Annotated in this window: 102 protein-coding genes and 1 tRNA gene; 65 read left to right on the forward strand and 38 right to left on the reverse strand. The window is 66.6% G+C overall.

Annotation, left to right across the window (positions count from 1 at the left end):
• Positions 1–159: 159 nt before the first annotated feature.
• Positions 160–813 (reverse strand): uracil-DNA glycosylase family protein, encoded by a 654-nt coding sequence (locus ACNQPB_RS17020; RefSeq protein ID WP_498753699.1) that lies wholly within the window; start codon positions 811–813, stop codon positions 160–162.
• A 729-nt stretch (positions 814–1,542) separates the two neighbouring features.
• On the opposite strand from ACNQPB_RS17020, the gene ACNQPB_RS17025 reads away from it, so the two are divergent.
• Positions 1,543–2,016: a GNAT family N-acetyltransferase gene (locus ACNQPB_RS17025; RefSeq protein WP_498753608.1), complete on the forward strand. Its 474-nt coding sequence runs from the start codon at positions 1,543–1,545 to the stop codon at positions 2,014–2,016.
• Positions 2,017–2,094: 78 nt separating this feature from the next.
• Here the strand turns inward: ACNQPB_RS17025 and ACNQPB_RS17030 are convergent, their stop codons facing one another.
• Positions 2,095–3,498 (reverse strand): DUF3100 domain-containing protein, encoded by a 1,404-nt coding sequence (locus ACNQPB_RS17030; protein ID WP_498753609.1) that lies wholly within the window; start codon positions 3,496–3,498, stop codon positions 2,095–2,097.
• A 222-nt stretch (positions 3,499–3,720) separates the two neighbouring features.
• Here ACNQPB_RS17030 and ACNQPB_RS17035 point away from each other — a divergent pair, with 222 nt between their 5' ends.
• On the forward strand, positions 3,721–5,184 hold the full coding sequence (locus tag ACNQPB_RS17035) for a chlorohydrolase family protein (protein ID WP_498753610.1): 1,464 nt from the start codon (positions 3,721–3,723) through the stop codon (positions 5,182–5,184).
• A gap of 488 nt (positions 5,185–5,672) precedes the next feature.
• Here the strand turns inward: ACNQPB_RS17035 and ACNQPB_RS17040 are convergent, their stop codons facing one another.
• From ACNQPB_RS17040 to mshA, 3 genes are all read right to left on the reverse strand, one after another.
• The gene (locus ACNQPB_RS17040; protein ID WP_498753611.1) at positions 5,673–6,725 is read right to left on the reverse strand and encodes a DUF222 domain-containing protein; all 1,053 of its coding nucleotides are present in this window, start codon (positions 6,723–6,725) and stop codon (positions 5,673–5,675) included.
• Positions 6,726–6,813: 88 nt separating this feature from the next.
• Positions 6,814–8,484 (reverse strand): formate--tetrahydrofolate ligase, encoded by a 1,671-nt coding sequence (locus tag ACNQPB_RS17045; RefSeq protein ID WP_498753612.1) that lies wholly within the window; start codon positions 8,482–8,484, stop codon positions 6,814–6,816.
• Positions 8,485–8,605: 121 nt separating this feature from the next.
• Entirely contained in the window at positions 8,606–9,850 is a 1,245-nt protein-coding gene (gene mshA / locus ACNQPB_RS17050; protein ID WP_498753613.1) for a D-inositol-3-phosphate glycosyltransferase, read from the reverse strand.
• A gap of 102 nt (positions 9,851–9,952) precedes the next feature.
• Here mshA and ACNQPB_RS17055 point away from each other — a divergent pair, with 102 nt between their 5' ends.
• Genes ACNQPB_RS17055 through tsaD form a run of 6 tightly spaced genes read left to right on the forward strand, consistent with a single transcriptional unit; the run spans position 9,953 to position 15,198 of the window.
• On the forward strand, positions 9,953–11,074 hold the full coding sequence (locus tag ACNQPB_RS17055; RefSeq protein ID WP_498753614.1) for a PfkB family carbohydrate kinase: 1,122 nt from the start codon (positions 9,953–9,955) through the stop codon (positions 11,072–11,074).
• Positions 11,075–11,083: 9 nt separating this feature from the next.
• On the forward strand, positions 11,084–12,286 hold the full coding sequence (gene alr, locus ACNQPB_RS17060) for an alanine racemase (RefSeq protein WP_498753615.1): 1,203 nt from the start codon (positions 11,084–11,086) through the stop codon (positions 12,284–12,286).
• Positions 12,287–12,288: 2 nt separating this feature from the next.
• Positions 12,289–12,921: a tRNA (adenosine(37)-N6)-threonylcarbamoyltransferase complex ATPase subunit type 1 TsaE gene (tsaE, locus tag ACNQPB_RS17065; RefSeq protein WP_498753700.1), complete on the forward strand. Its 633-nt coding sequence runs from the start codon at positions 12,289–12,291 to the stop codon at positions 12,919–12,921.
• The gene (tsaB, locus tag ACNQPB_RS17070) at positions 12,921–13,592 is read left to right on the forward strand and encodes a tRNA (adenosine(37)-N6)-threonylcarbamoyltransferase complex dimerization subunit type 1 TsaB (RefSeq protein WP_498753616.1); all 672 of its coding nucleotides are present in this window, start codon (positions 12,921–12,923) and stop codon (positions 13,590–13,592) included. Before tsaE ends, tsaB begins: the two co-directional genes overlap by 1 nt.
• A gap of 29 nt (positions 13,593–13,621) precedes the next feature.
• Positions 13,622–14,119 carry a ribosomal protein S18-alanine N-acetyltransferase gene (rimI, locus tag ACNQPB_RS17075; RefSeq protein ID WP_498753701.1) on the forward strand — a complete coding sequence of 166 codons (498 nt, stop codon included), beginning with the start codon at positions 13,622–13,624 and terminating at the stop codon, positions 14,117–14,119.
• A complete protein-coding gene (gene tsaD / locus ACNQPB_RS17080; protein WP_498753617.1) occupies positions 14,116–15,198 on the forward strand; it encodes a tRNA (adenosine(37)-N6)-threonylcarbamoyltransferase complex transferase subunit TsaD in 1,083 nt (360 codons plus the stop codon). The genes rimI and tsaD overlap by 4 nt, the downstream gene beginning before the upstream one ends.
• A 15-nt stretch (positions 15,199–15,213) precedes the next feature.
• Here the strand turns inward: tsaD and ACNQPB_RS17085 are convergent, their stop codons facing one another.
• The 5 genes from ACNQPB_RS17085 to ACNQPB_RS17105 all read right to left on the reverse strand — a co-directional run bounded on the left by ACNQPB_RS17085 (position 15,214) and on the right by ACNQPB_RS17105 (position 18,858).
• The gene (locus tag ACNQPB_RS17085; RefSeq protein ID WP_498753618.1) at positions 15,214–15,978 is read right to left on the reverse strand and encodes an ABC transporter permease; all 765 of its coding nucleotides are present in this window, start codon (positions 15,976–15,978) and stop codon (positions 15,214–15,216) included.
• Positions 15,975–16,775, reverse strand: a complete 801-nt coding sequence (locus ACNQPB_RS17090; RefSeq protein ID WP_498753619.1) for an ABC transporter ATP-binding protein — start codon at positions 16,773–16,775, stop codon at positions 15,975–15,977. The genes ACNQPB_RS17085 and ACNQPB_RS17090 overlap by 4 nt, the downstream gene beginning before the upstream one ends.
• The gene (locus tag ACNQPB_RS17095; protein WP_498753620.1) at positions 16,768–17,142 is read right to left on the reverse strand and encodes a DUF1048 domain-containing protein; all 375 of its coding nucleotides are present in this window, start codon (positions 17,140–17,142) and stop codon (positions 16,768–16,770) included. The genes ACNQPB_RS17090 and ACNQPB_RS17095 overlap by 8 nt, the downstream gene beginning before the upstream one ends.
• 2 nt (positions 17,143–17,144) lie before the next feature.
• On the reverse strand, positions 17,145–17,489 hold the full coding sequence (locus ACNQPB_RS17100; RefSeq protein ID WP_498753621.1) for a PadR family transcriptional regulator: 345 nt from the start codon (positions 17,487–17,489) through the stop codon (positions 17,145–17,147).
• 226 nt (positions 17,490–17,715) lie between these two features.
• Positions 17,716–18,858 carry a glutamate--cysteine ligase gene (locus ACNQPB_RS17105; RefSeq protein ID WP_498753622.1) on the reverse strand — a complete coding sequence of 381 codons (1,143 nt, stop codon included), beginning with the start codon at positions 18,856–18,858 and terminating at the stop codon, positions 17,716–17,718.
• A gap of 219 nt (positions 18,859–19,077) precedes the next feature.
• Between ACNQPB_RS17105 and ACNQPB_RS17110 the strand changes: the two genes are divergently transcribed.
• From ACNQPB_RS17110 to ACNQPB_RS17120, 3 genes are all read left to right on the forward strand, one after another.
• On the forward strand, positions 19,078–20,259 hold the full coding sequence (locus ACNQPB_RS17110; protein ID WP_498753623.1) for a GTP-binding protein: 1,182 nt from the start codon (positions 19,078–19,080) through the stop codon (positions 20,257–20,259).
• 22 nt (positions 20,260–20,281) lie between these two features.
• Positions 20,282–20,404: a type B 50S ribosomal protein L36 gene (gene ykgO / locus ACNQPB_RS17115; protein WP_074588393.1), complete on the forward strand. Its 123-nt coding sequence runs from the start codon at positions 20,282–20,284 to the stop codon at positions 20,402–20,404.
• A 105-nt stretch (positions 20,405–20,509) separates the two neighbouring features.
• Positions 20,510–21,328, forward strand: coding sequence for a shikimate 5-dehydrogenase (locus tag ACNQPB_RS17120; RefSeq protein WP_498753624.1), 819 nt, complete (start codon positions 20,510–20,512; stop codon positions 21,326–21,328).
• Positions 21,329–21,340: 12 nt separating this feature from the next.
• On the opposite strand, the gene ACNQPB_RS17125 is transcribed toward ACNQPB_RS17120, so the two are convergent.
• The gene (locus ACNQPB_RS17125) at positions 21,341–22,609 is read right to left on the reverse strand and encodes a THUMP-like domain-containing protein (protein ID WP_498753625.1); all 1,269 of its coding nucleotides are present in this window, start codon (positions 22,607–22,609) and stop codon (positions 21,341–21,343) included.
• 92 nt (positions 22,610–22,701) lie between these two features.
• Here ACNQPB_RS17125 and ACNQPB_RS17130 point away from each other — a divergent pair, with 92 nt between their 5' ends.
• The 3 genes from ACNQPB_RS17130 (at position 22,702) to groL (ending at position 25,308) form a co-directional block, all read left to right on the forward strand.
• The gene (locus ACNQPB_RS17130; RefSeq protein WP_498753626.1) at positions 22,702–23,106 is read left to right on the forward strand and encodes a hypothetical protein; all 405 of its coding nucleotides are present in this window, start codon (positions 22,702–22,704) and stop codon (positions 23,104–23,106) included.
• Positions 23,107–23,316: 210 nt separating this feature from the next.
• Complete coding sequence (gene groES, locus ACNQPB_RS17135) at positions 23,317–23,613, forward strand: co-chaperone GroES (protein WP_070347908.1); 297 nt, start codon at positions 23,317–23,319, stop codon at positions 23,611–23,613.
• 81 nt (positions 23,614–23,694) lie between these two features.
• Positions 23,695–25,308: a chaperonin GroEL gene (groL, locus tag ACNQPB_RS17140; protein WP_498753627.1), complete on the forward strand. Its 1,614-nt coding sequence runs from the start codon at positions 23,695–23,697 to the stop codon at positions 25,306–25,308.
• Positions 25,309–25,377: 69 nt separating this feature from the next.
• Here groL and ACNQPB_RS17145 read toward each other — a convergent pair whose 3' ends face one another.
• The 3 genes from ACNQPB_RS17145 to ACNQPB_RS17155 form a co-directional block, all read right to left on the reverse strand.
• A complete protein-coding gene (locus tag ACNQPB_RS17145) occupies positions 25,378–26,343 on the reverse strand; it encodes a hypothetical protein (protein ID WP_498753628.1) in 966 nt (321 codons plus the stop codon).
• The gene (locus ACNQPB_RS17150; RefSeq protein WP_498753629.1) at positions 26,340–26,720 is read right to left on the reverse strand and encodes a PadR family transcriptional regulator; all 381 of its coding nucleotides are present in this window, start codon (positions 26,718–26,720) and stop codon (positions 26,340–26,342) included. Before ACNQPB_RS17150 ends, ACNQPB_RS17145 begins: the two co-directional genes overlap by 4 nt.
• Positions 26,721–26,826: 106 nt before the next feature.
• Positions 26,827–27,801, reverse strand: coding sequence for a DUF389 domain-containing protein (locus ACNQPB_RS17155; protein WP_498753630.1), 975 nt, complete (start codon positions 27,799–27,801; stop codon positions 26,827–26,829).
• A gap of 152 nt (positions 27,802–27,953) precedes the next feature.
• Here ACNQPB_RS17155 and ACNQPB_RS17160 point away from each other — a divergent pair, with 152 nt between their 5' ends.
• The 3 genes from ACNQPB_RS17160 to ACNQPB_RS17170 all read left to right on the forward strand — a co-directional run bounded on the left by ACNQPB_RS17160 (position 27,954) and on the right by ACNQPB_RS17170 (position 33,726).
• Positions 27,954–30,038, forward strand: a complete 2,085-nt coding sequence (locus ACNQPB_RS17160) for an acyltransferase family protein (RefSeq protein ID WP_498753702.1) — start codon at positions 27,954–27,956, stop codon at positions 30,036–30,038.
• A gap of 192 nt (positions 30,039–30,230) precedes the next feature.
• Entirely contained in the window at positions 30,231–31,742 is a 1,512-nt protein-coding gene (gene guaB, locus ACNQPB_RS17165; RefSeq protein WP_498753631.1) for an IMP dehydrogenase, read from the forward strand.
• Positions 31,743–31,830: 88 nt separating this feature from the next.
• Positions 31,831–33,726: an ABC transporter ATP-binding protein gene (locus tag ACNQPB_RS17170; RefSeq protein WP_498753632.1), complete on the forward strand. Its 1,896-nt coding sequence runs from the start codon at positions 31,831–31,833 to the stop codon at positions 33,724–33,726.
• 150 nt (positions 33,727–33,876) lie between these two features.
• Here ACNQPB_RS17170 and ACNQPB_RS17175 read toward each other — a convergent pair whose 3' ends face one another.
• Positions 33,877–35,787 carry a S8 family serine peptidase gene (locus tag ACNQPB_RS17175; protein ID WP_498753633.1) on the reverse strand — a complete coding sequence of 637 codons (1,911 nt, stop codon included), beginning with the start codon at positions 35,785–35,787 and terminating at the stop codon, positions 33,877–33,879.
• 187 nt (positions 35,788–35,974) lie between these two features.
• Here ACNQPB_RS17175 and ACNQPB_RS17180 point away from each other — a divergent pair, with 187 nt between their 5' ends.
• The 8 genes from ACNQPB_RS17180 to ACNQPB_RS17215 all read left to right on the forward strand — a co-directional run bounded on the left by ACNQPB_RS17180 (position 35,975) and on the right by ACNQPB_RS17215 (position 46,870).
• Positions 35,975–37,108 carry a GuaB3 family IMP dehydrogenase-related protein gene (locus ACNQPB_RS17180; protein ID WP_498753634.1) on the forward strand — a complete coding sequence of 378 codons (1,134 nt, stop codon included), beginning with the start codon at positions 35,975–35,977 and terminating at the stop codon, positions 37,106–37,108.
• Between the two features lie 89 nt (positions 37,109–37,197).
• Positions 37,198–38,958 carry a glycerol-3-phosphate dehydrogenase/oxidase gene (locus tag ACNQPB_RS17185; protein ID WP_498753635.1) on the forward strand — a complete coding sequence of 587 codons (1,761 nt, stop codon included), beginning with the start codon at positions 37,198–37,200 and terminating at the stop codon, positions 38,956–38,958.
• A gap of 54 nt (positions 38,959–39,012) precedes the next feature.
• Positions 39,013–39,501, forward strand: coding sequence for a PTS sugar transporter subunit IIA (locus tag ACNQPB_RS17190; protein ID WP_498753636.1), 489 nt, complete (start codon positions 39,013–39,015; stop codon positions 39,499–39,501).
• A 59-nt stretch (positions 39,502–39,560) separates the two neighbouring features.
• Positions 39,561–40,397, forward strand: coding sequence for an SURF1 family protein (locus tag ACNQPB_RS17195; RefSeq protein WP_498753637.1), 837 nt, complete (start codon positions 39,561–39,563; stop codon positions 40,395–40,397).
• Complete coding sequence (locus ACNQPB_RS17200) at positions 40,394–40,909, forward strand: DUF3817 domain-containing protein (RefSeq protein ID WP_498753638.1); 516 nt, start codon at positions 40,394–40,396, stop codon at positions 40,907–40,909. Before ACNQPB_RS17195 ends, ACNQPB_RS17200 begins: the two co-directional genes overlap by 4 nt.
• A 99-nt stretch (positions 40,910–41,008) precedes the next feature.
• Positions 41,009–42,595, forward strand: coding sequence for a glutamine-hydrolyzing GMP synthase (gene guaA / locus ACNQPB_RS17205; protein WP_498753639.1), 1,587 nt, complete (start codon positions 41,009–41,011; stop codon positions 42,593–42,595).
• Between the two features lie 129 nt (positions 42,596–42,724).
• Positions 42,725–46,660, forward strand: coding sequence for an AAA family ATPase (locus ACNQPB_RS17210; RefSeq protein WP_498753640.1), 3,936 nt, complete (start codon positions 42,725–42,727; stop codon positions 46,658–46,660).
• Between the two features lie 6 nt (positions 46,661–46,666).
• Positions 46,667–46,870, forward strand: coding sequence for a hypothetical protein (locus ACNQPB_RS17215; RefSeq protein WP_498753706.1), 204 nt, complete (start codon positions 46,667–46,669; stop codon positions 46,868–46,870).
• Between the two features lie 31 nt (positions 46,871–46,901).
• On the opposite strand, the gene cpaB is transcribed toward ACNQPB_RS17215, so the two are convergent.
• From cpaB to ACNQPB_RS17230, 3 genes are all read right to left on the reverse strand, one after another.
• On the reverse strand, positions 46,902–47,672 hold the full coding sequence (cpaB, locus tag ACNQPB_RS17220; RefSeq protein WP_498753641.1) for a Flp pilus assembly protein CpaB: 771 nt from the start codon (positions 47,670–47,672) through the stop codon (positions 46,902–46,904).
• A 127-nt stretch (positions 47,673–47,799) separates the two neighbouring features.
• The gene (locus ACNQPB_RS17225) at positions 47,800–48,072 is read right to left on the reverse strand and encodes an FmdB family zinc ribbon protein (protein ID WP_498753642.1); all 273 of its coding nucleotides are present in this window, start codon (positions 48,070–48,072) and stop codon (positions 47,800–47,802) included.
• A 171-nt stretch (positions 48,073–48,243) separates the two neighbouring features.
• Complete coding sequence (locus ACNQPB_RS17230) at positions 48,244–48,846, reverse strand: 5-formyltetrahydrofolate cyclo-ligase (RefSeq protein WP_498753643.1); 603 nt, start codon at positions 48,844–48,846, stop codon at positions 48,244–48,246.
• A gap of 120 nt (positions 48,847–48,966) precedes the next feature.
• Here ACNQPB_RS17230 and galU point away from each other — a divergent pair, with 120 nt between their 5' ends.
• The 9 genes from galU to ACNQPB_RS17275 all read left to right on the forward strand — a co-directional run bounded on the left by galU (position 48,967) and on the right by ACNQPB_RS17275 (position 54,406).
• On the forward strand, positions 48,967–49,872 hold the full coding sequence (gene galU / locus ACNQPB_RS17235) for a UTP--glucose-1-phosphate uridylyltransferase GalU (protein WP_498753644.1): 906 nt from the start codon (positions 48,967–48,969) through the stop codon (positions 49,870–49,872).
• Between the two features lie 5 nt (positions 49,873–49,877).
• Positions 49,878–50,498: a GNAT family N-acetyltransferase gene (locus ACNQPB_RS17240; RefSeq protein WP_498753645.1), complete on the forward strand. Its 621-nt coding sequence runs from the start codon at positions 49,878–49,880 to the stop codon at positions 50,496–50,498.
• Between the two features lie 93 nt (positions 50,499–50,591).
• On the forward strand, positions 50,592–51,521 hold the full coding sequence (locus tag ACNQPB_RS17245) for a hypothetical protein (RefSeq protein WP_498753646.1): 930 nt from the start codon (positions 50,592–50,594) through the stop codon (positions 51,519–51,521).
• An 18-nt stretch (positions 51,522–51,539) separates the two neighbouring features.
• On the forward strand, positions 51,540–52,331 hold the full coding sequence (locus tag ACNQPB_RS17250) for an SDR family oxidoreductase (protein WP_498753647.1): 792 nt from the start codon (positions 51,540–51,542) through the stop codon (positions 52,329–52,331).
• Positions 52,332–52,377: 46 nt separating this feature from the next.
• A tRNA-Ala gene (locus ACNQPB_RS17255) sits at positions 52,378–52,450 on the forward strand.
• Between the two features lie 90 nt (positions 52,451–52,540).
• Positions 52,541–53,032 carry a universal stress protein gene (locus ACNQPB_RS17260; RefSeq protein WP_498753648.1) on the forward strand — a complete coding sequence of 164 codons (492 nt, stop codon included), beginning with the start codon at positions 52,541–52,543 and terminating at the stop codon, positions 53,030–53,032.
• Positions 53,029–53,466, forward strand: a complete 438-nt coding sequence (gene crcB / locus ACNQPB_RS17265; protein WP_498753649.1) for a fluoride efflux transporter CrcB — start codon at positions 53,029–53,031, stop codon at positions 53,464–53,466. Before ACNQPB_RS17260 ends, crcB (ACNQPB_RS17265) begins: the two co-directional genes overlap by 4 nt.
• Positions 53,463–53,831 (forward strand): fluoride efflux transporter CrcB, encoded by a 369-nt coding sequence (gene crcB / locus ACNQPB_RS17270; RefSeq protein WP_498753650.1) that lies wholly within the window; start codon positions 53,463–53,465, stop codon positions 53,829–53,831. The genes crcB (ACNQPB_RS17265) and crcB (ACNQPB_RS17270) overlap by 4 nt, the downstream gene beginning before the upstream one ends.
• A gap of 47 nt (positions 53,832–53,878) precedes the next feature.
• Positions 53,879–54,406 carry a ferritin gene (locus ACNQPB_RS17275; protein ID WP_498753651.1) on the forward strand — a complete coding sequence of 176 codons (528 nt, stop codon included), beginning with the start codon at positions 53,879–53,881 and terminating at the stop codon, positions 54,404–54,406.
• 22 nt (positions 54,407–54,428) lie between these two features.
• Here ACNQPB_RS17275 and zapE read toward each other — a convergent pair whose 3' ends face one another.
• From zapE to ACNQPB_RS17295, 4 genes are read right to left on the reverse strand one after another with little or no spacing between them, the layout of a single operon-like run.
• Entirely contained in the window at positions 54,429–55,589 is a 1,161-nt protein-coding gene (zapE, locus tag ACNQPB_RS17280; protein WP_498753652.1) for a cell division protein ZapE, read from the reverse strand.
• Positions 55,586–56,581, reverse strand: a complete 996-nt coding sequence (gene corA / locus ACNQPB_RS17285; protein ID WP_498753653.1) for a magnesium/cobalt transporter CorA — start codon at positions 56,579–56,581, stop codon at positions 55,586–55,588. The genes zapE and corA overlap by 4 nt, the downstream gene beginning before the upstream one ends.
• Positions 56,582–56,597: 16 nt before the next feature.
• Entirely contained in the window at positions 56,598–57,023 is a 426-nt protein-coding gene (locus tag ACNQPB_RS17290) for a DUF1761 domain-containing protein (protein WP_498753654.1), read from the reverse strand.
• Positions 57,024–57,033: 10 nt separating this feature from the next.
• Positions 57,034–57,558: an Lrp/AsnC family transcriptional regulator gene (locus tag ACNQPB_RS17295; RefSeq protein ID WP_498753655.1), complete on the reverse strand. Its 525-nt coding sequence runs from the start codon at positions 57,556–57,558 to the stop codon at positions 57,034–57,036.
• A 173-nt stretch (positions 57,559–57,731) separates the two neighbouring features.
• Between ACNQPB_RS17295 and ACNQPB_RS17300 the strand changes: the two genes are divergently transcribed.
• A complete protein-coding gene (locus tag ACNQPB_RS17300; RefSeq protein ID WP_498753656.1) occupies positions 57,732–58,976 on the forward strand; it encodes an MFS transporter in 1,245 nt (414 codons plus the stop codon).
• Positions 58,977–59,005: 29 nt separating this feature from the next.
• Here ACNQPB_RS17300 and ACNQPB_RS17305 read toward each other — a convergent pair whose 3' ends face one another.
• Positions 59,006–59,923 (reverse strand): patatin-like phospholipase family protein, encoded by a 918-nt coding sequence (locus ACNQPB_RS17305; protein WP_498753657.1) that lies wholly within the window; start codon positions 59,921–59,923, stop codon positions 59,006–59,008.
• A gap of 270 nt (positions 59,924–60,193) precedes the next feature.
• Between ACNQPB_RS17305 and ACNQPB_RS17310 the strand changes: the two genes are divergently transcribed.
• Positions 60,194–60,862, forward strand: a complete 669-nt coding sequence (locus ACNQPB_RS17310) for an ArsR family transcriptional regulator (RefSeq protein ID WP_498753658.1) — start codon at positions 60,194–60,196, stop codon at positions 60,860–60,862.
• Positions 60,859–61,086: a 2-nitropropane dioxygenase gene (locus tag ACNQPB_RS17315; RefSeq protein ID WP_498753659.1), complete on the forward strand. Its 228-nt coding sequence runs from the start codon at positions 60,859–60,861 to the stop codon at positions 61,084–61,086. The genes ACNQPB_RS17310 and ACNQPB_RS17315 overlap by 4 nt, the downstream gene beginning before the upstream one ends.
• A 34-nt stretch (positions 61,087–61,120) precedes the next feature.
• On the opposite strand, the gene ACNQPB_RS17320 is transcribed toward ACNQPB_RS17315, so the two are convergent.
• Positions 61,121–61,624: an Lrp/AsnC family transcriptional regulator gene (locus ACNQPB_RS17320; protein WP_498753660.1), complete on the reverse strand. Its 504-nt coding sequence runs from the start codon at positions 61,622–61,624 to the stop codon at positions 61,121–61,123.
• A gap of 131 nt (positions 61,625–61,755) precedes the next feature.
• Between ACNQPB_RS17320 and ACNQPB_RS17325 the strand changes: the two genes are divergently transcribed.
• Complete coding sequence (locus ACNQPB_RS17325) at positions 61,756–62,919, forward strand: trans-sulfuration enzyme family protein (RefSeq protein ID WP_498753661.1); 1,164 nt, start codon at positions 61,756–61,758, stop codon at positions 62,917–62,919.
• Positions 62,920–62,951: 32 nt separating this feature from the next.
• On the opposite strand, the gene ACNQPB_RS17330 is transcribed toward ACNQPB_RS17325, so the two are convergent.
• Complete coding sequence (locus tag ACNQPB_RS17330; RefSeq protein ID WP_498753703.1) at positions 62,952–64,190, reverse strand: MFS transporter; 1,239 nt, start codon at positions 64,188–64,190, stop codon at positions 62,952–62,954.
• Positions 64,191–64,286: 96 nt separating this feature from the next.
• On the opposite strand from ACNQPB_RS17330, the gene ACNQPB_RS17335 reads away from it, so the two are divergent.
• Together ACNQPB_RS17335 and ACNQPB_RS17340 are read left to right on the forward strand one after the other, a co-directional pair.
• Positions 64,287–65,264, forward strand: a complete 978-nt coding sequence (locus ACNQPB_RS17335) for a LysR substrate-binding domain-containing protein (protein WP_498753662.1) — start codon at positions 64,287–64,289, stop codon at positions 65,262–65,264.
• Between the two features lie 40 nt (positions 65,265–65,304).
• Positions 65,305–66,216 (forward strand): N-acetylglucosamine kinase, encoded by a 912-nt coding sequence (locus ACNQPB_RS17340; RefSeq protein WP_498753704.1) that lies wholly within the window; start codon positions 65,305–65,307, stop codon positions 66,214–66,216.
• Between the two features lie 37 nt (positions 66,217–66,253).
• On the opposite strand, the gene ACNQPB_RS17345 is transcribed toward ACNQPB_RS17340, so the two are convergent.
• A complete protein-coding gene (locus tag ACNQPB_RS17345; RefSeq protein WP_498753663.1) occupies positions 66,254–67,285 on the reverse strand; it encodes a pirin family protein in 1,032 nt (343 codons plus the stop codon).
• A 50-nt stretch (positions 67,286–67,335) separates the two neighbouring features.
• On the opposite strand from ACNQPB_RS17345, the gene ACNQPB_RS17350 reads away from it, so the two are divergent.
• From ACNQPB_RS17350 to ACNQPB_RS17390, 9 genes are all read left to right on the forward strand, one after another.
• On the forward strand, positions 67,336–69,132 hold the full coding sequence (locus ACNQPB_RS17350) for a glycoside hydrolase family 35 protein (protein ID WP_498753664.1): 1,797 nt from the start codon (positions 67,336–67,338) through the stop codon (positions 69,130–69,132).
• Between the two features lie 21 nt (positions 69,133–69,153).
• Entirely contained in the window at positions 69,154–69,606 is a 453-nt protein-coding gene (locus tag ACNQPB_RS17355; protein ID WP_498753665.1) for an NUDIX hydrolase, read from the forward strand.
• A gap of 254 nt (positions 69,607–69,860) precedes the next feature.
• Positions 69,861–71,051: a ribosome small subunit-dependent GTPase A gene (gene rsgA, locus ACNQPB_RS17360; protein WP_498753666.1), complete on the forward strand. Its 1,191-nt coding sequence runs from the start codon at positions 69,861–69,863 to the stop codon at positions 71,049–71,051.
• 131 nt (positions 71,052–71,182) lie between these two features.
• Positions 71,183–72,268, forward strand: a complete 1,086-nt coding sequence (locus tag ACNQPB_RS17365) for an ABC transporter ATP-binding protein (protein WP_498753667.1) — start codon at positions 71,183–71,185, stop codon at positions 72,266–72,268.
• Complete coding sequence (locus ACNQPB_RS17370; RefSeq protein WP_498753668.1) at positions 72,268–72,963, forward strand: ABC transporter permease; 696 nt, start codon at positions 72,268–72,270, stop codon at positions 72,961–72,963. Before ACNQPB_RS17365 ends, ACNQPB_RS17370 begins: the two co-directional genes overlap by 1 nt.
• Complete coding sequence (locus ACNQPB_RS17375) at positions 72,963–73,706, forward strand: ABC transporter permease (protein WP_498753669.1); 744 nt, start codon at positions 72,963–72,965, stop codon at positions 73,704–73,706. Before ACNQPB_RS17370 ends, ACNQPB_RS17375 begins: the two co-directional genes overlap by 1 nt.
• The gene (locus ACNQPB_RS17380) at positions 73,703–74,668 is read left to right on the forward strand and encodes an ABC transporter substrate-binding protein (RefSeq protein WP_498753670.1); all 966 of its coding nucleotides are present in this window, start codon (positions 73,703–73,705) and stop codon (positions 74,666–74,668) included. The genes ACNQPB_RS17375 and ACNQPB_RS17380 overlap by 4 nt, the downstream gene beginning before the upstream one ends.
• Positions 74,669–74,842: 174 nt before the next feature.
• Positions 74,843–76,063 carry a pyridoxal phosphate-dependent aminotransferase gene (locus ACNQPB_RS17385; RefSeq protein ID WP_498753671.1) on the forward strand — a complete coding sequence of 407 codons (1,221 nt, stop codon included), beginning with the start codon at positions 74,843–74,845 and terminating at the stop codon, positions 76,061–76,063.
• Between the two features lie 106 nt (positions 76,064–76,169).
• Entirely contained in the window at positions 76,170–76,982 is an 813-nt protein-coding gene (locus ACNQPB_RS17390) for a polyphosphate kinase 2 family protein (RefSeq protein WP_498753672.1), read from the forward strand.
• An 18-nt stretch (positions 76,983–77,000) separates the two neighbouring features.
• Here the strand turns inward: ACNQPB_RS17390 and ACNQPB_RS17395 are convergent, their stop codons facing one another.
• Together ACNQPB_RS17395 and xseA are read right to left on the reverse strand one after the other, a co-directional pair.
• Positions 77,001–77,276: an exodeoxyribonuclease VII small subunit gene (locus ACNQPB_RS17395; protein ID WP_498753673.1), complete on the reverse strand. Its 276-nt coding sequence runs from the start codon at positions 77,274–77,276 to the stop codon at positions 77,001–77,003.
• Positions 77,273–78,634, reverse strand: coding sequence for an exodeoxyribonuclease VII large subunit (gene xseA, locus ACNQPB_RS17400; RefSeq protein ID WP_498753705.1), 1,362 nt, complete (start codon positions 78,632–78,634; stop codon positions 77,273–77,275). Before xseA ends, ACNQPB_RS17395 begins: the two co-directional genes overlap by 4 nt.
• A 282-nt stretch (positions 78,635–78,916) precedes the next feature.
• Between xseA and ACNQPB_RS17405 the strand changes: the two genes are divergently transcribed.
• Together ACNQPB_RS17405 and ACNQPB_RS17410 are read left to right on the forward strand one after the other, a co-directional pair.
• Positions 78,917–79,771 carry a hypothetical protein gene (locus tag ACNQPB_RS17405; RefSeq protein ID WP_498753674.1) on the forward strand — a complete coding sequence of 285 codons (855 nt, stop codon included), beginning with the start codon at positions 78,917–78,919 and terminating at the stop codon, positions 79,769–79,771.
• A gap of 100 nt (positions 79,772–79,871) precedes the next feature.
• On the forward strand, positions 79,872–80,957 hold the full coding sequence (locus ACNQPB_RS17410; RefSeq protein ID WP_498753675.1) for a 4-hydroxy-3-methylbut-2-enyl diphosphate reductase: 1,086 nt from the start codon (positions 79,872–79,874) through the stop codon (positions 80,955–80,957).
• Positions 80,958–80,972: 15 nt separating this feature from the next.
• Here ACNQPB_RS17410 and ACNQPB_RS17415 read toward each other — a convergent pair whose 3' ends face one another.
• Complete coding sequence (locus ACNQPB_RS17415; RefSeq protein ID WP_498753676.1) at positions 80,973–82,223, reverse strand: DNA recombination protein RmuC; 1,251 nt, start codon at positions 82,221–82,223, stop codon at positions 80,973–80,975.
• 103 nt (positions 82,224–82,326) lie between these two features.
• On the opposite strand from ACNQPB_RS17415, the gene ychF reads away from it, so the two are divergent.
• Entirely contained in the window at positions 82,327–83,412 is a 1,086-nt protein-coding gene (gene ychF / locus ACNQPB_RS17420; RefSeq protein ID WP_498753677.1) for a redox-regulated ATPase YchF, read from the forward strand.
• A 34-nt stretch (positions 83,413–83,446) separates the two neighbouring features.
• On the opposite strand, the gene ACNQPB_RS17425 is transcribed toward ychF, so the two are convergent.
• The gene (locus ACNQPB_RS17425; protein WP_498753678.1) at positions 83,447–84,226 is read right to left on the reverse strand and encodes an alpha/beta fold hydrolase; all 780 of its coding nucleotides are present in this window, start codon (positions 84,224–84,226) and stop codon (positions 83,447–83,449) included.
• A gap of 88 nt (positions 84,227–84,314) precedes the next feature.
• Between ACNQPB_RS17425 and ACNQPB_RS17430 the strand changes: the two genes are divergently transcribed.
• The 4 genes from ACNQPB_RS17430 to ACNQPB_RS17445 all read left to right on the forward strand — a co-directional run bounded on the left by ACNQPB_RS17430 (position 84,315) and on the right by ACNQPB_RS17445 (position 91,267).
• Positions 84,315–86,081, forward strand: coding sequence for a GNAT family N-acetyltransferase (locus tag ACNQPB_RS17430; protein ID WP_498753679.1), 1,767 nt, complete (start codon positions 84,315–84,317; stop codon positions 86,079–86,081).
• Positions 86,082–86,644: 563 nt separating this feature from the next.
• Positions 86,645–88,423 carry an ABC transporter family substrate-binding protein gene (locus tag ACNQPB_RS17435; RefSeq protein WP_498753680.1) on the forward strand — a complete coding sequence of 593 codons (1,779 nt, stop codon included), beginning with the start codon at positions 86,645–86,647 and terminating at the stop codon, positions 88,421–88,423.
• 178 nt (positions 88,424–88,601) lie between these two features.
• Complete coding sequence (locus tag ACNQPB_RS17440) at positions 88,602–90,143, forward strand: ABC transporter permease (RefSeq protein WP_498753681.1); 1,542 nt, start codon at positions 88,602–88,604, stop codon at positions 90,141–90,143.
• Positions 90,140–91,267, forward strand: a complete 1,128-nt coding sequence (locus ACNQPB_RS17445) for an ABC transporter permease (protein ID WP_498753682.1) — start codon at positions 90,140–90,142, stop codon at positions 91,265–91,267. The genes ACNQPB_RS17440 and ACNQPB_RS17445 overlap by 4 nt, the downstream gene beginning before the upstream one ends.
• A gap of 31 nt (positions 91,268–91,298) precedes the next feature.
• On the opposite strand, the gene ACNQPB_RS17450 is transcribed toward ACNQPB_RS17445, so the two are convergent.
• Entirely contained in the window at positions 91,299–91,928 is a 630-nt protein-coding gene (locus ACNQPB_RS17450) for a PH domain-containing protein (RefSeq protein WP_498753683.1), read from the reverse strand.
• A gap of 82 nt (positions 91,929–92,010) precedes the next feature.
• Between ACNQPB_RS17450 and ACNQPB_RS17455 the strand changes: the two genes are divergently transcribed.
• The gene (locus ACNQPB_RS17455) at positions 92,011–93,846 is read left to right on the forward strand and encodes an ABC transporter ATP-binding protein (protein ID WP_498753684.1); all 1,836 of its coding nucleotides are present in this window, start codon (positions 92,011–92,013) and stop codon (positions 93,844–93,846) included.
• A 109-nt stretch (positions 93,847–93,955) separates the two neighbouring features.
• Here ACNQPB_RS17455 and ACNQPB_RS17460 read toward each other — a convergent pair whose 3' ends face one another.
• A complete protein-coding gene (locus ACNQPB_RS17460; protein ID WP_498753685.1) occupies positions 93,956–94,798 on the reverse strand; it encodes an SGNH/GDSL hydrolase family protein in 843 nt (280 codons plus the stop codon).
• Positions 94,799–95,079: 281 nt separating this feature from the next.
• Between ACNQPB_RS17460 and typA the strand changes: the two genes are divergently transcribed.
• Complete coding sequence (gene typA / locus ACNQPB_RS17465; RefSeq protein WP_498753686.1) at positions 95,080–96,996, forward strand: translational GTPase TypA; 1,917 nt, start codon at positions 95,080–95,082, stop codon at positions 96,994–96,996.
• Positions 96,997–97,023: 27 nt separating this feature from the next.
• Positions 97,024–97,398 carry a hypothetical protein gene (locus tag ACNQPB_RS17470; RefSeq protein WP_498753687.1) on the forward strand — a complete coding sequence of 125 codons (375 nt, stop codon included), beginning with the start codon at positions 97,024–97,026 and terminating at the stop codon, positions 97,396–97,398.
• A 48-nt stretch (positions 97,399–97,446) separates the two neighbouring features.
• Here ACNQPB_RS17470 and ACNQPB_RS17475 read toward each other — a convergent pair whose 3' ends face one another.
• Positions 97,447–97,686, reverse strand: a complete 240-nt coding sequence (locus tag ACNQPB_RS17475; RefSeq protein WP_498753688.1) for a putative acetyltransferase — start codon at positions 97,684–97,686, stop codon at positions 97,447–97,449.
• 138 nt (positions 97,687–97,824) lie between these two features.
• Between ACNQPB_RS17475 and fdxA the strand changes: the two genes are divergently transcribed.
• The 3 genes from fdxA to ACNQPB_RS17490 all read left to right on the forward strand — a co-directional run bounded on the left by fdxA (position 97,825) and on the right by ACNQPB_RS17490 (position 100,841).
• The gene (fdxA, locus tag ACNQPB_RS17480) at positions 97,825–98,151 is read left to right on the forward strand and encodes a ferredoxin (protein WP_018776555.1); all 327 of its coding nucleotides are present in this window, start codon (positions 97,825–97,827) and stop codon (positions 98,149–98,151) included.
• A 14-nt stretch (positions 98,152–98,165) separates the two neighbouring features.
• Entirely contained in the window at positions 98,166–99,314 is a 1,149-nt protein-coding gene (dapC, locus tag ACNQPB_RS17485; RefSeq protein WP_498753689.1) for a succinyldiaminopimelate transaminase, read from the forward strand.
• Between the two features lie 243 nt (positions 99,315–99,557).
• A complete protein-coding gene (locus ACNQPB_RS17490) occupies positions 99,558–100,841 on the forward strand; it encodes a citrate synthase (protein ID WP_498753690.1) in 1,284 nt (427 codons plus the stop codon).
• A gap of 94 nt (positions 100,842–100,935) precedes the next feature.
• Here ACNQPB_RS17490 and galE read toward each other — a convergent pair whose 3' ends face one another.
• Positions 100,936–101,952: a UDP-glucose 4-epimerase GalE gene (gene galE / locus ACNQPB_RS17495; protein WP_498753691.1), complete on the reverse strand. Its 1,017-nt coding sequence runs from the start codon at positions 101,950–101,952 to the stop codon at positions 100,936–100,938.
• A gap of 115 nt (positions 101,953–102,067) precedes the next feature.
• Between galE and ACNQPB_RS17500 the strand changes: the two genes are divergently transcribed.
• Positions 102,068–102,694, forward strand: coding sequence for a TetR/AcrR family transcriptional regulator (locus tag ACNQPB_RS17500; protein WP_498753692.1), 627 nt, complete (start codon positions 102,068–102,070; stop codon positions 102,692–102,694).
• 63 nt (positions 102,695–102,757) lie between these two features.
• Positions 102,758–103,369 carry a hypothetical protein gene (locus tag ACNQPB_RS17505; RefSeq protein ID WP_498753693.1) on the forward strand — a complete coding sequence of 204 codons (612 nt, stop codon included), beginning with the start codon at positions 102,758–102,760 and terminating at the stop codon, positions 103,367–103,369.
• A gap of 27 nt (positions 103,370–103,396) precedes the next feature.
• Here the strand turns inward: ACNQPB_RS17505 and ACNQPB_RS17510 are convergent, their stop codons facing one another.
• Positions 103,397–104,251 carry a transglycosylase SLT domain-containing protein gene (locus ACNQPB_RS17510; protein WP_498753694.1) on the reverse strand — a complete coding sequence of 285 codons (855 nt, stop codon included), beginning with the start codon at positions 104,249–104,251 and terminating at the stop codon, positions 103,397–103,399.
• A 9-nt stretch (positions 104,252–104,260) separates the two neighbouring features.
• Positions 104,261–105,286, reverse strand: coding sequence for a 2,3,4,5-tetrahydropyridine-2,6-dicarboxylate N-succinyltransferase (gene dapD / locus ACNQPB_RS17515; protein WP_498753695.1), 1,026 nt, complete (start codon positions 105,284–105,286; stop codon positions 104,261–104,263).
• A gap of 86 nt (positions 105,287–105,372) precedes the next feature.
• Here dapD and dapE point away from each other — a divergent pair, with 86 nt between their 5' ends.
• Complete coding sequence (gene dapE / locus ACNQPB_RS17520; protein ID WP_498753696.1) at positions 105,373–106,494, forward strand: succinyl-diaminopimelate desuccinylase; 1,122 nt, start codon at positions 105,373–105,375, stop codon at positions 106,492–106,494.
• 94 nt (positions 106,495–106,588) lie between these two features.
• Here the strand turns inward: dapE and ACNQPB_RS17525 are convergent, their stop codons facing one another.
• Together ACNQPB_RS17525 and ACNQPB_RS17530 are read right to left on the reverse strand one after the other, a co-directional pair.
• Complete coding sequence (locus ACNQPB_RS17525) at positions 106,589–107,458, reverse strand: amino acid ABC transporter permease (protein WP_498753697.1); 870 nt, start codon at positions 107,456–107,458, stop codon at positions 106,589–106,591.
• The gene (locus tag ACNQPB_RS17530) at positions 107,455–108,102 is read right to left on the reverse strand and encodes an amino acid ABC transporter permease (RefSeq protein ID WP_498753698.1); all 648 of its coding nucleotides are present in this window, start codon (positions 108,100–108,102) and stop codon (positions 107,455–107,457) included. Before ACNQPB_RS17530 ends, ACNQPB_RS17525 begins: the two co-directional genes overlap by 4 nt.
• Positions 108,103–108,248: the final 146 nt, after the last annotated feature.

Here is a 108,248-nt window from a genome sequence, read left to right on the forward strand (position 1 = left end):
CCGCCGCGGCGCGGGGGTGGGGGGGGGGGGGGGGGGGGGGGGGGGGGTGGGGGGTTCTATTGGGGCCCCGGCCCCCCCCCCCCCACCCCTCACGGGTGCCCGGGCCCCCCCCCCCCCCCCCCCACCGTTCACCAGCCAGTCGGGTTTAGGACGCCGGAATCAGCGCCGTCCGCTCTGCAGGCCCGCGCGGGCCATGGCGTCCGCGTAGGAGCGGCCCATTTCGATCAGCCATTCGGTCTGGCGTTCCTTGGAGCCGGCGAAGGCGCGGCCGTGCAGCGAACGCGCCTTGTAGACCTTCAGGCCGCGGCGCCAGATCAGCGGGTTGTCCGTCTTGAGGAGCATCTGCGCCAGGCGGTTGGCTTCCGTGCCGTGGGCGACGATTGCCGAAGCGCGCGGAACGAGCTTCAGGAAGGTGATCAGCGGCTTGAGGCCGGCGCTGACCTGCTCGGGGGTGAGCTTGCCGTTGGCTTCGCCCGGGGTGAACCAGGGGTGGGTGTTCCATGGCATCATCCATTCCGGACGCAGGCCCAGCTGGAACTGCAGGCCCAGCAAGCGGGTGGCGGCGGCGTCGTCGCCGGCCCAGACCACGCCACGCGAGGAGGCCTCGCTGGTGTTGGAGAACAGGGTGACGATCCGGCAGTCCTCCACCGAGTGCATCGGGTCCACATAGGGCACCTCGAAGCCGGGGCGGAGTTTGCGCAGGAACTCCACGTGCTCGTTGACCGGGGCGATGTGCGGGGCGAAGAACGGGCTATCCGGAACCGCCGGGGCTTCTTCGGCTTCTTCCGCGGCTTCGGGTTCGACGACGGTCAGGGACGCGGTCGTTTCGGCGGCTGCTTCCACCGGGACGGACTGTTCGACGGACTGGGACTGTTCGACGGACGGCTCTTCAACGACGGGAGCCGGGACGGCCGGAGCTTCAACGGCCTGCTGTTCAACAACCGGCTCTGCAGCGACAGTTGCCTGGGCAGTTTCCACGGCGGGGCCGGCGACGGGGACGACGATAGGGACCACCCGGCGGGTGATGACCGGGCCGGCCTTTGGCATCGATTTGGAGGCGGCCTTCTTCGGCGCGCTTGCCTTCGCAACCGGCGCCGCGGTTGCCGTCTTTGCGGCGGCCTTGGGTGCTGTCTTCTTGGCAGGAGCCTTCGCCTTGGCCGGGCCGTCGAAGTCGTCGTCATCATCATCGTCGTCGAACAAGCCGTCGAAGAGCTTGTCGAGGTCGTCTTGGCCGGAGCCGTAGTCGTCGTCGATTTCGGGACCCTGCCCGAATCCCTCTTCGTACCGCGAAGCGATGTCGCTGCGGTAGTCCTCGTCGTAGTCCTCGAAATAGTCCGGTTCAGCCAAGGCGGTCATGCGGGCGGGGGTCTCCTCGGGTCGGGCAGGGGCCGGTCTCGGGCGTGTGGGGGCACGTCCGTTCCGGGCTAGTTGATGGGGAGGCTCTCCGGGGTGCCGGTCGAGCCTTTAGATCTTAGCAAGCCGAAGGTGGTCTGGCGTTCTTTCTGCATTCATTTGACCGGGCGCGCGGCGTAGCCTCGGGTCATGGACGGACACGATGCGTCGAAGATCACCCTTCGCAGGCTCTCGGAAAGTGACAGGGAGCGTCTGGTGGCAGCTTCGCCGCTGTTCGACGGGCCGGTCACACCCGAACTGGCCACGCATTTTCTGCGGCGCCCCGGCCACCACCTGCTGCTGGCGGAAAATGCGGCGGGGGCCGCCGTCGGCTTCGTCAGCGGCGTGGAAATGACCCATCCGGACAAGGGCACTGAGATGTTCCTTTACGAACTCGGCGTGGCGGAACCCTGGCGACGCCAGGGAGTGGCTTCCCGTCTGGTCCACGCCCTGGCCGACATCGCCCGGGAGCAGGGCTGCTATGGCATGTGGACAGGAACCGAGGCCGACAATGATGCCGCCTTGGCAACCTACCGGGCCACCGGAGCGGCGATTGAGCCCGGCACAACGATCGTGGTGTACAGCTTCCCGTCCGGCGAGGAGGATCGCGGCTTAGGGCCTTAGAGGAAGCCGGCCTTGAACGAACAGGGCGGGTGGAGCGGGCCAAAGCCCGGTCCACCCGCCCTGTTACGGCGCAGGCCGTCAGACGTGGATCACGAATTGCGCCAATGCCGCTGCGGCTACGAAGCTCGACGTGAAGGTCAGGCACGCAACGATCACGGTCTTCCAGTTCAGCGACCTCAGTGCCTTGACGTCGCGGCCCAGGTTCATGCCCAGCAGGGCGATCGAGCCCAGGCCCACATAGAGGGCATCCAGGTTGTGCGTCAGGGCGACGATGGTGGAGCTGAACGGCATGAACGGCGCCGTTACCAAGGTACCGAGGCCAAGAACCCAGACGCTGGACGGGATGGCCGGAACATACTTGGAAAGCACGAAGGCCAGTGCGGTCAGGCCACCCAGGACCACCACGCCGGTGATGTCGTTGGCGCCGGTGGTTCCGGTTCCCAGTGCGTTGAGGAGAACACCGGTGGCGATGCTGGCAATGAACGCGATGGCCCAGGTCTTCTTGCTCGTGCGGACCTCCGGATCCTGGATGATCGCGGTGACGTCCAGTTCCTTCTCCGTCTTGACCTTGCCCTTTGCAATGACCATGCCGGTGCCATCCAGGCGGCGGCCTTCGTCATCGCGGCGGAAGATCCGGGACCAGAACTTGTAGAGCCGCAGGGACAGCGGCAGGGAAACGAAGGCTCCGGCGTAGAACCCGATGAGGTTGGTTACCAGGTTGGACAACGCCGCCAGGGCCACGATTTCCGGGCCCTGTTCCGGGTAGATGATGGACAGCGCAGCGACCCCGCCGAGCATCATCGAGCCGGAACCGAGTCCCAGGCCGAGCGCCAGTGCAAGCGGGTCGAAGATGCCGATGCCACCGAGCAGGCCCGCCAGCAGCGAGATGAACACGGCACCGAAAACGCTGCCCAGCAGCCATACGGAGAACACGCCCCGGTACACGGGGGACTTCACGCCGAAGCGCTGCAGGGCGTAGGCCAGGTACGACTCACGGTCGATCGCCCAGGTGGCGCCGATGGCCATGCGGCCCATGCCGAGTGCCACGCCCACCGGCAGGGCGAGGATGACCGTTCCGAAGATGTGGCCGACCTCCTGGAGCAGGATCGCCGGGCCAAGGGTAGTCAGCTTGCCGAGGGACGGACCCACGTGGGTTCCGAGCGCTGCCAGGAACATCACGATGCTGACGTTGAGCAGCACCGACGTCACCGCACGGCTCTGGCCGGCCATGGGCCGCACCTTCTGAACGCCGATGACCGCGCCCATCAGAACGGCCCAAAGGACCGGCATGAGGACGATCGCGGCATTGCCCAGCGGAATCTTGTGCGTGCCGGCAAGGATGGCGACGGCGCAGACGGCGGTGGACAGCAGGATCATCGATCCCCATTGCTTCGCCGTAGGAGTGAAGAAGCGGTTCGCGCCGTCGTCGACCTTGACTACGGACGCATCCACCTCCGGGGTCGGTGTGGATTTGGGTTTCATTGTTGGGGCACCCTTCGTGTGCTGCAGCGACGCGAGGTTGGGGATCACGTCATTTGGTATACCAAAAAATGGTAAGCTGAATCACGACGCAATGCAAGATAGGTCACAGGATTCCAAGAAATCCGCAATTGACGGCGATATGCGCGTCCGGGCTTACAGAGATAGCTCCGGAGGCATCCCAACTGGAATACCAAACTGTGGCCTCTTACCTTGGAGGGGTTCATGATTACTCGACTTTCCGCCAGCTACGTCCTGGGCCATGACGGGACGCGGCATGTGATGTTCCCGGACGGGCAGGTGGTGATGAAGGACAGCGAGGTCATCTATGTCGGTACCGGCTACGACGGCCCCGTCGACGAACAGCGGGACTTCGGCCAGAGCCTGATCGCCCCGGGCCTGATCGACTTGGATGCCCTGACCGACATCGACCACATGATCTTCGATTCCTGGCCCACCGAGGAGACCGGCCCGGGCATGCAATGGTCCGAGGACTACTTCCACAACCGCCGCCGTGATGTCTTCACGCCGGAGCAACGGCAGAACGTGCGGAAGTTCGCCCTGGCCCAGCTGGCCCTGCACGGGGTGACGAGCTACATGCCGATCGCTTCGGAGATCCACAGCTCCTGGGCCGAGACCTTCGAAGAGCTCCAGGGCATGGCGCAGACCAGCATCGAGATGGGCCTTCGCGGCTTCCTTGGGCCGGCCTACCGTTCGGGCATCAACGTCACCGACAACAACGGGGAGCGGGTGATCCTGTTCGATGAGGAGGAAGGGCGCAAGGGCCTCGCCGATGCCGAGCGCTTCCTGGATTACGCCGCACAGCTGGCGCACCCGCTGGTCACCGGCGTCCTGCTGCCGTGCCGTATCGAGACGCTCTCGGACGATCTGATGCGCAAGACCGCGGAGCTGGCCATTGGCCGCAACGCCCTGGTGCGCCTGCACTGCCTCCAGCAGCCCACCGAGGATGCCTTCCAGCTCAAGCTCACCGGACGCACGGTCCTGGAGCAGTTGGTGGACACCGGCATGCTGGAAACCCGGCTCCTCATTCCGCACGGCGTGGTCATCGACGGCACGGATCCCGCGTCAAGCGCGGAGGGCGGCCCGCTGGAGCTGCTGGCCCGCAACGACGTCAGCATCATCCATTGCCCGCTGACCACCTTCCACTACTCGGGGATGCTCAAGTCCTTCGACGCCTTCGCAGCTGCCGGCGTCAACATGTGCCTGGGCACCGATTCGTTCCCGCCGGACCTGATCAAAGGCATCGACGTCGGAACGCACCTGGCACGCATCGCCGAGGGCCGGCGCGACGCCGGCAAGGTGTCGGACTTCTTCGACGCCGCCACGCTCGGCGGCGCCATGGCCCTTGGACGGGAGGACCTCGGACGCCTGTGCCCCGGCGCGCAGGCGGACATCATGGTGGCATCCCTGGGCGACTTCCGGGACGGCGCCGTGGAGGACCCGCTGCGCACCCTCATCCTCAACGGTTCGGCACGCAATGTCACCGACACCTACGTGGCAGGCCGTCCCGTGGTGGTCGACGGGGGACTCCCGGGCGTTGACCTGGAGGAACTGCGGGCCGCGGGCCAGCGGCTCTTCGAGCAGATGGTGGAGGCCTACGGCGAACGCGACTACCGCCGTCGGGATGCCTCCGAGCTGTTCCCGCCGGTCTACACGGCGGGTGTGTAGGAGGCGGGTTTAGGGGCCTTGGCGCGTCCGGAAGGCCGGCGCGGACGATGAGTTATTGGCCGCGTCCGCCGAAGGCACTGCCTCCGGGACTGGCTCAGAATGGTGGCGGGTTGGAGCGCAGGTGAGGGTTTGCACCCGGCGCCGGCCCTGAGCTGGTGATAACTGATGTGTGAGCCGCCGGTATGGGTGGGTGGTCGGTGTGTTTTCGGCCGGTGGGGCTGGTCCACTCCAAGTCCCCGGCTCCGGTCTGCCGGGTTGTCCAGCGCGAGTGATGCTTGAGCGTGTGGTGGCGCTGGCACAGCCCCGCGAGGTTGCCGGCTTCGGTGGCTCCGCCGAGCGCAGCGTCGTGTGTGTGGTCCAGGTCCAGTTCCCGGGCCTTGACGCCGCAGCCGGGGAAACGGCATCTGGAGTCCCGGGCTGTGAGGAGCCGTTTGAGACCTTCGCCGGGTCTGTATCTGTCCACTGACAGGACCGCGCCGGTGATCGGGTCAGTCAGTACCCTGTTCCAGCCCGTGGCTTGCCCGGCGAGGATCCTCGCCGTGGCGGGGGTCGATGGGGTGGCGTCCGTCGAGTTCGGCAGGTATCTTGCGTTCAACCCGAACTCCGGTAACTGTGTCCGCGCCGGAAACCGTCCCTGGACTTGTTCCGGGGTTTTCGCCGTGGATCAGGGTCAGCACAGGCACGGTGACATCCACGCGGGCGGTGATGCCTGCCAGGAGTCCGTCCGGGGTGTCGTGCCCGGTGGGGGCGCCGCGGAGCAACAGGTCTGCCAGGAGGTCAGCACATAGCTGGTCAGTGTTCCGGCTCTCTTCAAGGCTCTGGCCCGGCGCGGCGGAGCCGACTGAGGATGCGCCCTCGGCATGCGCCTGCGCCATCTGCGTGAGGCGGTCGTGGATGCCGTAGGCCACCGCTGCGGGAAGGACGGCGGCGAGTTCGGCCATGCCGTCGGGCAAAGGCGTGACCCGGACGTGGCGTTCCCCGCAGGCGCGCTCGTACCGGTCAGCGAGCGGCACCGGTTGGGCTTTCTCGGCTTCCCGGACGGCCAGGCGCCGGACACGGGCCGGAGCCTGCTCTTCGGCGTACGAGACCATCACGGTCTCGTACCGGGCCAAGGCGGCGGGATCGTCCAAGGGCGTGCCGGCGTCCTGGATGATCCGGGCGTGGGCCAGGCTGATCCGGCCCTGCGCCAAGGCTCCGAACGTTGCCGGGAATCGGTCCAGCAGCTCAACGGCCTGGCTCATCTGGCGCTGTATGGTGCGGTCGTTGGCGCGGGTCGCCGTCGCGATCTCGGCCGCCACCGCACGCTGCGCCAGCTCCACCGAATCCCACCGCACAGGGTCGGAACCCGGCCGCGCACCGCCGTCGTTCATCGCATCCCCGACCCGGGAAGCGAGGGCGAGGGTGTACTCCCGCAGGCCCTGCAAGCTGGCGATCGTCGATTCCAAAGACACCAACGTGGAGACCACCCCGTCCAGCACCTGCACAGGATCGGACGCCGCAACGGACGGCGTCCTCTCGTCCAGGCCGGTGGTGATCTCCATGAATCCATCACATCACCGGGCACTGACATTTTGGCGGCTTGTCGTGCTTCCTGGTCCAGGCGGCACGAGGACGGCGGCAGCTCGGGCGCTAGAACAGCCCGACGGCGTTGCCGTCCGCGTCAACGTCCATCCGCATCGCGGCCGGTTCCTTCGGCAGGCCGGGCATCGTCATGACCGCGCCCGTCAGGGCCACGATGAAGCCGGCTCCGGTTTTCGGGATGAGGTCCCGGACGTGGATGGTGAATCCCTTGGGTGCGCCGAGCACGCTGGCATCGTCCGTGAAGGAGTACTGGGTCTTGGCCATGCACACCGGCATGCCTGCCCAGCCGTTCTTCCGGATGTCCGCCAGGCGCTTCTGCGCGGGGACGGAGAACTCGACGCCGTCTGCGCCGTAGATCTCCTGCGCAATCGTCCGGATCTTGTCCTCCACGGACAGTTCCAGGGGGTAGAGGTGGTGGAAGGACGACGGCCCCGCGATCGCAGCGGCGACCTTCGCCGCGAGCTCATCGCCGCCGTCGCCCCCGCCGCCGCGGCCCCACACATCGGCGACGGCGGCCTGGACACCTTCGCGGGTGCACCAGTCCAGGAGCCATTCAAGTTCCCCGGCGGTGTCGCTCCCGAAGCGGTTGATGGCCACCACGGGCGTGATCCCGAACTTTTCCACGCTGTGCAGGTGCCGGCGCAGGTTCTCGACGCCGGCGGCAAGGGCTTCGGGATTGGCCTCCGTGAGCCGGTCCTTGGGGACGCCGCCGTGCATCTTCAGCGCCCGGATGGTTGCCACCACCACGACGGCGGCGGGTGCCACATCGCCGATCCGGGCCTTGATGTCCATGAACTTCTCGGCTCCAAGGTCCACGCCGAAACCCGCTTCGGTGACCACGACGTCGGCGAGCTGCCGGGCCGTGCTGGTGGCGATCAGCGAGTTGCAGCCGTGGGCGATGTTCGCGAACGGCCCGCCGTGTACCAGCGCCGGCGTCCCTGCGATGCTCTGCACCAGGTTCGGCTTGATCGCGTCCTTCAGCAGCAGGGTCAGGGCGCCTTGGACGCCAAGGTCCGCCACGGTGACCGGCGTCCGGTCGAAGCGGTAGCCGAAGGTGATCCGGCCCAGCCGTTCCCGGAGGTCGGCAAGGTCCCGGGCCAGGCAGAACACGGCCATGATCTCCGAGGCCACGGTGATGTCGAAGCCGTCCTGCCGGGGCACACCCTGCACCGGGCCGCCCAGGCCGATCACCACCTCGCGCAGGGCACGGTCGTTCATGTCCATGACCCGCTTGAAGGTCATGCGCCGGGGGTCGATGCCCAGTTCATTGCCCTGGAAGATGTGATTGTCCACCAGTGCCATGAGGGCGTTGTTCGCCGCGGTGATGGCGTGGAAGTCGCCGGTGAAATGCAGGTTGATTTCGTCCATCGGCAGCACCTGCGAGTAACCGCCCCCGGTGGCGCCGCCCTTCATGCCGAGCACCGGTCCCAGCGACGGTTCGCGCAGGGCAATCATCACCTTGTGGCCGGCCCGGGCCAGCGAATCCGCCAGGCCCACCGTGGTGGTGGACTTTCCTTCCCCGGCCGGGGTGGGGGACATCGCCGAAACCAGCACCACCTTGCCGGGCGCTTTGCCGGCTCGCGGAGTGAGCTTCGCGGGATCGATCTTGGCCTTGAAGCGGCCGTAGAGTTCCAGGGCTTCGGGCGGGATTCCGGCCTCCGCGGCAATCTCTGCGATCGGCCGGATCGTTGCGTTGTGGGCGATCTCGAGATCGCTCATGTTTCCAGGAGCCTTGCTTTCAGACATCATCGTCCTTCCGGTCCGGAACGGGGTGGCCATCCAGGTATGCCTGGAATCTACCAGCCGGTACGGACAGTCCGCGGCAGGCCGGACCGCCGGCTCAGGCCTGCGGCAGCACCAGCCCGCCGACCGCAGCCTGGTAGCTGTCCAGGCTGCGCAGGGCCGTTCGTTGCCAGCCGAAGTCCTCGGCGTGGACCGTGGCGGCGCGGCCCATGTCCTGCCGGGTCTGTGGATCGTCGTACAGGGCCTCCAGGGCGTCGGCCCAGTCCGCCGGATCGTGCCCGGCCACCAGCAGGCCGGTGCGCCCGTGCTGCACCGCCCGGCTCAGGCCGCCCACGTGCGTCGCCACCACCGGCGTGCCGCACGCCTGTGCTTCCAAGGCCACAAGGCCGAAGGATTCGCTGTAGGAAGGCATCACCACCACGTCCGCCGAACGGAACCAGCCAGCCAGTTCCGGTGCGTCCACCGGCGGGCGGTGCGTGACGACGTCGTCCAGTCCGGCCTCGCTGATGATGGAGCGCAGGTTGAAGTCCTTCGCCCCGCTCAGGGCCCCCAGTACGGTGAGCTCGAGGTCGATGTCCGGGCGCCGTGCCCGCAGCAGCGCGACGGCGGCCAGGAAGACCTGCGGACCCTTCAGACGCTGAATGCGGCCGGCAAACAGCAGGTGGAAGCTGCCGGGCCGGACGCCGAGTTCCTTGCGGGAACGGCCCCGGAACGCAGGGGTGAAGACGGACAGGTCCACACCCGGCGGCGCCACATCGATCCGGTCGAAATCGGCGTGGTAGTGGGACACCAGCTCCTCGGCCTCGGCCGCGGTGTTTGCGACCAGCCGGGCAGCGCCGTCGACGATCCGTTGTTCGCCTTCCTCCCGGCGGCGGGGCTCCGGGCGCTCGCCGGAGTCCAGGACGAGGTTCTTAACTTTCGCCATGGTGTGCATGGTGTGCACCAGCGGGACGCCCCACATGCGGGAGAGCTCCAGCCCGGCCACGCCGGACACCCAGTAGTGCGAGTGGACGAGGTCGTAGCGTCCGTGCGGCTGCCGCTGCCGGATCCGTTCGACCTCGAGCACCATGGCATGCAGCAACTCGGGGAGGTGTTCCTTGGGCAGTTTCCGCGGCGGGCCCGCGATCACGTTGTGCACGCACACGCCAGGCGCCGGGTGCTCGATGGCGGGCTGCCCGTCCACGGTGGACCTGGTGAAAATCTCCACCTCAACGCCTTCGTCCGCGAGGGCCGCAGCCAGGTTGCGGATGTAGACATTCATGCCGCCGGCGTCGCCGCTGCCTGGCTGTTCCATGGGGGAGGTGTGGAGGGAAAGGAAGGCCACACGGCGGATCAGCGACACGCCACACCTCCTGGACCAACACGTTCTGACGCAGGCCGCGGAACCCGCCCCTGCCGAAGAAAACACTACTCCTGCCACCCGTGGCGGCGTAGTCTGCCGTGCATGGAGGCACGCCGGGAAGACAACGGCAGGGAGCGTTTTGATCCCCTCGCCGCCGTGCGGCCCGCCGGAGCAGCGGACGACGGCGGCTGCGACCTGCTGCTGAGCGGCACCGTCTTCCAGGACATCATTTTCACCGGGCTGGGTCAGCGCCCCGAGCCGGGAACCGAAGTGTGGAGCCAGGGGATGGGAAGCTGCCCGGGCGGGATCGCGAACCAGGCCATTGCGGCGGCCAGGCTCGGGCTGCGCACGAGCCTGGCCGCGGCCTTCGGCGACGACGGCTACGGCGACTTGAACTGGAAGATCCTTGAAAGCCAGGAAGAGGTGGACCTTTCGCTGTCCCGGCGTTTCGAGGGCTGGCCTTCGCCGGTCACGGTGTCGCTGTGCGTCGAGCAGGACCGTTCCATGGTCACCCATGGCCTGCCCGCACCCGTGAGCGGATCGGAGCTGATCGGCACCCCGCCCCGGGCGCTCGCCGCCGTCGCCGACCTGGCCGAGGAAGCGGAGTCCTGGGTGCTGGCCGCGCACCGTGCCGGGGTGAAGATCTTCGGCGACGCCGGCTGGGACCCGAGCGGTGCCTGGTCGGGAAGACGCCTGGAACAACTGGGCTACTTCCACGCGTTCATGCCCAACCAGCGCGAGGCCATGGCCTTCACCGGAACGGACAACCCGTGGTCCGCGCTGTACACCCTGGCCGATCGGGTTCCGGTGGCGGTGGTGACCTTGGGCGCGCAAGGCGCCATGGCGGTCGATTCCGAAAGCGGCGAGGAGGAATGGGTGCCAGCCCTGCCGGTGACGGCACACGATCCGACCGGGGCCGGGGACTGCTTCGGTGCCGCGTTCATTGTGGGCTGCCTGGCCGGCTGGCCACTCGGGGACCGGCTGCGGTTCGCCAACCTCTGCGCCTCGCTGTCCGTGCAGGAACTGGGCGGTTCCTTCTCGGCCCCGGGCTGGGGAGACATCGCCGACTGGTGGCACGGAGCCAACGCCCGGCCCGAGCGCCAGTCCAGCCAGTGGCTCAGGCGATTCGCCTTCCTCGAAGACATTGTCAGCAGGGTTCCTGCCGGGGCCTTGCGCCGGTCCTCGCTGCGCCCGCCGTCAAGTGCGCTCCCGGCCCAGCATTAGAATCGATGGGTGAGCTACGAAGCATCCGGACGCCCCGACTTCCCCGCCCCTTCCGTCTTGGAACGCTCGGCAGTCATCGATCTTGAGGCCATCCGGCATAACGTCCGGCAGTTAGTGGCCATCGCGTCACCCGCCAAAGTCATGGCGGTTGTGAAGGCCGACGCTTACGGCCACGGCGCGGTCCAGGTGGCCCGCGCCGCCCTGGACGCCGGTGCCCGCTGGCTCGGCGTCGCCCACATTTCGGAGGCCCTCGTGCTGCGGGCCGCCGGCATCGAGGCGCCCCTGCTCGCCTGGCTGCACACCGGGGAAAGCAACTTCGCGGCGGCAGTGGCCGCCGGCGTCGACATCGGAGTGTCCGGGTGGGAACTGGACGCCGTGGTGACAGCCGCGCGCGAGCAGGAACGTCCCGCCCGCATCCACCTGAAGGTCGATACCGGCCTGGGCCGCAACGGCTGCACCATCGAGGACTGGGACAAGCTGCTCGGCACGGCCATGGAGCACCAGGACAACGGGCTGCTCCGGGTGGTGGGGATCTTCTCGCACCTAGCCGTCGCGGACGAACCGCACCGCCCCGAAACGGACGAACAGCTTGCCGTTTTCCGCGAGGCGCTTGCGATGGCCGAGGACTCCGGCGTGGACCCGGAGGTCCGGCACATTGCCAACACCCCGGCCGCACTGTCCCGCCCGGACTCCCACTTCGACCTCGTCCGCGTTGGCCTGGGCCTGTACGGGCTCTCGCCGTTCGACGGCCAGCCCTCGTCCGAACTCGGCCTCCGCCCGGCCATGACCGTGCGCACCCTGCTCTCCAACTGCAAGCGAGTCCCGGACGGCCAGGGGGTCTCCTACGGCCTGAAGTACCGCACCACGGGCAAGAGCACCCTGGGCCTCATTCCACTGGGCTATGCCGACGGCGTTCCGCGGGTGGCCACGGGCGGTCCCGTGCGGATCGGCGGCAACAGCTATCCGGTAGTGGGCACGATCGCGATGGACCAGATGGTGGTCGACTTCGGCGACGTCGACCCCGAGCAGGCCGCGGCCCTGCCCGGTACCGAGGTGGTCATGTTCGGCGACGGAGCCGACGGCGGCCCGACGGCGGACGACTGGGCCGCCGCGGCCGGCACCATCAACTACGAGATCGTCACCCGCATCAGCCCGCGCGTTCCGCGCAGCTATGTCAACGAGCTGGCGCCGGCCGAAGGGGCCGCGCGGTGAGCCTGGAAAATCCGCTCGGTCCGGAAGTCGAAGCACTGTGGGAATGCCCGGTCAGCGTCCCGACGGCGGACGGCACGCACGCTCTCGGTGCCGCCCTGGGGCGGGTGCTGGAGGCCGGGGACCTCCTGGTGCTCACCGGCGAACTCGGTGCCGGCAAGACCACGTTCACCCAGGGCCTTGCCGAAGGCCTGGGAGTGCGGGCGGGGGTCATTTCGCCTACCTTCGTGCTGGTGCGGATCCATCCGAACCTGGCCGACGGTCCGCGCCCCGGCGGCCCCGACCTGGTGCACGTGGACGCGTACCGCCTGGAATCGGCGGCCGAAATCGACGACATCGACCTTGAGAACACCATGGACTCCTCGGTGACGGTGGTGGAGTGGGGCCGGGGCCGGGTGGAGCACCTGGCTGAGAGCCGCCTTGACGTCGAACTCCACCGGGCTGTTGGCGGGGTGGCCGGCGCTGCGCACGAACCCGACACCGTCCTGGACTTCGACACCGATGACGACGACGAACCCCGCACTATCGTGTTCCGCGGCTTCGGGCCCCGCTGGGCAACCATGCCCGATGTCCTCGCCCCTGTTCACGAGGCCCCTGCCGTTCAGAAAGCCCCCGCCGTTCCGGAGGAGAACAACTGATGCTGATCCTGGCCATCGACACCTCGGCCGTGGCAAGCGCCGCCCTCATCTCTGACGACGCCATGGAAGGCGTAGTGGATTCCTTCGCCACCGAAGACACCCGCAGCCACGCGGAAGTCCTGGCGCCGGGCATCCAACAGCTGCTCGCCGGTGCGGGGGTCAGCGGTGCGGACATCGACCTGATCGTCACCGGCGTGGGCCCCGGCCCGTTCACCGGACTGCGCTCCGGCATCGCCACTGCGCGTGCCCTCGCCTTCGCCTGGAACAAACCGCTCCGCGGACTCATGAGCCTGGACGCGATCGCCCTGGAAGTGGCCGAGTCCACCGGCGCCCCCGCCGAATTCCTGGTGGCCACCGACGCCCGCCGCAAGGAGGTCTACTGGGCCAGGTACACCCTGCGCGACGGCCAGCTCCCGGAACTGGCGGACGGCCCGCACGTCGGTTTCGCCGCCGAGCTGCCGGAGCTTCCGGTGTACGGAGCAGGCGCCGGAATCTACGCCGAGGTGGTCAAGGCCGACGAGGACTTCAAGGACACCCAGCCCAGCGCGGCGTCCCTCGGTCAGTTCGCCCTCGCCCTGCTGTCCGCCGGCCGGGAGCTGCCCGACTCCACCCCGCTCTACCTTCGGGAATCCGACGCCCAGGTTCCCGGTCCCAGGAAGCGTGCGCTGTGACCGTTCCCGGGGAATTCCTGAACGTCGCCATGCCGGACGGCGTGGTGCTGCGGGACATGGCCGAAGGTGACCTTGCCGCCGTCGAACAGCTGGAACGGCGCCTGTTCCCGGTGGACGCCTGGCCGTTGCAGATGTTCGTCGACGAGCTCTCCCAGCCGGAAACCCGCCGCTACGTGGTGGCGGAGGCGGACGGCGGGATCGTGGCCTACGCGGGACTTATGTGCATCCAACCCATCGCCGACATCCAGACCATCGCGGTGGTCCCCGAGTTCGAGGGCCGCGGCATCGGCTCCGCCGTGCTCGCCGAACTGATCGCCGAGGCCCGCCGCCGGGGCGCCGACGACGTCCTGCTGGAGGTCCGGGCGGACAACCCGCGCGCCCAGCAGCTCTACCTGCGCTTCGGCTTCGAACAGATCCACGTCCGTGCCCGCTACTACCGGGACGGCACGGACGCCCTCATCATGAGGCTGCCGTTGCTTGACGAACCCGCGACCGAAGGACCAGCTACAGAAGGACCCACAGCGTGAACCCCGCTTTGAACACTGAGCCGCTCGTCCTGGGCATCGAGTCATCCTGCGACGAGACCGGCGTCGGCATCGTCCGCGGCACCACCTTGCTGAGCAACACAGTGTCCTCCTCGATGGACGAGCATGTGCGTTTCGGCGGGGTGATCCCGGAAATCGCCTCCCGCGCCCACCTGGACGCGTTCGTGCCCACCCTGCAGGAATCGCTGCGCACCGCCGCCGTCACCTTGGCGGACATTGACGCGATCGCCGTGACTTCCGGCCCGGGACTCGCCGGTGCCCTCATGGTGGGCGTCTGCGCGGCCAAGGCGCTGGCCCTCGCCAGCGGCAAACCCCTGTACGCGATCAACCATTTGGTGGCCCACGTCGGCGTCGGACTGCTGGACATGTCCGAAAACCGCTTGCCGGAGAATCTGGGCGCCCTCCTGGTCTCCGGCGGACATACCGAGATCCTGCGGATCCGCAGCATCACGGACGACGTCGAGCTGCTGGGTTCCACGATCGACGACGCCGCGGGGGAGGCCTACGATAAGGTCGCCCGGCTCCTCGGGCTCGGTTACCCGGGCGGCCCTGCCATCGACAAGATGGCCAGGACCGGAAACCCCAAGGCGATCCGCTTCCCGCGCGGGCTCAGCCAGCCGAAGTACATGGGTACCGCGGAGGAACCGGGCCCGCACCGCTACGACTGGTCCTTCAGCGGACTCAAGACCGCCGTCGCGCGCTGCGTGGAACAGTTCGAAGCACGCGGCGAGGAGGTCCCGGTGGCGGATATCGCCGCGGCCTTCCAGGAAGCGGTGGTGGACATCATCACCTCCAAAGCAGTGCTGGCCTGCAAGGAGAACGGCATCACCGAACTGCTGCTGGGCGGGGGAGTGGCGGCGAACTCGCGGCTGCGGGAACTGACCGGGCAGCGCTGCCGCTCCGCCGGCATCACGCTCCACGTCCCGCCGCTACAGCTGTGCACGGACAACGGAGCCATGGTGGCCGCCCTCGGGGCCCAGCTGGTGATGGCCGGGATCGGACCGAGCGGCGTCGCGTTCGCGCCCGATTCCTCGCTGCCGGTCACCACCGTTTCCGTCTGATCCGCCCTGGCTGAACTAGCTGATTTTGCGCCGGTACACGGACATCGCGAAGGCGTAGGCCAGGACCAGGAGACCGAGGCACCAGGCCAGCGCAATCCAGATGTCGTTGCCGACCGGCTGCTGCGCGAACAGCGCCCGGATGGAGTTCACGATCGAGGTCACCGGCTGGTTCTCGGCGAACCAGGCCACCGGGCCAGGCATCGTGCCGGTCGGCACGAACGCCGAGCTGATGAACGGCAGGAAGATCAGCGGGTAGCTGAACGCGCTCGCGCCGTCCACGGTCTTCGCCGAGAGCCCGGCGATCACGGCCAGCCAGGTCAGGGCGACCGTGAACAGGACCAGGATGCCGGTGACCGCAAGCCAGGCGCCCACGGATGCCCCGGTGCGGAACCCCATGATGAGCGCGACGCCGACGACGACCGCCACTGAGGTGAGGTTGGCGACCAGCGAGGTCAGTACGTGCGCCCAGAGAACGCTCGAGCGTGCGATCGGCATGGACTGGAAGCGTTCGAAGATGCCGCCCTGCATGTCGAGGAACAGCCGGTACGCGGTGTAGGCGATGCCTGAGGCAATAGTGATCAGCAGGATTCCCGGGAGCATGTAGTTGATGTACGAGCCGTCTGAACGGGTGTTGATCGCCCCGCCGAGCACGTACACAAACAGCAGCATCAGCGCGATCGGGGTGACCGCGGTGGTGATGATGGTGTCGGGGCTGCGGAGGATGTGGCGCAGCGAGCGGCCGGTGAGGACGCCGGTGTCGCTGAGGACGTGGGTGGTCATCGGGATGCCTCCTTTTCTTCCTGTTCTTCAGCCGACCCGGCTTCTTCGTCAGTCCCGACGAGCGCAAGGAAGACGTCTTCGAGGGACGGCTGCTTCTCGACGTACTCGATTTCGGCCGGCGGCAGCAGCCGCTTGAGCTCGTCGAGCGTGCCGTTCTGGATGATCGTGCCCTTGTGCAGGATCGCGATGCGGTCGGCGAGGTGTTCGGCCTCGTCGAGGTACTGCGTGGTGAGCAGCACCGTGGTGCCGTTGCGGGCGAGCTCCTTGACGGTCTGCCACACCTCGATGCGCGCCTGCGGGTCGAGCCCGGTGGTCGGCTCGTCGAGGAAGATGACCGGCGGGTTCCCGATCAGGCTCATCGCGATGTCGAGCCGGCGGCGCATGCCGCCCGAGTATCCGGCTGCCTTGCGGCCGCCGGCCTCGGTGAGTGAGAAGCGGGCGAGCAGTTCGTCGGCGATCGCTCCCGGGTCCGCCAGGTGCCGGAGCTTCGCAACCAGCATCAGGTTCTCCCGGCCCGTGAGGACTTCATCGACGGCGGCGAACTGTCCGGTCAGGCTGATCGAGCCGCGCACCTCGCCGGGTTCCGTATCGACGTCGAAGCCGTGCACTCTCGCGGTTCCCGCGTCCGCTTTCAGCAGCGTCGAGAGTATGCGCACGAGCGTGGTCTTTCCCGCCCCGTTCGAGCCGAGCAGGGCGAAGATGCTGCCCCGCTCGACCTCGAAGTCGACGCCGCGCAGCACATGCAGTTCCTTGTAGGACTTTTCCAGGCCACGGACCCGGATGGCGGCCTCAGTCATGGCCGGACTCCTTCCTTTTAGCGTCGTTGACTGCCTCGATGAGGCGGGCACGTTCCTTGTCGATCCAGCGCTTGCCGCCGTACGCCTGGGCGAAGGCCTCGGCGAATTCGACGGGATCCTCGCCGACGATTTCGCCCACGGGCGTGCCGTCGACCGCGGCGCGCTCCCAGAGGTCGGCGAAGTCCGCGAACATCTGCACGATGGTGTCGCCGTCGGTGACGCCGCCGTAGTACATGAGGTACCGGTTGAAGGCGTTCGCCGCGGTGAGGTACGGCTCAGGCAGCGCATCAAGGCGTGCCTTGGTCTGCTTGTACTGCTTCTTCTGTTCGAGCGAGCCGGTGAGTGCTTCGATCCATTTGGCTGCCATGGCTATTTCTCTCCCTTGGTTCGGTCGGTGCTGTGGAGCTGTTCGATACGTTCTGCGAGGAAGCTCCATGTCCTCCAGAACTCTTCGAGTTCGTGCTTGCCCTGCTCGTTGAGTGAATACACCTTCCGCGGCGGGCCTTTTTCGGACGGCCGCTTCTCGACGTCGACGAGACCCTTTTGCTCGATCCGCACCAGCAGCGCGTACACGGTGCCCTCTGCGATGTCCGTGAAGCCCTGGTCCCGGAGCAGGGTGGTGATTTCGTAGCCGTAGGCCGGATTCCCGGTCAGCAGGGCGAGGACGATGCCCTCAAGCGTGCCCTTGAGCATCTCCGTCATTTGCTTGCCCATTCGGCCACCTCCTTACTACTTGGTGATACTGACTACTAGTACTCAGTGTTACTAGCTACCAGTACATAGTATCGCTGAGTAGTGAAAGCGCAAGTGGGGTCGCGGGACGACTTTTTGGGGCTTAAGCGCCGAAATCGCGGGAACGCTGCGGGTTCGCCGGAACGCTCCGGCGAGCCCGCAGGTTTCCCGCGACTCCGGTGTGAAAGAAAGGCTGGGTGGGCCGGGCTTAGCCGGCCCGCATTTGCTGCACGAGGTCCAGAACCACAGCCTGCAGGTCGCCGTCGTGCTCGGCTGCGACCCGGCGCTGGCGCTGGTAGCCGGCGCCACGGGCGATGATCTTCGCGACGTCGGCCAGTTCCTCCTCGCAGCCCAGCTTCGCGGCGACCGGGGCCAGGCGGTCCAGGGTCTCCTTGAGGTGCTCCGTGACCAGCTGCTCGTTGCCTTCGGCGTCGAGGATGATGATGGCTTCCATGCCGTAGCGCGCGGCACGCCACTTGTTCTCCTGCACATGCCACGGCGGCATGGTGGGAATAGTGCCGCCGTTGTCCAGGATGGTGGAGAACTCGTGCACCAGGCACTGGGTCAGCGCGGCGATGGCGCCGACTTCCTCGAGGCTGGCCAGGCCGTCGCAGATGCGCATCTCGATGGTGCCGAGGTTCGGGACGGGGCGGATGTCCCAGCGGATCTCGGACAGGGTGTCGATCACTCCGGTGGTGAACATGTCCTGGACGTAGGACTCGTATTCGCCCCAGGCCGGGAACTGGAAGGGCAAGCCTGCCGTGGGCAGCTGCTGGAACATCAGAGCGCGCTGGGAGGCATAGCCGGTGTCCTCGCCGCCCCAGAACGGGCTCGAGGCGGACAGGGCCTGGAAATGCGGGAAGTAGTTGACCAGGCCGTCCAGGACCGGAAGGACCTTGTCCCGGCTGTCCAGGCCGACGTGCACGTGCACCCCGTAGATGACCATCTGCCGGCCCCACCACTGGGTGCGGTCGATCAGCTTGGCGTAGCGTTCCTTGTCCGTGACGGGCTGGAGCTGCGGCGGGCTGAAGGGGTGGCTGCCGGCGCAGAACAGTTCCACACCCATGGGGTCTGTGATCTCCCGGACGGCTTTCAGCGAGCGGGCCAGGTCATCCTTGGCTTCGCGGACCGTGGTGCAGATTCCCGTGACGAGTTCCACGGTGTTCAGCAGCAGTTCGCGCTTGATGTGCGGGTGCTCGTCGTCTTCGTTCAGTTCGGGGTGCTGGGCTGCCACGCCGCGCAGGACTTCGTTGGCGACGGACACAAGTTCCCCCGTGCGGGCGTTGACGAGCGCAAGCTCCCATTCCACTCCCAGGGTCGACTGCCTGGATGAAGCGAAATCAATCTGCACGGAGGTCCCCTCGTAGTGTGTCCAGTCCCCATCGGCTCCCGAATCCTGCTGCGCTCGATTCGGGGCCCTCGCCGATGTGGGCCCAGCCATGCCCGCTGTGGAGCCCTTCAGGGGATGTGGCAAGTCTAATCCCGATCGCCTGCCACCTTGGATTTGTCTGTCCCCAGGGAAACAAATGCGTCCTTGCTAATGAGAATGATTTGCATATAGACTCGAGCAATGCATCTTTCCGTTCTCAGTTCCCTGGACAGCCGCTGCCGTGAAGCTGCGGCCACACGGCTCGACCAAGGGCACCCCGGCTCAGTGACCGTCTTCCACGACCTTCTCGACGGTTCAGTCGTCCTCCGCCGGGTCTTCTCCGGTGGCCGCCTGATCGAACAAACCGAAACCGTCCTGGAACACGGTTGCCTCAGCTGCACCGTCCGCTTGGACGCCGTACCCACGGTGGAGCGGCTCGCCGGTCTCGGTTACGGGCATGCAGTGCTGGCGTTGCCGCCGGGAGTGTCCGTGGAAATGGCCGTGGCCGGGCTCAGGCGGGGCCTGGGCAGCGAAGTGGTCATTGACAACGCAGTGCTTGCCCTCGATCCTGCCGAGCTGGAAGACCATATCTGGGACAAGCACACCCTTTTTGAATCGGGATTCACGGCAATGCCCGAGGACTACCGGACCAGCGGCGAATTCCTGGTCGGGGAACTGGCCCACGCGGATACCGTTATGCTCCATGCCGGGCTCGGCGCAATGTTCGATGGCGCAATGTTCGATGGCGATGGGCTCGACGGCGGCGGCCGCGAGGGTAGCGGAGCGTGGCGGCAGGGCACCGAACTGCTGGCGCAGCTGGCGCCGCACGCCGCCGTCGTCGGCCGTTCAGAGGCGTTCCGCCCCGGCTGCTATGACGGCCGCGAGGCGGCAGCCCGGACCCGCCGCGGTTCGGTCCGGGTGCCCCTGGAGAATGACACGGAGTGCTTCCGCACGGTCCTTCACAAAGTGGAGCGGCCGCTGCACCCCGGCCGGTTCCGGTCGGCCCTGCCGCAACTGGCGGCAGGTTCCCATTGGATGCGCGGCCGGCTGTGGATCGCCTCCGCGGCCGGGACCCGGATCGCCGTCCAGGGCGTCGGGCCCCGGGTCTGGCTGGAAAGCACCGGGCACTGGCTCGCGGACCAGGGCGGGCCGGCTGCCGGGACTGCAGAAATGGCCGCCGGAATGTCCGACGTCGATGCCGCCCTTGGCTGGCACCCGCGGTTCGGCGACCGCGGCACCGTGCTCGCGGTCACCGGGCGGGGCGAGGACGTGGACGCCGACGAAATCCGCAGGCTGCTGGACAGCTGCGCCCTCAGTGAAGAGGAAATGCTGCAGGACTTCCGCGGGCTGGACGACCCGTTCGAACTCGAAGCCACCCTGTAACAACCGCAACAAAAGGAGAAACATGAAGGTCAGGAATTCACTGCGCGCACTCAAGAAGATCCCGGGCGCCCAGGTGGTGCGGCGCCGCGGGAAAACCTTTGTCATCAACAAACTGAACCCGCGCTTCAAGGCGCGCCAGGGCTAGGAACGTGCCTGCCAGGACGGCCGGGGCTCCCCTTCGCGGAGTCCCGGCCGTGGCACGCGCGCAATAGGCTTTGCTCAGAGCCCCCGCTAGCCGAAGGAAGTTCCCGTGCCGATCCTCAACAAGGACATGACCCTCTGCATCTCGCTCTCGGCCCGGCCGAGCAACAACGGGACGCGGTTCCACAACTTCCTGTACGAGGAACTCGGCCTGAACTGGATCTACAAGGCCTTCGCCCCCACGGACCTCTCCAACGCCATTTCCGGGGTGCGGGGCCTGGGCATCCGCGGCTGCGCCGTGTCCATGCCCTACAAGGAGGACGTCATCGCATTGGTGGACCGGATGGACGCCTCGGCCTCGGCCATCGATTCCGTCAACACCATCGTGAACGACTCCGGCGTGCTGACCGCCTACAACACCGACTACACCGCCATCGCCCAGCTGATCGAACGCAACGCCATCAGCCCGGACTCCTCGGTGCTCCTGCGCGGCGCGGGCGGCATGGCCAAGGCCACCGCGGCGGCATTCCGTGACGCGGGATTCACCCGGGTCACCGTTGTGGCCCGCAACGCGGAAGCCGGCAGTGCCCTCGCAGACCTCTACGGTTTCGCGTGGCAGGCCGAACCCGGCAACAGCACCGCGGACGTCATCGTCAACGTCACGCCGATCGGCATGGCCGGCGGACCCGAGGCGGACGCGCTGTCCTTCCCGGAAGCGGCCATAGCCGTGGCGCAGGTGGTGTTCGACGTCGTCGCGCTCCCGGCCGAGACCCCGCTCATCAAGGCCGGCCGTGCAGCCGGAAAGACCGTGATCAGCGGCGCCGAGGTCGCCACCATCCAGGCCCTGGAACAGTTCGTGCTGTACACGGGCATCACGCCGAGCGCTGAGCAGGTGGCCGCGGCGGAAGCGTTCGTGCGCGAACAGTAACCCGCTTGGGGTTCAAACCGGTTCGACGACGACGGCGATCCGTTCCTCGCCGATCCGTGTCAGGACCAGCGTGGCGGCTTTGCCGGCCTTGCCTTTCGCTCCTGCCTTGGACTTCGCGGAACCGCCGCCGGGCAGCAGCTGCTTCCGGAGCTCTTCGGGCGTGGTTGACACGCCGCGCTTCTTGATCTCCAGGGTGGTGATGCCCTGCGCCTTGACCCAGGCCTTGAGCACCTTGACGTTCAGCGGCATGGTCTCCACAACCTTGTAGGGGCGGGCGAACGGCGTGTCCACGAGTTCCGGGGCGCAGATGTAAGCGATGTGCTCGTCCAGCAGGTGCCCGGCCAGGCGGAGCGCGACGTCGGCAACCAGTCCCGCACGGATCACCGCACCGTCCGGCTCGTAGAGGTACCCTTCCACAGGTCCGACGTCCGGAACGGGCCCGGCGTCGAAATCTTCACTGCTGGTGATTTCGGCCGCTCCCCGCGGCCCGAGGAGCAGGGCGGCGCGGCGGATTCCCGGCCGGGCCACCTTGTTGAACCACAGGGCCACCTCGGTGACGTCGCCGGCCACCGAGACCCATTGCGCCTCGCAGCCTGCGGGAACGGACTCGTGCGGCATCCCGGGACCCATCTTGACCCCCACGGACTTGCCGGACGCGGCCAGAGACTCCACGAAGGACAGCGGCGGGGAGAATTCTTCCGGGTCCCAGATCCGGGTGGTTCCCGACGTCGAGGTGGTGCGCCGCGCCGGGTCCAGCCACACGCCGTCGATCCCGTCCAAGGGCACCGAGGTGGCGTCGGCATGGACAACGGAGGCATGCGGGAACGGCATCAGGTTGATCGTGGCGCAGGCTGCCGTGGCTTCGTCCAGTTCAACGGCCGTGACGGGGATGTCCAGGGACGCCAGGGCCATGGAATCGGCGCCGAGTCCGCAGCCAAGGTCCGCCACATGGGAGCTGCCTGCGGCGGCGAAGCGTTCGGCGTGGCGGGCGGCCACGGTGAGGCGTGTGGCCTGCTCCAGTCCGGCCTGCGTGAAGAGCATCTGCCGGGCGAACTCGCCGAACTTGGCCTCAGCCCGGGTCCGCAGGCGGGACTGGGTGAGGACGGCGGAGACCAGCTCGGGGGCGTGCCCGGCCTTGCGGAGGCCCGTGTTCAAGGCCAGGGATTCGCTCTCGCGGTACGGACCCAGCGAGGCGAGCAACTCCCAGCCTTCCGTGGTCAGCAAAGGAGCAATCTGGTCCTGGAGGGACGCGGCGTCCGGCGCCTTGGAGCTGTGGGGCATGCCATCCAGCCTACTTGCCGTCTTTGTGCGCTTCTCTCCCGGGTTCTCCCGCGAGCGGGCGGCGGTGCGGGCGGACGGCTAGGGTTGATTGCATGGAAGACAGCATCAGCCGCCAGTCCGAAGACCCCACACCGACTCCCCGTCCGGGCAGCAGGATTCCTGCCCGCCTTGCCGTTTACGCCCGTCCCGCCGTGATCGCCGGCGCTGCCATCGCGGTCGTCTGCATCGTCCTGCTGATCATTGTCTTCTTCCTTGATTCCTTCAACGCCGCCACCTACTCAATGACCGGCAAGAGCGTCCAGGACGCCACCGACGAGGCCCGGGACATCCGCGAAAGCTACTCGGGCGTCCGGATCGGTGCGCTCGTGGTGCTGGTGCTCTCCGCCGTCGCGGCTCTGGCAGGCAGCGTGGTGCTCTACCTGAACCGGGGCTCCGTGCAGGAAGACGACGGGGACAACGGCGAAGACGTGGACTTCGACGACCTCGCCGACGAGTAGCCGCGCCGCTACACCCCGTTCACCGTGGACGAAACGCTGGCACTCACCTTGACCGAGTGCTAACGCTTGCATAGAGTCTGAGTTAGCACTCTCCCTCGGAGGGTGCTAATCATGCCGCAGGCACTTGCCGGCACCGCGACGACGGCAAGTCCGCCAAGGCACCCCTGGTTTGATAGTCCATGTACTACCTCACGTAAAGGAGAGATCCGAGTGTCGGTCTCCATTAAGCCTCTCGAGGATCGCATTGTTGTCCGCCCGCTCGAAGCCGAGCAGACCACCGCTTCCGGCCTGGTCATCCCGGACTCCGCCCAGGAAAAGCCGCAGGAAGGCGAAGTTGTCGCAGTAGGCCCCGGCCGCTTCGATGACAACGGCAACCGCGTGCCGGTCGACGTCGCAGTCGGCGACGTCGTCATCTACTCCAAGTACGGCGGAACCGAAGTCAAGACCGGTGGCTCCGAGTACCTCGTGCTGTCCGCCCGCGACGTTCTCGCGATCGTCGTCAAGTAATTCCCTGGACCCCGCACCGCAGGCCGGACCGGATTTCCGGCCGCCCGCGGTGCGGGTTTTCCGTCTTGAAAGGACACAACCATGGCAAAGCAGCTTGCGTTCAATGACGCTGCCCGCCGCTCGCTCGAAGCCGGCATCGACAAGCTCGCCAACACTGTCAAGGTGACCCTTGGCCCGCGCGGCCGCAACGTCGTGCTGGACAAGAAGTGGGGCGCCCCCACCATCACCAACGACGGCGTCACGATCGCCCGCGAAGTCGAGTTGGACGACCCCTACGAAAACCTTGGCGCACAGCTGGCCAAGGAAGTCGCCACCAAGACCAACGACGTCGCAGGTGATGGCACCACCACCGCCACCGTGCTCGCACAGGCACTCGTCAAGGAAGGTCTGCGCAACGTAGCCGCCGGCGCCGCACCTGGCGAGATCAAGCGCGGCATCGAGGTCGCCGTCGAGGCCGTGGCCGCCCGTCTGCTGGCGAACGCCCGCGAAGTCGAAGGCACCCAGGTTGCCAGCGTCGCCGCCATCTCCGCCCAGAGCGAAGAGATCGGCGAGCTCCTTGCCGAAGCTTTCGGCAAGGTCGGCAAGGACGGCGTCATCACCATCGAGGAATCCTCCACCACCCAGACCGAGCTGGTCCTCACCGAGGGCATGCAGTTCGACAAGGGTTACCTGTCCCCGTACTTCGTCACCGACGCAGAACGCCAGGAAGCAGTCCTCGAGGACGCCCTCATCCTGATCAACCAGGGCAAGATCTCCTCCCTGCAGGAATTCCTGCCGCTGCTGGAGAAGGTCCTGCAGGCCGCCAAGCCGCTCTTCATCATTGCCGAAGACATCGACGGCGAGGCCCTGTCCACCCTGATCGTGAACCGCATCCGCGGCACCCTGAATGTCGTGGCCGTCAAGGCTCCCGGCTTCGGCGACCGCCGCAAGGCCATGCTGCAGGACATCGCAACCCTGACCGGCGCCCAGGTCGTCTCCCCGGAGCTTGGCCTGAGCCTGGACCAGGTGGGCCTCGAGGTCCTCGGTTCTGCCCGTCGCATCACGGTCACCAAGGACAACACCACCATCGTCGACGGTGCAGGCTCTGCCGAAGACGTAGCCGGCCGTGTTGCCCAGCTCCGTGCCGAGCTCACGCGCACCGATTCCGATTGGGACCGCGAGAAGCTGCAGGAACGCCTGGCCAAGCTGGCCGGCGGCATCGGCGTCATCAAGGTCGGCGCAGCAACCGAGGTCGAGCTCAAGGAAAAGAAGCATCGGATCGAGGACGCAGTGTCCTCCACCCGTGCCGCCCTTGAAGAAGGCATCGTCTCCGGCGGCGGTTCGGCCCTCATCCACGCCCTCAAGGCACTGGATGACGACCGCCAGGTCAACAAGCTGGAAGGTGACGCGGCTGCCGCCGTCGGCATCGTCCGCCGCGCCCTGGTCCAGCCGCTGCGCTGGATCGCCCAGAACGCCGGCTTCGACGGCTACGTCGTCGTCGCCAAGGTATCCGAGCAGCCCGAGAACCACGGCTTCAACGCGAAGTCCGGTGAGTACGAGGACCTGATCGCCGCAGGCGTGATCGACCCCGTCAAGGTCACCCGCTCCGCACTCCGCAACGCTGCTTCCATCGCCGCCCTGGTTCTCACCACCGAGACCCTGGTCGCCGAGAAGCCGGCCGCGGAAGAAGACGCACACGCAGGCCACAGCCACTAGTTTCGGCTGGCGCCTCCTGGCGTGACAGAAGGCCCGGTTCCCCTTGAGGGACCGGGCCTTCTGCTGTTGTTACCGGCTGTTCGTCGTCGGGGCAGGGGAGGGACTCGCCTTCCCTGCCGGTGCCGACGGCGTTGCGGACGCACCAGGAGCAATCGACGACGGCGGCGCGCTGCCGCTGCCGCTTTCAGTTACCGACGGGCTTGGCGTCAGCGGGGCGAACGGCTCGCCCGGTTGCGCGCCGGCAGGGAGGTGTTGCGGAGCGGTCAGCCCATCGGGGAGGGGCATATCGAGCGGACTGCCGTTCTGGTCGTAGAAACGGACGTCCCGCAGGACGTTTCCATCCTTGTCGTAGACAAAGACATGCTCGACGCTCGCGCCGTTCACGCTGAGTGGCGGAATGTAGCCGGGGTTGTAGCTGGCTGGAGCCGGGGTGTCGGTGCTCAGGGCGTGGTAAGTGACGGGCGGCAGCATGGCCAAGAGGAAAACCACGCAGATCGCGTTGAGCGCTTTCAGGGCACGCCGTAGAAGGATACTTACCGGTGCCGGCCTGCTTCCCCACCTGACGCTGAGCACAACCAGCAACACCATGAACGCCCACGCCGCCGCGCCGCGGGGCATGAACCCTCTGTTGCCGAGCAGAGGCACCGTGATGATCTGGAAAATCGCCCACGCCCGCAGCAGCCACCAGACCGGGCGCAATTTGATGAAGAACCCAAGTACGGCATTGGACGCCGGATTCGAACGGACCCGGGCTAGGAAGTCCGTGCCGGCATTCCGGAGCGTATCCCGGATGCCGGGCCCCCTGGCGGCGCCGGCGTTGCGTTCGGGCAGTCCGGCGGAGCTGCGGAGTTCGGCCGAGTATGCGGCGGGGGAGAGTGCAGGAACCGCGCCGGACTCCTCGAACTGTTCCATGAGGTCAGCTTCGAGCCCCTCTGTAAGGTCCTCGACGTCGGTGGCCGGAAGGTCGCCCAGTTCCCGGCGGACAGCCTCCGCGTATGCAGCGACCACGGCCGGGACGGTCTGGGAACTGGTCATTTCTTGTCCTCCATAGTGTCGCTGCGGTTCTGGGTTGGAATGTTCAGTGCCGGAACGGGTTCGGTGGAGAGCAGCCGGCCCATGCTCCGGGCGAAGTCCTGCCAGCCCTTGCTCTGGATACTGAGCATGGATTTGCCGTGCTCGTTGATGCCGTAGTACTTCCGGTGCGGTCCGCCTTCGGACGGCACCACATAGCTGGTCAGGGCGCCGCTCGCGTACAGGCGCCGCAAGGTGCCGTAAACCGAGGCATCCCCGACGTCCTCCAGTCCTGCCGCGCGGAGCCGCCGGACGACGTCGTACCCGTACCCGTCTTCCCGGTTCAGCACCGCCAGCACCGCCACATCCAGGACCCCCTTGAGAAGTTGCGTCGAATCCATGGTTTCTCCAGTCGCTTGCTTGTATGCACCAGACACTACTATGCAATGCGCAATAGTGTGCAAAGTGAAAACGCGGCGCGCCGCCCCGGCGATTGCCCAGTATCGGCTAGCTGCGGTGCGGGCGGGGCGCGCCGGGCCTTTTGGGGACGGCCGGGTGCTTGGTTTTGGCGCGGCGCTGCGTGAATTTGAAGAAGAGGAGCACTCCCGCCGCAGCAAGGACGATGCCCAGCAGGTTGAGGAGCAGCTGCAGTGCCGATCCGGCGGCTTTTCCGGCCTCGCCCATAACCAGGGCGACGGCGATGTACCCGGCGGCGGGGACTGTCGTCACCGAAATGAAGACCCCGATCAGGGCGGATGAGCGCCGGCTGATCATCGAGAGCATGCCTGCGGCGCCGGCCAATCCCGCGACGATCAAGGAGTACGGGCCGGGGTGGTAGATGAACTCCACGGACGAGCCCTGGTCCAGTGCATCGGCCGCGAACAAGCCCAGCGGCAAGGAGAGCCGGGCGGCAGCGGCCGTCACCAGCATGGCCAGGGGAAAGCCGACGGCCAAAGCCACCGCGGCGGCCCGCACCATCGCCCACTTGCGCTCCACGAGCCCGAAGGCCAGCGCCGCGAGCGGGCCGAATTCCGGGCCTACCACCATGGCGCCGACAATCGCGATGGTGGAATCCGTGACGATGCCGATGCCCGCCAGCTGGGTGGCGATGACCAGGAACGCCAGGTAGCTCCAGGTCAGGCGCGAGTCCTCGCCCGTCTGCCGTGAAACTTCATCCCAGATGACGGCGTCCGAGCCCTCGCCCGGAGCGTCGGCCGAGGCCTTGTCCGCCCTCTCCGAGAGCACGAGCTCGGGCGTGCTGGCCGAAACGGAACCGAGCTCCGGGACCCGCAGCCGGTGGAGTTCCTCCATAAGGCCTTCAACGGACTCCCGGGCCAGCTGCACCGTGATGACGTCGCCTGCCGGAATCACCGAGGAGCCCTTGTCGACGGCGATCTCGGCAGTGCCGGCATGGGTAACGCACTGGTTCACGACGGCGTCGGACAGCTCTGCCGGGACGCAGATGCGAAGCTGGACAATCACCCGGACCCCCTGTCGGTATGCGGCTCAGTCCTGGCCCAAGCTTAAGTTGCGCGCCTTGATCAGCTTGCTTGCGATTCGCCCCAGCAGGTAACGGATTGGTAACATGAGGGGTCAGGGTTACGAGCGTTGAGGAATCTGTACAGGTCATGACTATGGGAAACACGGCACCGAAGGCTGCCGCCAAGCAGGGCGGCAAAGGGGCGAAGGGCAATTTCCGTCCTGAGGTCCAGGGGCTGCGCGCCCTTGCGGTCCTCATGGTCGCCAGCTACCACATCTGGCTCGGCAGGGTTTCCGGCGGCGTGGATGTCTTCCTGCTCATCTCCGCTTTCTTCCTCACCCTGTCCTTCACCCGCAAGCTTGAGCAGGGCATGGAACTGCGGCTCCTGGGGCACTGGCTGCACGTCTTCAAACGGCTTCTCCCGGCCGTGGTGGTGGTGATCCTGGGCGTCCTCGCCGGGATGTGGATGCTGGTGCCGCAGACCCGTTGGGGCAGCCTGCTGAACGAAGCCTGGGCCACTCTCTTCTATCGGCAGAACTGGCAGCTGGCTGACACCGCCGTCGACTACTACGCCCAGAACCATTCCGGCGCGAGTCCCTTCCAACACTTCTGGTCGCTCTCTATCCAGGGCCAGGTCTTTATCCTGTGGCCGCTGATCTTCGCTGCTGTGGGCATCGCGGTACCGCTCCTGCGCAAGGTGCCGTTCCGCGGTGCGCTGGCACCCCTGGGCCGACTGAGCCACCGTGGCCTGCTGGTCATCGTTTTCGCGGCGGTGTTCGCTGTTTCCCTGGCCTACTCGGTGGATCACACGGCCAGCAACCAGGCCTACACCTACTTCGACACCCGGGCCCGGCTCTGGGAATTCGCCCTGGGCTCACTGCTGGCCCTGGCGCTGCCGTACCTGTCGCCGCGTCGCTGGCTGCGGGTGCTGCTCGGCTGGACCGGCCTCGCCGCGATGCTCTCCTGCGGCCTGCTCCTCACTGTCGACCGTTCGTTCCCGGGCTTCGTTGCCCTCTGGCCTACCCTTGCCGCGGCCGCGATCATCGTTGCCGGGCAGAGCGGCAGCCCCCTCGGAGTGGACCGGGTGCTCGGCTCCAAGCCGCTGGTCTGGCTCGGCGGCCATTCGTACGCGCTCTATCTCTGGCACTGGCCCTTGCTGGTCTTCACTCTCCTGGCCACCGGCGCAACTGCCCCGGACCTGGGGCTCGGCCTCGGCATCCTGGCCGTCGCCCTGCTCCTGGCTGTCGGGACGAGCCGCTTTGTCGAAGCTCCGCTGCGCGAGTGGAAGTGGCCAGAACTGCGTACCTGGCGCACCGCCGTCGTGATCGCGGCATGCGGCACCCTGCTCGCGGTGCCGCTGAGCGCCTGGCAGGGAATGATCGCCGCGGACAACGCCGCCATCGCCGCCCAGCCCAAGGAACTGACGCCGGGCGCGGCGGCCCTGAAGCCGGAGAACGCCGGCAAGCCCACGCCGGAGGCAAGGATCATTCCCGGGCCTTCGGCCATGGACGATGAGTGGGCGCACGTGGACGGAGTGTGCACGGGGGCCAATGTGCCCACGGATCCGCTGCTCCAGGGCTGCCTGCAGATCAGCCCGGCTGCCAAGCCCACCAAGCACATCGTGGCGCTCGGCGATTCGCACGCCCAGCAGTACATGGCTGCCCTCGGGCCGATCGCCAAGGAGCATGGCTGGGAAATCGTGACCCTCTTCAAAGGGAACTGCCGCTTCGGCGCAGAGTCCCCGGAGCGCCCCCAGGACTGCAACGACTTCAACAAGGCAAGCGCGGCGTACGTGCTGGAGCACAAGCCTGATGCTGTGTTCACCGTGGCGTCCCTGACGCACGTCGACGCGCCATTCGAAACCGAGGTCCCCGGATACCTTGAAGGCATCAAGCCCTTCGCCGATGCCGGCATCGACATCGTGGGCATCCGGGACAACCCGCGCTTCGCCATCAACATGCCCGAGTGCGTGCAGAAGAAGGGGCCGGACTCGCCTGAGTGCAACACCCCGCTGGAGAAGTCCCTGGCGGCGTCCTCACCGCTGGATGACTACCGCGGGAAGGTGAAGCGGCTCTACCTGATGGATATGAGCGACTTCATCTGCGCCGAGGGTGTCTGCCCCGCGGTGGTTGGCAACGTGTACGTCTACAAGGACGAAAATCACCTCACCCGCACCTACGTGGAGACGATGATTCCCATGTTCGAGCGGCGGCTGCTTGCCGCCACCAAGTGGAAATAACCGCTTTGCATGCCCGACGCCGGCGGGCAGCCGGGTGTGCTTGCTCACATTGCCGCCGTGGAATATGGGGATCGTCCCCGAGGTTCTAATATTTACTCAATACCTGCACAGGCCAGTCCCGTAATGACGGGTTGGTCATCTGCTGCAACCCCTACCCTTTAGACCCCACGAAACACGGTAAGAGGCGCACTCATGACCCAGCCCGAACACGATCCCTTCGGATTTGTAGGCCTGACCTACGACGACGTCCTGCTCCTGCCGGGCCACACGGACGTCATCCCGTCCGATGCAGATACTTCCTCGCGCATCTCCAAGCGGATCGTCGTCCAGACCCCGCTCCTTTCGGCCGCGATGGACACCGTCACCGAGTCCCGCATGGCCATCGCCATGGCCCGCCAGGGCGGCCTGGGCGTCATCCACCGCAACCTCTCCATCGCAGACCAGGCCGACCATGTGGACCGCGTCAAGCGCTCGGAATCCGGGATGATCACCAACCCGCTGGTCATCGGCCCCGAGGCCACCCTGCTTGAACTGGACCAGTTGTGTGCCCGCTACCGGGTTTCCGGCCTGCCGGTCGTCGACGGCGACAACCGCCTGCTGGGTATCATCACCAACCGCGACACCCGCTTCGTTCCCGAGAGCGAGTACCCCTCACGCCTGGTCAGCGAAGTGATGACCAAGATGCCGCTGGTCACCGGCCGCGTTGGGATCAGCCGCGAAGAGGCCTCCGATCTGCTTGCGAAGAACAAGATCGAGAAGCTGCCGCTCGTCGACGAGCTGGGCCGCCTCCAGGGCCTCATCACCACCAAGGACTTCACCAAGGCGGAGCAGTATCCGCTGGCCACCAAGGACGAGGAAGGCCGCCTGCGCGTCGGCGCCGCCATCGGCTTCTTCGGTGACGGCTGGGAACGCGCCATGACCCTGATCGACGCCGGCGTGGACGCCCTTTTCGTGGACACCGCCAACGGCCACTCGCAGGGCGTGCTGGACATGATTGCCCGTCTGAAGGGCGACAAGGCTGCTGCGCACGTGGACATCATCGGAGGCCAGGCCGCCACCCGCGAAGGCGCCCAGGCGCTGATCGACGCCGGCGCCGACGGTATCAAGGTGGGCGTTGGCCCTGGCTCCATTTGCACCACCCGCGTGGTTGCCGGCGTCGGCGTCCCGCAGATCACCGCCATCTACGAATCCGCGAAGGCCGCCATCCCGGCCGGCGTCCCGCTGATCGCCGACGGCGGCCTGCAGTACTCCGGCGACATCGGCAAGGCCCTGGTCGCCGGTGCAGACACCGTCATGCTCGGCTCCCTGCTGGCCGGCTGCGACGAGTCCCCCGGCGACCTCATCTTCGTCAACGGCAAGCAGTACAAGAGCTACCGCGGCATGGGCTCGCTGGGCGCCATGCAGTCCCGCGGCAAGAACACCTCGTACTCGAAGGACCGCTATTTCCAGGCGGACGTTTCCGGTGACGACAAGCTCATCCCCGAAGGCATCGAAGGCCGTGTTGCGTACCGCGGTCCGCTGTCCTCCGTGGCCTACCAGCTGGTCGGCGGACTGCGTCAGACCATGTTCTACACCGGTGCGCCGACCATCCCCGAGCTCAAGGCCCGCGGCAAGTTCGTCCGCATCACGGCCGCAGGCCTGAAGGAATCGCACCCGCACGACATCCAGATGACGGTGGAGGCACCGAACTACGGTTCGCGCTGACCCCAGCTGGCGCAGGCCCATCAACACAGCCGTTCCCCGTGGAGAAATCCGCGGGGAACGGTCGTTTAACCGGGCTTAAGCTGGGGGCATGTCTGAAAAGTCCGCGGAACCGCGGCACCCGGCCTCTGTCCGGCTGAGCAGTTCTCCCGGAGCCGGCAAGGACCCGCCCCGCAGGCTCGCGCTCCGGCCTTACGCCCGCGCCGTCGGGCAGGTCCTCAAGGTGAGCTTCCAGGCATCGCCGGCCGCGGTGGTCATGAAGGTGGCGGGCTCGCTCGTTTCGGCCATGCTGCCGCTCGTCACCACCTATTTCGCGTCGCTCACCACGACGGCGCTGGCCGCCGGTTATGCGGGGGATCCCGACGCCGGCCCGAAGGCGGTCCTGTACGTCATCATCACCGCGGCGCTCGGCCTGTTTTGGGGCGCCTTCAGCAGCGTGGACCGCTATGTCCAGTCACTCATGAGCTTCAGGGTGGGCGCTATCGTGGGCGACCGCATGTACGACCGTTTCCTCGCCCTGGAATTCTGGCGCTACGACGACAAAGAGACGGTCGATCTCTATGACCGGGCCAAGCGCTTCTCGGATTCCTATGCCCGGGTGTTGGACCGGATCGCCGCCATTTTCACCCAGCTGGTCTCCGTAATGCTGGCCATCGGGGCGTTGCTGCTGGTCAGTTGGTGGATCGCGGCCATTGTGCTGGTGGCGATCGTTCCCAGTGTGTACCTGCAGTTCAAGCTGTCCCGGGAACAGATTGCCCACTGGAACACCCAGGTGGATTCCCGCAGGCAGCGGCGAATGATCGAAACCAACCTGATCCGCCCCCAGCACATCGCCGAGATGCGCCTGTACGGGATCGTCGGTTTCCTCATGGAGCTGCGTTCGCGGCTGCGCGACGCCGATGAGCGGCGGCGCCTCGACTTCCAGAAACGCTACATCCCCAAGCAGCTGGCGGCGGACGCCCTGCAGTACGGTGCGGAAGTCGTATCCCTGATCTGGGTGGTGGGGCAAATCATTGCCCGGGCGCAGCCGGTCGGCCAGTTCCTCTATGTGCAGCAGATCGTCAGCCGCGCACTGTCCACAGCCAACAACCTGGTCTCGGCGTTGAGTTCCATCGACGAGGACCTTGCCAACCTGAAGGACTATGAGGTTTTCATGTCGCTGCCGGTGCACTCGGTCCGGGCACCGGCTTTGGCTGCCGCGCCTAAAACCGTTGAATTGCGGGATATCCGTTTCAGCTACACCGGAAGCGACATCGAGGTCATCAAGGGCATTTCCCTCACCATTGAGCAGGGCCAGCACATCGCGATCGTGGGGGAGAACGGTGCCGGAAAGTCGACCCTCATCCGGATCCTGGCGGGGCTGTACAGTCCGGGGTCGGGGCACGTCCTGCTCGACGGCGTCGATCTCGCAACCCTTGAAGTCATGAGCTGGCACCGCCACCTCGCCGTCCTCAGCCAGGAGTTCCTCAAGTACGAATTCGCCACGGCTGCCGACAACATCTATTTCGGCGACGTTGAGGAATCCCGGGACGACGCCAGGGTACGCAAAGCTGCACATGATGCCGAAGCCCTGGAGTTCATCAACAAGCTTCCCAACGGCCTGGACAACCACGTGAGCAACTGGATGGAGGATCCCAGGGGGCGCAAAGGCAGCGGATTGTCCGGCGGCGAGTGGCAACGGATCGCGATGGCCCGGAACTTCTACCGGCGGGCCTCGTTCATGGTCATGGACGAGCCTACGTCCGCGATCGACGCCCTTGCAGAACACCGCATCTTCACCAGGCTGTTCGCCGACCGCAGCAGCACGATCATTGCCATCAGCCACCGCCTGGCAACCATCGAAAAGGCGGACATCGTGTACATGCTCGAGGACGGCAGGATCGTGGAGCAGGGGACCCACAAGGAACTTGTGGCGCTGCGCGGTCGCTATTTCCGGATGTTCGAATCCCAGCTGAGCCTGGACGGGAGTGCCCGGGACGAAGGCTGAGGCTTGGAGGGGTCCGTAGCCGGCTTGGACGCAGGGATCGCGCCAGGTGGCCGGAGAGCCCGACGGCGGCGCCCCCTTTGGTGGGGACACCGCCGTCGCGATTTCATGCAGTTCGCTTTTCATGCAGTGATGACGGACCCAGCCGGTGCGTCAGGAAACCGCCACCGAGGTGTCGTCCAGCTGGAACGTGGTGGAGTACGAGTAGTCCTCGGTGCCCAGGAAGCGCACGGTCACGGCCTTGCCTTTGTAGGCGGACAGGTCCAGCGTGCGCTGCACGTAGCTGCTTCCCTTGTCCTTGTTGGAGTAGGTGGCCAGGGTCGTGGTGGTGGCGCCGTCGATCACCTGGACCTTGAGGGTGTCGTAGGCCGTAAGTGTGCCTTCATTGCTGAGGACGCGCAGGTAGAAGGACAGGGAGCCAGCGCCGCTGCCGGTTGGCACGGTCACCTTCTGATCGAGCGTGTAGGTGGTGGACTGGCCCCAGCCGTTCAGGGCGGCATAGCCGGTGCCGGTGCGGGCCGAGCTGCCGCTCTCGAACGTGTCGCTCTTGTTGGAGGTCCAGGAAGCGGCACCGGATTCGAATCCCGGATTCAGCAGGACATTGCCCGACGGCGGCGGCGTGCTGCCGCCAAGCAGTGCCATGGTGGCGGCCGCGTCGGAGAGTCCGGCGCCGCAGCCCAGGCTGCATCCGGCCGGCATGGGGCGGGTGCCCTGCTTGAGGGTCGATTCGACCTGGGCCGGGGTGAGTGACGGGTCGGCAGCCTTCATCAGGGCAACGAGGCCCGCGACGTGCGGCGTGGCCATGGAAGTGCCCTGGTACCAGGCGTAGCCGGCGGCAGCCGGGACGGTGGTGCCGGTGTTCAGGGTGGAGAGGATGCCGCCGCCGCTCTGGCGCGCATCGCCGCCGGGGGCGGTGAGATCGACCGCACTGCCGTAGTTCGAGTAGTAGGACAGCCCGCCGCTGTTGTTGCTGGCCGCGACGGTCACGACGTTGCCGCAGTTGGCGGGCTGCGAGGTGGAGGCGTTGGAGGCCTCGTTTCCTGCTGCCACCACCACGGTGGTGCCGCGGCCCACGGCGCTGTTGATGGCGTTCTGGTAGGTGGAGGAGCAGCTGCCCGAGCCGCCGAGGCTCATGTTGATCACCTTGGCCGGGTTGGCGTTGGCCGGGATGCCTGAGACGGTGCCGCCCGAAGCCCAGATGATGGCGTCGGCGATGTCTGACAGCAAGCCGCCACATTTGCCGAGCACGCGGACGGGGACCACTTTTGCGTCGGGTGCGACGCCGGCCACGCCGGTCGCATTGCCGGTGACCGCGGCGATGGTGCCGGCCACGTGCGTGCCGTGCCACGAGGAATTGGAGCTACTTGTATCGCCGCATTCCCCGATGCCGTACCAGTCGCCCTGGTCCTGCGGGTTGGAGTCGCGGCCGTTGCCGTCGCGGGCTGCCGCGGAGTCGGCAATGAAGTCGTAGCCGGGGAGGATGTTGGCGTCCAGGTCGGGGTGGGCGGTGATTCCGGTGTCGATCACGGCCACCACCGATCCGGCTCCGGTGGAGGTGTTCCACGCGCCCGGGATCCGCATGCCGTTGGTACCGGTGAACTCCCACTGCTCGCCGTAGCGGGGATCGTTCGGGGTCAGGCTTGCCCGCATCCGCGCATCCGGTTCGACGTATTCAACGGCACCGGATGCCGCCACTTCCGTCATGAACTTCGCTGACTGCCGGGCGTCCAGGGCCTTTGAGCTGGCGACCAGCGTGGCGCCGGTGGCCAGGCCACGGACTTCACGGGGCGTGATGCCAAGCTCCTTGGCGGCCTTTCCCCACGCGTTGGCCCGGGCAGTTGCGGTGGCGCCCTGCGCTCCGGCCTTGTATTGCACGATGAACTGCGAATACTGCTCGCCGGGCTGCACGTTCCCGACTGCGGCTGTGCCGGTTCCAGCATCGGGGGTCGTGGACGGTGTGGTGGCGCCGGCGGGCGCGGCGCCGACGGTCATCAGTCCGGCCAGCACGGCGGCCGACAACGCAAGGCCGCTGTATTTCCGGCGGCTCGAAGGGGTTTTCTCCATGGGAATTCCTGTCTCCGGGCGGGTGTGGTCCCGGGCGATGAAAGTGGAGTCGGCGCGGAGGGTTTCCGCAACCGAGAGAAATCTATTGGCGTTGTCAATATTTGTAAATAGTTCTTTCACGTTTTGTGAAGCCTTTACTTTATTGGTCGAATCGGTTCCGTCATGGGGGTCCAGTAAAGTAGAGCCCGTGACTTATGAGATTGAGATTGGCCGTGGCAAGCGTGGGCGTCGTGCCTACTCCCTGGATGACATTGCGATCGTCCCCAACCGCAGGACCCGCGACCCCAAGGACGTCTCCGTCTCCTGGCAGATTGACGCCTATAAGTTCGAAATGCCGGTGATCGCTGCCCCGATGGACTCGGCCATGTCGCCGGAAACCGCCATCGCACTGGGCAAGCTCGGCGGCCTCGGCGTGCTGGATCTCGAGGGCCTGTGGACCCGTTACGAGGACCCGCAGGCTGTCCTGGATGAAATCGCCGCACTCGCCGACGAAACCGCCAGCCCCGCGGTCACGCGCCGCATGCAGGAGCTCTACAAGGCACCGATCCAGCCCGAGCTCATCACCAGCCGGCTCGCCGAAGTCCGCGCTTCCGGTGTCACGGTTGCCGGCTCCCTGACGCCGCAACGCACCCAGGAGCACTACAAGACGGTGGTGGCCGCCGGCGTCGACATCTTCGTCATCCGCGGTACCACTGTCTCCGCCGAGCATGTCTCCAAGAACCACGAGCCGCTGAACCTGAAGAAGTTCATCTACGAACTCGACGTTCCGGTGATCGTCGGCGGCGCCGCCGGGTACACCCCGGCCCTGCACCTCATGCGCACGGGCGCCGCGGGCGTCCTGGTCGGCTTCGGCGGTGGCGCCACCACCACCACCCGGCGCGCGCTGGGCATCCACTCGCCGCTGGCCTCGGCCATCAGCGACGTCGCCGCCGCGCGCCGCGACTACCTCGACGAGTCCGGCGGGCGTTACGTGCACGTCATCGCCGACGGCGGCATGGGCTCCTCGGGCGACATCGTCAAGGCCATCGCCATGGGGGCGGACGCCGTCATGCTGGGCAGCGCCCTCGCGCGCGCCGAAGAAGCGCCCGGCAAGGGCTGGCACTGGGGCCAGGAGGCTCACCACCTCGAACTGCCGCGCGGCGACCGCGTCAACGTCGGAACCGTCGGTCCGCTCGAGGAAGTGCTCTTCGGCCCCGGACACCACACCAACGGCACGTCCAACCTCATTGGCGCGCTGCGCCGCTCGATGGCGACCACCGGCTATTCGGACCTGAAGGAATTCCAGCGGGTCGACGTCGTCGTTTCCCCGTATCTGGGCTAAATCCGTCGGCCGAGCCTGCCCTGCCCAAGCCCGGACTCAGCAAGTAGTCTGGGGGGATCGACGGCTGAACGCGCGATGGGAGGCGTCCAATGGGCAGGGCAGCAGGGGGTTCGCAGGCATTCAACGCACCGGACGGTGCACTGAGCCCGCAGGCGAGGGCCGAATCCATTGAGGTGCTCAAAGGCACCACCGACGCCGGTAAAGAGCTCGACATCCTTATTGTCGGCGGTGGTGTGGTGGGCGCCGGGGCGGCCCTGGACGCGGTGACCCGTGGCCTGTCGGTGGGCATCGTGGAGGCCCGCGACTGGGCATCCGGGACCTCATCCCGCTCGTCCAAACTGATCCACGGCGGGCTGCGCTACCTAGAGATGCTCGACTTCGCCCTGGTGCAGGAGGCGTTGCAGGAGCGCGGTCTGCTCATTCAGCAAATCGCCCCGCATCTGGTCCGTCCGGTTCCGTTCCTGTATCCGCTCACGCGGCGCTTTTGGGAACGGCCCTACGTGGGCGCGGGCATCTTCCTCTATGACACTCTCGGGCTGACTTCCGGCCACAGCCGCGGTGTGCCCCGGCACAAGCACTTCTTCCGGCGAGGCACCCTGCGCGCCGCGCCGAGCCTCAAGAACGACGCTTTCGTCGGGTCCATCCGCTACTACGACGCGCAGGTGGACGACGCGCGGCTGGTGGTCAACGTCGTCCGGACGGCGGCCCGCTACGGTGCGCACGCGGTGAACCGGATGCGCGTGGTTTCCTTCCTGCGGGAAGGGGAGCGGGTGGTCGGCGCGAAAGTGGAGAACCAGGAAGACGGCAGCACCTTCGCGATCCGCGCCAAGCAGGTTCTCAACGCCACCGGCGTGTGGACGGACGAAACGCAGGCGATGGTGACCGACCGGGGGCAGCTTAAAGTCCGTGCCTCCAAGGGCATCCACCTGGTTGTTCCGCGGGACCGCTTCCAGTCAACCGTCGGCCTGATCCTGAGGACCGAGAAATCCGTGCTTTTCGTCATTCCGTGGGGCCGGCACTGGATCATCGGCACCACGGATACCGACTGGAAGCTGGACAAGGCACACCCCGCCGCCTCTTCGAAGGACATTGACTACGTTCTGGAGCGCGTCAACAAAGTGCTGAAGCGCCCGTTGACCAGGGAAGACGTCGAGGGCGTGTATGCCGGCCTGCGGCCCCTGCTGGCGGGGGAGAGCGACTCCACCGCCAAGCTCTCCCGCGAACATGTGGTGGCGCACCCGGTTCCCGGCTTGGTGGTCGTGGCCGGCGGAAAATTCACGACGTACCGGGTCATGGCCAAGGATGCGGTGGACGAAGCCACCCGGGCCATGGACGAGCGCGTCCCGGCGAGCTGCACCGAGACCATCCCGCTGCTCGGCGCCGAAGGGTTCAAGGCCGCCTGGAACCGCCGGTCCCGAATGGCCGAGGAATCCGGCGTTCATGTGGCACGCGTGGAACACCTGCTGAACCGCTACGGTTCCATGGCCACCGACGTCCTCGCGCTGATCGCGGAGCTGCCCGAACTTGCGGAGCCGTTGCCGGGTGCCGATGACTACCTGGCCGCCGAGGTCGTCTACGCCACCACCCACGAAGGTGCCCGGCACGTGCACGACGTCCTGACCCGCCGGACCCGCATTTCGATCGAGGCGTGGGACAGGGGAGTGTCCGCGGTGCCCTTAGTCGCTAAGCTGATGGGAGAAATCCTCGGCTGGAGCGATGCGCAGCGGGAAGGCGAAATCAAGCACTACCTTGCCCGCGTCGAAGCGGAACGGCTCAGCCAGGAACAGCCCGACGACGAGTCGGCCGACGCTGCCCGCATGGGCGTGGATGACATCGTTCCCTTGCGCTGAGCCCCGCGCGGGGACGGCCACGCCCGGGGGAGACGAACACTGAAGGGAATCATTTTGGCGGAAACACTGGACCCGTATGATGCGGACCTGACCACACCTGACCTGGTCATCCTCGAAATGGAAGCCGCGGACAAGGGTGAAGCCGCCGCGCAGCTTGCCGAGCGCCTCCACGCCCACGGCCGCATCACGGATCTCGCCGGCTTCCTGGGCCAGGTCAATGCCCGCGAACACCAGATGGCGACCGGCCTGCCCGGGGGCATCGGGCTGCCGCACGCCCGCAGCGAGTTCGTGTCCCGGATCTCCATCGCAGTGGGCGTCACCAAGTTCGGGCACGCACTGGACTTCGGCGCCGCGGACGGGCCGGCCACCCTGGTCCTGCTGATCGCCACCCCGCCCAGTTCCTTCTCCGACCACCTCGAAGTCCTGGCCACCATGGCCCGTTCCTTGTCCAAGGAGTCCTTCCGCGAATCCCTGCGGCGCGCCCACGACCCCGAAGTCATTGCCGAGCTGATCAACTCCAGCCTGGTGTTCTTCGACCACTGAGGGCCCTGCAGGGCATCCCCGTTTAGCTGTTCTACAGCCTGACGAAGTACGGTTAAGGGGTGTTGAAAACCGCTCTGAAACCCCGCTGGATCGCAGGGCTCGTCTTTGCGCTCCTGCTTTCCGGGGTGTTCGTGCTGTTGAGCCAGTGGCAGTTCGGACGATCCACCCAGAGCGAGGTCCCGGTCTCTCCGCAGATCGAGGAAACCAAAGCCCTCACCACTGTCCTGAAGCCCGGCACCTTCTTCCCCGGCGCCGTCGCGGACCAGATGGTCAGTGCCACCGGCAGCTACGACCCCGCCAAGCAGGTCCTCGTCGAAGGACGGCTGAAAGACGGCAACAAGGGTTACTGGGTTGTCTCGGCCTTCGCCGTCGACGGCGCGCCCGCCCTCCACGGTGCCGGTGCCTCCGCGAAGACCTGGATCCCTGTGGCCCGCGCCTGGGTGGCGGAACCCGGCCAGGCCGGCCCGCCGCCGTCGGGCACCATTGAGCTGACCGGACGGCTGCTTCCTTCGGAAGCGCCCCTGCCCAACGTCGACGCCGGTGCGGGGCGGGCATCCGCGGTGTCGGTCGCCGAACTCATCAACCGCTGGGACGTTTCCAGCTATCCGGGGTTTGTCGCCGCCACGGCCGAAAGCAGCGGCGGCAAGGGTCTGAGCTTGCCCACGGAGATGAAAGCCCTCAACATCGCTGCCCAGCCGCCGGCCCGGCAGATCAACTGGCTGAACCTCTTCTACTCCGTGGAATGGGTGGTCTTCGCCGGCTTCGCGCTTTACATCTGGTGGCGCCTGGTGGCCGACGACTACCGCCGCGACCTTGAAGATGAGGTCCCGGATGACGAAGTCCAGGACGACGAAACACCAACAGCAAGCGATCCAGAACAAAAGGTGCAGCCATGATTGAGCCGAAACCGGCAATTCCATCCGAACAGCCCGGTGCCTCAAACGGCCGCCCGGCCGCCAAGAAGCGCCGCTTCGGCGGGACCGAAGCGCAGATCCGCTCGGCGTTGAAGTTCTACAAGGTGATGGCCTACCTCACCGGCACCATGCTCCTGCTGCTGTGCGCCGAGCTGATCGCCCGCTACGGATTCGGCGTATCGCTTTACGCCGGCGGCACGGACGCCCTGTCCGGCCGGCCCTTCGGCTTCGGCTTCGCGGAGTCGGAACCCCCGGGGGTCATTGGCGGCGTGAATCTGTCGGTGACGGTGCTGATCGTCCACGGCTGGATGTACGTGGTGTACCTGGTCTCGGACTTCCGCCTGTGGTCCCTGATGCGTTGGCCGTTCACGAAGTTCATCCTGCTCGCCCTGGGCGGTGTGGTGCCGCTGATGTCCTTCATCGTCGAGAAGAAGTTCCATGCGGAAGTCGAGGCCGAACTGGCCGCCAATCCGCAGGCATCCAAGCGCTACTGAGCTCCGCCCGTGTGACATTGCTGACGTCCGACCTGTTTTGGGCGGCCGTTGGCGGGGGTGAAGATGCACCGGGGCAGCCGGGCAAAGTAGGCTGTTCTGGTGACTACTCCCACCGCGCCCCAGACTTCCCAGAAGCCGGTGCTGGTTGTTGACTACGGTGCCCAGTACGCGCAGCTGATTGCCCGCCGCGTCCGTGAAGCAAACGTGTATTCGGAAATCGTTCCGCACACCTTCACCACCGAGCAGCTCCTGGCCAAGAACCCGGCAGCGATCATCCTTTCCGGCGGCCCCTCCAGCGTTTACGCCGAGGGTGCCCCCGTGGTCCCGCGGGACCTCTTCGAGGCCGGGGTTCCGGTCCTCGGTATCTGCTACGGCTTCCAGGGCATGTCGCTCGCCATGGGTGGCGAAGTGGCCCAGACCGGCCTGCGCGAGTACGGCTCCACCGAGACCACCATCCTCAACCAGGACAACCCGCTCCTGCAGGGCGTGGGAGACCACAAGTCCTGGATGAGCCATGGCGACTCCGTGCAGAAGGCGCCCGAAGGGTTCAAAGTGCTGGCCAGCACCGCCGGCGCCCCCGTGGCCGCAATCGCCAATGAGGAAAAGGGCCTTTTCGGCGTCCAGTGGCACCCCGAAGTCAAGCACTCCGAGGGCGGCCAGAAGATCCTGGAGAACTTCCTTTACAGGGGCGCAGGCCTTGAGCCGAACTGGACCACCGGCAGCATCGTCGATGAGCAGGTTGAGCGCATCCGCAAGCAGATCGGCGACTCCCGCGTGATCTGCGGCCTGTCCGGCGGCGTGGACTCAGCCGTCGCAGCCGCCCTGGTGCAGCGCGCCGTCGGCGACCAGCTGACCTGCGTGTTCGTCAACCACGGCCTGCTGCGCGAGGGCGAGGCCGAGCAGGTGGAGCGTGACTTCGTCGCCGCCACCGGCGCGAAGCTCTATGTCGCCAACGAGCAGGAGCGCTTCCTGAACGCCCTGGCCGGGGTCACCGACCCCGAGACCAAGCGCAAGATCATCGGCCGCGAGTTCATCCGCGCGTTCGAAGAGGCCGAGCGGGCCATCATCGCCGAGGCCGCATCCGAGGGCGAGAGCATCAAGTTCCTGGTCCAGGGCACCCTGTACCCGGACGTCGTCGAATCCGGCGGCGGCGAGGGAACGGCCAACATCAAGAGCCACCACAACGTGGGAGGCCTCCCGGAGGATCTCCAGTTCGAGCTCGTGGAGCCGCTGCGCACCCTCTTCAAGGACGAGGTCCGTGCGGTCGGAGCCCAGCTTGGCCTGCCCGCGGAAATCGTCGGGCGCCAGCCCTTCCCCGGCCCCGGCCTGGGCATCCGCATCGTGGGTGAGATCACCTCCGGCAACCTGGAACTGCTCCGCAAGGCCGACGCGATCGCCCGCGCCGAGCTCACCGCCGCGGGCCTGGACCAGGAGGTCTGGCAGATGCCGGTCGTCCTGCTGGCCGACGTGCGCAGCGTGGGCGTCCAGGGTGACGGCCGCAGCTACGGCCACCCGATCGTCCTCCGTCCGGTGTCCAGCGAGGACGCCATGACGGCCGACTGGTCCCGCCTTCCGTACGACCTCCTCGCGCGGATCTCCAACCGCATCACGAACGAGGTCGACGGCGTCAACCGCGTTGTGCTCGACGTGACCAGCAAGCCGCCGGGAACCATCGAGTGGGAATAAGGTCCTGAGTGGCCGGCCTCTTCCGGGAGGCCGGCCACTTTGCTTTTTCCGGCTGGATCACGCGGAATTTGCCCGCCGGCCAGTGTTGCGGTCCCTCAGCCCCGGCCGTTTCCGGCTACCCTCGAAAGTATGCCGATTTGGTCCAAGGCGTCTCAAGCTAGTACAGAAAAGAAGGCAGCGGTGTCTGTAGGTCACAGCCAGGAAGAGAGCTCCGCGGAGCTCAGGAAATGGCTCTCCGGGCTGAAATCGGTGACCGGTGCGGACACCGTACTGCGCTTCGTGAAGACGCCGGAAGGATCGATCGACCTCAGCAGCGGCCACCCCTCCGGGCTCGCCCAGCTTCTCGCAGGACGCCGGACGAGGTTGTCCACGCTGATCCGCGACCGTCAGCAGTACCTTGTGGCTGCGCGGGCCGCGCGCAACCTGCGTTCGAAGATCTTTGAACTGTCGAATGACCGCGGCGTCGATGCCGGCTACCTGTCCTGCGGAACAGTTGTCTGGACGTCCGCCGTGGGCGGAAAGCCGCAACGCGTCTCTGCCCCCGTGATGCTCGCAGGCATCTCCCTCACGGCGCGGCCCGGCGAGGATGACTACGAGCTCCAGCTCACCGAGCAGGCCGCCATCAACCCCGCATTGGTCCGCCACTTGAAGGCCGTGCACGGCATTGTGTTTGACGCCGCCGCGGTCGGACGCATGGCCTACAATACGGCCCGGCTGGACCCGCTGCCCGTCCTTGACCGGATCGGCACCCTCGTCAAGCCGATCCACGGTGCGGAGGTCTCTTCGAACCTCCTCGTGACCACCCTCGCGGACCTCTCGGGCAATCTCGACGATCCCTGGATCAATGAAGGCAACGCGATCGTGGCCGCCCTCGCAGACCGGGCCAACGGCGGGGACACCGTGCCTGTTCCGGTGCAGCCGGAGCGCTTTCCGGGCTTGGACGAACGCGACCCCGCAGACGAACTGCTGCTCCTGGACGCCGATACCGACCAGCAGTACGTCATCGACGCTGCCCGGGCCGGAGATTCCCTTGTCGTCAGTACGCCTCCGGGCAGCGGCCAGACGCAGACCGCGATCAACACCATCGGCGCCTTGGTCGGGGAAGGCCGGTCCGTCCTCGTCGTGGGGGAGCGGCGCAGCAGCCTCAACGCCTTGGCCGGCGGCATGGAGGCCCTCGGCCTCGAATCCCTGCTCTTCCGGCCTGGCAACGGCGTTCCGGCGCAGCAGCTCAAGTCGCAGCTGGTGAGTGCGATCATCCGCAACGAGAAGTCCCTGGAACCGCAGCTTGCAAATCTGCACAACACCCTTGTTGAGCACCGGCACGCGCTCTTGGACCACGTCGCTTCCCTGCATAATGTCCGGGAACGCTGGGGATGCTCGCCCTACCAGGCCATGCAGTCCTTGGCCGAGCTGACATCCATCCAGCCCGCCCCCGCCACCACGGTCCGCCTGAAGCGCAGTGTCCTGGACAACATCAAGGACCGCCAGGAGCTGGCGGAACGACTGCGCCGCGCGGCAGAGCTGGGCAGCTTCAGCAACTCCGCCGTCAACAGCCCCTGGTACGGTGCGCGACTGGTGACCCGGAAGGAGACCGAGGAAGCACAGAAGCTGGCCCGCGACGCCCACGGCCAGCTCCCGGTCCTCCGGGAACGCATGGAGTCCCTCGCGGAGCACTCGGAGATCAGGCTGGGAGCGACCTTCGCCGAATGGGGAGCCCAGCTTGAGTTGCTGATGGCTGTCCGGGAAAGCCTGGACAAGTTCACCCCGGACATCTTCGACCGGCCGGTTCATGACCTCATTTCCGCCACCGCGTCCTCGGCGTGGCGGCGGGAGCGCGGCTTGGAGATGCCGTCCATGCAACGCTCGCGGCTGCGCCGCGTGGCCAAGGAGTACGTCCGGCCCGGCGTGCACATCGCCGACCTGCACAGTTCCCTGGTGCTGGTGCAGGAACAACGCAGCCTCTGGGCCGACTACGCCACGAGCCAGCGCCACCCTGCGGTACCTTCAGGGCTTGCGGAGCTCGGAAGCGCGTACCGGGACCTTGACCGCGAACTGAGCCAACTGGGCAGCTGCCTCAGGCACACACGCGACGGCGGCAAGCTCCACGAGACTCCTTACGCCGAGCTCATGGCACGCCTGGAAGCCCTCGTCGCGGACACCGAGACACTCGAAACCCTGCCGGAGCGCACCCTGCTCATCGAGGACATGCGGGAACATGGCCTCGGCGAACTGCTGGCCGACCTCGCTGCCCGCGAGGTGGGTCCCGGGTCCGTCGCGGCGGAGCTCGACCTGGCCTGGTGGCAATCCGCGCTTGAGGCCATGATCAGCGGGGACGACTATCTGGCCATGTCCGACGGCGAATCCCTGCGCAAGCTTGAAGCGGAGTACCGTCTTGCGGACCAAGCCCATGTGGCCAGCGGCGCAGCACGGTTGCGCTGGCAGCTCGCCGAACGGTGGCGCGCGGGTATCGTGGAGCAGCCCCGGCAGGCCGACCTTCTCAAGAACGTCATCAAGGACGGCCGTATCACCCTCCCCGCCCTGAGCGCCCAGGCGCCGGACCTGGTACCGCTACTGGTGCCCGTCTGGTCGTTGAGCCCCCACCTGCTGACAGGCCTGCTGCCCGCCGAGCAATCCTTCGATGCCGTCGTGATCCTCGATGCTGCATCGACGTCGCTGCAGGCGGCACTTCCCGCCATCGCCCGTGCCAGGCAGGTCATCGCTTTCGGTGACCCCAAGACGGCCATCGCACGCAGCTTCAGCGTGGCAGTTGAGCCACGGATCCCCGGCACCAGCGGCCAGGAAACCGTGGACAGCGCCTTCAGCGCCCTGTCCGGCGTCCTGCCCACCTGGCAGCTGAACTGGATCTACCGCGCGGTGGACGAGGACCTCGTGCTGCAGCTGAGCAAGAACCACTACGACGGCGCCCTGCGCCGGCTGCCCGACGGCCAATCCGTCACGGGGCTCGACCGCTCCGTGCTGGTGGAATACATACCCGACGGGACGGGCCTTCCCAGCTCCGACCATGAAGGGGTGGAGTCAGTGGCGGCCGAGGTCAACCGGGTGGTCGACCTCGTGTTCGAACACGCCAGCCTGCGCCCCCGGACTTCCCTGGCGGTCGTGACGGCAAGCCTGCGCCACGCCGCCAGGATCGGGGAAGCCATCCGCCTCCAACTGCCGAACCACCCTCTCCTCGCTGGGTTCTTCAGCGCCGGTCCGGAATCGTTCCGCGTGGTGGACCTCGAGCGCGCCCAGGGCCTTGTCCGGGACCACGTGATTTTCTCCCTCGGCTACGGCCGCACCCCGCACGGCAGGGCCCTGCACAGCTTCGGCCCGCTCTCCGTGGAAGGCGGACGGAACAAATTCGCCCTTGCAATGACCCGGTCGCGGCGGTCCCTGCACGTCCTGAGTTGCTTCCGTCCGGAGGACCTCGACCTCGACCGGCTGTCCCACGGCGCGGTGGACTTCTACGAGCTGCTGGATCGGGAGGTTTCCGGGAACTCGACCATTGGCACGCCTGCGATCAGGGCTGCCGCCAGCGAGCAGGCTCTTGGCGAAGACCCGCTCGTCGCAGACTTGGGAGAACGCCTGCGCGCACGCGGCGCCCGGGTATGGCACCACTACGATGGTGCCCTGGACATTGCCGCCGCAGCCGACCCGGTGCTCACGATCGGTCGGGACGAAAGCGAACTGCCCACTCCTGTGGCCATCGAATCGGACGGAACGGAGCGTTACCGTCGCATGAGCGTGCGGGAACGCAGCCGGCTCCGCCCCCAGCTGCTCGAACGCATGGGCTGGCGTTACATGTCGTTGTGGACCATCGAAGTCTTCACCGACCCGTCTTCCTGCGCTGACAGGATCGGTTCCTACCTCGGCCTGGAATCGGTTGCGAGGCCTTACGCGGACGCGGAACAGGGCTTCCTGGACCAACATGTGGACGATCTCGACACCGAAGGGTCGGCTGAAGGGCACCAGCGTGGCGCACAATGGGAGGAGGACCACGGCCGGTCCGCCTCGGTGGGCCCGGAAGTGCAGGCAGGCCCGGAAGAGCAACAAGAAGCGGAGTAGTGCAGCATGGATGCCGAGGCCCAAGGCCACAAGAAGGAGCGGGGCAGCCGTGAAGGACAGTCCGCCGCGAAGTCCTCCACACGGAAGACTGGTTCGGAAGGAATTCTGCCCAAGGTTGCCTCGGAAGACGAACCGCGCACCTGGGGCGACGAGAGTGGTTACGACCACGATGCATGGCTGAAGGAACAGAAGCCCCCGCACTGGGGCTGAGCACTGCGGCTGCAGTCGTCTCCCGACGCCTTCACGGCTGATCAGTCGTCATTGCCTGTTCGGCGGAGGGGACCAGGACGAAGAACAGCTTCCCGCGGGTCGAGGCCCCGGCGAGCTTTCCGGCCTGTGCAGGGCTGGCCGCGACCACCATCAGGCCTTCGGTGTCCGGTGTCGCCAGCCAGTCCCCGGTTTTGCCGCCCTGTTTTGACGTCCAGAGCACGGGGACGCCGGTGGCGAGGGTTTCGGGCTTGCCACCGCTTCCGCCCAGGCCGTCGGATGCTGTGAGCACGATGTTGACCAGCTGCCCGGCAGAGACAAGCTGTATGGATGAAGGATCCGCCAGCCGGACAGGTACGGCCGCTGTCCCAGCTCCGGCGCCGGTGAGAAGGCCGGGACCCAGCAGTTGGGCGTCCGTCGGGATCTGACCGCTGCTGAGCGGAGCAGCGAGCGCCCGGCCTTCGACATCCTGCACGGCAGTCAGGGCGCCGGCCGGGACGATGTCAGGTGGGACGGCCCGCGGAACCAGATCGGTTTTCCCGAGGGAGAGCCCGGCTGGAAGGTCTCTGGCCGCGACAAGGACCTGGATTTTGTGTTCTGAAGGCGGAGTCAGCTGATGGACCGAGATCCCTGCCGCCAGGCAAAGAAGCAGGGCGACGGCAAGGCGGCGGTTGCGCAGCAGCCATGCTGCCGCCCGTTCAGGAAGTGAACGGCGGGGGGCGCGGGAGCCGGGTGGGTTGCTGCGGTTCGAGTTGCGTCGACCGGCGCGTCCGTGCGGGGACCTGGTTGCTCGATTGGCTGGCATGCAGCCACGCTAACCGTCACGCCGTGGCCGCAGAACGCACAGCTCACGCTATGTGGACAAAACCCTCATGTGGATATCACGGGACGCCACCAGGAACGACGCCACAGGAACAGGGGAGGGGAGCAGCCTACCCGGCAGCGGCAGCAGCGGCGGGTGCCGGCGCCGCGGAGGCAGCAGGGGCTGCAGGCGCGGAAGGTGCAGCGGAAACAGTGCTGCCCTTGGAATCGCGGGAGTCAGTCCGGTAGAACCCCGAGCCCTTGAAAACCACACCGACGCTGTTGAACTTCTTGCGCAGGGCGCCCAGGCACTCCGGGCATTCGGTCAGCGAGCTGTCCGAGAAAGCCTGGACGATGTCAAAGGCGTGGCCGCAGTCCTTGCAGGCGTATGCGTATGTGGGCACTGGTGATCCTCCTCAGGGACAAACATCAGGTCCTGTCCGCATCGGGAACCTTGTGGTTCCTTAGCAGTCCCAGGGCCTGAGTGCCAATTCTATCATCGACGGCGGCCGGCACCGCCAGCGTTTGTGGCGCGGACAACACCGGCACCGCCTGGCCCGGGGCGGACGCGCGGTTCAGGGGGTCGCGAACCGCACTTCGCCATCGGGGGTCAGGGCGCCGGCCACCGGCTTGTCGAAGGGCTCGACCGGAATGGTCCCCGCGGGCAGGATCTCCCCGGCGTAGACGACGGCGACGGCCGGGGGCCGCTGTCCGGCGGCGTCAAGCCGCTCAAGGAGGCGGTCGTAGTAGCCGCCGCCTTGGCCGATCCGGTTGCCGCTGCCGTCCACGGCAGTCGCCGGAAGGAAGATCCCGTCCGCTCCCGCGACCACCGAACTGTCCAGCCGTTCGCCGTCGGGCTCGTCGACCGGCGCGAAGCGGGAACGGTGAAACGCAGTCTGCGGGGTCCATTCCACCCAGCTCAGTTGGCGGTCGTCCTCGCAAACGGGCAGGAGCACCCGATGTCCGGCTTCATGCAGGGCCTCCAGCAACGGCATGGTGGGCGGCTCCTGGCCCACGCCAAGGTAGACCGCGAACGTTTTCGAGGCCCCGGCGGACAGGGCGGTGGCCCAAGCCATCCCGTGCCTGGCGATGCCCTTACCGGCCATCTCGATCTGCGAGGCGCTCAGCGCCTTCCGGCGTGCCCGGTGCCCGGCACGGATTTCATCCTTCAGAGTCAACGCTGTCCACTTCCTGTCCTGGATCCCGGGGAACAAACCATGCTGCCTGACGCCGATTATGGCGGACCCTCCGGCAAAGGCTTTTGCCCATTGCGTCACACCTTCCGTTAGATTAGAGCAGTGACTTCCAATAACTGCACTGTCCGCAAGGCCGTTATTCCTGTTGCCGGGCTCGGCACAAGATTCCTGCCCGCAACGAAGGCGATGCCAAAGGAAATGCTGCCGGTCGTAGACAAACCGGCCATCCAGTATGTCGTGGAAGAAGCCGTGAGTGTCGGCCTCAATGACGTCCTGATGATCACAGGGCGCAACAAGCGCGCCCTGGAGGACCACTTTGACCGCGTGCCGGCCCTGGAGGCCACGCTGGCAGCCAAGGGGGACATCGCCAAGCTGGAGTCCATCCAGGCAGCCACCAACCTCGGCGACATCCATTACGTCCGCCAGGGCGACCCGAAGGGCCTCGGCCACGCGGTGCTGCGTGCCAAGCAGCACGTGGGCGAAGAACCCTTCGCCGTCCTTTTGGGCGATGACCTCATCAACGCCCAGGACTCCCTGCTGAGTGACATGATCGACCTCCAGCGCCGCACGGGCGGGTCGGTCGTGGCGCTGATCGAGGTGGAACCCTCGCAGATCAGCTCCTATGGCTGCGCCGACGTCGAACCCTTCGGCGACGAGGGCTTCGTCCGGGTCAAGGGCCTGGTGGAGAAGCCTGCCGTTGGTGAGGCGCCGTCCAACCTTGCCGTGATCGGACGCTACGTCCTGCATCCCGCGGTCTTCGAAGTCCTCGAAAAGACTGAGCCGGGCCAAGGCGGGGAAATCCAGCTGACCGATGCCCTCCAGGTCCTCGCCGAAGGCGACGGCGAAGGCAGCGGCGTCTACGGCGTCGTTTTCCGCGGACGCCGTTACGACACCGGCGACAAACTGAGCTACCTCAAGGCCTGCGTCGAGCTGGCCTGCGACAGTGAGGACCTGGGCCCCGGCCTGCGTGACTGGCTTCCAGGCTTCGCTTCCCGTCTCGGCAAGTAACCTCCGTGTGGGGTTCGGCCATCTGGCCGGTGACATTGGAAAGCGGCGGTCTGCTGCTTCGCCCCATCCGTTACCGGGACAAGAGGGAATGGACTGAGGTCCGGTCCAGGAACAGTGAATGGCTGGCACCCTGGGAAGCCTCGAATCCGGCGCCGGGCGGAGCACTTCCGAACTACCGCCAAATGGTGGCTTCCCTGAATTCCCAGGCTCGCCAGGGTACAGCGCTGCCTTTCGTGATCACCGAACGCATTTCTGGTTTCCCGGAACCGCGGATCGTTGGCCAGCTGACTGTGTCTTCGATCATCTGGGGTTCGGCCATGATGGCAACGCTCGGGTACTGGGTGGACCAGGACCGGGCGGGCAGGGGAATCGCCCCCACCGCCGTCGCAATGGCAACCGACCACTGTTTCCGGCAACTGGGCCTGCACCGCATGGAGATCAACATCCGGCCGGAAAACCGGGCGAGCCTGCGGGTGGTGGAGAAGCTCGGCTTCCGGGACGAGGGCTACCACGAGCGGTACCTCCACATCAACGGCAGCTGGGCCGATCACCGCAGCTTCGCGCTGACCTCGGAGGAGGTCCCGGAAGGCCTGCTCAGCACCTGGCTGCGCAGCCGGGAACGCTGATCGGACCACATAGTCCATTCATTTGATGCAACTGGGACGACACACCGCCGCTAATGCGGCGGCGCCCCTGTATTTCCTTCTACGGTTTTGAGTGTGGACTTCCCCCTCAGCAGCTCAGTGATCCTTGTGATCACCGTCGCCCTGTGGATGGTTTGGGTAGCTCCATACGTACTGCGGAACCGCCGCCGGCAGTTTGTTTCCGGTCCCGGTGTTCCCATGGACGAAGAGGCCGCAGAAAAGCCCCGGCTGCACGCCGTGACGGGCGCGAAAACGGCCCCCCAGCAGGAGAAAGTGATGGAGACGATGCAGAGCACCGCACCCGCACCGAGCACCGGAACCGGCGCCGCCGGCAACCTGGGCGCTGCCGTACGGGAACCGGCGTTCAAGCTCAGATACGGGCGCTGTGCGCTGGCCCTGGCCGGCCTTGTCTTCCTGCTGACGGCCGTGGTGTCCGGAGTCCTTCGCATTTTCGCTCTGGCCCCGTCCTGGCTCCCGGTGCTTTCCCTGCTTTCGGTGGTCGGCATTGTCCTTTCGCTGCGCCGCCTGGCTGTCCGCGACCGCCGGAGGAAAATGGAGGCGGCATTCCGGGCGGCGATGTCCCCGGCACGCAAGGAAGCCGCGGCAAGCGTCCCCGCAGAGCCGCGCGACACCGCCGTCTTCGACGCCGAAGCCCACGGCCGTGAAGCTGCCCGCCTGACCGCCGTCGAACTCCGCCAGGCCGCGCTGAAGGTGGCCGAAGCCGCCGGCGACACCAAGGCACCCGGCGCAGCCGCCGACGTCAGCTGGCAGCCCGTCGAGGTCCCCAAGCCTGTTTACGTTGACGCAGCGAAGGCCAGCCGCCCGGCACCGGAGCCGTTGGACCTCCCCGCGCAGCCGAAGCCGGTGGGTAAACCGATCCTGAAGAACGCCGGATCCGCCCCCGCACTGCCTGCGGCCCAGACGCCGTTCGGCAAGGCCCAGGCTGCCGGAAAGTCCAGCGCCCTCAGCAACTTGGACGACGTCCTGCAGCGCCGCCGCGCCTGACATGACAGTGCGGTTGACATGACAACGCTTTGCATTGCGGGCGGCACCGGCCAGATCGGCCAGGAAGCCGCCCGCCTTGCAGTTAAGCAGGGGCTCGCGGTCACCGCGTTCAGCCGCAGTCCGACCGTCGGAGCGGACGACGGCGTGCGGTATGTCCGGGCGGACGCCACCACGGGCGAAGGGCTGGCGGAAGCACTGGCTGGCTGCGACGTCCTGATCGATTGCCTTGAGGGGCGCTCGGGCAAAGCCCGGAAGCAGTACGCCGACGCCGGTGCCCGGCTTCTTGCGGCCGCCGCCACTGCAGATGTCCGCCGGGCGGTAGCCCTCTCGATCATCAACTGCGATGCCAGCACGGCGGCCTTCTACGCCGCCAAGGCCGCCAAGGAAAAGGTCTACGCGGCTTCCGGGCTGGACACCGTCACAGTGCGGGCCAGCCAGTTCCACAGCCTGCTGGCGGCCGTGTTCGCAGCAGGGGCCAAAGTGGGCGTGGTGCCGGTCATCAAGGGCGCGGCCTTCCAGACCATTTCGCCGCGGGAGGTCGCCGGGGCGTTGCTGGCGGAAGCCTTGGAGATCTCCCCTGGGCGCGAGCGGCACCGCACGGTGACCATCGCGGGCCCGGAGATCCGGACCATGCGGGAGCTTGCCGAAAGCTGGCGGAGAATCACCGGGCACAGGGGACTGATCGTGGAATTTCCCTTGCCGGGCGCGATGGGCACCTACCTGAGGAAAGGCCTGAACCTCGCTCCTGAATTGCGACACGGAACGGAGACGTTCGAGTCGTGGTTGGCAAAGAGGCCGGATACTTTGTAGCGTAGGATGCACTGGCACGGACCGGAGGAAACCGGAACCGCGCCCAGGGGCTATAGCTCAGTTGGTAGAGCGCTTCGTTCGCATCGAAGAGGTCAGGAGTTCGAATCTCCTTAGCTCCACAAAACGCATTCCCTTCCCGACTGGGCTGTTCCCTAGGATCGTCCTGAGGCCTACGAAAATCCAGGCCAACAAACCAGAGGGGAGCCGGAGTGGCAGAACAACAGCAAGCGGCGCACCGTGCAGGGCCCGGTCCTGTCCTGGCCGGCATCGTCCCGCACCATCGGGAGGCCGTGCTTCGGAACGCAGCCGACCTCGCCCGAAGCACCGGTGCCGGGCTTGTCCTGGCCTATGTCGACCCGACCCTTGACAGCGCACGGCAGCCGATCGACCCGGACGGAGTCGATGACGATGCCACGGACATCGCCGCGGAACTCAAGCACTGGATCGCCGCGCAACTCGAGGGTGCCGGCGTCGACTGGTCCTTTGCGGTCCTGGCCGGAGACCCGGCGCGGGAACTTCTCCGCTTCGCTGCCGAAACCGGGGCATCCACCATTGTCGTCGGGAGCAAGGAACACGGACTGGAGCGGTACCTCGAGACGCTGGCCGGGGGATCCCTCGGTGAACGGCTTGCCCGGCACGCGGGACCGCCGGTGCTCGTCGTCCCGCTCGGCCGGCCGCCGGAAGATGATGATTCCCGGTGAGCCGTCCCCTGCACCTGCACCCCCGATACCTCGCCCTCGTGACAGCAGGAGGTGTCCTGGGAGCCCTGGCCCGCTACTGGCTGGGACAGGCGATTCCCGCGCCGGGACAGTGGCCGTTGCCCACGCTGCTGATCAACCTCTCCGGGGCGTTCGTCCTGGGTTGGCTGCTTGAGTCGCTCGCCAGGCGTGGTCCGGACGAAGGGCGCCGCCGACTCATCCGTCTCACCGCCGGCACCGGTTTCCTCGGCGCCTTCACCACCTACAGCACCTTCAGCCTGGAAACCGTGCAACTGTTCGACGCCGGCCGTGCCGCCGAAGCCTTCGGCTATCTCGTGGCATCCTTGCTCGGCGGCACCCTGGCGACGTTCCTTGGCATAGCCATCGGACTCCGACTGCATCGCAGGCGGGCCGCGGGCGTGGAGGGGGCGCGATGACAGTCTTGTTGCTCGCTCTGGCCGGCGGGGCGGGGGCCGCCGCACGGTTCCTGGTGGACGGGCTGGTCCGCTCGCGCTTTCGGACCGCGTTGCCCTGGGGGACCATCGTGATCAACGTTTCCGGTTCGCTGCTGCTTGGCCTTCTGGCCGGTCTGGTGATGCGCCAGCACGCCCCGGCCTCGCTCCAGGTCGTCCTTGGCACGGGCTTCCTGGGCGGGTACACCACCTTCAGTACGGCCAGCGTGGAAACCGTGAGGCTGATCCAGTCCGGCCGCATCCGGCTGGCTCTGCTCAACGCCCTCGGCACCATGGTCGCCGGGGTGGGCGCCGCGGCAGCGGGCGTCGCGCTCGCCGCGCTTGGGTAGTGGCCGGTTCCTCGTGGACACCGCAGCCGCGGGCTAGGATCGGACCCATGGCCAAGACATTCCATGAGCTCCTGTCCGAACAGATCGGCAACGAGTTTGCCGCGTCCCAGCAATACATCGCCGTGGCGGTCTATTTCGACGGCGAAGACCTCCCGCAGCTCGCGGCGCATTTCTACCGGCAATCCCTGGAGGAACGGAACCACGCCATGATGATGGTCCAGTACATGCTGGACCGGAACCTGCCTGTGTCCATTCCCGGAATCCCCGAGGTCCGCAACGAGTTCTCCAACGTCCGGGAGCCCATCGCACTGGCCTTGGCCCAGGAGAAGCAGGTGACCGTCAACATCGAAGGACTGTTCCGCGCGGCACGTGAGCAGAACGATGCCCTCGGCGAACAGTTCATGCTGTGGTTCCTGAAGGAACAGGTGGAGGAAGTTGCGTCGATGACCACCCTGCTGAACATCGCCGAACGCGCGGACAACCTCTTCGACATCGAGAACTACGTGGCCCGGGAACAGCAGGGCGACGGCGGCCAGGATGCAGGTGCGCCGCCCACCGCCGGCGGCGAGATCTAGCCGGGCAGTTCCGGGAACCGGCTCAGGAGCCGCGGGCTTCTTCGGAACCCGCGGCTTCGTCGTCGGCGGTTTCCTCCACACGGCCCAACAGGGAAAGCCGGCTGGCGATCCGTGCCATGTCCACGGGCAGGGCGGAGCCATGCCTGGCGTCGCCGGCATCCCAGTCCAAGGGGCCGCGGCCCACCAGGAAAGGAGTGACGTCCTCGTCGTAGAGGACGTCCACGGCGTTGCTGAAGCGCTGCCAGGCCGCCGCGGAACCGTCCGCGGATTCGTGCCCGGGGGAGGGCACGCCATCGACCACCCACACCCGGTACTCCGCCGCCAGCGCCAGATAATCCGACGTCGACATCAGCCCGCCGCACAGTTCCGCGAAAGCCACCCACAGCACATCCCCGGCGGCCTTGGCGCGCAGCGGCTGGGTGGTTGGCGTCAGCGTGCGCTGCTCCGAAGGCGGCGGCGGGAAGAGGCCGAACGCGCCGAGTTGCCGGGGCGTTCCGGGGCTGATGACACGGCCCCGGCGGAACCCTTCCCTGGGTTCGCCGTCGTCGCCCGGCACGGCAGGATTGCGCCGGAAATCGGTGCTTCCGTTGATCTCCACGATGTCCATCATCTCCTTGATCACCGCAATGGTGGGCACAAAATGATCGTGCCACAGGGGGTTCGGGAGCAGCGTGTCCGGCGGATAGTTCGAGGTGACCACCAAGGGGACCCGCCGTTCCGCGGCGGTACGCAGCAGGCGGGCGATGAACATGCCGTCGCCGACGTCGTGGACGTGGAACTCGTCGAAGCACAGCACGTCGATGCCGGCGAGCAATGAGTCCACGGCCTGCTGGATGGCCGTGCCGTCGGCCCTTGAACCAGTGGCGCTCTGGACACCCGTATGCAGTTTGCGGAAGAAATCGTGGAAGTGAACCCGCCGCTTGCGGCCGGGAAGCTGCGCGTAGAAGCTGTCCATCACCCAGCTCTTGCCGCGGCCCACGGGGCCGTGCAGGTAGACGCTCCGGGGCGCCTTGCGCCGCCTCGAGAGGCGGAACGGTGCCGCTTTGGCCTGCCCGACGGCGGCGCCCAGTTCGCAGAGCCGGCGCGCGGCGGCTGCCTGGCTGGCTTCCAGGGCGAAACCTGCAGCGGCCGCCTCGGCTTCGATTCCCGCCATCAGCAGGACCTCGGCCGGCGCAGCCGTCACAGCCAGCCCTTGCGCTTGAAAATCCCGTACATGAGCAGGGCTGCCCCCACCATCATGAGGATCGCAAGAGGGTAGCCTGCCGGCCAGTGCAGCTCAGGCATGAAGTCGAAGTTCATCCCGTACACGCCGGCCACGAATGATGGCGCGAAGAGGATGGCGGCCCACGAGGAAATCTTCTTCACCTGTTCGTTCTGCGCGGCGCTGGCCTCGTTCTGCCGGTTGGTGGTGAGGGTGCCGTCCAGTGTGAGGGCGTTCTGGAGCAGTTCCCGGAAGCCCTGCACCTTGGAAATGAGGTGCTCCACGTGGTCCTCGACGTCGCGCAGGTTCCGCTGCAGCTCGATGTCCACACCGTACTTCGCGAAACCTCCGCGCAGCAGGGAGATCATGTCCGGCAGGGGATTGATGGCCCGCTGGAACTGGATGACTTCCCGGGCGAGTTCGTAGATCCTGCGCGAGACGGCGGCGTCACCGCTGAAGAGCTGGTCCTCGATCTCGTCGATGTCGTTCTCGAGTCCGGCCACCACCGGGGCGTAGTCATCCACCACCTGGTCCAGCAGGGCATAGAGGACCGCTTCGGGTCCGCAGGCCATGAGCCCGGCTTGGCTTTCCAGCCGGCGGCGCACCTGGGCGACCCCGGCCGTCTCCGCCTGCCGGATGGTGACGACGAAGTTCTTTCCCGTGAAGACGTGCAGCTCGCCGAATTCGACCGTTTCCGACTCGTCCAGGTAGCGGGCCGGCCGCAGCACCGTGAACAGGGTGTCGTCGTAGCGTTCCAGTTTGGGCCGCTGGTGGGCCTGGATGGCATCTTCGACGGCCAGCGGGTGGAGTTGGAACTCGTCCGCCACCGCTGCCATTTCCCCCTCGGACGGGCGGTAAAGGCCGATCCATGCCATGCCGCCGTGCCGCGAGAGGGTTTCGAAGGACTGCTCCAGGCTTGGCGGAGCGGCGCTGCGGACGCCGTTCACGTAGATCGCGTTGTCGATGATGGTCATGGGCGTTCCTTCCGCCCTAGGGGAGGGCTCCTATGATGGCTCCGGCAACCGTCAGGGCAAGGATGTCATGACCCGAATCGATCAGTGTCACCGTGGCGGCCCTTCCGGCAAATCCATTGTGGATGGCATGCCCGCCGGCACGGAAAACCACGGCCGCGACGAAGGCGAAGAACCCGGCAGCCAGCGGCGTGTCCAGGCCGAGGGCTCCGGCCAGCACGGCCAGCAGGATGCTGCTCAGCGCCGCGGCCACCATCATCGGGACCCAGATGGCGGTACCGCCGTCGAGCGCTTTCAGTTCCTTTTCGGTCCGGGCGATTGCCTCCATCCACTTCCGCCCGAAGGCGGCGGGCATGTACCAGAGGAAGCCGATCACCATGCTGGAAACGAACGCCAGGAGCACGGCGAGCCAGTTGATTTGCAGGATATGTGACAGCCATTCCATGGCCTGCATCCTAGTCCCCGTGGCTGACAGCCGGCCGGGTGCGCTGCCGGGTCGGCGGTGTGGCGGGGGTCCCGGCGAGCCTTTCGATCAGCGGCGCGCTGCGGTAGGCAAGGTGGGTGTGCAGGGCCAGAACGGTCTCGCTGCGGATCACCCCTTTGACTTTCAGGATCGCGCGCAGCGCCGTCTGCAGGCTGTGCGTGTCCGTCGCCACCACACGGCACAACAGGTCGCCACGGCCCGAGATTTCGTGGACCTCCAGGATCTGCGGGATGAGGCGCAGCGCCCCAATGACTCCGTCCAGTTCCCGGTGAGTCACCTCGAGCGTCACGAAGCCGACGACGTCGTAACCCAGCTTTTCGAGGTCCACCTCGCGGCCAGCGTCATTCAGCACGCCGGAGCGCAGCAGGCGCCGAAGCCGGCTTTGCGCCGTATTGCGGGCGATGCCGAGGGCATCGCTGAGGTCACCGATGGGGATCCGCGGATCGCGGAGCAGCTCAAGCAGGATCTTCAGGTCGGTGGGGTCCAGATTGTTCAAATCATCACTCCGGTGCAGACAGTAGGGGAACTATTGACTGTTTTGCCCAATTATTCCATCAATCACTGAGTTCTCCCGCAGTGCTGCGGCATTCTTTTGCCATCCACATCCGGGCGGTGGCGGCCGTGCCCACAAGGCAGCCGTTCCGCGCCCGCCTAGGCAAAGGCACCACGATGACTGTCTTCAGCGAACTGCGCATGCGCCCGGCCGCGGCCGTCCACCGCGGCTGGAACGCTTCCACCACCACCCGGCTGGTGCTGGCCGGCGTCGTCATGTTCACGCTGCTGCTCGGCGCGAACCTGGCCACCCCGCTCTACCCCCTCCTGCAGCTGCGGCTCGGATTGGGCCCGCTGGGCGTCACGGTCGCGTTCGCCAGCTACGTCCTTGCCCTGGTCGCCGTGCTGCTGCTGGCCGGACACTGGTCCGACCACATCGGCCGCCGTGCTGCGCTGGTGCTTGCCGTCATCCTCGGCCTGGCCGGAAGCCTGGTGTTTGCCGGGGCGGGGAGCCTCTGGATGCTGTGCGCCGGAAGGGCTCTGCAGGGCATTGCCGTGGGACTGGCCACCGGGGCAAGTTCCGCCGCCCTGCGTGAGCTCCTGCCGTCGCGGCCCGAATGGGCCTCCCGCTTCACGCTCCTGGCTTCCTCGGGCGGGGTTGCCGCGGGACCTTTCATCGGCGGATTGCTCTCCTTGCTGCCCGGCCCGGTCAGCACCCCGTTCCTGGTGCACTGCATCCTCCTGCTGCTCCTGCTGGTTCCGCTCTGGATGCTCGACGCCCGCCCTGCGATCCGGCCTGCCGTGGGCCCGCGGCCTTTTGCCGTGCTCGCACCCAGGCGCCCTTCGGTGTCGAGGGAGACGAAAGGCGCCTTCGCGCTTGCCGCCTCCGTGGGGTTCCTCAGCTTCGCCGTCTTCGGCTTCTGCCTTTCCCTGGGCCCTGGCTATTTTGCTGCCGTGATGGGCACTGATTCGCGCCCCGTCATGGGCCTGCTGGCCGGCCTCACACTCGGCGCCTCGGCCCTGAGCCAGCTCTTCCCGCTGCGCGGCAGGATACTCCTGCCGGCCGGCTTGTCCGTGCTGGGCGCGGCGGTGATGCTCATGGCCGCCGCAGCTGCCTGGCACAACCCGGTGCTGCTGGTTCTGGCCGGGATTGCCGCCGGCGTCGGGCAGGGCAGCGCATTCCGCCTCGTGTTCAACGACCTCGCGACCAAAGCCGACCCCGCACGGCACGCCCAGGTCATCAGCACCGTCTACGTCATCACCTATCTGGGCAGCGCCGTGCCAGTCATCGGCCTGGGCCTGGCGTCGTCACTTGTCGGCCTTGGGCCGGCCGTGACCGGGTTCGCGCTGCTGTGCGGCGCGGCGGCGCTGCTTCTCGCGCTTGTTGCATTGCGCACGATCAGGCCGGCCGCCGCGCGATAACCCGGGATGGGCAGACGTGCTGCGGGGCGTCAGCGCCAGAATTCGCTGAGCTGGCCGGCAATGGCACTGCCTTGCTCAAAGCCGGCTTGGGCAGCAGGCGCACGCAGCGACACATCCATCGCATTGGCGCCGAACATGTGCTCGGAATTGCTGTCCGGGAAGATCGTCTCCACCCTGCTGCCGCGTGCGAGCAGTTCGTCGATCTGTATTGCAAGGTGCATGCCCCAGCCCACCGGAGTCCGCGACCTGCCCCCGAATGGCGACAGCACCAGCACCCGTGCGTATCCGGCCGCCAGATCGGCATTCTCGGCGTTGGACCGGTAGCCGCCGTCGATGTATTGCCTGTCGCCGATCCTGTAGGCGAAGCCACTGGCACAGCTGGCCGCCACGGCGTCCGCCAGGTCGACCCCGCTGTGGCGGTCGAACACGACCGGTTCGCCGGTGCGGGCATCGACCGCGGTGATGAGCACGGGTTGTTCCGGCCAGAGTTGGCCGGGCAGCCGCGCGGCGACGGTAGCGCGCCACCGCTCGTGCACGGAACTGTCCGACGCCGCATCCATGTCGAGTGCCGCCGCACCCATTCTGCGGCGCATGTCAGCCGCATCCTTAGCGGCTGCGATGATCTTGCCTGTTCTCTCCATGTGGTCCGAGACCGGCCTGAGCGGAACGCGTCCACCGCCGGATCGGGCCGGAGCGGTCCGTGGTTGAGGTACCGCGGCAAGGATGGCGGCAAACAGTTCGGGCGGGGCTGAGCCCGTGATTTGGGCCGCGGCCGTCGATCCGGCTGACGTGCCGATGATCAGATCGGCACCGGTCACATCCAGCCCGGCATCGAAGAGGCCGGCGATGACGCCGATCAGCCACGCATTGCCGGTCGATCCGCCGCCGCCGAGGACCAATGCCCGATCGCCTGAGGAGCGCGGGGTTGAAGAAGGTGTTGTGTTCATGGGAGTCGCCTTTCGCGAATGTGCCTGTCCGGCGCTCCCGGTGGCGACTAGCTCAGTCGCGCGATCGTGCACTTCAGCGGAGCGCCCACTACGGATACTGCGTTCATGGGTCTCACCTCCTGCCGACGGGTCACGATCAGGGAAATGGTCGCACACCTGCGATGTGGTGTGCAATCAGCGCGCACCGGTACTAATGCAAAGAAACAGTTGCAAAGAAATAATTGCAAAGAAACCGTTGCAAAGAGTTCTTTGCAACTCTATCCTTGAGCCATGGTCACAGTCCGCGAGCCGGATTTCCCGCTCCGCAAAGTCGATACGGCGTCGCTCAAGGCGCTGGCGCATCCCTTGCGCGTCCAAATCCTCGAGATGCTCTCCCGGTACGGTGCGCAGACCGCTTGCGGGCTCGCGGACCTGCTGGGTGAATCCAGCGGTGCCACGAGCTACCACCTGCGCCAGTTGGCGAAGTTCGACTTCGTGCGTGAGGTCGAGGGCAAAGGGACCGCGCGCGAGCGGTGGTGGGAGCGCCCGCCGATCGCCATCCAGATCACCTCGCCGGAACTGGCCACGTCCCCGGCCACCCAGGAGGCCTCGAGGCTGGTGAGCCGGGAATTCGAGCGCGGCCGGCAGGCGGTGCTTGCCGACTTCATGGAGCACGGCGTCGACGTCCTGGACACTGACTGGTTGCAGGTCTCCACCGTCAGTACCGTCAATGCCCGCATGTCAGCGGAGCAACTTGCCCGTTATTCGCATGCCATGGAAGCGCTCGGCCACAAACTGCTGGAGGAGATCCGGAGCGAACCCGTCCCCGAGGACGCCCGCCCGGTCCAGATCCATTTCAACGCGTTCCCCATCCTTGGAGTCCCGGCCTCGGCCGGCAAAGCCGCAAGCAGAAATTCACAAAGCAGAAATTCACAAAGCAGTGAAGGGAAGAAGCCATGAGTTCAGTTACCGCATCATGCGGCGTCTACCGCCAGCCATCCCTCATCGAATCGGCGGCGGCCGGGATCGGTACGAGGCTGCTGTCCTGGTCCGAAAACCGCCGCCTCATCCAGGTGGGCAATCGCACCCAGCGGGCGGCGGCAATTGCCCGCCGGGAGCGCCTTGGCGAGTTGCGTGCCGATGCCCTCGGCGCCGCCCATTCCGGCTTGGGGCCGCGTGGCTGACTTGGGCGGGGCCGGTTTAGGGAGGCTGCGGCAGTCAGGCGGGCAGCGGTCCGTGGTTGCCTTGGATGTGCTCGAAGACCAAAGTGGTCTCGGTGTGTCCGACGACGGGATCGGTGGCCAGGTTGTCCAGCACCCAGTCGCGCAGCTCATCGGTGTTCGCGACGGCGATGTGCAGCAGGTAGTCCACCGATCCAGAGGTGTGGAACGTGGAGAGGACCGCGGGTAGGGCCGGAACCCGCGAGGTGAAGCGGTCGATCTGGTCGCGGTCGTGGGCGCGCAGCCGGACGGCGATCAGGGCCTGGACTGATCGTCCGATCGCGGCCAGGCTCAGCACGGCTTCGAAGCCTTCGATGATCCCGCGTTCGGACAGCGCCCTGGTGCGCATCAATGCCGTCGACGGGGCAATGCCTACCAGTTCCGCGAGTTGCTTGTTGGAGATCCGTGCGTCGTCTACCAGGGCGGCCAGGATCCGCTCGTCGATGGCGTCCAACGGTTCGCCGGCGCCGAGGGGCCGAACATTCTTCGGGGCTGTACTCACGGATCCTCCTGGATTTGCAATGAGTTCATCATATCCGGCAAATTTGCGGCAATCCATTCATCTACCCTGTGAACTTCCGAATTATTGCCTAATACTGGCGCCATTCAATGGCGAATAATTCAAGGAGCACAGTGACCAGCATCGACACCCTCGCCGTCCACGCCGGCCGTGACGGACTCACCGAACAGGGCGTGCACGCGGTACCCATCGATCTTTCTACCACTGCGCCACTGCCTTCGGTGCATGACGGCGGACTTGCGTACGAGCAGATGGCCGGTGGCGGTGCCCACAGGGAGGGCGACAGCACGGTCTACCAACGGTTGTGGAACCCCACCGTGGCGCGCTTCGAAGAGGGAATCGCTGCACTGGAGTCCGCTCCGGAGGCCGTGGCCTTCGCCACCGGCATGGCTGCCCTGAGCGCCGTGCTGCTCGCCGCCGCCGCCGAAGGCAAGCGGCACGTTGTCGCGGTCCGCCCCTTGTACGGCGGCACAGACCATGTGCTGGCAAGCGGACTGCTCGGCACCGAGACCACCTTCGCCCGGCCGGAAGAAGTCAGCGGCGCCATCCGCCAGGACACCGCGCTGGTGGTGCTCGAGACGCCGGCGAACCCCAGCCTTGAGCTCGTGGACCTGAAGAAGCTCACTGCCGACGCCGCCGGGGTTCCCGTGCTCGTGGACAACACCTTCGCCACTCCTGTGCTCCAGCAGCCGCTCAAGCATGGCGCGGCGATGGTCCTGCACAGCGCCACGAAGTTCCTGGGCGGCCATGGAGACGCGATGGGCGGTGTGGTGGCGACGGATTCGGAATGGGCGGCGAGGCTGCGCAGGGTCCGGGCCGTGACCGGCGGAATCCTCACGCCGTGGCCGGCATATCTGTTGCACCGCGGCCTGGCAACGCTGCCTGTCCGGGTCCGGTCGCAGCAGGACCACGCTCACAAGGTGGCCTCTGCGCTCGCAGGGCATGAACTCGTCGGCAAGGTCTACTATCCCGGCCTGCCCGAATGCGATCCCCTCGGCCTGGTGGGCACCCAGATGTCGGGGCCGGGTTCGCTGCTGGCCTTCGACGTCGCTTCCGCGGAGCACGCCGAACGGATCCCCGGCGCGGTCCGGCTGATCACCCACGCCGTCTCGCTGGGCGGGATCGACACCCTGATCCAGCATCCGGCCGGGCTCACGCACCGCCCGGTGGCGCCCGAGGCGAAGCCGCATGCGCGGATGCTGCGCCTCTCGATCGGCCTCGAGGATCCTGCCGACCTTATTGCAGACCTGGCGCAGGCCATCGAGTCGACCCGCTGAGGACGTAGCCGGCACCCGGAAGGTGCGCCGCCTCAGGAAGCAGTGACGACGACGGCGCGCACCGGCTTGGCCGAAGGATGCGCGACGGCGGTGACCGCCGCCGTCGCGCACGCCAGGGCGATCACGCCCCAGGCGAGGGCGGTCCAGCCCGCGGACTGGAAGACGAGCCCGCCCAGCCAGCCCAGGACGCTGGACCCCAGGTAATAGAAGAGGTTGTACAGCGAGGCCGCCTGCGCCTTGCCGTCCGCGGGGAGGGTGCCGCTCCACCCGGCGCCGATGCTGTGGGCGGCGAAGAACCCGGCTGTAAAGAGCAGCAGGCCCGCGAGCACGGTCGGCAGGAAGTCCCACAGGGTCAGTGCCATGCCCGCGGCCATGCAGCCGATCCCCGCAAGAAGGACGTTGCGCCGGCCGAAACGCAGGGACAGGGCAGCGCCCCACCTGGAGCTCACCGTGCCCGAAAGATAGGCCAGGAAGAGCAGGCTCACCACGGAGGCCGGAAGGTCGAATGGTTCGGCGTGCAGTCTGAAGCCCAGGTAGTTGTAGACGGCCACGAAACCGCCCATCAGCACAAAGGCCTGCAGGTAGATGGCGAGGAGCCGCGGGTTGCCGAGGTGGCCCAGCAGGATCTTCGCGGCCCCCAGCATGCCTATGGCGGGTGCGGGAGCGAATCGCCGGGGCTTCGGTACGAGGAGCAGGAACAACCCGGCGGATACCGCTGCAAGCACCGACACCGCCAGGGTCCCGGCCCGCCAGCCCCAGATTTCCCCCAGGGGTCCGGCCAGGAGCCGGCCGGACAGGCCGCCCAGCGTGGTGCCGGCGACGTAGCTGCCGGCGGCCAGGGCTGCGTGGGCCTTGCCGATTTCCTCGTTCAGGTAGGCGATGGCCACGGCGGGGATGCCGCCCAGGGCGACGCCCTCCAGGGTGCGCAGGGCCAGGACGAGCGGCAGGGCCGGCGCGAACGGAACCATCAAACCAAAGGCAGTCGCCGCGCCGATCGCGATCGCCATGGCACGTACCCGTCCGATGCGGTCGGCCACGAAGGACCACGGCAGCACCGAGGCCGCGAGGCCTGCCGTGGCAAGGGAAACGCCCAGGGCGGCGTCCGCGGCCGTGATCCCCAGATCCTTCGACATCAGCGGCAGGACCGCCTGGGTGGAATAGAGCTGGGCGAAGGTCGCGACGCCGGCCATCGCCAGTCCGGCCAGGATCCGCCGGTAGCCGGGGGAGCCCTTGGGGTGTCCGTCGGCGGTTTCCGGACCCGTTTGCATCATCACACGTCCACGGTAGGCTGCCGGCGAGTGATGTATCCAATGCATGAATGAGATGATTTACATAGCAAATTCGAATTGAATGGGAGGCCATGCGGCATGGATCCGGACCACAAGCAGCTTGTGCAGCTGCTGCCTCTCCTGCCCATCCTTTCCGAGCTGGCGCGGACGGAACACATCACCGCGACGGCAGAACTCCTCGGCGTGCCGCAGTCGACGGTGAGCCGGGCGCTGGCACGGGCGGGCGCCGTCGTCGGGACCGAACTGCTGGTCCGGGACGGGCGCGGAGTGCGCCTCAGTGCCGCCGCCCGCACGCTGCTGCCCCATGTCGACGCCGCCCTCGCCGAGTTCCGTCGCGGGCTGGACCTGGTGCGCCAGGAGCAGGACGCCGTCCGGGGCCGGATCTCGGTGAGCTTCCAGCACACCTTCGGCGAGGCCACCCTGCCCGTACTGATCGGGGCTTTCCGCGAACGCCATCCGCTCACTGCGTTTGAGCTGAGCCAGGGTGCCCGGGCCGCTTGCCTCGATGAGCTCGCAGCAGGCGACGCCGACATCGCCTTGATCTCACCGGTTTCCCCGCGCGGCAGGGGGCTTGCCTCCGCCGCCCTCTACCGCGAGCCGTTGCGGCTGGTCCTGCACCACCAGCATGCGGCGGCCGGCCGGAAACGGCTCCGCCTTGAAGAGCTCAAGCAAGAGCCTTTCGTGGCGATGGGCCCGGGCTATGGACTGCGTTCCCTCACGGACGCGATCTTCCGCGACGCCGGGGTCCGTCCCCGCACCGCCTTCGAAAGCCAGGACACCCACACTGTCCGCGGGCTCGTCTCCGCAGGGCTGGGCTACAGCATCCTGCCGCCGGGCGGTCTGGGACCGGGAATCCACGGTCCGCAGGGGGCAGGGCTGGGGTGGGTGGAAGTGGCCATCGAGTCGCGGCTCGCCTACCGGGAGATCGGCATCGCCTGGCGCGAACGGGGCAGCGGTGCACGGGGCAACGAGTCCGGACCCGTCCGGCTTTTCAGGGAGATGGTCCTCGCGGAAGGGCCAGAGCTGTTGTCCGGGTTCATCAAGGGGCGGAGCTAGGAGGCCTTCACGTTAGGCTGTGCACGTGGAAAACCCCGAGATGCATTCCGGCCCTTCTTACCCTGCCGTTCCCGGCACGGTTATCGGCCTGGACATCGGCGGCACCAAGACCCGCGGCGTCCGCTTCGAGGACGGAGCAGTGGTCCAGGACGAATCCGTCGGCAGCGCCAATGTGCAGAACGTCAGCCGTGAGACCGCGGCAGCCAACCTGGCAGAACTGTTCGGCAGGATCGGCGGCGGCCGGGTGGACACGGTGCTCGCCGGAGCGGGCGGCGTCGACACCGACGACGACGCCCGTGCGCTCGCCGCCCTCATCGAACCGCACGTACCCGGTGCCGCAGTTTCGGTGGTGCACGATTCCCGCCTGCTGCTGGCGGCCGGGCGGACGAGCACCGGCGTCGCCGTCATCGCGGGAACCGGATCCGCGGCATGGGGCAAGAACTCCGCCGGCGAAGAGGCCCGCGCCGGCGGCTGGGGATACCTGCTGGGCGACGAAGGCAGCGGCTACTGGCTGGGGCGCGAAGCCGTCCGCCACAGCCTGCGCCGCATGAACAAGGGCCTCGAGCCGGATGCCCTCACCCGCGCCCTGCTGGAATCCTGCGGACTGGACGATCCCAATAAACTCATCGCCCTCTTCCACGCCCCGGATACCGACCGCCGCTATTGGGCGCAGCGGGCCGGCGTCGTGGTGCAGACCGCGGACGAGGGCCTGGAAGTGAGCCGGCAGCTCCTGGACCAGGCCGGGCGGGACCTGGCCGAGCTCGCGGCACAGGTTTTGCGGCAGCTGAGGATCCCGGGCCCGGCGATCCTGGGCAGCGGGCTGGGCATGAACGTGGCCGCGCTGCAGTCAGCCTTCCGTGCCGGACTCGCAGCCCACGGCGTGACGGACGTGCGCGTGCTGGACCAGGATCCAGTCTTCGGGGTGCCACAGATCATCGCCGAGCGCGGTTGAGTCCCGGTTCGAGCTGAGTCCCTGGTCGCGCTGAGGCCTATTCGGGCTGGCCGCCGCGGGTGCGCGGCTTGAGCCGGACGCCTGGCAGCGGCGGCGCCGGGATGCGGCCTGCCTCGGCACCGGCGTCGGGCCCGTGTCCGTCAACTACGCCGAATCGGGCCGCACGGGCATCGGGGTCGGCCAGGGCGGCCTGGGCCTCCCAGTCTTCGCGGGCTTCGACGATCTCCTCGTGGGTGCGGCCCACGAAGTTCCACCACATGAGGATGTCCTCTTCGAAGGGTTCGCCGCCGAGCACCATGAAGCGGGTGCCCGGTGCGGCCGTCACGGCCAGTGAATCCCGTCCGGAGCCAAGGTAGGCGAGGGGGCCGGGGCCGACCTCCTCGCCGTCCACGGTCAAGCGGCCGTCCAGGACCAGGATGGCGTGCTCGAACACCGGATCCAGGGGAAAACCGATCCCGCCGGAGCCGCTGACTTCCGCGCCGACGATCGGGCTGAACATCGTGGCAGGGGAGCGTTGCCCGGCGAATTCGCCCACCAGGACCTTGGCCGTGTAGCCGTCCCCGCTGACGAGCGGCAGCTCCACTACCTGTTCGAACGACGGCGCCCGGTGCCGTTCGGCGTCGGGCAGCGCCACCCACAGTTGCAGTCCGCGGGACAGCGGCACCTCAACCTCGCCGTCGCCGTTTGGCTGCGGCAGCACTGCGAACTCGGAGTGCGCGATGCCGCGGCCCGCCGTCATGATGTTCAGCTGGCCGGGGCGGACCACCACGTCGCTGGCCACGCTGTCACGGTGCCGCACTTCGCCTTCCAGCGGCCAGGTGACCGTCTGGAGTCCCATGTGGGGGTGGGGCAGCACGCTCATGGCCACGCGGTCCGGGCCGAAGCTGTCCAGGAAACACCAGGCGCCCACGGTCGGCAGTCCGCGCTGCGGAAGCGTGCGGGAGACGTTCATCGCCCGCACCCCGCCCAGCGGCACTTCCCGCTCCGGCCACAGCTGGACGCATGGTCCCTGGCCGGGGTGCCCTGCGGGGCACAGTTCCTGGGCCGGGGCCGTTTCCAAGTTGGTCACGAGGCAACTCCATGTGCTGAATTGTTAAGAAATGTACTAATCTGTTTTTCGTGAACAACGCCGTTTTGAGCTACCGCGACGCCGTCCTTTACCACTCGGGGGAACGCTACCGCATCCTTGCCGGAGCCATCCACTACTTCCGGGTACACCCCGACCACTGGCAGGACAGGCTCCGCAAACTCAAGGCCATGGGCGCCAACTCAGTGGACACCTACGTCGCGTGGAACTTCCACCAGCCGCACCGCGGGCAGGCCCCGGACTTCACCGGCTGGCGGGACCTGGGACGCTTCATTGACCTCGCCGCGGAAGAGGGCCTGGACGTCATTGTCCGGCCCGGGCCGTACATCTGCGCCGAATGGGACAACGGCGGCTTCCCCGCCTGGCTCACCGGCACGCCGGGCATCGGCCTGCGCTGCCTGGACCCCGTCTTCACGGCAGCCATCGAAGAGTGGTTCGACCAGCTCCTGCCCATCATTGCCGCCAGGCAGGCCTGCAACGGCGGCCCGGTGGTGGCCGTGCAGATCGAAAACGAATACGGCAGCTACGGCGACGATCACGACTACATCCGCTGGAACCGACGCGCCCTGGAAGAGCGCGGCATCAGCGAGCTGCTGTTCACGGCCGACGGCGGCACGGACTACTTCCTCGACGGCGGCGCCGTCGAAGGAACCTGGGCGACGGCGACCCTCGGCAGTCGTGGCGACGAGGCCGTGGCCACGTGGCAGCGCCGCCGGCCCGGCGAGCCGTTCTTCAACGTCGAGTTCTGGGGTGGCTGGTTCGATCACTGGGGCGAGGAACACCATGTACGTGATGCGGCCGAGGCGGCCGCCGAGGTCCGCAAGATCCTGGACCTGGACGGTTCGGTGTGCATCTACATGGCCCACGGCGGCAGCAACTTCGGCCTCGGCGCCGGCGCCAACCATGACGGCACCCGCATCCAGCCCACAGTCACCAGCTATGACTCGGACGCGCCCATCGCCGAAAACGGAGCCCTGACGGCGAAGTTCCACGCCCTGCGCGCAGAATTCTTCCGGGCACAGGGCATTACGGAGCTCCCTGCCCTGGCCCCTGAACTGCTGGCCGGTGCGCCGGTGCTCCCGGCCGTCACCCTGCCTCTGGGAGCGGCCCCGGAGCTGACCGGTCTGTTGCGTGGCTCCGCGACTCCGGTGCACAGCGTCAAACCCCTGTCCTTCGAAGAACTTGGCCTCGATTCGGGCCTGGTGCTGTACTCCGCGGAAGCGGTGCTGCCGGGCCTTCCGGACGCGCCTGCCGAATCGAAGCTGAAGGTTGCCGGCCTCCACGACCGCGCCCATATCTGGGTGGACGGCATCTTCGCCGGCATCCTCGACGACGTCACGGGCGCCGAGGGCCTCACGGTCACCGGCACGGGGATTCCAGCGCAGTTGGACATCCTCGTGGAGAATCTGGGCCGGATCAACTACGGCCCGCTCACCGGGCAGGGGAAGGGGATCCTCGGCGGGGTGCTGGTCAACCAGCGCTACATCTTCCACTGGAGGCAAACCCCCGTGGCGCTCGCGGAATGGGGCGAGGCTGAGCTGGACCGGCTGCCCGGGGCTGACTTCACCGCTGCGGAACCCGCCGACACCTACATTGCGCTCCCGGATTCGGGCAAGGGGTTCCTCTGGATCAACGGCTTCCTGCTCGGCCGCTACTGGGAGGCGGGGCCGCAGCGCACCCTGTACGTCCCCGCGCCGTTGATCCGCGCAGGTCGCAACACCGTCAGGGTGCTCGAGCTCGACAAGCCCGGCACCGTCGTCGAGCTCCGCGAAGCCGCCGAACTCGGCGTCCCGGACACCTCGGAGATCGAGGCGGCTCTTCTGTCCTAGCGCTGGCCTAAGCTGTCCTTCGTGAGGATGCGATTCGACACCCGACCTGCCGCCTACGCAGTCATCGTCCGCGACGGCGCCGTCCTCCTGGCGTACTGGAAGGAGAACGGCAAGGAAGGCTGGACGCTGCCCGGCGGCGGGCTCGACCTCGCCGAGCACCCGGTGGACGGCTGCCGGCGGGAAATCCTGGAGGAAACCGGCTATGACGCCGAGGTCGGGGCCATGCTCGGAACCGATGTGGGCTACTGGCCGGACGAGCCGCGGTTCGACGGAAAGGACCGCCCGTTCCAGGCCCTGCGGATGGTCTTCGACGCCCGGATCACCGGCGGCGAACTCACCCACGAGGTGGACGGCAGCACCACCCACGCCGCATGGATCTCCTTGGACGCCGTGCCGGGCTTGGTGAGGGTCTCGCTGGTGGACATCGGCCTGCGCCTGCACCGCGAACGGCCGATCAACGGGCAGCTCGGCTGAAAACAGCCGCGCGGCTCTGGCCAAGCCGCACGCCGCTGGTTAGGCTGGTCGAACCGCCGGTGCCTTGAACAGAACCTTGCACAATGACCGCCGGCCCCATGCCGAGGAGGTGGAACCAATGATTGCCGAAACTTCGCGCGCCTTTGCTGCTGCAACGCCGCGCACACAGCACATCATCATTCCTGCCCCGGCATCCGTCGTGCGCTGAACACCTTACGCCGCACCGGCGGCCGGGCCTCTCCAGAGGCTGGACATTGAAAATCACCTTCGGACCCGCAACGGGTCCCGCAACACCAAACACCACCATCCTTAACGGGCCGGCCGACTACGGCTTCACCCCCGAAACCGCGGAGTACTTCCGCTCCCACCCGCCGTCCGGCCCGAATGAAGGCCACGACGACATCCCGGGCGACGAACAAGCCGGCCGGGTGGTCCGGCTCGACCGGAACCGGGTCCTCGTCGCCGGGCCGTCAGGGCTGAACCACCTGCCGTATCCGAGCCGCGGCCCCGCGCCGGTCACCGGCGACTGGGTGTGGCTCGGCCACACCCGGGCCGGGGAACCCGCCGTTGTCGAGGTCCTGCCGCGGCGCACCTCCCTGGGCCGCAAACGGGCGCTGGCAGCGTCCATGGAAGAACAGGTCCTCGGGGCCAACATCGACGTCGTCGGCGTCGTCGTCCCGATGGACCGGCCGCTAAGCGCCAACCGCCTGGAGCGCACCCTCGTCGCGGCCTGGGATTCCGGTGCCACCCCGCTGGTGATCATCACCAAAGCGGACCTCGCCGACGTGGCGGACGACGTCATCGGGCAGGTCATGCTGCACGCGGCGGGAGTGGAAGTGGTCACCACCTCCGCCGAACAAGGCGACGGCCTCGACGAACTGATGCTGCATATTCCGACCGGAGCCACCGTGGTCCTCCTGGGGCCTTCCGGGGCCGGGAAGTCCAGCCTCATCAACGCGCTGGCCGGCCGCGATGTCCAGGAAACCGGGCCGGTCCGCGCCGGCGACGGAAAGGGGAGGCACACCACCACCTCACGTGAGCTGGTGCCCCTGCCCGGCGGAGCGGTCCTGATGGACACCCCGGGCGTGCGCGGCTTCGGCCTCTTTGATGCGGAAAACGGCCTGCAGGACATGTTCGCGGACCTGGAGGAGCTCTTCGGCCAATGCCGATTCGCCGACTGCGCCCACGACCGTGAACCGGGCTGCGCAGTGCAGGCGGCGCTCGCGGACGGCCGGGTGGAACTGCGCCGCTGGGAGAGCTACCGCAAGCTCCAGAACGAGCTGGCCGCCCTCGCCCGGAAGCAGGACGCCGCCGCCCGGCGCGCCTACCAGCGCGAATGGCATCAGAACATCGTCCGTGCCGGGCTGAGCCAGCGCGCGGCTCAACGGTACCGGCACGAGGGAGGTGAGCTTCGGGGCAAAGGACGGAACCGGAAGACCGGCTGATTCTTGCCGATACCTTACGGCCGCCGCGCCGCGGCTGACATCGTCAGAGGGGGTGACTAGGCTGAATCCACCATCGTCTTGAATGCTCCGCCGACCGCTCCACATCCGCCGACAGCGAGGTAAGCCCGGAAATGGCTGAAGCCATGATTGAGTTCCAGAGCGTCACCAAGCAGTATCAGGGCGGCCAGCCTGCCGTGGACAACTTGAGCATGTCCATCGAGCAAGGCGCCATCACGGTATTCGTGGGACCTTCGGGCTGCGGCAAAACCACGTCCTTGCGCATGATCAACCGGATGGTGGAACCCACCTCGGGAACCATCACCGTGGCTGGCAAGGACATATCGGCTGAACCGGCGGCCAAGCTGCGCCGCTCCATGGGGTATGTCATGCAGTCCTCCGGCCTCATGCCGCACCGCACGGTACTGGACAACATCGCCACCGTGCCGCGGTTGAACGGTGTCCCCAAAGCGGCGGCCCGCCGGCGCGCGGCGGAATTGCTCGACGTCGTCGGGCTGGCCTCGGCGCTCGGCCGGCGGTACCCGTCCCAGTTGTCCGGCGGGCAGCAGCAGCGGGTGGGGGTTGCCCGGGCGCTCGCCGCAGATCCTCCGGTACTGCTGATGGACGAGCCGTTCAGCGCCGTCGACCCCGTGGTCCGCGACGAACTGCAGCAGGAACTGCTCCGGCTGCAGCGCGAGCTTGCCAAGACCATCGTCTTCGTCACCCACGACATCGACGAAGCCACGGTCCTCGGGGACAAGGTGGCGGTCTTCTCCGTCGGCGGCAGGCTTGCCCAGTACGCCGCTCCGGAGGAAATTCTGCGCGCCCCGGCCAGTGATTTCGTGGCCTCCTTCGTGGGCCGTGACCGAGGGTTCCGGCGGCTGTCTTTCAACGACGCCGAATCCGTCCGGCTGCATCCGGCCAAGACCGTGGGCGCCTCCGATGCCGCCGGCGGCAACAGCGAATGGGCCTTGGTGCTCGACGACGACTCCCGCCCTTTGGGCTGGGCCTCGCCGCGCGACGGCGCCGGGCTGGTTCCCGGCGGTTCGCTGTTCCGCCCCGGGGACAGCCTGCGCCGCGCCCTCGACGCCGCTCTGTCCTCGCCGTCGGGCCTGGGCGTGGCGGTGGACAGTCACGGACGGCTCGCGGGCGTCCTCAAAGCGGAGGAAATCCTGGCGCTGATCGAGGAAGGCCGCCGGCGGCGGGAGGAACCTGCCTGATGGAATGGTTCCTGGAGAACAGCGGCACGGTGTTCGGACTGGCCGGCCAGCACTTCGTGCTCGCGGTGGTTCCGATGGTACTTGGCTTGCTCATTTCCGTGCCCTTGGCCCAGCTGGCCCGGGGGAGGCGGGCGTTGCGCACGGCCGTGACCACGGCCAGTTCCCTGCTGTACACTATTCCGTCCCTGGCCCTGTTCATCATCCTGCCGCCGATTCTTGGCACCCGGATCCTGGACCCGGTCAACGTGGTCGTTGCGCTCACCATCTACGCCGTGGCGCTGCTGGTCCGCGCCGCCATGGACGCGTTCGACTCCGTGGACGAGGAACTGCGCCTGGCCGCAACGGCCATGGGCTTCACCCCGTCCGCACGTTTCCTGCGGATCGACATTCCGCTCTCCCTCCCCGTGCTGTTTGCCGGGCTCCGCGTGGTTTCGGTCAGCAACATCTCCCTCGTGAGCGTGGCCGCGCTGCTGGGGGTGGGAAACCTCGGCGTGCTCTTCACCGACGGACTGCAACGCACCTTCATCACCGAAGTGGTGGTGGGCATCCTCGGCATCCTCGTGCTGGCGCTCCTCATGGACGCCCTGCTGGTCCTGCTGGAACGGGTCTTGACCCCGTGGACCCGGGCCGCCGCCAAGCCTGCGGCGGGAGCCGCGTTCACCGCTGAAACCCGGATCCACGAGGGGGCCGGCTGATGAACATCTTTGCCGACACCTTCGCCTGGCTCGCGTCCCCGGCCAACTGGAGCGGCAGCGGGGGAATTGCCGTCCGCCTCCTCGAACACCTGCAATATTCGGCCCTGGTCCTTGTCATCGCCGCCGCCATCGCCATGCCCCTGGGGCTGTTCATCGGCCACACCGGCCGGGGCCGGGTTGCCGCGGTCGCCGTCGCCGGTGCCCTGCGGGCGCTTCCCACGCTGGGCCTGCTGGTCCTCTTCGCCCTGCTGGCCGGCAGCGGGCTCATGCCACCGGTATGGGCGTTGGTGATCCTGACCGTTCCTCCGCTGCTGGCAGGCAGCTACGCCGGCATCTCCAGCGTGGATCCCGCCATTGTGGACGGTGCCCGTGCCATGGGGATGACGGAGCTCCAGATCCTGTTCCGGGTGGAGCTGCCCAACGGCCTGCCGGTCCTGGCCGGCGGAATCCGGACGGCCGTGCTGCAGGTCATTGCCACCGTGTCGGTGGTCGCGTACCTTCCGCTTGGCGGACTGGGCCGCTATCTTTTTGATGGGCTTGTCCTCCAGGACTTTCCCCGGATGCTCGGCGGGTCCCTGCTTATCGCGGCGCTGGCAATCGCCGTCGACCTCTTACTGGCCGCCGTGCAGAGGATGATCCTCTCCCCGGGCCTGTCCACCGATTCCAGCGGCGGCCGCAGGCCGGCCGGAGACCTCGCAGCGGCGGCACCGGCCGGCGCCGACCTTCAAGGAGGAACCCCATGAAGAACAGCAGCACCTTCGCATCGCGGCCCCGCACGCTCACCCGCCGGGGGCTCGGCGGCCTGGCCGCAGGCGTCGGGCTCGCGCTTGCACTGAGTGCCTGCGGCGGCAGCCCGCTGTCCACCCCAAGCACCAGCGCGGCCTCGGGCGGCGGCGGGCCGCTGGTGGTCGGCTCGGCGGACTTCCCCGAAAGCCAGATCATCGCCGAAATCTATGCCGGAGCGCTCAACGCGGCCGGAGTCAAGGCCAGCACCAAACCGAACATTGGTTCCCGGGAGATCTACTTCAAGGCCGTGCAGGACGGCTCGATCGACCTCGCCCCGGACTACTCCGGAAACCTGCTGTCCTACCTGGACGCCAACGCTCCCGAGGTCTCCGCGGACGATGTCTACAAGGCGCTCCCGGGCAAGCTTCCCAAGGGCCTGGGTGTGCTCGATGCCTCCAAGGCCGAGGACAAGGACGCCATGGTCGTTACCAAGGCCACGGCCGAGAAGTATCAGCTGAAATCCATTACTGACCTGGCCAAGGTGTGCAAGGACCTCACGATGGCTGCGCCGGCAACCTTCGAAACCCGTGCCTATGGCTTCCCGGGGCTGAAGGCCAACTACGATTGCGTGCTCAAGGGACTGAAGCCTTTCAGCGACGGCGGCGGCAACCTGACCCTGCAGGCGCTACTGACCGATGAGGTCCAGGTGGCGGACATCTACACCACCACGCCGTCCATCCAGGACAACGACCTCGTGGTGCTCGAGGACCCGAAAAACAACTTCAAGGCCCAGCAGGTGCTCCCCCTCTACAACAGTGCCAAGATGACGGACAAGGCCAAGGACGCGCTCAACGCCGTGTCCAAGGTCCTCACCACCGAGGACCTCATCAACCTCAACCGGGCGGTCAGCGGTGACCAGAAGCAGAACCCGAAGGATGCCGCAGCAGCCTGGCTGAAAGAAAAGGGGCTCGCCAAGTAAGTCCCCACCGCCTCCCTCAGCCTCGCTCCGCTCGGCCAGGGGCCCTCGGCGGCGGTGGCCCCTGCCGAGGGGTGCGGCACCGCGGAGAGCCCCACCGGGAGCCGCCCGCCGCCGTCGTGCTGCTGTGAGGCACCTCTCACGGGAAGTCCATCGCCGGTGTGGCATATTTGATGAATGGCAGAATTCAAGCAGTCCACCAAGCTTCATAATGTCCTTTACGACATCCGTGGACCGATTCTTCAGGCCGCCCAGCAAATGGAGGCAGAGGGGCACCGCATCCTCAAACTGAACATCGGAAACCCGGCACCGTTTGGCTTTGAAGCGCCGGACGCGATCCTGGTGGACATGATCCGCCACCTGCCGAACGCCCAGGGCTACAGCGATTCCCGCGGCATCTTCTCCGCCCGCACCGCTGTCTCGCAGTACTACCAGACCCGCGGCATCCAGAACATCCATGTCGACGACATCTACCTCGGCAACGGCGTCAGCGAACTCATCACCATGTCCCTCATGGCACTGCTCGAAGACGGCGACGAGGTCCTCATTCCCTCGCCCGATTACCCGCTGTGGACCGCGTCCGTGTCCCTGGCCGGTGGCCGCCCCGTGCACTACCTGTGCGACGAGGAATCGGGTTGGCAGCCGGACCTGGACGACCTGGAGTCCAAGATCACACCGCGCACCAAGGGCATCGTGGTCATCAACCCGAACAACCCCACCGGCGCCGTCTACCCGGAGGAAACCCTCCGCAAGATCGTCGCCATGGCAGAGAAGCACGGCCTGGTCCTCTTCGCCGACGAAATCTACGAAAAGATCCTGTACGACGACGCCGTCCACGTGAACCTCGCCGGACTGACCGGCGATGACGTCCTTTGCCTGACGTTCAGCGGCCTTTCCAAGGCCTACCGGGTATGCGGCTACCGCGCCGGCTGGATGGCCATTTCCGGACCCAAGAAGGAAGCCGCCGACTACCTGGAGGGCATAAACCTCCTAGCTAACATGCGGCTGTGTGCCAACGTGCCTGCGCAGCACGCCATCCAGACCGCGCTCGGCGGCTACCAGAGCATCAACGACCTCATTCTCCCGGGCGGCCGGCTGCTCGAACAGCGCAACAAGGCCTATGAACTGCTCAACGCCATCCCCGGCGTGAGCACCCAGCAGGCCAAGGGTGCCCTCTATCTCTTCCCGAAGCTGGACCCCGAGGTCTACCACATCCGCGACGACGAGAAGTTCGTCCTGGACCTGCTGAAAGAACAGAAGATCCTGGTATCACATGGCCGGGCATTCAACTGGGTGCGCCCGGACCACTTCCGCATGGTCACGCTGCCCAACGTCAAGGACATCGAAGAAGCCATCGGCCGCATGGCGGACTTCCTCGAGCGCTACCCGGGCAATTAGCCTGTTGGGACACGCCGCCGGCAGGGCGGCCTGAACTCAGGGGGAGCCCGTGGCCGGTGGAGGGAAGTCCAGAGCACTGGAATTCGAACGGGACCCGGCAGGAACCTTGGCGATCGCGCCGGGGTTCCTGCTGTCCTCAGTTGATCCGGAATCGACGCCCGGCTACCCGGGTGCCAAGACCGATGGAGCGGCACTGCTGGCCGCCCAGGACAGCCGCATCAACGAACTGCAGGAAATGCTCTTCGCCGAGGGCAAATTTGGCAGCAGCAAACGGGTGCTGCTGATCCTCCAGGCCATGGACACCGCGGGCAAGGGCGGCATTGTGGGCCACGTGGTGGCAGCCATGGATCCCCAAGGCGTGAAGCTCACCGCCTTCAAGGCCCCCACGGACGAGGAAAAGTCGCACGATTTCCTTTGGCGGATCGAGAAGGCGGTCCCGGGTGCCGGTATGGTCGGGGTCTTCGACCGTTCCCACTATGAGGACGTGCTGATCCACCGCGTCCACGGCTGGGCAGACGAGGCTGAGCTTGAGCGCCGGTACGCAGCCATCAACGACTTCGAGGCCCGGCTCGCCGACGGGGGAACGGCAATCGTCAAGGTCATGCTGCACATCAGCCGCGACGAACAGAAGAAACGGTTGCTCGCGCGCCTCGACGATCGCTCGAAGCACTGGAAATACAGCCCCGACGACCTCGCCGAACGTGCCCACTGGGACGCCTACATGGACGCCTTCCAGAAGGTCTTCGACAAGACGTCCACCGCCGTCGCGCCCTGGCACGTGGTTCCGGCGAACAGGAAATGGTTCGCCAGGATCGCCGTGCAGGGGCTGCTGATCACCGCGCTCGAAGGTCTGTCCCTGCAATGGCCCGCGGCGGATTTTGATGTCGCCGCGGAACGCGAACGGGTCGCCGCGTCCTGACTTCCTGGCTGCCGAGTCCTAGCTGTCCTGACCGCGGTTGTTGGCTTCCTTGGCGTCGGCAAGCCGCCGGCGGGCGCCTTCCAGCCATTCCTCGCACTGCTTGGCCAGTGCCTCGCCGCGTTCCCAAAGGGCAAGGGATTCCTCCAGGCTCGCACCGCCGGCCTCCAGCCTGGCCACCACGGCGGCAAGCTGCTCGCGGGCTTCCTCATAGCCCAGGGCATCCGGGGCTGCTGCACCCGGTTCCCGGCCGGCTCCGCCGGTGTGGTTTTCTGCGGATCGGTTCTCTGGGGTCATCGGGATCCTCCCTCGGTTGCGGGTAGCTTTGTTGTTTCGGACGGGGCAGGCGGGCGGCTGCCGTCGGCGACCGCGGCGAAGCGGCCCTCTGCCACCCGGACGGTCAAGGGCGTGCCGTGGGGTGCCTGCACGGGACTCCTGACGACGTCGTGGCCCGTGCCGTCCGGGCCGGCCACCTGGACCACCGCGTAGCCGCGGTCCAAAGTCTTTTGCGGGGAGAGCGCCCGCACCCGTGCCTTGAGGTGGTGGACCTGGTCCAGTGCGCGGACGACGGCGGAGCTCACCGCGGTGTGCGCGTGCCTCCGGAGCCTGGCGATGTCATCTTCCCGCGCAGTCACCATCACCTCCGGCGAGGCCATCACCGGCCGGGAACGCAGGGCGTGGAGCCGGTCGGTTTCCCGGTCGAGCAGCCGGAGGATGGAACGGTTGAGGTGCTCCCGGGCGAGGCGCACCTTGGCCAGTTCCTCCGACACGTCCGGAACAACGCGCTTCGCCGCATCGGTGGGCGTCGATGCCCGGAGGTCCGCCACGTCGTCGAGGATCGGCCGGTCGGCCTCATGCCCGATCGCGCTGACCACCGGGGTCACGGCCGCGGACACGGCGCGGATGAGCTCTTCATTGCTGAACGGCAGCAGGTCCTCGAGCGCCCCGCCGCCGCGCGCGATCACAATGACGTCAACGTGCGGATCGGCGTCGAGTGCCCGGAGCGCGGCGAGCACCTGGCCCACCGCGGTATTTCCCTGCACGGCCACCTCACGGACATCGAACTCGACGGCCGGCCAGCGGAGGGCGGCGTTGCGCAGCACGTCCTTCTTGGCGTCCGAGTCCCTTCCGGTAATGAGTCCGATGCGGTGCGGAAGGAGGGGCAGCGGCTTCTTCCTGGCGTCTGCGAAGAGTCCTTCCGCGGCGAGGGCCTGGCGCAGCCGTTCGATCCTGGCGAGGAGATCGCCGAGACCCACGGGCCGGATGTCCCGAACGGACATGTTCAGGCGGCCGGTCTTCATCCAGAACTCGGGCTTCACCAGGGCCACCACGCGCGAACCGCGCTCCAGCGGGGTCTTCTGACGGTCAAGGACGTTGGACCAGAGCGACGCCGGCAGCGAGATCTCGGCGTCCGTGTCCCGGAGCGTGGCAAAAGCGCTGCCGCCCCGGCGGTTGAGCTCGATGATCTGCGCTTCGATCCAGACGGCGGGGGCCCGTTCGATGTGCGCCTTCAGCTTCCGGGACAACAGGTGCAGCGGCCACGGGTGGTTCGGGCTTGTCTCGGCGGCCGTTGCCGGCAGGGTCGAACCGGCCGGCTGCGCATCGGCATCCCCGGCATCCCCGGCATCCGCGGGGCCGGTGCCGCCAGGAACCATGGCTCCCGTGTCCTCAGCAGCCATGGGCGGTTCCACGGCCGGATGATGACTGATGCATGGGTTCCGTCCTAGCTGCTCTGATTGCTCGGTGACTTGCTTGGTGACTTGCTTGGTGACTTGCTCGCTTGCTTGCCGCGGCGGGGTTCGCCGTGCTTTTCAACTCTATCCATACCCTCGCAGGCAGCAGTGACATTCACCCGTAGGATGGCAGTTGGCCCCGACCCGAGGAATTCCCCCTTGCGCAACTTTGTCTCTGCACTCGCAGTGATACTTGCCCTTCTCTTGACTGGATTCGCCGTCCCGGCTGCCTGGACCGAGCGCAACATCGTCCGTGAAGACGGTTTCGTGCAGCTGACGGACCGCCTGGGGAAAGATCCGGCGTTCCAGGCCCGGCTGGCCGGAATTGCCGTCAGCACCCTCGAAACCGGGCTCGACGTGCCGGCCCCTGCCAAGGAACTGGGTGCGTCGCTGCTCAAGGACGCGGCGCAGCACATGAGCAGCTGGCCGGAGTATCCGCAGGCCTGGAACGAGACGGTCCGCAGGAGCCATCGCCTGAATTTCGCAGGACCGGCTGCTTCGTCGGCTGATGGATCCGCACAGTCCGCGCATCCGGCCTCCCTGGATGCCGCCTCCAGAACTTCGCTGGTGCTCGACCTTGGACCTTTCGTGCATCTTCTTGCCGACAAGCTGCGCACCGCCACCGGTTTGCAGCTTGCTGTATCGGACAAGGCAGTCGTCAGCATCGGTGGCCCGTCCCAACGGCAAGTAGTGGACAAGCTGGCTGCCTACGCTCCGATGTGGTGGCTGGCGGGCCTCGGAGCGGTGATGGCGCTGGCCCTGGCAGTTCTGGCGGCCCGCCGGCGCTCGGCGGTTCTGCTGTGCACTGGCATCGGCTTGGCGGTGCTTGCCGGCGTGTGGCAGGCGTCCACCGTCTTGTTCAGCGGACTCGCAGGCCCCGGGCTCGGGGAAAGCGCCATGGGTGCGCTCTTCGCCCGTGAACTCATTGCCGCATCGATTACCGGCTTCGCACCCTGGATCGGAGCAACAGCGTGGACCGGGGCAGCAGTGTTCGTCGCAGGGCTCATGGGCTTGGTCCTACGGCGCAGGAAACGAGCTGTCACCGCCTCGGCCGGGTGATCAGCCCCCGGTGACGCGGCCTCCTGCCACCGCTGGTGCTGCCCCGGCCCGGTGCGCTGAGGCGTCCGGGGCTTCCGCACGCTCCCGGTAGCATGGAGGGATGAGCAGCTCCGCAGTGTCCGTACCGATGCCCACCATCCCGCGCCGGCGGAGGTCCCCGGAAGAAGTGCTGGCTGCCGCCCCCGTTTCCGGGCCCAAGCGCGTCCTCCTCGCAGCACCGCGTGGCTACTGCGCCGGTGTAGACCGTGCCGTCATCGCCGTCGAGAAGGCCTTGGAGCATTACGGGCCGCCCGTCTACGTCCGCAAGCAGATCGTGCACAACGTGCATGTCGTTACCTCGCTGGAGGAAAAGGGCGCGATCTTCGTCGACGAAACCGATGAGGTGCCCGAGGGTGCCCTCGTGATCTTCTCCGCCCACGGTGTGTCCCCCGCGGTGGTGCAGTCCGCCGAAGACCGCGGCCTGCGCACCATCGACGCAACCTGCCCCCTCGTCACCAAGGTCCACCGCGAGGCCGTGCGTTTCGCCAAGGACGACTACGACATCCTGCTCATCGGCCACGACGGTCACGAGGAAGTCGAAGGCACCGCCGGGGAAGCCCCGGACCACATTCAGATCATCAACGGTCCGCACGAGGTGGACCAGGTGACTGTTCGCGACCCCGAAAAGACCATCTGGCTGTCACAGACCACGTTGAGCGTGGACGAGACCATGGAGACCGTCCGGCTGCTCAAGGAGCGTTTCCCCACGCTGCAGGACCCGCCCAGCGACGACATCTGCTACGCCACCACCAACCGCCAGGTGGCCATCAAGAAGATCGCTCCCCAGGCCGACCTGGTGATCGTGGTGGGTTCGGCGAACTCCTCCAACTCGGTGCGCCTCGTGGAGGTCGCCCTTGAATACGGCGCCAAGGCTTCACACCGTGTGGATTTCGCCAACGAGGTGGACGAGGCCTGGTTTGAAGGCGTGGCCACTGTCGGCGTCACCTCGGGCGCGTCTGTTCCCGAGGTCCTTGTCCAGGACGTCCTCCGTCTGCTTGCCGAGTACGGGTACGGCGCCGTGGAGGAAGTCGTCACGGCCGAAGAGGACCTGCTTTTCTCCCTGCCCAAGGAGCTGCGCGCCACCCTCAAGGCCGCCGGGGACGTTTCCCGGGCCCTGGGCGGGCGCGGGAACCGCCCCAACTCGTAGCCTTCGGTCTCGTTCCTAGGCCGCGGATTCGTCGTCGCGTTCGCGGAGTCCGTCGCTTTCCCGGAGTCCGGGGGTTTCCCGGAGCTCCGGTGCTGCGAGGGCCCGCGGAACCACCTCGACGGCGGCCGGTACGGCCAGACCGTCCGTGTCCATGGCGTTGAGCTTCCGAGCTGTGGGGAGAACCCTTGCCTCCAGCGTTCCGACCAAAGCGTTATACCGGTCCACGGACGTCTTCAGGGAGCTGCCCAGGCGGCCGACATTCTCACCCAGGGTGCCCATGCGGTCGTAGAGCTGTTGGGCGAGTTCAAACAGCTGCTTGGCATTGTCCGTCAGCACATCCTGCCGCCAGGTGAAGGCCACGGACTTCAGCACAGCCAGCAACGTGCCGGGGGAGGCGAGCACCACATTGCGCGACAAGGCGTGGTCCAGCAGGGCGGGGTCCGCTTCCAGGGCCGCGGCAAGAATCGATTCCGCGGGCAGGAAGCAGACCACAAGCTCGGGGGAGTTGCCGGGAATATCCCAGTACTTTTTGGAGCTCAAGGCATCAACATGGGACTTCAGGGCCTTGGCGTGTGCCGCCAGCAGATCACTGCTGCCCTGTGTCGCACCGTTGCCGCCTTGCGTACCGGATGACACGGTTTCCTGCGCCGCCAGGTAGGCAGCCAGCGGCACTTTGGCGTCAACCACCAGCTGCTTGCCGCCTGGGAGCTGGACCACCAGGTCGGGCCGCAGCGAGGAGTCGCCGGACACGGCGTGGAACTGCTCCTGGAAATCGACGTGCCGGAGCATGCCCGCGGCTTCCACGACCCGCCGCAGCTGGACCTCGCCCCATTGCCCGCGTGCGCTGTTTGACCGCAGCGCCGAGGCCAGGGCGTGGGTGGAACGCAGGAGCTGTTCATCCGACAGGCGTGCTTCCTGCAATTGCTGGGCAAGCTGGCCGTACTGTTCCAGCCGGTCCCGTTCAAGCAGGGAGACCTGCTGCTGCACCGCCGAAAGCTTCTCGGCCACCGGCGCCAATGCGCGCAGCACACTGCCGTCCTGGTTCCGTGCCGCACCGAGCTCGCGGTTCTGTACAAGCAGCAGGTTCCGTTCGGCGTCGGCGGCCGCAAAGCCGGCGGAGACCTCCGCCAGGCGTGCGGAGACGCCGTCGAAATCTGCTTCCAACGCCGCACTGCGGCGCCGGAAGGCCACAAGGCCGCCCGCCAAGCCGAGCGCCGCACCGAGCAGCAGCATGAACAACGCCAACAAGACCACAAATCCATCCATGTCCCCACCTTCGCAGAAGGCCCTGACATTTTTGGGATCGGCGTTTCCGGGGCATGGAAAAGGCAACGCGGAGCCGCCCCTGCAACAGGTAGAATGAATCCTCGTGGCTCTTACTATTGGCATCGTCGGACTGCCCAATGTCGGCAAATCAACCCTTTTCAACGCACTGACCCGCAACCAGGTGCTGGCCGCGAACTACCCGTTCGCCACCATTGAGCCAAATGTCGGCGTCGTCAACCTGCCGGACCCGCGCCTGCAGAAGTTGGCCGAGGTCTTCGGATCCCAGCGGCTCCTGCCCGCCGTCGTCTCGTTCGTTGACATCGCGGGAATCGTCAAGGGCGCCTCCGAAGGCGAAGGTCTGGGCAACAAGTTCCTTGCAAACATCCGCGAGGCAGAAGCCATCGCCCAAGTCATCCGCGTCTTCGATGACCCGGACGTTGTCCACGTTGACGGCAAAGTCGATCCCCGCTCCGACATCGAGACGATCAACACCGAATTGATCCTGGCCGACCTCCAGACGATCGAAAAGGCCATTCCCCGGATCGAAAAGGAAGTCAAGATCAAGAAGCGGGAATCCGCTGAACTGGCAGCAATCCTGGCTGCCCAGACCGTGTTGGAGCGTGGCGACACGATTTTCTCCTCGGTCAAGAGCGACAAGCTGGAGATGGAGCACCTCAAGGAGCTCAGCCTCCTCACGGCCAAGCCGTTCATCTACGTCTTCAATGCTGACGAGGGAATCCTTGGCAGCCCGGAAAAGCAGGAAGAACTCCGTGCCATGGTGGCGCCGGCCGACAGCATCTTCCTCGACGCCAAGCTCGAATCGGATCTCGTCGAACTCGACGAAGAAGAAGCCCGCGAAATGCTCGAGATGAACGGCCAGGACGAGTCCGGCCTCGACCAGCTGGCTCGAGTCGGTTTCCACACGCTCGGTCTGCAGACCTACCTTACGGCCGGTCCGAAGGAAGCCCGTGCGTGGACAATCCACCAGGGCGACACCGCGCCCCAGGCCGCAGGGGTCATCCACTCGGATTTCCAGCGGGGATTCATCAAGGCTGAAGTTGTCTCCTTCGATGACCTCATTGCCGCCGGTTCCATGTCCGAGGCCAAGTCCCGCGGCAAGGTCCGCATTGAAGGCAAGGAATATGTCATGGCCGACGGCGACGTGGTGGAGTTCCGCTTCAACGTGTAGTGCGTTTCCGCGCAGGCTTCGAGTAAATCGTCGCTTAGCCCCGACGAGCGACATCCTCGTGCAGAATCTTGGGCCAGGTTTCGACGTCTTCCGGGGTGTGGGCGACCGTGAGCGTCGCCTGGGGGAGCAGTGCGGCAAGCGATTCCGCGGTTGACAACGGGTGGCCCGGATCGTCGATCCACGCCAGGATTGTCGTCGGGACGTCGATTCGCGCGACGACCTCAGGGGCAGGCAGATCGCTTAGCGCCGCGCCCCGAAACAACGACGGTAACAGGGCATCGGCGACGTCGGGCACCGTTTCCGGTGCACCGATGGTGGCCGGCGGCGGTGTTGCTCCGCGCGTTGCGGCGAGGAATGCCTCGACACCAAAAGATTCGATGAGGTCCGCGGAAGCGCGGTAGTTCGCTGCCTGTGCGATCCGGGTTTCCCAGGCGGTGGGTGGCACCATGAGCGTGAGCCCGGCAAAGCGGTCCGGCTCCCGGGAGGCGGCGTGCAGTAGTGTGCCGGTACCCATGGACGGACCCACCCCGTGAACACTTTCGCCCGGGAACCAATGATCGAGCAGTTGCAGGAGGTCGTCGGCCAGGCGTTGCCATTGATAGTCGTCGGGGACCTTTCGCCCCGTTGACCGGCCATGGGCGCGTGCGTCGTACCGCAGCAGGCGGGTTCCGCTAAGCCCCCGGCCGAGGTCAAGGTTGAGTATCCTGTCGCGGGCGCGGCTTGAGGTAAGGCCGTGCAGTTGGACGACGGGGTGTCCGCCTTCGTCGCTCAAGGCAACCGCAAGTTCGGCTCCGGGAACCTCGAAAGTGGGCATCAGACTCCTTGCTTCGCGACAGATTGCGTCACCTCGGGCGGCCGCGCTGTATAAGCGTTCAGACTATCCGGGGCGCTAGGATGCTGCCATGCGGCTGACCAACGTGACGCACCTGCGCCTACCGTTCGGACGACTTTGGGGCTACGACGTCAGTGTTCCTGCCCTCGGTCGGCGTCTTCCGGTGTCTTTTGACCAGCGGCGCCATGTGGGGGCGGGCGACCGCCCCGGATCTTGGATGGCATTGTCTTTTCGGCTGCCTGCACCAGCTCGTCGTGAGTCCATTGCCGATGCCTGGCTGGCTGTCGTTGCCCGCCACGGCACGCTGCGAACTGCTTTCGTGCGGGGCGCGGACGGCGACCCGGAGCTTCACGAAATTATCGTTGGTCCCGGAACATGGGTCGAGCATCAGATATCTCCAGGCCAGGCTGTCAACGATGCGGTGAGGGACATTCTTGATGCCGCGTGTGCGCCATATCAACAGCCGTCACATCGACTGTGCCTCTTGGAGACGGCCGGCGGACTCACGGTTGTGATTGCTGCTGACCACGCCCACGTTGATATGTGGTCGATGTTGGTGATCGCACGCGACCTGCTGTCGGCGCTCGATGCCGGGAGGGAGGGCCGTGTGCCCCTGCCCGGGTCAGTGCCTGCGTTTGTTGAACACACGCAGGCGCTGCTGGATCGGAATGCAGCACCGGACCACGTGCGTCGCCGATGGGAAGACATCATCGGGGACAGCGGCGGCGTAATGCCGAGATTTCCACTACCCCTGGGTGCGCCCGATCCGCGGCGCGAACGTGTGGAAGTTCGGGATGTGTTCGACGTCGACGACGGTGCAGCCTTTGCTGCGCAGGCCCGCAACGACGGGGTCTCGACGCTCGCTCTCGCTGTTGTTGCGATGACTGCGGTGACCCGCGAGCTGGCGGGAACCCCGCTGCGGGCCGTTTTTCCCGTGCACAGCCGCTTCGACGACAACTGGCATGACTCGGTCGGCTGGTTCATTACCAATTCAGTACTTGAGTCGGCAGTCGCCGAGCCACACGCTGCCGCGGCAGCTGTAAAGGAAGCTGTGCAGCTCGGCTCGTGGCCGCTCGCGGACGTGCTGTCTCCATGGGGCGGCATGCCCGAGGCTCCCGGAATGTTCGCGATTTCCTGGCTGGACCTGCGCAGGCTGCCGGTGCGGATCGACTCCGTCGGGCTTGACGCCCAGTATGTGAGCGCGACGATCGATACCGACGGCGTCATGCTTTGGTTCATCCTGGACGAGTCCGGACTGCACCTGAGATGCCGTTATCCCGACACTGTTGAGGCACGGGCCAACGTCGGCGGATGGCTCGATCTGCTCGTCGCTCGTTTGCAGGCAGATGCGCGGTCCTCGGTCCGGGGACTGCTAAGGGTGGCGGGCCGGACCTTCAGGGTGGAACGCGCCAGCCGCAATGATGTCAGGGCCATCGCCGCGCTGCTGTCTGACGATGAGTTCGGTCCCGATCGTGAGTCTGTCGAGCTCGAACGATACGAGGCGGCCTACAACCTGGTCGTTCGCGACAATTCCAACTATCTGGGGGTTGTCCGCAATGGTGCAGATCGCATCGTTGCCACGATGCAATTGACAGTGATTCCCGGGCTTTCCCGGGGTGGTTCTTCACGACTGCAGATTGAGGGGCTCCGGGTTGCGGCTGCGGAACGTTCACGTGGCTTGGGCACCGCGATGCTTGAGTGGGCACATGATTTCGGGCGTGCGCGCGGGGCGCAACTGGCACAGGTGACCACCGACGAAGCACGGGAACGGGCCAGGGCCTTCTACACCCGACTTGGATACCGGACTGCCCACGTCGGGCTGAAACGGGCCCTATAGGAACTTGTCTGCGCGCTTCAACGCCTAGTGCCGGCTTCCGACCAGTACCAGCTTCCGACCGCAGCCCCCTGAGCACCTTGATGCCCAGGGGGCTTCGTCGTGTCCCGGGAGCGTCCGCCGAAACAACGGCTTGCCCTGCTTATCCACATACGCGGGTTCGGCGGTTCCGCGCCGTCCGGTGGCCTGTTGATATTGGGCGCATGGGAATCAGTTACTACGCGTACGCATTTGACGCACCCATGACCGAGCAGGTGCTCTCCGGCCCTCATCGCGCACTGTCCCGGGATCCGCTCGCCGATGCGTGGGGACTCGAACCCTGGCCCGTCGTGTCGGAGCCCATCCGGACAAGGGCAGGGTCGAAATGGGTACCTGTCTGAAATGGAAATGAAGCAACTGTTGCAGTTCGATAAACATCCGGTTCTGAGAGGGCGCTTTCGTTCCAAAGGCAACCTTCGGAGACTAGGCTTCTGAGCATGTGAGACGGGACACAGCTGCTCTCTGGGTATCGTCCTGTCCGCCGGGGTCAACAACGCCGGCTTTCCACACTAAAAAGAGGAGGCGGAATGCGTTTCGGACGTATTTCCCAAGCGGTGGGGGTCCTGGCAATCGCCACACTCGCACTTAGCGCCTGCGCCGGAAACACCGGCAGCCCCAGCCCGACATCGGGCGGGGCCCAGCAAGGCGGAACAATCGGTGTTGCCGAGACCAACGGTTTCAGCAGCTTCAACTCTGGCACGGCGGACGGCAACTCCGACGTCAACGGCCACATCGGTTATGCCACCCACTCGAACTTCCTGTACATCGACGACAAACTGAACATCGTCAAGAACGAGAAGTTCGGCAAGTACGAAAAGGTTTCCGACAACCCCTTGACGGTCAAGTACACCGTCAACGAGGGCGTCAAATGGTCCGACGGGACGCAGGTCAGCGCGGCAGACCTGCTGCTGACCTGGGCCGCCGGCTCCGCATACTACGATGACGGGAACCCGGAGAAGAAGACAGGCACCACATACTTCCTCACAGCGGCCGATACATCGGGTCTGCACCTGACGGACTTCCCGGAAATCGGTTCTGACAACCGAAGCATCACCCTTAAGTACTCCAAGCCTTTCGCCGACTGGGAACTGGCCCTTGGCTTCGCAGGCAACGGTGGCATTGACATCCCCGCCCACGTGCTTGCACAGAAGGCCGGCCTCAAGGATGCGCAGGCCTTGGTTGACCTGTTCAAGAGCGTCAAGCGCGGCGACCCGGCAGCACCCAAGCCCGCCAACGCCCAGCTGAAGAAGGTCGCTGACTTCTGGAGCACCGGTTTCGATTCGAAGACCCTTCCTTCGGACCCGAGCCTGTACCTCTCCAACGGCCCGTACGTCGTGAAGGACGTCGTCGCCGAACAGTCCCTGACCCTCGTCCGGAACAAGGACTACAACTGGGGCCCCACGCCGCACGCTGACGAAATCGTCGTCCGCACCATCGGCAGTGCTCCGGCCCAGGTCCAGGCGCTGAAGAACGGCGAGGTGGACATCATCAACCCGCAGGCTTCGGCGGATACGGTCGAACAGATCAAGGCCCTCGACGGCGTTGAACTGCTCCAGGGTAAGCAGCTGTCCTACGACCACCTCGACCTGAACTACTCCGGCCCGTTCGCCGACAAGGATGTGCGCACCGCGTTCATGCTGACCGTGCCGCGTAAGGACATCGTCGACAAGATCATCAAGAAGATCGATCCGGAGGCAACCCCGCTGGACTCGCAGATCTTCGTCCCGGCGCAGGCCGCCTACGCTGACTCGGTCAAGAACAATGGCTCGTCCGCGTACCAGGACGTCAACATCGACAAGGCCAAGCAGCTCCTTGCCGGTAAGACCCCGACGGTCCGCATCATGTACAACAAGGACAACCCGAACCGTGTTGACGCCTTCTCGCTGATCCGCGAATCCGCCACCAAGGCCGGATTCAAGATCGTCGACGGCGGTCTCGGCAAGGCTGACTGGAGTGCCCACCTGGGTGACGGCTCCTACGATGCAACCATCTTCGGCTGGATCAACTCGGGTGTTGGCGTCACCGGCACGCCGCAGATCTTCAAGACCGGCGGCGGGTCGAACTTCAACGGCCTCTCTGATCCCACGGCAGACAAGCTGATGGATGAATTGATTATCACCACCGACAAGGCAAAGCAGGATGAGCTGCAGACCAAGATCGATGCCGCGATCTGGGCCACAAGCTACGGCCTGCCGCTGTTCCAGTCACCGGATGTGAAGGCACACTCGGACCAGGTTACCGGCGTGACTTCCATGCCGAACCAGACCGGTGTCTGGTGGAACGTTTGGGACTGGGCGCGTAAGTAGGCCCGCTCCTTAGAAATCCACATGCAGCAGGCGCCGGGACCGCGAGACATGGTCCCGGCGCTTTCTGCCAAGCAAAGCAGTGTACCGGCGGCACCTCCACCAAAACGAAGGGTAATCCGCCGGCCCCTGCGACAGGCCAGGGCCAACCCCCGGCCGGATATTGAGGTTCTTACACAAAATGCTGAGCTACGTCCTAAGGCGACTGGCAACCGCCGCTCTCATTCTTCTCGGGGCATCATTCCTGGTGTATCTCCTGACAGCGTCGTCAGGTGATCCGCTAGCCGATCTCCGTGCCAGCAATGCCCCGAACAGGCAGCAACTCATGGATGCACGCAGCCAGTTGCTCGACCTGGACACACCCGCCCCACTGCGGTACTTCAAATGGCTGGGAGGGGCGGCCCAATGCCTCGTGCCCTTCGCCGGCAATTGCGACCTCGGCAGGAGCGTCACAGGACAACCCATTACCGAGGCCCTGGGCATTGCCCTGATCCAGACCCTGACCCTCGTCACCGGCGCCACGGTCCTTGCCATCCTCATCGGGATCACCCTGGGCATCGTGACGGCCCTGCGCCAGTACAGTGCTCTGGACTACGGCGTGACCTTCATGGCGTTCCTGTTCTTCTCCCTGCCTATTTTCTGGGTGGCCGTCCTGCTGAAGGAATTCGGGGCCATCGGCTTCAACGACTTCCTACGAAACCCGGTCATACCCTTGCCCGTCTCCCTGGGAACGGGGATCGTGCTCGGCGTTGTGGTGGCAGTGGCTGTGGGCGGCGAGATCAAGCGCCGGCTGATCTCCGGTGCTGTGGTATTCGCCTTCGTGACTGCCGTCATGGTGTACTTCTCCGCCACCTTGTGGTTCAAGAATCCGAGCCTCGGCCCCGTGGTGATCGGCATTGCCGGCGTCGGCATGGCCTTCGCGGTGACCACGCTCGTTTCCGGCCTGAAGAACCGCAAGGCGCTGCAGTCTTCCCTGATCGTCGCCGGCCTCGGAGTGATCGCCTGGTTCGCCCTTCAGCCCCTCCTGGCCCAGGCCACCGGCCTGATGATCTTCCTGCTGGCGATTGCCACGGTGCTGGTCGGCGTCGGCGTCGGCTACCTCATGGGCGGCTACGACCGTGGCCAGTCCATGCGCGCCGCGGGCATCACCGCATTCCTCGTGGGCGGCCTCGTGACCATGGACCGCTTCATGCAGGCCTGGCCCGCCTACTTCAGCAACAGCCGGGTTCGCGGACGTCCCATTGCCACCATCGGCGCGGGTACCCCCAACCTGCAGGGTGACTACTGGGTCCTGACCATTGACACCTTCACCCATTTGATCCTGCCGACCGTTGCACTGATCCTTGTCTCGCTCGCCAGCTACACCCGGTTCACCCGTTCCTCGATGCTGGAAATCATGAACATGGACTACATCCGGACCGCCCGCGCCAAGGGTCTGTCCGAACGGGCTGTGATCATGGGACACGCCTTCCGCAACGCCCTCATTCCGCTGGCCACCATCGTCGCCTTTGACATCGGTGCATTGATCGGCGGCGCCGTCATCACGGAGTCCGTCTTCTCAGTCCACGGCATGGGCTTCCTGTTCCTGGACGGCATCACCCACATCGACCCCAACCCGGTGATGGGCGTGTTCCTGTGCGTGGCCATCACCGCAATGGTGTTCAACCTGATTGCGGACCTCGCGTACTCCGCTCTCGACCCGCGCGTAAGGATCAAAGCATGAGCCAGCCAACCCAAGAGGAAGTCATCCTGGCCCAGCAGGCCCAGCACGAGGCTACGCCCGGACCCGACGCCGAATTCCAGGGCCTGAGCCAGGGCCAGATCGTCCGCAAGCGCTTCTTCGGCCACAGCGGTGCCCTGGTGGGCTTGGCCGTTTTTGCCGTGATCTTCATCGTGGCCTTTACCTCGGTGGGCTTCGCGGGCATCCCCGGCTGGTGGAAGTACAACCACGTGGACGTTTCGCCGCTGGTCAACGACGGCGTGCCCTCCGCGTCCCTCTGGCCGCTGGCCTGGGGCGAACACCCGTTCGGTCAGGACCGCATCGGGCGCGATCTCTTCGCGATGACAATGCGTGGCGCACAGCAGTCGATCATCATCATGGTGATCATCGGCGGCATCGCCGGCCTGATCGGTGCCGTGGTGGGCGGCCTTGCCGGCTATTTCCGCGGCTGGACCGAGGCCATCCTGATGCGCCTCACCGACGTCATCATCATCGTTCCGGTGCTCCTGCTGGCCGCGGTCGTGGCGCAGATGGCCAACCGGCGTGATGCGGACAGCTGGTTCGCCGGCTTTGCAGCAAGCAACGGCGTCGTGGTCCTGGGCATCTTCCTCGGCCTGGTCAGCTGGGTCGGCCTGGCCCGACTGGTGCGCGGCGAATTCCTGACCCTGCGTGAACGCGAGTTCGTAGACGCCGCGCGGATCTCCGGCGCCAGCAACGCCCGGATCATCTTCAAGCACATCCTGCCCAACGCCGTCGGCGTGCTGATCGTGAACGTGACCCTCACGATGTCCGCGGCGATCCTGCTGGAAACCGCGCTCAGCTACCTGGGCGTCGGCGTGAAGTCCCCGGATACTTCACTGGGCCTGCTCATCTCGCAAAACCAGGAAGCGTTTGCGACACGTCCTTGGCTGTTCTGGTACCCCGGTTTGTTCATCGTGGGGATCTGCCTGAGCATCAACTTCATCGGTGATGGCCTGCGCGACGCCTTTGATCCCCGGCAGAAGAAGTTCCGCGCCAAGAGTGCCGTGGAGACCGGCCGCCATTCCAGCGGGAAGGCAGCGGCCGCGCCCGCGGCATCGGGTTCCACAGCCACCGGACCGGCTGCCGCCGATGCCGGGGAAAGCTGAGTGCGGGACTGTGAAGCCGGAATCCGTGAAGCTAGAGTACGAAAACCGCCCAGGCGCCCGCGGCCGCCAGTGCCACGGTGACGACGATCCGCTGCCAGGCATAGGTGACCAGGACGGGGGTTTCGGCAGCGCGTCCGGCCTCTACCCGTCCCGCCTCAACCAGTTGCTCCCAGCGGGAACGCACCATGAGGGCGGCCGCGCCGGAGTCCGTGTTCCGCAGATCGCCGGGCCGGACCGACTGTCCCGGACCATAGCTGCCTCCCGGAAGGCCTTTGAGATGTTCGGGCCGGGCATTCCGTCCACCCCAGATGCCCGGAGCGGGCGCGGCCCAGGCGGCGTACTTTCGGTGCGGCGTGACCAGGGTCAGGGCGTAGCGCGTGTCCACCGTGGCGAGTGCCTCCCACGGAACGGTGATGGTGCGGTAGGGGTTCTCCAGTGTCACCCCGGCATCGCGTACGACGACGGCGGGTCGCCAGAAGAGCAGCCAGCCCATGTACGCGATGAACAGCAGGGGAGTCGTGCCCGGCAGGCCGGCCGGCCCTGCGAGCGCGAGGGTGGCGGCAATTCCGATGGCCGCCGTGCCCCAGCAGATTCCGGCGAACACCCGGCTGCTGCGCGCTGTGAAGATTTCGGTATTTCCGGCATGGGACTCTCGGCTCATGCCCCCAATGATTCAGGATTCCGGGCCGCTGCACTAATCACCCTGCGGCGCACTGTCCGGCTGGAAGGGAAGACCCAGAACAATGACTGACAACTCCGGGGCAATCCCCTTGGAAACAGATTCCGACAAGACCGCTCCCGGGGCGAAGGTCCTGGAGGTCCGGGACCTCAGCGTCGACTTCGGCGTGGAAAAGAAATGGGTACCCGCCGCCATCGGCCTGAACTATGAAGTAAGGGCAGGCGAGGTGCTGGCGATCGTCGGCGAGTCCGGCTCGGGCAAGAGCGCAAGCTCCATGGCCTTGCTGGGCCTGCTGCCGAGCAACAGCCGTGTGCGGGGGAGCGTGAAGCTCTCCGGGCGGGAACTGATCGGTCCTAACGCCGGCAGGATCCGCGAAGTGCGCGGCAAGGACGTCGCGGTGATCTTCCAGGAACCCATGACGGCGCTCAACCCGGTGTACACCGTGGGCGCGCAGATCGTGGAGACGCTTCGGTTGCACAACGAGATCTCGCCGGACGAGGCCAAGCAACGGGCCCTGCACATGCTGGACCTCGTTGAGCTTCCGGACCCGGAGAAGGCCTTCAAGTCCTACCCGCACCAGCTGTCCGGCGGCCAGCGCCAGCGCGCAATGATTGCGCAGTCCCTGTCCTGCGATCCGAAGCTGCTGATCGCTGACGAGCCCACCACGGCCCTGGATGTCACAGTCCAGGCCGAAATCCTGGACCTCATGCGGCACCTGCGCAACAAGCTGGACAGTGCGATCATCCTGATCACGCACGACATGGGCGTAGTGGCCGACCTTGCGGACCGGATCGCCGTCATGCGCAAGGGCGTGATCGTGGAGACGGGCACCGCCCAGCAGATCTTCAGCAACCCGCAGCACGAGTACACCCAGGCGCTCCTGGCAGCCGTGCCCCACCTCGGCCAAGGTGCCGAGAACGCCGATGTGGACGTCACAGCGGCGCTGGCTGCGGCCACCCACTCCGAGCTCGAATCGGTGGACCCGGAGGAACTGGCACGCCGCGAACGGGAGAACGCGGAAGCGCTGAAAGTTGCGGCCGGGGAGAAGACGAAGCCGAAGGGCGAACCGGTCCTTCAGCTGACGGACGTTGCAATCGAGTACCCCAAGCAGGGGCGTGTCCCGGCATTCCGTGCCGTGGAGGGCGCCAACCTGGTGATCTATCCGGGTGAGGTGCTGGGCCTGGTGGGGGAGTCCGGCTCGGGCAAGACCACCATTGGCCGGGCCGCCGTCGGGCTCCTTCCGGTCGCGGAGGGCACCATGCAGGTAGTCGGCCAGGACATCTCCACAGCAAAGCGCACCGGCAAGCAGTTGCACCGGATCCGCAGGGATATCGGCATGGTGTTCCAGGACCCGTCGTCGTCCCTTAACCCCAGGCTTCCGATCGGCGAAAGCATCGGTGAGCCCATGTTCCTGGCCGGTGTGGCCAAGGGGGCGGCCCTGCAGAGCCGGATCGAAAAGCTCCTTGACCAGGTGGAGCTGCCGCGCGGCTACCGCAACCGCTACCCGCACGAGCTTTCCGGCGGACAGAAGCAGCGCGTCGGCATTGCCCGGGCCCTGTCCCTGCAGCCCAAGCTCATGGTCGCGGACGAGCCGACGTCGGCCTTGGACGTTTCCGTCCAGGCCAAGGTGCTGGAACTCTTCCAGGGTCTGCAGCGGGAGCTCGGATTCGCCTGCCTTTTCGTCACGCACGACCTTGCCGTGGTCGATGTGCTCGCCGACCGCATCTGCGTGATGCAGCGCGGGCGGATCGTGGAGCAGGGAACCCGCGACCAGATTCTCCGGAATCCCCAGGAGGCCTACACCCAGCGGCTGCTTGCCGCCGTGCCGCTTCCGGATCCGGAAAAGCAGCGGGAACGTCGCGAGCTGCGTGCCCAGCTTCTTGCGGCGGGCATCGAATGAAAGTTTGCCCTATAGCGGCATAGATTCCGCGGTTTACGACGACGGCGGCCTTCCTCTGAAAGCGGAAGGCCGCCGTCGCACGTTCTCCGGGAGAGTGTTTCCGGCGTCGTCAGGATTCCGGGACGTCGGACGCAAAGCCGAGTTCGGAGAGCCGCCGGGTGAGGACCGCGGCGAGTTTCCGGTGTCCCGGCGCCGACAGGTGAATGCCATCCACGAGGTCCCCGGCAACGTCGTAGCGTGTGATCCAGTCACCGACACTGATGAACGGGATATCGGCCGCCCCGGCGATACGGCCCAGCAAGGCGTCGACTTCCGCGCGCCTGCCTCCACCGTTGGCGGCGCCGCGGGAAAGCGTTCCGATCATCAGCATGCGGCTGCCCGGGTAACGGCTGCGGAGGGCCGCGAGCAGCCGGTCCGCGTTTTCGGTGATCCGGGCGTCATCGGCGCCCTGGCGCGCGTCGTTGCCGCCGCCCTCGACCACGATGAGGGGCGGGGAACCGTAGGGCAGCAGCCAGTCGCCGTTCTGCAATGCGTCGATGTAGTTGCCGGTCTTGCCGTTGCCGGCAACGAAACCGGTCCCGCTTTTGCCCGCGTAGAACACTGTGTAGCCGAGGGCGGCGAGTGCGCTCCGGGTCCAGGAACCTTCGGGCTCGGACTGCGAATCGCCGATGAGCACCGCCGTGTGCCGGATGTCGGCGAGGACGACTTCGTCGCGATTGTTGCGGGGGTTCCGGTAGATGGAACCTGGCTGGAGGCTGGCCGGGTCCGGCTCGGAAGGGCCGGCCTCCGGCTTGGGAGCGGCGACGGGCTGGCCGGACGCGGCGACAGGGGCGGCAGTTCGTTTGCCGGTTCCCGTAGCCTCGCTTCCGGACGGCTGCGAACAGCCGGAGCAGGCCAGTGCGAGGGCGAGCAGGGGGGCCGCGCCGAGTAGTGCGGCGCTACGGGTTCGCATGTGGTTCTCCTGGCGGCTTGCTGCGATCTTCACTGCAATGCTGGGGCATCGGGATCCCAAAAGACAGGGCCCGCAGATTTCTGTTCTGCAACAAACAGCGCCCGAGGCTGTGACGGCGGACACTTTTGGCCCGCTGGCGCTGCTGCCGTTAGGCCAACCACTGCCGCGACAGCTAGAATTTAGGGAGGTGCCCTGTGCAAAGGGTCTGATCGTCGTGCGTTCCGTCTTAGGAAATGGCGCGATACCACAGCTGACTTCACCACTGAATCGAGCCATTACGCATGTCTGAAACCACCACCCGCACTGCCTTCCGGAGTGATCTCCGCAACGTAGCGATTGTGGCCCACGTTGACCACGGCAAGACCACCCTGGTCGACGCCATGCTCAAGCAGACCAACTCATTTGCCGAGCACAACCACCTCGAAGACCGCGTCATGGACTCCGGTGACCTGGAACGCGAAAAGGGCATCACCATTCTCGCCAAGAACACCACGGTGGCCTACAACGGCCCGTCGTCGAACGGCGAGACCATCACCATCAACGTGATCGACACCCCCGGCCACGCCGACTTCGGCGGCGAGGTGGAGCGCGGTCTGTCCATGGTCGACGGCGTCGTCCTGCTTGTCGACTCCTCCGAGGGCCCGCTGCCGCAGACCCGCTTCGTGCTCCGCAAGGCCCTCGCAGCGCACCTGCCCGTCATCCTGCTGGTCAACAAGACCGACCGCCCCGACGCCCGCATCGATGAAGTTGTCCACGAGTCCATGGACCTGCTGCTGGGTCTTGCCTCGGACCTCGCCGACGAGGTTCCGGACCTTGACTTGGACAAGGTCCTCGAGGTTCCCGTCGTCTACGCCGCCGCCAAGGTGGGCCGCGCCTCCCTTGAGCAGCCGGCAAACGGCTCCGCTCCGGAGAACGAGGACCTCGAGCCGCTGTTCAAGACCATCATCGAGCACATCCCGGCGCCGACGTACAACCCGGAAGGTGTCCTGCAGGCGCACGTCACCAACCTGGACGCCTCCCCGTTCCTTGGCCGCCTCGCGCTGCTGCGCATCTACAACGGCACCCTGCGCAAGGGCCAGACCGTGGCCTGGGCCCGTGCCAACGGCGAGCTGAAGAGCGTGAAGATCACAGAACTGCTGGCCACCAAGGCGCTGGACCGCGTTCCGGCGGAGTCCGCCGGCCCCGGCGAGATCGTCGCCGTCGCCGGTATCGAGGAGATCACCATCGGTGAGACCCTGACCGACGTCGAGAACCCTCAGCCGCTTCCGCTCATCACTGTGGACGATCCCGCGATCTCCATGACGATCGGTATCAACACCTCCCCGCTGGCCGGCAAGGTCAAGGGCGCCAAGGTCACGGCCCGCCAGGTCAAGGACCGCCTCGACAAGGAACTGATCGGTAACGTCTCCATCAAGGTCCTTCCCACCGAGCGTCCGGACGCCTGGGAAGTCCAGGGCCGTGGCGAACTCGCCCTCGCCATCCTCGTGGAGCAGATGCGCCGCGAAGGCTTCGAGCTCACCGTGGGTAAGCCGCAGGTGGTCACCAGGACCATCGACGGCAAGACCCACGAGCCGATGGAGCACATGACCATCGACGTGCCCGAGGAATACCTGGGCGCCGTCACCCAGCTCATGGCCGCCCGCAAGGGCCGCATGACGAACATGGCCAACCATGGCACCGGCTGGTGCCGCATGGAGTTCATCGTCCCCGCCCGTGGCCTGATCGGTTTCCGCACCAAGTTCCTCACCGACACCCGCGGCGCCGGCATCGCCTCCTCGATCGCCGAGGGCTACGAGCCGTGGGCCGGCCCCATCGAATACCGCACCAACGGTTCGATGGTCGCCGACCGTGCCGGTGTGGTGACCCCGTTCGCCATGATCAACCTGCAGGAGCGTGGTTCCTTCTTCGTGAAGCCCACGTCCGAGGTCTACGAAGGCATGATTGTCGGCGAGAACTCCCGCGCCGATGACATGGACGTCAACATCACGAAGGAAAAGAAGCTCACCAACATGCGTGCGGCCTCCTCGGACTCCTTCGAGAACCTGACCCCGCCGCGCGAACTGACCCTCGAAGAGTCCCTCGAATTCGCCCGCGAAGACGAGTGCGTCGAGGTCACCCCGGAGGACATCCGCATCCGCAAGGTCATCCTGGACGCCAACGAGCGCGCCAAGGCTGCCCGCGCCCGCGCCAAGGCCTAAGGGTCCGGCAGCAGCCTGGCTGAAGCAGTGAGCAAGGGGGTCACCGGAGCGTTCCGCGGCATCGCCGCAGCGCTTCCGGTGGCCCTTTTCGCTGCCCTGGCCGGCACCGCCTTGCACCGCCAGTCGGTGCAGATTGCCGGCGTCGAACTTTTCTGGGGACCGGCGGCTGCGTTGCTGCTGCTCGCCGCGTTGGAGCTGCTGCTGGCAGGCCGCTACCGTTCCCTGCTCCCGACGGCGGTGGTCGGGATTCTCTGTTATGTCCTGGTGGGCCTGCTCTCCGCGGCCGGTCCCGGGAAGCAGCTCATCCTGGCCGATGTGCCCGGCAACGTGTGGGTGTACGGGATCGCGGCCGTGACGCTGGTGATGCTGCTCGTTTGCAGGGGGTTCACCCGCGCCCGGTGACAGCACATCTCAGCGCGGGCCGCGAAGAGTGGACACGGCGCAGTGAAGTCACACCCCGCTTCGCGCGCTCCTCCGCGGCGGGGGTGGTGGCACGGCTTTTGCCGCCACCACCAGCTCCAGGGGGATCTCGACGTCGGCCTGCCGGGTGCGGACGGTGCAGGAACCGGCGGCGGAGGAAACCAGGTAGCCGAGGGCGTCCGTGAAGCCACCGTCGATCCTGTAGCGCACCACCACCCGTGTTCCTTCGGCGGCGGTCAGGAGGAAATCCTGGGGATGGGACGGGTTCACCAGTTCATAGTAGGACGCTTGGCTAGGTTCGTGCGTTGGGCTTGTTGGATAATAGGCTCAGAATTCAACAGGTCCGGCGGATAAGGCCGGATGCACCATCCGGGCCATGCCCGGAACAACTCTGGAGAGGCAAGGGACGTGACTTACGTAATCGCGCAGCCGTGTGTGGACGTCAAGGACAAGGCATGTATCGAAGAATGCCCGGTCGACTGCATCTACGAAGGCGAGCGGTCCCTCTACATCCACCCGGACGAATGCGTTGACTGCGGCGCCTGCGAGCCCGTGTGCCCGGTGGAGGCCATCTACTACGAGGACGACACCCCGGAAGAGTGGGCCGACTACTACAAGGCCAACGTCGAGTTCTTCGACGACCTCGGCTCGCCCGGCGGCGCGGCCAAGATCGGCAACACCGGCAAGGACCACCCCTTCATCGCTGCCCTGCCTCCCCAGAACCAGGACCACTAGGACCGGGTGCACCTTTGATTTCCGCGGCGCCGTCCTTCGGCCTTGACCTGCCCGATTACCCGTGGGAGGCCATGGCACCATACCTTGCCAAGGCTTCCGAACATCCGGGTGGAGCTGTCAACCTGTCCATCGGGACCCCGGTTGACCCGACGCCGCAACTGGTCAGGGACGCCCTGGCCGCGGCTTCGGACTCCCACGGGTATCCGACGGTCCACGGCACCGAAGCCCTCCGGCAGGCGGTGTCCGACTGGTTCGCTGCCCGCCGCGGCGTATCCGGCCTCGACCCCAAGGATGTGCTGCCGACCATCGGCTCCAAGGAGCTGGTGGCCTGGCTGCCCTTCCTGCTGGGGCTGCGTCCCGGTGACGTCGTTGTGCGGCCGACCGTCGCGTACCCGACATACGACATCGGCGCCACCCTTGCCGGTGCCACCGCCGTCGCCGCGGACGACCTCGACGAGCTCGACGCCGCGACCCGCGCCAAGGTGCGCCTGGTCTGGGTGAACTCGCCGGGCAACCCCACAGGAAGCGTCCGTGATGCCGCGTCCTTGAAGGCGATTGTGGAGCAGGCCCGCCAGGTGGGTGCGGTCGTGGCTTCCGACGAATGCTATGCCGAACTGGGCTGGGGGGAATGGGACGCCCAGCGGGGCGGCGAAGCCGTTCCCAGCATCCTGGACCCCCGCGTCAGCGGGGGTTCCAACGACGGACTGCTCAGCGTCTACTCGTTGAGCAAACAGTCCAACCTCGCCGGGTACCGTGCCGCGTTCGTAGCAGGGGATTCCGCCATCGTGGCGAATCTCGTCAACAGCCGCAAACATGCCGGCATGATCGTGCCCTATCCGGTGCAGGAAGCGATGCGCGTAGCCCTCGGCGACGCCGGACACGTCCTGGCGCAGAAGGATCTCTACCGCTCCCGCCGCGAACGGCTGCTGCCCGCGCTTGAGGGGTTCGGCCTGCGGATCCACGAATCAAAGGCGGGCCTGTACCTTTGGGCGACCGCCGGCGAAGCCACCTGGGACACCGTGCAGCGTTTCGCCGAACTCGGCATCGTCGTCGGGCCCGGCGTCTTCTATGGCGACGCCGGGAACGGTTTCGTCCGTGTGGCCCTGACCGGCTCGGACGAGCGGATCGACGCCGCCGTGGAGCGACTGGGCCGCCGGGGCTGAGCAGACCCCGCCCGCGTTGTGAGCTGCGGCACATTAGGGGCATTTGCGGGGGTAACGGGGCTTCCCGGATTAGTTCCTCCCGGGCGCTGGGGGTAGCTTATTACTGACTATTGATGGTGGCTTTCCAAGGAAAGCAGTCCAATCGCCCGGACTACAACCGGCGGGATGCGCCCGGCGGGCGCCACCGGAAGTTGGTTGGATCAAGCTTTCTACGGAGGCCAAGAGCCTCACGAAGGGGACTCCATGACTGAGACCACCAGCGCCACCTTGCGCCACGCCGGCGGCGAACTCGAACTCCCGCGGATCAAGGTTGTCGAAGGAAACGAAGGTTACGACGTTTCCAAGCTGCTGAAGCAGACGGGTGCCGTCACCTACGACCCCGGCTTCATGAACACCGCGGCCACTACCTCCGCAATCACCTACATCGACGGCGATGCCGGCGTCCTGCGCTACCGCGGTTACCCGATCGAACAGCTCGCGCAGCACTCGAGCTTCCTCGAGGTGTCCTACCTGCTGATCTACGGCAACCTGCCGACACCCACGGAACTGGAAGAGTTCGACCAGAAGATCCGCCGCCACACGCTGCTCCACGAAGACCTCAAGGGCTTCTTCGGCGGCTTCCCGCGCGACGCGCACCCGATGCCGGTGTTGTCCTCGGCCGTCTCGGCGCTGTCGACCTTCTACCAGGACTCCCTGGACCCGTTCAACCCGGACCACGTGGAAGTTTCCACCATCCGCCTCATGGCCAAGCTGCCGGTCATCGCGGCCTACGCGCACAAGAAGTCCATCGGCCAGCCCATGCTGTACCCGGACAATTCCATGAACCTCGTGGAAAACTTCCTGCGCCTGAGCTTCGGCCTGCCGGCCGAGCAGTACGAGCTGGACCCGATCATCGTCAAGGCCTTGGACCTGCTGCTCATCCTCCACGCGGACCACGAGCAGAACTGTTCCACCTCCACGGTGCGACTGGTGGGCTCTGCCAACGCGAACCTTTTCGCTTCGGTCTCCGCCGGCATCAACGCCCTCTTCGGTCCGGCCCACGGCGGCGCGAACGAGGCCGTGCTGAAGATGCTGCGCCAGATCCAGGCCGACGGCGTCAAGCCCGAGGACTATATGGAGAAGGTCAAGAACAAAGAAGACGGCGTCCGCCTCATGGGCTTCGGACACCGCGTCTACAAGAACTACGATCCGCGGGCCAAGATCATCAAGGCCACTGCTCACGAGATCCTCGGCAAGCTCGGCGGCAACGACGAGCTGCTGGACATCGCGATGCGCCTCGAAGAGAAGGCCCTGGCTGACGACTACTTCATCCAGCGCAAGCTCTACCCGAACGTAGACTTCTACACCGGCCTGATCTACAAGGCGATGGGCTTCCCGGAGAAGATGTTCACCGTGCTGTTCGCCATCGGCCGCCTGCCCGGGTGGATTGCGCAGTGGCGCGAAATGATCACCGACCCGGCCACGAAGATCGGCCGTCCGCGGCAGCTCTACACCGGGGAACCGGAGCGCGACTACCCGGCCATGTAACCGTTCAGGTTACGGGTCGAAAAGACCGTACGACGGCGGCCGCCCACCTTTCGAGGTGGGCGGCCGCTTTCGTTGTGCCTGGCTTCTGCCGATGTCAGGAGCCCTTGTAGCCGTGGGGGTTGTTTTTTTGCCAGCGCCAGTGGTCTTGGCACATCTGGTCGATGGTTTTGGTGGTGGACCAGCCCAGGTCTGCCAGGGCGGAGGATGCGTCGGCCCAGAAGGCGGGCAGGTCCCCGGCCCGGCGGGAGGTGATCTCGTACGGGAGGGGGTGGCCGACGGCTTTTTCGAAGGAGTGCAGCATGTCCAGCACGGAGGTGCCGCGGCCCGAGCCCAGGTTCCAGCGGTGCACCCCGGGCCGGGCGGCGATGTAATCCAGGGCGGCGACGTGGCCCTGGGCGAGGTCCACGACGTGGATGTAGTCGCGCAGGCAGGTCCCGTCGGGGGTGTCGTAGTCCCCGCCGAAGACCATGAGTTTCTCGCGCCGGCCCACGGCGACCTGGGCGATGAAGGGCACCAGGTTGTTCGGGATGCCCTGGGGGTCCTCGCCGATCCGGCCCGAGGGGTGGGCGCCGGCGGGGTTGAAGTAGCGCAGCAGTGCCACATGCCAGCGTCCGTCGGCGGCGCCGAGGTCGGTGAGGATGTCCTCGATCTGTTCCTTGGTGCGCCCGTAGGGGTTGTTCGCCCCGATGTCCATTTTCTCGATGTACGGGACCGGGTTGTGTTCCCCGTACACGGTGGCCGAGGAAGAGAACACGATCGTGCGCACGTTGTGGGCGTCCATGGCCCGCAGCAGGTTCAGGGTGCCCACGATGTTGTTGTAGTAGTAGTTCAAGGGTTCCTGCACGGACTCGCCCACGGCCTTGAGCCCGGCGAAATGGATCACCGCGTCAATGCTGTGGGCCTGGAAGATGCCCTCCAGGGCCGGTTCGTCCAGCAGGTCCGCCCGGTGGAACACCGCGGCGCGTCCGGCCAGTTCGGCGACCCGGCGCAGGGATTCCTCGGAGGAGTTGGCCAGGTTGTCCACCACGATCACCTCGTGGCCGGACTCCAGCAGGGACAGGACCGTGTGCGAGCCGATATAGCCCGTGCCACCGGTAACAAGAATTCTCATGGTCTCAACGCTATCCGAACTCCGCGGGGCTCCGTTCCGTGTTCCGTTGGCCACACCTAAGCAACGGCTGGCATGGCTGCCGGGCAGTTGAAGCACGATTGTGCTAAAAAGACATGTGCCAAAAATTGTAGACGCCGATGCCCGGCGCCAGGACGTGGTTGACGCCGTCTTCAGGATCATCGCATCCGATGGTCTGGAGCGGGCCTCCCTGAGGGAAGTGGCTGACGAGGCAGGGCTCGCCGTCGGTTCGGTGCGGCACTACTTCGCCAGCAGCGACGAGTTGCTCCTGCACGCCTTCTCCGTGGTGATCGACCGGATCGCCGGCCGGCTCGAGGCTTCCCTGGATGGCATCCTGCAGGAAGTTCCGGGAAGCGCCGGACATCATGAGGCCGTGCTGCTGCTCCTGGGACAGCTCTTGCCGTTGGACGAGGAAAGGGCAATCGACGTCTGCGTCTGGCTGGCTTTCCGCCATGCAGCGCGGATCAAGCCGGTGTTCGCATCAGAAGCCGCACGCAGCCACCGGGCGGTGGCCGCCGTCGTCGGGCAGTTGGTCATGCAGCTGCTGCCGGGCAGTGCGGAACAGCAGGACATCCTCGTCACGGAAGCCGAAAGGCTCCTCGCAACACTGGACGGACTGTGCATGCACGCCCTGCTGCAGTCCGAGTGGATGACCGCGCAGATGTGCCGGGACGTCTTGGAAGCGCATCTGGCGGGCTTGGGCGGGCTTTCCAGCGGCGGTTAACCTCCGGAACCAAGAGGAATAGACTGGAAGTCTGGACAGGCGCCGGCCAAGGGAGGCATTCGGATGCATGACACAGGCGGTCAGGGATGGCGGATAACCATGGATACGTCATCCCCGATTCTCATTGCCTTGTATCTGAGGGATGTCGCAGGACTGGACGGCGCGGGAACGCCCGCCCTTTCCCATGCCACCCCGAAGGTAAGGCACGCGGACCACAGCCACCTGACCGCCGAGGTCGGGGGTGTTAGTGCCCTCAAGACCGAATGGGAAGCCTGGTGGCACCAACTCCTCAAGTCATACCCGGAAGAGGCCCCGAGGCTCACACCCCCGGACTTCAAAGCCTTTTCAAACTCGCCGGCCCTCCGGCGGGTCCTGCGTGCCCATTTCGGTGCTGCCCTGAGCTGGGCGCGCGAACGCGTCGCGGAGTACCAGGAAATCGAAGCCGAACGTGAAGCCAGCGGCGCCACACTGGTACTGGGCGACCTGGTCGAGGACCGGCTGCTCGAAGTCGGGCGCAGTTCCCGGGACTTCCAACTGAGCATCATTGAACTGCCCTTGAACGAGCCCAGGGCCTGGTACCTGGAACCGGACAAGATGATCATGAGCGAGCGGCTGCTGTCCCAGCCGGAGATTTTCCGCAGCTATGTCCAGCCTGTCGTGGAGATGCTCGCCTGAGGCCGCTGACCTGACAATCCGTCCGAATCAGCTGCGTGGAGCGGAGACGGTGATTGTCACCGTTCCGGCGCGCACAGCGGATTCCTGCCACCCCTTGTGGCTGTCCCTGTTCCAAGTGTGCCCGTCCAGGTCCACCTGCGTGACTGACAGGGATTTCGCATTCGCCACCGTCCACTGGGCCAGGGCCCATGCGCCGGGGCCGCTGGAGTGGGGTCCTGACTCGATCCGCACAGTGCGGCCCTGGCTCTTGGCGGGAACCGGGCCGAACGCCGTCGTGATCGCTGACATCACGGCGTCGGGATCACCGGCAATGTCCGCGGTCCGCAGGGTGCAGTCCAGCGCCGCGGCGGACTGTCCGGTCAGGGAAGAGGCATAAGCGCGTCCCATTGCTTCGTGCTGGGCATAGGCGCGCGGGAATGCGGAACGCTGCACGGTCTGGGCCGCTTCGGTGATTTCCATGGACTGGTAGTCCGGAACCTTCACCAGGCCGTTGTAGAAGGCGTTGCTGGCGTGGACGGGGTCCATGACCTGGGCCTCGGTGCCCCAGCCCTGGGAAGGCCGCTGCTGGAAAAGGCCGCGGGAGTCCGGACCGGCCTGGTCGCCGTAATCGATGTTCCGGAGCCTTGACTCCTGCATTGCTGTGGCCAAGGCGATCGTGGCAGCACGCGGCGGCAGCCCGCGGCGCACGGCGACGGAGGTAATGAGGGCCGCGTTGGCGGCCTGGTCGGTTGCCAACTCGAAGGTGGCGGTGCCGACGACGGCGGTGCAGCGCTCCGTGACCAGGGTCTCGGAGCGCTGCAGGACCGTTGTGACTGCATAGACGGCGCCTGCCGCGAGGGCCAGCGCCAGCAGCATTGTGAGGGTGCGTCGGAGACGGCGCATCCGGTCCGGTCAGTTGGCGTGGAGTGCTTCGTTGAGTTCCACGGTCTGGCCCTTGCGGGGAAGCACCTCCACTTCACCGGTGGTGGAGTTGCGGCGGAACAGCAGGTTCGGCATGCCGGACAGTTCCACGGCCTTGACGATGCTGGAGGTGTCCTCGCCGTTCTCATCCTTCGGGCCGGGGACGCGCACGCGGGTGCCGGCGGTGACGTAGAGCCCGGCTTCGACCACGGAATCATCGCCGATGCTGATGCCCACACCGGAGTTGGCGCCCAGGAGCACACGCTCGCCGAGCGAGATCCGCTCCTTGCCGCCACCGGACAGGGTGCCCATGATCGAGGCGCCGCCGCCGACGTCGGTGCCGTTGCCGGCCACCACGCCCGCGGAGATACGGCCTTCCACCATGGAGGTGCCGAGGGTGCCGGCGTTGAAGTTCACGAAGCCCTCGTGCATGACGGTGGTGCCGTCGGCGAGGTGGGCGCCCAGGCGGACGCGATCGGCGTCGGCGATGCGGACACCGGCGGGGACGACGTAGTCCACCATGCGCGGGAACTTGTCGATGCCGTAGACCGTGACGGGGCCGCGCTTGCGCAGGCGGGCGCGGGTCAGTTCGAAGCCATCGACGGCGGCAGGACCGAAGTTGGTCCACACGACGTTGGGGAGCTTGCCGAAGATGCCGTCCAGGTTGATGCTGTTCGGCTTCACCAGGCGGTGCGAGAGCAGGTGGAGGCGCAGGTAGGCGTCCACGGTGTCCGCAGGGGCCTCATCCAGGTCGATCTGGGCGAAGACCACTTTCTGCTGGGTGCCGCGGGCGGCGTCGTCGCCGTCTGCAGCCAGGGCGGTCAGGGACTCGTCGGCGTTCTCGACCGAACGCAGGGACTCGGCTGCCACGCCGAGAGCCGGTGCCGGGAACCAGGCGTCCAGCACGGTGGCCTCGCCGGAAGCGTTGGTGGCGATGGTCGCCAGGCCGAAGCCGTAGGCGGCACGATCGGCGGCGGAAGTATTGTCGGGAACGGCAGACGCGGCAGTTTCAGTCATGGCGTCAAGTCTAGCGAGACGGGCTCGGCCGACAGAAACCGTGAATGCTCGCGGGAGGTCGTATTTCGCCGGGATAAAGTGGACGGGTGACCGTTGAATCCGTTCCTGTTCTTGACCTGCGACAAGACGTCGCCTTGCTCACCGCCGCGCTCATGGACATCAACAGTGTGTCCGGAAACGAGGCCGCCCTGGCTGACGCCGTGGAGAACGGCCTCCGCGCCATCCCCGGGCTGCACATCGTCCGGGACGGTGACGCGATTGTCGCCCGCACCGAGCTTGGGCGCCCCGAACGCGTTATCCTCGCCGGGCACCTGGACACCGTTCCGCTGCCTGTCACCGAAGGCGCCCGCGGCACCGTCCCCTCCAGCTGGGAATCGGGCGTCCCTGGCAGCGGCATCCTGTATGGCCGCGGTGCCACCGACATGAAGGGCGGTGTGGCGGTGCAGCTCGCCCTGGCCGCGACCATGTTCGACGGCGGCGCGGAGCCCGCGAAGGATGTTACCTTCGTGTTCTACGACCATGAGGAAGTGGAGGCCGAGAAGAGCGGCCTGGGCCGCTTGGTCCGCAATTACCCCGAACTGCTGCGCGGAGACTTCGCCATCCTCCTCGAACCCACGGACGGGACGGTGGAAGGCGGCTGCAACGGCACCATGCGCTTCGACGTCACCACGGTGGGGGAGGCTGCGCACTCGGCCCGCGCATGGATGGGCCACAACGCCATCCACGACGCCGCCCCGATCCTGGCCAGGCTGGCCACCTATGAGCCGCGCACCATCAACGTGGACGGACTCGACTACCGCGAAAGCCTCAACGCGGTGAAGATCAACGGCGGCACCGCGGGCAACGTGATTCCGGACCGTTGCGTGGTGGAGATCAACTACCGTTTCGCTCCGGACAAGAACCCGGACCAGGCCGAAGCCCACGTCCGCGAACTCCTGGAGGGCTTCGATGTCGTCCGCACCGACGCGGCAGCCGGTGCCCGGCCCGGGCTGAACCACCCCGCCGCCGCCTCCTTTGTGGCCGCCGTCGGTGCCGAGCCCAAGCCGAAATACGGCTGGACCGACGTCGCGCGGTTCAGCGAACTGGGCGTCCCGGCGGTGAACTTCGGTCCGGGTGATGCGCTGCTGGCGCACAAGGACAATGAACACGTCGACGCCGATGCCGTCCGCGAGTGCTTCCGCGCGCTGCGGCTGTGGCTGGCTGACTGACCGGACACCACACAAAACAGCTCCCCGCCGAAGTGGCGGGGAGCTGTTTTGTGCCCAGTGTGCGCTGGCGTCCCGGATCGCTTCCGGCGACGTCCTATGCGGCTCCCTGAATGTCCACGGAGGCTGGTGCGGCCGAGGCGACCGGTGCCGCGAGTTTCTTGCTGTGGCTCAGCCTCTTCTCCACGTACTTGGCGATGCCGGCGAGGATCAGGCAGAGGCCGACGTAGATGACGGCTGCCACCATCGCCGCAGGAACGATCGGCGAGCCGTACTGCGCCTGTGAACCGAAGTACTTGGCCTGGAACAGCACCTCGTTGTAGGTCACGATGAAGCCAAGCGCCGTGTCCTTCAGGATCACCACGAGCTGTGAGATGATCACCGGCAGCATGGCCCGGGACGCCTGCGGGAACAGGATTTGCGTCATGACCCCGGACTTCCGGAGGCCGATCGCCATGCCGGCCTCGCGCTGGCCCTTGGGCAACGACTCGATACCGGCTCGGAATACCTCCGCCAGGACGGAGCCGTTGTAGAGGGTCAGGCCCGCCACCACAGCGGCAAAAGGCGTGATGCCTTGGATCCCGACGGTGGGCAGGCCATAGTAGATGATCATCATCAGGATCAGCAGGGGAACGGCGCGGAACAGTTCAACAAACCAGTAGCACGGGACCGAAACCCACTTGTGGTCCGAAAGCTTTCCCACCGCCAGCACGACGCCGAGCGCCAGGCTCAGGACGGCTGCGGTCGCGAAGGCGCTGAGCGTGGCTCCGGCTGCCTGCAGGATCGTCTGCTGGACCAGCGGGAAGGTGAAGATCTGCCACTTTGCCGCGGTGAACTGGCCGGACTCCGCGAAGCGGATGATGATGAACGCCACGACGCCGACCACAACCAACGTCGCGAGGACGCCAAGCCACACATAGCGTGTCTTCGCCTTGGGGCCCGGGGCATCAAAGAGTACCGAGGTCATCGCGCAACCCTCCACTTGTTTTCGAAGTAACGCTGGAGCATGGAGAGGCCGGCCACCAGGATGATGAAGACCAAGGCAACCCACAACAGCCCCGCGAGGGCAGGCTCGCCGCGTTCAGAGAGGTTGGCGCGGATGGCACCGGCTTCGGCCACGGAGAAACCGGCCGCGACCGTCGTGTTCTTGAGCAGTGCAATCAGGACGCTGAAGAGCGGCGGGATCACCGACCGGAAGGCCTGGGGCAGCACCACCAGGCTGAGGGTCTGGCCGAAGGTGAGGCCGATGGCGCGGGCAGCTTCTGCCTGGCCCAGCGGCACGGTGTTGATACCCGAACGCAGGGTCTCTGCAATGTAGGTGGCGGTGTACAGGCTCAGGCCGATGATCGCCGCCGTCATGAAGTCGATGGGCGGCAGGCCGAGTTTCGGATAGCCGAGGGCGAAGAAGAACAACACCAGCGTCAGGGGAGTATTGCGGATGATGTTGACGTACAGGGTGCCGGTCGCCCTGGCGGCAGGGACGGGGGAGACCCGCATTGCGCCGACGATGGTCCCGAGGATGAGGGCCGCAATCGCCGAAAAGAAGAAGAGGATCAGGGTGTTCTTGAACCCGGTGACAAACAGGTCCATGTTGTCGAGCAGAGTACTCACGAGCTAATCGCTTTCGCTCAGGGGAGGAAGCGGTGGGGGGGGCGCGCCGCCCCCCCCCCCCCCGCCCGGGGGAATGTGTGTTTTATGGCCCCGGGTGTACCCGGGGGGGGGGGGGGGCGCGGGGGGGGTGGGGGGGGGTGGTGACG

Origin of the sequence: Curtobacterium sp. LFS079, assembly GCF_047977865.1 — a bacterium.
GTDB lineage: Bacteria > Actinomycetota > Actinomycetes > Actinomycetales > Micrococcaceae > Arthrobacter.

What these genes read in the sequence shown, in the direction of transcription:
- ACNQPB_RS17025 (WP_498753608.1), top strand. Translation starts at nt 1,543, where the DNA reads ATGGACGGACACGATGCGTCGAAGATCACCCTTCGCAGGCTCTCGGAA.
- ACNQPB_RS17030 (WP_498753609.1), bottom strand. Translation starts at nt 3,498, where the DNA reads ATGAAACCCAAATCCACACCGACCCCGGAGGTGGATGCGTCCGTAGTC.
- ACNQPB_RS17035 (WP_498753610.1), top strand. Translation starts at nt 3,721, where the DNA reads ATGATTACTCGACTTTCCGCCAGCTACGTCCTGGGCCATGACGGGACG.
- ACNQPB_RS17040 (WP_498753611.1), bottom strand. Translation starts at nt 6,725, where the DNA reads ATGGAGATCACCACCGGCCTGGACGAGAGGACGCCGTCCGTTGCGGCG.
- ACNQPB_RS17045 (WP_498753612.1), bottom strand. Translation starts at nt 8,484, where the DNA reads ATGAGCGATCTCGAGATCGCCCACAACGCAACGATCCGGCCGATCGCA.
- ACNQPB_RS17055 (WP_498753614.1), top strand. Translation starts at nt 9,953, where the DNA reads ATGGAGGCACGCCGGGAAGACAACGGCAGGGAGCGTTTTGATCCCCTC.
- tsaB (WP_498753616.1), top strand. Translation starts at nt 12,921, where the DNA reads ATGCTGATCCTGGCCATCGACACCTCGGCCGTGGCAAGCGCCGCCCTC.
- rimI (WP_498753701.1), top strand. Translation starts at nt 13,622, where the DNA reads ATGCCGGACGGCGTGGTGCTGCGGGACATGGCCGAAGGTGACCTTGCC.
- ACNQPB_RS17085 (WP_498753618.1), bottom strand. Translation starts at nt 15,978, where the DNA reads ATGACCACCCACGTCCTCAGCGACACCGGCGTCCTCACCGGCCGCTCG.
- ACNQPB_RS17090 (WP_498753619.1), bottom strand. Translation starts at nt 16,775, where the DNA reads ATGACTGAGGCCGCCATCCGGGTCCGTGGCCTGGAAAAGTCCTACAAG.
- ACNQPB_RS17095 (WP_498753620.1), bottom strand. Translation starts at nt 17,142, where the DNA reads ATGGCAGCCAAATGGATCGAAGCACTCACCGGCTCGCTCGAACAGAAG.
- ACNQPB_RS17100 (WP_498753621.1), bottom strand. Translation starts at nt 17,489, where the DNA reads ATGGGCAAGCAAATGACGGAGATGCTCAAGGGCACGCTTGAGGGCATC.
- ACNQPB_RS17110 (WP_498753623.1), top strand. Translation starts at nt 19,078, where the DNA reads ATGCATCTTTCCGTTCTCAGTTCCCTGGACAGCCGCTGCCGTGAAGCT.
- ykgO (WP_074588393.1), top strand. Translation starts at nt 20,282, where the DNA reads ATGAAGGTCAGGAATTCACTGCGCGCACTCAAGAAGATCCCGGGCGCC.
- ACNQPB_RS17125 (WP_498753625.1), bottom strand. Translation starts at nt 22,609, where the DNA reads ATGCCCCACAGCTCCAAGGCGCCGGACGCCGCGTCCCTCCAGGACCAG.
- ACNQPB_RS17130 (WP_498753626.1), top strand. Translation starts at nt 22,702, where the DNA reads ATGGAAGACAGCATCAGCCGCCAGTCCGAAGACCCCACACCGACTCCC.
- groL (WP_498753627.1), top strand. Translation starts at nt 23,695, where the DNA reads ATGGCAAAGCAGCTTGCGTTCAATGACGCTGCCCGCCGCTCGCTCGAA.
- ACNQPB_RS17145 (WP_498753628.1), bottom strand. Translation starts at nt 26,343, where the DNA reads ATGACCAGTTCCCAGACCGTCCCGGCCGTGGTCGCTGCATACGCGGAG.
- ACNQPB_RS17150 (WP_498753629.1), bottom strand. Translation starts at nt 26,720, where the DNA reads ATGGATTCGACGCAACTTCTCAAGGGGGTCCTGGATGTGGCGGTGCTG.
- ACNQPB_RS17160 (WP_498753702.1), top strand. Translation starts at nt 27,954, where the DNA reads ATGGGAAACACGGCACCGAAGGCTGCCGCCAAGCAGGGCGGCAAAGGG.
- guaB (WP_498753631.1), top strand. Translation starts at nt 30,231, where the DNA reads ATGACCCAGCCCGAACACGATCCCTTCGGATTTGTAGGCCTGACCTAC.
- ACNQPB_RS17170 (WP_498753632.1), top strand. Translation starts at nt 31,831, where the DNA reads ATGTCTGAAAAGTCCGCGGAACCGCGGCACCCGGCCTCTGTCCGGCTG.
- ACNQPB_RS17175 (WP_498753633.1), bottom strand. Translation starts at nt 35,787, where the DNA reads ATGGAGAAAACCCCTTCGAGCCGCCGGAAATACAGCGGCCTTGCGTTG.
- ACNQPB_RS17185 (WP_498753635.1), top strand. Translation starts at nt 37,198, where the DNA reads ATGGGCAGGGCAGCAGGGGGTTCGCAGGCATTCAACGCACCGGACGGT.
- ACNQPB_RS17200 (WP_498753638.1), top strand. Translation starts at nt 40,394, where the DNA reads ATGATTGAGCCGAAACCGGCAATTCCATCCGAACAGCCCGGTGCCTCA.
- ACNQPB_RS17210 (WP_498753640.1), top strand. Translation starts at nt 42,725, where the DNA reads ATGCCGATTTGGTCCAAGGCGTCTCAAGCTAGTACAGAAAAGAAGGCA.
- ACNQPB_RS17215 (WP_498753706.1), top strand. Translation starts at nt 46,667, where the DNA reads ATGGATGCCGAGGCCCAAGGCCACAAGAAGGAGCGGGGCAGCCGTGAA.
- cpaB (WP_498753641.1), bottom strand. Translation starts at nt 47,672, where the DNA reads ATGCCAGCCAATCGAGCAACCAGGTCCCCGCACGGACGCGCCGGTCGA.
- ACNQPB_RS17250 (WP_498753647.1), top strand. Translation starts at nt 51,540, where the DNA reads ATGACAACGCTTTGCATTGCGGGCGGCACCGGCCAGATCGGCCAGGAA.
- crcB (WP_498753650.1), top strand. Translation starts at nt 53,463, where the DNA reads ATGACAGTCTTGTTGCTCGCTCTGGCCGGCGGGGCGGGGGCCGCCGCA.
- ACNQPB_RS17275 (WP_498753651.1), top strand. Translation starts at nt 53,879, where the DNA reads ATGGCCAAGACATTCCATGAGCTCCTGTCCGAACAGATCGGCAACGAG.
- corA (WP_498753653.1), bottom strand. Translation starts at nt 56,581, where the DNA reads ATGACCATCATCGACAACGCGATCTACGTGAACGGCGTCCGCAGCGCC.
- ACNQPB_RS17290 (WP_498753654.1), bottom strand. Translation starts at nt 57,023, where the DNA reads ATGGAATGGCTGTCACATATCCTGCAAATCAACTGGCTCGCCGTGCTC.
- ACNQPB_RS17300 (WP_498753656.1), top strand. Translation starts at nt 57,732, where the DNA reads ATGACTGTCTTCAGCGAACTGCGCATGCGCCCGGCCGCGGCCGTCCAC.
- ACNQPB_RS17305 (WP_498753657.1), bottom strand. Translation starts at nt 59,923, where the DNA reads ATGAACACAACACCTTCTTCAACCCCGCGCTCCTCAGGCGATCGGGCA.
- ACNQPB_RS17310 (WP_498753658.1), top strand. Translation starts at nt 60,194, where the DNA reads ATGGTCACAGTCCGCGAGCCGGATTTCCCGCTCCGCAAAGTCGATACG.
- ACNQPB_RS17315 (WP_498753659.1), top strand. Translation starts at nt 60,859, where the DNA reads ATGAGTTCAGTTACCGCATCATGCGGCGTCTACCGCCAGCCATCCCTC.
- ACNQPB_RS17330 (WP_498753703.1), bottom strand. Translation starts at nt 64,190, where the DNA reads ATGATGCAAACGGGTCCGGAAACCGCCGACGGACACCCCAAGGGCTCC.
- ACNQPB_RS17335 (WP_498753662.1), top strand. Translation starts at nt 64,287, where the DNA reads ATGGATCCGGACCACAAGCAGCTTGTGCAGCTGCTGCCTCTCCTGCCC.
- ACNQPB_RS17340 (WP_498753704.1), top strand. Translation starts at nt 65,305, where the DNA reads ATGCATTCCGGCCCTTCTTACCCTGCCGTTCCCGGCACGGTTATCGGC.
- ACNQPB_RS17365 (WP_498753667.1), top strand. Translation starts at nt 71,183, where the DNA reads ATGGCTGAAGCCATGATTGAGTTCCAGAGCGTCACCAAGCAGTATCAG.
- ACNQPB_RS17370 (WP_498753668.1), top strand. Translation starts at nt 72,268, where the DNA reads ATGGAATGGTTCCTGGAGAACAGCGGCACGGTGTTCGGACTGGCCGGC.
- ACNQPB_RS17375 (WP_498753669.1), top strand. Translation starts at nt 72,963, where the DNA reads ATGAACATCTTTGCCGACACCTTCGCCTGGCTCGCGTCCCCGGCCAAC.
- ACNQPB_RS17380 (WP_498753670.1), top strand. Translation starts at nt 73,703, where the DNA reads ATGAAGAACAGCAGCACCTTCGCATCGCGGCCCCGCACGCTCACCCGC.
- ACNQPB_RS17385 (WP_498753671.1), top strand. Translation starts at nt 74,843, where the DNA reads ATGGCAGAATTCAAGCAGTCCACCAAGCTTCATAATGTCCTTTACGAC.
- ACNQPB_RS17395 (WP_498753673.1), bottom strand. Translation starts at nt 77,276, where the DNA reads ATGACCCCAGAGAACCGATCCGCAGAAAACCACACCGGCGGAGCCGGC.
- xseA (WP_498753705.1), bottom strand. Translation starts at nt 78,634, where the DNA reads ATGGTTCCTGGCGGCACCGGCCCCGCGGATGCCGGGGATGCCGGGGAT.
- ACNQPB_RS17410 (WP_498753675.1), top strand. Translation starts at nt 79,872, where the DNA reads ATGAGCAGCTCCGCAGTGTCCGTACCGATGCCCACCATCCCGCGCCGG.
- ACNQPB_RS17415 (WP_498753676.1), bottom strand. Translation starts at nt 82,223, where the DNA reads ATGGATGGATTTGTGGTCTTGTTGGCGTTGTTCATGCTGCTGCTCGGT.
- ACNQPB_RS17425 (WP_498753678.1), bottom strand. Translation starts at nt 84,226, where the DNA reads ATGCCCACTTTCGAGGTTCCCGGAGCCGAACTTGCGGTTGCCTTGAGC.
- ACNQPB_RS17430 (WP_498753679.1), top strand. Translation starts at nt 84,315, where the DNA reads ATGCGGCTGACCAACGTGACGCACCTGCGCCTACCGTTCGGACGACTT.
- ACNQPB_RS17435 (WP_498753680.1), top strand. Translation starts at nt 86,645, where the DNA reads ATGCGTTTCGGACGTATTTCCCAAGCGGTGGGGGTCCTGGCAATCGCC.
- ACNQPB_RS17440 (WP_498753681.1), top strand. Translation starts at nt 88,602, where the DNA reads ATGCTGAGCTACGTCCTAAGGCGACTGGCAACCGCCGCTCTCATTCTT.
- ACNQPB_RS17445 (WP_498753682.1), top strand. Translation starts at nt 90,140, where the DNA reads ATGAGCCAGCCAACCCAAGAGGAAGTCATCCTGGCCCAGCAGGCCCAG.
- ACNQPB_RS17450 (WP_498753683.1), bottom strand. Translation starts at nt 91,928, where the DNA reads ATGAGCCGAGAGTCCCATGCCGGAAATACCGAAATCTTCACAGCGCGC.
- ACNQPB_RS17455 (WP_498753684.1), top strand. Translation starts at nt 92,011, where the DNA reads ATGACTGACAACTCCGGGGCAATCCCCTTGGAAACAGATTCCGACAAG.
- ACNQPB_RS17460 (WP_498753685.1), bottom strand. Translation starts at nt 94,798, where the DNA reads ATGCGAACCCGTAGCGCCGCACTACTCGGCGCGGCCCCCCTGCTCGCC.
- typA (WP_498753686.1), top strand. Translation starts at nt 95,080, where the DNA reads ATGTCTGAAACCACCACCCGCACTGCCTTCCGGAGTGATCTCCGCAAC.
- ACNQPB_RS17490 (WP_498753690.1), top strand. Translation starts at nt 99,558, where the DNA reads ATGACTGAGACCACCAGCGCCACCTTGCGCCACGCCGGCGGCGAACTC.
- galE (WP_498753691.1), bottom strand. Translation starts at nt 101,952, where the DNA reads ATGAGAATTCTTGTTACCGGTGGCACGGGCTATATCGGCTCGCACACG.
- ACNQPB_RS17505 (WP_498753693.1), top strand. Translation starts at nt 102,758, where the DNA reads ATGCATGACACAGGCGGTCAGGGATGGCGGATAACCATGGATACGTCA.
- ACNQPB_RS17510 (WP_498753694.1), bottom strand. Translation starts at nt 104,251, where the DNA reads ATGCGCCGTCTCCGACGCACCCTCACAATGCTGCTGGCGCTGGCCCTC.
- dapD (WP_498753695.1), bottom strand. Translation starts at nt 105,286, where the DNA reads ATGACTGAAACTGCCGCGTCTGCCGTTCCCGACAATACTTCCGCCGCC.
- ACNQPB_RS17525 (WP_498753697.1), bottom strand. Translation starts at nt 107,458, where the DNA reads ATGACCTCGGTACTCTTTGATGCCCCGGGCCCCAAGGCGAAGACACGC.